Source organism: Pseudoflavonifractor sp. 524-17 (assembly GCF_009935845.1).
Lineage (GTDB): Bacteria > Bacillota > Clostridia > Oscillospirales > Oscillospiraceae > Pseudoflavonifractor_A.
Map to the genome: position 1 here is coordinate 115,344 of NZ_QWEK01000006.1, position 113,785 is coordinate 229,128.

The window sequence follows — 113,785 nt, forward strand, 5'->3', positions numbered from 1 at the left end:
CGCTTTACGCCCACATGAGCAGCCGGGCGGTGTCCGAGGGACAGATGGTGAGCCAGGGGCAGGTCATCGGCTACGTGGGCACCACCGGATCCTCCACCGGCAACCACCTCCACCTGGAGGTGCGGGTGAACTACAGCCGGGTGGACCCGGAGCGGTGCTTCCCCGGCCTGTACAATTCCTTCGTCCGGGCCTATTAGCCCAACAGGCGGCATAGCATAGACGCAGAGGGGAGATCGCTTCCCTCTGCGTCTTTCCATATTATCCAAAAGGAGCGCGGCATATGAGACAAAGAGAAAAAGAGCGGCGGCGGTTTGGGCCGGCGGCGCTGGCGGTCACTGCGGCAACCACTTTTTTAATCACTCTGGCGGCGGTGGTTTTGGCGGCGTGGCTGTTCATCGGACCGGACGGCCTTACCCTTCTGAGCGGCTTTGGGGTGATCCGCACCCAGTTCGTGGGGGAGTACGACCAGGAAGAGGGGATCGACATGGCGCTGTCCGGCCTGGTGGCGGGGACCGGGGACCGGTGGTCCTACTACCTGAACCGGGAGCGCTATGCGTCTGAGCGGGAGCGCCGGGAGAACATCTATGTGGGCATCGGCGTTACTGTGGACTACAGCCGGGAGGAGGGGGTGACCATCCAGAGCGTCACTCCCGGCGGCCCAGCGGAGGCGGCGGGCCTGAAGGCAGGAGAGGTCATCACCGCGGTGGACGGCGTCTCCATCGCCGGAGACGCCCGGCAGGAGGCGGTGGAGCGCATCCAGGGCAAGGAGGGCACGCAGGTGGTCCTCTCCCTCCTGGCGCCGGACGGGAGCCGGCGGGAGGTGACGGTGTGCCGGGGGCGGATTGAGACCGACCCGGTGGCCTATGAGCTGCTGGACGGCGGCGTAGGGTACATCCAGGTGAAAAACTTCTTCCGCCGCAGCGCGGAGCAGGTGGAAGCGGCGGCCCAGGCCCTCCGGGACCAGGGGGCGACGGCTCTGATCTTCGACATGCGCAACAACAGCGGCGGTTATCTGGATGAGCTGATCCCCATGCTGGACGCCCTGCTGCCGGAGGGGCCCATCTTCCGCACCCGGAGCAACCGGGGGAAGGAGGAGGTCTACCAGTCCGACGACAGGTGTGTGGATCTGCCTATGGCGGTACTGGTGAATGAGAGCACCTACAGCGCGGCAGAGATCTTTGCCGCCGAGCTCCGGGAGCGGGGGGCGGCGGTGATTGTGGGGGTGCCTACCAGCGGAAAAGGGTATTCTCAGCAGATCTTTCCCCTGCCCAACGGCGGCGCGCTGGGCATCTCCACTGCGGAGTACTTCACCGGGGAGGGAACCTCCCTTGTGGGTACCGGCCTGACCCTGGATCAGGAGATCGCACTGTCCGAGGAGGACGATGCGCAGCAGAAGGCCGGCACGCTGCCCAAGGAAAAGGACTGGCAGCTCCAGGCGGCTCTGGCTTTGCTGAATCCAGACGCCAAGGTGTGAGCGTGAGGACCAGTATTTTTCTGACAGGAGGCCCAATCAGGCATAGGATCGCCCAGAGCGGCATATCCTTGGGGCGAGGTGAGGGCAGATGATCGGATGGTTGCTGCCGGAGGAGCGCAGAGGGTGGCGAATCCGGCTGGAAGAGGACCGGACAGAGGGCATTCGGTTGCTGCGGGCCTCCATTCCCCTCCGCCCAGGGGGGGATAAGGCCATTCAAGCCAGACAGATTGCCAGAGCAGCCCTCCGGCTGCGGGGGCGGGGCTGCCGCCGGGCGGTGGCCCCGCCAGGCTTCGGCCAGTGGGACGCAGTACAGGCGGGGGGACTTGCCCAGGTAGATTTGGGGCCGATGTGTCAGTCTCTGGCGGCACCGTTGGCTCTGCGCTGCCTGGCGCTGCGGGGCATTCCGGCGGATCAGGCAGTGGTGGCGCTGCGGGGGCGGCGGGTGAACCGCTGGCTGTTTGAAACCGCCGGCGCCCTGTGCCCCCTGGTGCGCAATCTGGTACTGGCGGCGGACGACGGCGGGGAGGATTTGACCCGCTGGCTGGAGGGGGAGTACGGCCTGCCCGGCCTGCGGGATCCGGCCCAAGCCCACCTGTGCCTCCACTTCTCTGTGCCGGTTCAGCCGCCGGGGAAGGAGGATCTGGTGCTGTGTGGGCCGGCGCCTGTGCTGGGGCCGGTGGCGCTGCGGTGCAGGCGGGCAGAGCATCCCGGGATAGACCCGTTGGCCCTCCTTGGCCTCCTCTGGGAGGAGGGAAAGGTGAAGAGAGAGGAAATAGAAATAATTTCCAACTCCTCGCGGGAATCACTTGACAGAAAAGGACAAACTACCTATAATAGAGAACTGTGAAAAAGCAGACTCAATTTAGGAAGAGCCGGAATAGGTCTCAGACAGGCGGTTTTATCCACGGTTTGGGCCGGAAACGGCTCGTTTCTCATATTTCCAGCGAAAAGAAAGGTGTGCACAGAGAAAATGGCAAAGGAATACAAGCTGAGCCCGGAGCGTTTTGAGGAGCTGAAGGAGGAGCTCAATTACCTGAAGACAGTGCGGGAGAAGGAAGTGGCGGAACAGATCAAGGAAGCCCGCTCTTTCGGCGACCTGAGCGAGAACAGCGAATACGACGAGGCCAAAAACGAGCAGGGCAAGCTCTACTCCCGGATTGCCCAGGTGGAGGAGATTCTGGGCAACTGCGTGATTATTGAGGATGAGCACAACGAGGACCACACCGTCGTCCGTCTGGGCAGCCGCATCCGGGCCCTGGACAAGGAGTTTGACGAGGAAGTGGAGTACGAGATCGTGGGCTCTCAGGAAGCCGACCCCATGAACGGCCGAATCTCGGAGGACTCTCCCTTTGGCAAGGCGCTGCTGGGCAAGAGCATCGGGGACGATGTGGAGGTCGAGGCCCCGGCAGGCACCGTGCGCTACCGGATTCTGGATATCCAGAAGGCATAAAAAAGTGAGGATGTGTACCAATGAGTGAAGAAAAGAACCTCCCCCAGCAGGAGCCCTCTGTGTCCGAGCTGCTGCAAATCCGCCGCGACAAGCTGAGAGAGCTTCAGGACGCGGGACAGGATCCCTTCCATACCACCCGCTTCCTCGTGGATGCCCACAGCCAGGAGATCAAAGACGGCTTCGACACCTTGGAGGGCCAGTGCAAGTCCGTCGCCGGCCGGCTGATGTCCAAGCGGGGGATGGGCAAGGCCATGTTCTGCGATTTGCAGGACGGCCAGGGCCGCATCCAGATCTATGTGCGCATTGACGAGCTGGGGGAGGAGGCGTTCGCCCAGTTCAAAAAGGTAGACATCGGCGATATTGTAGGGGTAGAGGGCGAGGTGTTCCGCACCAAGCGGGGGGAGATCTCCGTGAAAGCCCATTCGGTGATGCTGCTGTCCAAGTCCCTGCGCCCCCTGCCGGAGAAGTTCCACGGCCTAACCGATCGGGAGACCCGCTACCGCCAGCGGTATGTGGATCTGATCATGAACCCGGAGGTGCGGCGGACTTTTGTGGTGCGCTCCAAGTTCATTAAGCATGTGCGTGATTTCCTGGACGGGCGGGACTTTATGGAGGTGGAGACCCCGGTGCTCAATACCATTTCCGGCGGCGCCACCGCCCGGCCCTTCATCACCCACCACAACACTCTGGACATCGACATGTACATGCGCATCGCCACCGAGCTGCCCCTGAAGCGGCTGGTGGTGGGGGGTATGGAGCGGGTATACGAGATCGGCCGCATCTTCCGCAATGAGGGTATGGATCCCAAACATAACCCGGAGTTTACCACGGTAGAGCTCTACCAGGCCTATGCCAACTTCAACGATATGATGGACCTGTTTGAGGAGCTGCTCTCCTCCGCCGCTGAGAAGATTCTGGGGACCTACCAGGTGGAGTGGCAGGGGGAGCGCATCGACCTCACCCCCGGCTGGCCCCGGCTGGCCATGTACGAGGCGGTGAAGCAGTACACCGGCCTGGACTTCATGGCGGTGTCCGGCGATGCTGAGGCGGTGGCACTGGCGGCGTCTATCGGCGTCAAGCTGCCGGAAGGCAAAGAGCCCACCTGGGGCAACGCGCTGTATGAGTGCTTTGACCAGCGGGTGGAGGAGAAGCTGATCCAGCCCACCTTTATTACGATGCACCCGGTGGATGTGTCTCCTTTGGCCAAGCGGTCCCCCAAGGACCCCCGGCTGACCGAGCGGTTTGAGCTGTTCATCTGCCACAGCGAGATGGGCAACGCCTTCTCCGAGCTCAACGACCCTATTGACCAGCGCGCCCGCTTCCAGAAGGAAGTGGAGGCCCGTGCCAAGGGGGACGACGAGGCCGGTATGATGGACGAGGACTATATTACCGCCTTGGAGTACGGCCTGCCTCCCACGGGCGGCCTGGGGATCGGCATTGACCGCTGTGTTATGATGCTGACCAACAGCGACTCCATCCGGGATGTAATTTTGTTCCCCACCATGAAGCCGCTGGATTAGGCCTTGTTTGAAAAATGGCAATATGCTCAGCGGCGAGATATTTTTTCGCCAGGCTTGGGACGGTTTTCAAAATTTCAAGAAATTTTGAAAACCGGTTTGCCTAGACGCGAAAGGGAACCCTGACGGTTCCCTTTCGCACTATCCTTTTCTCCGGACCCATTGGTTCACTGGTTTTTGACAGCAGCGGGCTGCGCCCGCTGTGTGTCTGCTTGACTGCATAAGGGGGGCGCGCGGTGAGAGAAAAGATGGGACTGGGCGGGGTGCGGCGCCTGCGCCTGCTGGGGCGGCGGGGAATCAACCCCACCCGGGTGGTGGCGGCGTCCTTCGGCTGCATCATTTTGCTGGGGGCCCTGTTGCTGACGCTGCCTGTCGCCTCCCGGAGCGGTGTGAGCGCCGGCTTTTTCACCGGTCTGTTTACCGCCACGTCGGCCACCTGCGTCACCGGGTTGATTGTGGCGGACACCTGCCTGCAATGGAGCCCCTTTGGCCAGGCGGTGATTTTAATCATGATCCAGCTGGGCGGCTTGGGCTTTATGACAGTGATCACACTGCTCTCTCTGGCGCTGCACCGGCGCATTGGCCTGTCAGAACGGCTGGTGATGGCCTCCACCTTTAACCTGAAGGATATGGATGGGGTGGTGCGTATGGTGCGCCACGCGCTGGCAGGCACCTTTCTGCTGGAGGGGATGGGCGCGGTGGTGCTGTCTGTCCGGATGATCCCCCGATTTGGCGTGACAGGCGGCCTGTGGCGCGGGATGTTTCACAGCGTGTCCGCCTTCTGCAATGCGGGATTTGACCTGATGGGGGACGCCTGCGGCGCTTTTTCCAGCGTGACCGGGGTAAACGGGGATCCGGTGATCCTCCTTACCACCGCCGTCCTGGTGGTAGTGGGCGGTCTGGGCTTCTTCGTGTGGGAGGACATCCTGCGCAGCCGCAGCTGGCGGAAGCTGTCTCTGTACAGCCGTCTGGTGCTGGGGATGACGGCGGCGCTGCTGCTGGGGGGCGCGGTTTTCTTCTTCTGCGCGGAGTACCGCAATCCGGACACGCTGGGGGCCATGCCTGGGTGGAAGAAGGGGCTAAACGCCCTGTTTCAGTCGGCAACCCTGCGCACGGCGGGCTTTGACGCCCTGAACCAGGGGAATCTGGGGGAGGGGAGCAAGGCGGTGGCCATTGTGCTGATGCTGGTGGGGGGGAGCTCCGGCTCCACTGCGGGGGGCATCAAGACTGCCACTCTGGCGGTGCTGCTGCTGGCCTTCCGGGCGGGCCTGCGGGGCCGGGAGCAGGTAACCCTGCGGGGCTGGGCCATCTCCTACCGGCAGGTGCTCAGCGCCATGACCCTCACGCTGGTGGTGCTGGCGCTGTTCTTCCTGGGGGCGCTGAGTCTGTCGGGGCTGGAGCGCCTGCCCCTGATTGACTGCGCGTTTGAGACGGCCTCCGCCCTGGGGACGGTGGGACTGACCGCCGGCATTACGCCGGGGCTGAGCCGTCCCTCTCAAAGCCTGCTGATTGGGTTTATGTACCTGGGCCGGGTGGGCATACTGTCCTTCTCTCTGGCGTTTCTGACGGGAAAGCGGCAGACGGCCCGGATCCGGTACCCCGATATGGACATAATGATCGGGTAAAAAGGAGTAGCGTATGAAGACATTTGTAGTGATTGGACTGGGCCGGTTCGGCACGGCGGTGGCCACTGAGCTGTGCGAGCTGGGCCACGAGGTGCTGGCCATCGACACCGACGTGGAAAAGGTCCAGCGCATGGCCAGCCAGGTGACCCATGCCGCCGCCGGGGACGCCAAGGACGCTGCGGTGCTCCACGCCCTGGGGGTGGGCAACTATGAATGCGCGGTGGTAGCCACCGGGGGCGACGTGGGCAGCAGCGCCCTTATTACCCTGAATTTAAAGGAGATTGGGGTGGCGCGGGTGATTTGCAAGGCCCAGAGCCACATCCACCGAAAGGTGCTGGAGAAGATCGGGGCGGACCGGGTGCTCTTTCCGGAGCACGAGCTGGGCATCAAGCTGGCCCAGGGGCTGTCCCACTCCAATGTACTCAACTTCATCGAGCTGTCGGAGGACTTTGGCATCATGGAGCTGGCGGCGCCCCGGGATTGGCTGGGACGCACCATCCGGGATCTGGACATCCGGGCCAAATACCGGGTGAACGTCATCGCTGTGCGGGACAAAGACGGAGAGCTGAACATCGCCCCCGGGGGCGACTATATCGTGGTTCAGGGGGATGAGCTGGTGTGCCTGGGTTCCAACGAGCATCTGAACCAGCTCCACGGGGGGTAGCCATGGAGCGGATTACAAGCCGGCACAACCCTCTGTGCCAGCACATCAGGAAGCTGGGGAGGGATCGGAAATACCGCCGCAGCCAGGGCCAGTTCCTGGCCGAGGGAGACAAGCTGGCAGCGGAGGCCATGCGCTGGGGGGCCTGTGTGGATGTTGTGGTCCTCACGGAAGGGACTCCGCCCCCGAAAGAGCTGCCGGCGGGGGTCCGCCTGGCGGAGGTGCCACCGGCGCTGATGGAGGCCCTGTCCACCGTGGACAGCCCTCAGCATATGCTGGCGGTGTGCGCTGTCCCGCCAACCGCCCTGCCGGAGGGCGTCCTGGGGGGCGTTCTGGTGTTGGACGGAGTGCAGGACCCAGGGAATGTAGGCACCATCTGGCGTACCGCCGACGCCTTTGGGGCGGCGGGACTCTTTCTGGTCAACGGATGCGCTGACCCCTTTTCTCCCAAGACCGTGCGCTCCACCATGGGGGCCTGCTTCCGCCTGCCAGTGTGGGAGGGGGAGCTGGACCAGGCGGCCGCTTTGCTTCGGGCGGGGGGCGTCTCCCTGTACGCTGCGGCGCTGGGGGAGGAGACCTGGGATATCCGGGACCTGGACCTGACCGCCGCCGCCGTGATCATCGGCAGCGAAGGCAGGGGGGTGTCTTCCCAGGGGCTGGCGCTGAGCGAGAAAACAGTAAAAATTCCCATGACGGACCGGTGCGAGTCGCTCAACGCCGCCGCCGCCGCCGCGGTGGTGCTGTGGGAAATGGCCCGAGGGCGTCTTTCCCCGGGAAATGGATAAGAACCTGATATGTACACCATCTGAGCGGTCCTTTTCCCGGCATACCGCGTCGCTTTCCCCCGCAATCCGGCAGGATTGCCGCGGAAAATCTCCTTGGCTGACGGAAAAAATCTCCGTCTATCCGGCGTCTCCCGGTTGTGAATACAGGTTCTAAAAACGAGGAGGAGCGGGCATGTCTACCGTGAAATACTGGCTGTGGCTGACCACCCGGCCGTCCATGCGGCCTGGGGAGGCCGCCGCGCTGGCGGACCACTTCGGCGGGCCGGAGCGGGTCTACTTCGCCGACCCGGCGGAGTACGAGCTGGCGGGACTGCCCGCCCCGCTGCGGCAGGAGCTGGCCAGCAAGAGCATGGACTATCCGGAGCAGGTGCTCCGGGACTGTGACCGCCTGGGCGTCCGGGTGCTCACCATTCAGGACGCGCAGTACCCGGAACGCCTGCGGCAGATCGACGCGCCCCCCGCGGTGCTCTACGTGAAAGGCTGGCCCATCCTCTTTGACGAGGAGGTCGCCATCGGCGTGGTGGGCTCCCGCAAGCCCTCGGGATACGGCCTGAGAATGGCGGAGCGTCTGGGCGGGGATCTGGCCCGGCGGGGCGCTGTTGTAGTGTCCGGCGTGGCCCAGGGAATTGACTCCGCCGCCCTGTGGGGCGCGCTGCGGTCGGGGGGCCGGGTGTGCTCCGTGCTGGGCGGCGGTATTGACATGGTCTATCCCGCCGGCAGCGCCAAATTATATGAGTGCATTCCGGACAGCGGACTGCTGGTAAGCGAGTATCCGCCGGGGACCACCAACGATGGGCGGCACTTCCCGGTGCGCAACCGGATCATCAGCGGCCTGAGCCTGGGAGTAGCGGCGGTGGAGGCCACTGAGCGCAGCGGCACCCTCATCACCGCCCGAAAGGCCCTGGACCAGAACCGGGATGTGTTCGCCTTTCCCGGCCCCGCGGATGTCCCCGCCAACCGGGGCACGAACCTGCTGATTCAGCGGGGAGAGGCCAAGCTGATCTTGTCCGCTCAGGACGTGCTGGAGGAGTATGAGGACTTGTATCCCGGGCGTTTGAGGGGGAGCAGGAGCGGATCGGGAGAACGGGTGTCCCGCCCCGAACGGGGAAAGCGCCCTGTCCCTCCGCCGGAGGAAGCCGGTGAAAAGGGGCCAGAGGCGCCGCCGGAGCGGCCCCACAAGACTCTGGAGGCCGCCGGCGTGGCCTTTACCGACGACGAGCGGGATATTCTCCTGGTCCTGGGGGAGCAGACCCTGCGGCCCGACGACCTGGTGGAGCGTACCGGGATCCCGGCCCGGCGGGTGCTGTCGGCGCTGACCATGCTCCAGGTTCAGGGCTTTGTGCGGGAGAAGCCAGGCAGCGGCTTTGAGGCCGCCATTGTGATTACATTGGGCTGACGGAACCTTGCCGGATTTCAGGGCGGCCCCAATCTTTGGAGGTAGTGCTGTGGCGAAAACCAATCTTGTTATTGTGGAGTCGCCTGCCAAGGCGAAGACCATTGGAAAATATCTGGGCCCCGGCTATCAGGTGAAGGCGTCCATGGGGCACGTCCGGGATCTGCCCAAGAGCAAGCTGGGTGTGGACGTGGCGCACGGCTTTACGTTGGACTATCAGCCCATCAAGGGAAAGGAAGAGGTCATCGACGACCTGCAAAAGGCGGCGAAGAAGAGCGGAAAGGTCTTCCTGGCCACCGACCCGGACCGGGAGGGGGAGGCTATCTCCTGGCATCTGAAAGAGCTGCTGGAGATCCCGGACGATAAGACCTACCGGGTGACGTTTAATGAGATTACCAAAAAGGTGGTCAACGACGCCATTGCCGCCCCCCGGGCCATAGACAAAAATCTGGTGAACGCCCAGCAGGCCCGCCGGGTGCTGGACCGCATCGTGGGCTATCAGATCTCCCCGCTGCTGTGGAAGAAGATCCGCCGGGGGCTGAGCGCCGGGCGGGTGCAGTCGGTGGCCACCCGCCTGGTGGCGGAGCGGGAGGCGGAGATTAAGGCCTTCACCCCCCAGGAATACTGGTCCATCCAGGTGGATTTAGCCCGGATTGCCCCCAACATGGGCCGTTTCCAGGCGGCGTTTTACGGCCGGGAGAAGAAGCTGGAGCTCCACAGCGAGGAAGAGGTGGACCAGGTGCTCTCCGCGGTCCAGGCCGCGCCCTTTGCAGTGGCGGGGGTGAAGCGGCAGGACAAGCAGCGCAACCCCGCGCCCCCCTTTACCACATCGACGCTCCAGCAGGAGGCCAGCCGCAAGCTGAACATGACCCCGCGGCGCACGATGTCCATCGCCCAACAGCTCTATGAGGGGGTGGACGTCGAGGGAGAGGGTACCATCGGCCTTATCACCTATATGCGTACCGACTCTCTGCGTCTGTCCGACGAGGCCACGGCGGCGGCCCGGCAGTTTATCCAGAGCCGGTACGGCCAGAGCTACTACCCCGGCAAGCCCCGGATATACAAGACCAAGTCCGGCGCCCAGGACGCCCATGAGGCCATCCGTCCCTCCGACGTGAACCTGACCCCGGAGCAGCTGAAAAAGGATCTGACCAGCGAGCAGTTCCGGCTGTACAAGCTGATTTGGAGCCGGTTTTTGGCCTGCCAGATGGCCAGCGCGGTATATGACAGCGTGAGCATTGATGTGGAGAGCGCCGGATACCACTTCCGGGCCAACCACTCGGCGCTGAAGTTCGCCGGTTATACCGCTGTCTACGTGGAGGGCAAGGACGAGGAGGATGAGGAGGTAAAGCAGTCCCCTCTGCCGGATCTGAAGGAGGGGGAGGCGGTACGGCTGGAGAGCAGCCGTAAGGATCAGCACTTCACCCAGCCTCCCGCCCGTTATTCCGAGGCCACCCTTATTAAGGCCCTGGAAGAGAAGGGGATTGGCCGGCCCTCTACCTACGCCCCTACCATTTCCACCATTCTGGATCGGGAATATGTGGTCAAGGAGGGAAAGAACCTGCGCACCACCCCTCTGGGGGAGGTGGTCAATAACCTGATGAAGGACAAATTTCCCGACATTGTGGATACCGCTTTCACCGCCCGAATGGAGGAGCGCCTGGACGAGGTGGAGGAGGGCAAGGAGAACTGGACGGACATTTTGGCCCACTTCTACGGCGGCTTTGAGAAGGAGCTCCAGGGCGCGGAGCAGGACTTGGAGCGCATTAAAGTCCCCGACGAGGTTTCCGACGTGATCTGCCCTCTGTGCGGGCGCAATCTGGTGTTCAAATCGGGCCGGTTCGGTCGTTTCCTGGCCTGTCCCGGCTGGCCGGACTGCCCCCACACCCAGCCCATCGTCATCGAAATGCCGGGAAAGTGCCCCCAGTGCGGGGGAAGGATTTTGAAAAAGACCTCCAAGCGGGGATACGCCTACTACGGCTGCGAAAACAACAGCAATAAAGACGAGAGCAAGAAATGCGGCTTTATGACCTGGGACGTACCGGTGAAGGAGACCTGCCCGGAGTGCGGGCAGACGCTGTTTAAAAAGTCGGGCCGGGGGTTTAAAAAGCCCTTCTGCGTCAACCCGGCGTGCGCCAATTTCCTGCCGGAGGACCAGCGGGGCTATAAAAAGAAGACGGCGGAGAACGCCAACCCGGAGGAGGGCGTGCCCCCCGCTCAGGAAAAGCCGGCGGCCAAGAAGACCGCCGCGAAGAAACCAGCGGCCAAAAAAACCACCACCAAAAAAGCCGCTCCCAAAAAGAAATCCGCCGGTGAGAAGACGGAACCGTAACGGCTACAGATTGGAGCGTGCCAGTCCCAGACGGAGCCCCCAGAGAAAGGAGACTTCGCACTGGCACAGTGGGTGTTGGTGTATGGGGAAGCTGTGCCGGCACTATAATATCTCCGCCACCTGCTGGGGCTGACAGATGAGAAGCGGAAGCTGGCGGACGGGGCGGAACAGGCAGAAAAGAGGTAGAGATGCAACCGGTTGTGATCATTGGCGCGGGCCTGGCGGGGTGCGAGGCGGCGTGGCAGCTGGCCCAGCGGGGGATCCCGGTGGATTTATGGGAGATGAAGCCCTCCAAAATGACCCCCGCCCATCATACCCAGTGGTATGGGGAGCTGGTGTGCTCCAACTCCCTGCGGTCGGACCAGCTGGAGAACGCGGTGGGCCTGCTGAAGGAGGAGCTGCGGCGGATGGGGTCTCTCATCCTCCAGTGCGCGGACGGACACCGGGTGGAGGCTGGCGGCGCACTGGCGGTGGACCGGCATGCCTTCGCCCAGGCGGTCACCGCCCAGATCAAAGGCCACCCTCTCATCACGGTGACAGAGAAGGAGGCGGAGGGCCTGCCTGAGACAGGGGAGGTAATCGTGGCCTCCGGCCCGCTGACCTCCCCGGCCCTCAGCGGGGAGATTGCCAAGCTGTTCCCCAACAGCCGGTCCCTGAACTTTTACGACGCGGCGGCCCCTTTAGTCACGTTTGAGAGCGTGGACATGGAATCGGCCTGGTTTGCCTCCCGGTACGACAAGGGCACTCCGGACTATATCAACTGCCCCCTGAGCGAAGAGGAGTACGACGCCTTCTGGACCCAGCTGTGCGGGGCGGAGGAAGCGGAGGTCCACGGTTTTGAGGACAAGCAGGTCTTTGAGGGTTGTATGCCAGTGGAGGTGATGGCCCGGCGTGGGCGGCAGACCCTGTGCTTTGGGCCGCTGAAGCCAAAGGGCCTCCGGGATCCGAAGACGGGAAAAGAGCCCTTCGCCGTGATCCAGCTGCGCCGGGACAACGCCGAGGGCTCCATCTATAATCTGGTAGGCTTCCAGACCCACCTGAAATGGCCGGAGCAGAAGCGGGTGTTCTCCATGATCCCCGCCCTGAAAAACGCCCAATTTGTCCGCTACGGCGTCATGCACCGCAATACCTATCTGGACTCCCCCCGGCTGCTGGACCGGTACTACCGGGTGAAGGGGGAGGAGCGAATCTGCTTTGCCGGGCAGATCACCGGGGTGGAGGGCTATGTAGAGTCCGCCGCCTCCGGCTTCCTGTGCGCCGTGGAGCTGGCCCGCCGCCTCCAGGGCAGGCCGCCGGTGGATTTCCCCCAGGAGACCGCCGTGGGCGCCCTGGCCCTATATGTGAGCAATGAGACGGTGACGGACTTCCAGCCCATGAACGTCAATTTTGGCATCATCCCGCCCCTAGGGTACCGGGTCAAGGGCAAACGGAACAAAAACGCCGAATTGTCCAAACGGGCCCTGGACATTGTGGCTGGTTTGGATTTATAATAAAAGTTATACCATTCCGTCTATAGACGGGGAAGGGAGAGTCCCAGGCGAAGCCCCCAGACAAGGGCGGCCTGGACCAGCAGCTGGGTGTACTCTTCCACGCTGTCGGACAGCTTATTGCGGTCTTCCTGCCCCATGGCGGCCTCAACGGCGTTGAGATTGAGCGCCAAAACCCGGCAGTACGCCTGATAGTGCGGGGACGCGTCCAGCTCCGGCTGATACAGGCGCTCCGCAAGGCGGAACAGTTCATCGGCGAGGTATTCCATAAGATCACCCACTAAAAGCATGAGAATTGTTTTCGTCAGTTTACACCCTTTTAGTGTGTTTGTCGAGGGGGATATATGACCTACTCAAGCAAATTATTTGGTGCAAGGCTGAGAGAGCAGCGGAAAAAGGCCAAGGAAACTCAAAAGAAATTGGCGGATTTTCTGTCGGTCAAACCCAATCAGATATGCGAGATGGAAAACGGCAGGAAGGGATCTACGTTTGAGCGGCTTTTCCTGCTGTGCAGACACTACAACGTCTCCGCAGACTATCTGCTGGGGCTGACGGACGATCCGCGGCCCCGGGCGGAGGCGGAGGGGGAAGAGAGAGGGGTTCTATGAAGATTATCGTAGACGCCATGGGCGGCGACAACGCGCCGGCCTCCAATGTGCGGGGGGCGCTGGCGGCGGTCAAGGAGCTGGGGGTGGAGGTCATCCTGGTGGGCCGGGGGGCGGACATTCTGGGCGTTCTGGAGGAAGATGGCATGAAGGCCCCCCCCCAGGGGGTGGAGATTGTCCACGCCTCAGAGGTGGTGGAGATCTGCGACAACCCGGCCACAGCCTTTCGGGAGAAGAAGGATTCCTCTCTCACCGTGGGGCTGACGTTGCTCAAGGAGGGCCGTGGGGACGCCTTTGTCTCCGCCGGGAGCACCGGCGCCCTGCTGGCGGCGGCCACGCTGGTGGTCAAGCGGATCAAGGGCATCCGCCGGGCGGCCATGGCGCCGGTGGTGCCTACGGCAAACGGGGGCGCGGTGCTGATCGACTGCGGCGCCACCGCCGAGTGTACCCCGGAGTACTTGTTGCAGTTTGCCTTTATGGGGGCCTACTACGCCGGGCACGTCCTGGGCCGGCCGGAGCCCCGGGTGGGCCTGCTGAACATCGGGGCGGAGCCCTCCAAGGGCACGGAGCTCCAGCAGAAGACCTATCAGCTGCTGAAGGAGGCCGGGGAACAGGGACGCATCCACTTCATCGGCAATGTGGAGGGAAAAGAGGCGGTGTACGGCGCGGCGGATGTGATTGTGGCTGACGGGTACTCCGGGAATATTTTCCTGAAAACCATGGAGGGCACCGGGGGCTTTCTGGCCAAGCAGCTCAAGGAGATGTTCAAAAAGAACGCCCTGACTCAGCTGGCGGCGGTGATGGTCTCCGGGGGCATCAAGTCCTTCAAAAAGCTGCTGGACGCCGGAGAGGTGGGGGGCACCGCCTTTATCGGCATCTCTAAGCCGGTGATCAAGGCCCACGGATCCTCTGACGCCTACGCCATTAAAAACGCGGTCCGCCAGGCCGCCCGCTTCGCCACCTCCGGCATAATTGAGGACATTACAGAAAATGTCGCCTATATGCGCCTGCCGGCGGGGGAGAAAAAAGAGGGGTAAAAAAGGTACTTTTACAAAATTTACGTTCAGAGCGGAAAAGTTTCAAAATCCCTATTGACATAGGACCCTATCTTGCCTATTATTTTTAATGCAATTCATCGTTAACATCGTCCTAAGCCGAGACGATACGATAAGGAGTAGATGGGAATGATTTTTGAAAAGATTGCGGCGCTCCTGGCGGAGCAGCTGGGCGTAGAGGCGGACAGCATTACCATGGACACCTCGTTTGAGGAATTGGGCGCTGACTCTGTCGATGTGGTGGATCTGACCATGGCGGTGGAAGAGACCTTCCATCTGGAGGACCTGGCGGATGAGAACCTGTCTGGCATAACGACGGTAGGCGACTTTGTCCGCTTCTTGCAGAGCAAGCTGGACTAGGCGGCAGCCACGTGGGAAGCCCCGCTCTTTGCGGGGCTTCCCCTTTGATCTGAGATCTGATTTCGGTGGGAGAATAAGGAGGGGGCTGTATGACACGGCTGGAGGAGACGCTGGGCTATACCTTTACCAATCAGTCCTTGCTGGAAAAGGCGCTGACTCACAGCTCCTATGCCAACGAGAACCGGGGGCAGGGGATTGAGAGCAATGAGCGGCTGGAATTTCTGGGGGATTCGGTTCTGGGTATGGTGACCGCCGATTTTCTCTACCGCACCCATCCCAAAATGCCGGAGGGAGAGCTGACCCGGATGCGGGCCACCCTGGTGTGTGAGGAGAGCCTGGTGGAAGTGGCGAAGGCATGGAGTCTGGGGGAATACCTGAAATTGGGAAAGGGCGAATACGCCGCAGGGGGCAGCAAACGGCCCTCCATCCAGGCGGACGCGGTGGAGGCGGTGCTGGCGGCGGTGTATCTGGACGGTGGAATTGGATCCGCCCGCCGCATTATCCAGACCTATATCCTGGACCAGGAGGCTGAGCGGGGCCGGAGCCGGGACTATAAAACCACCCTTCAGGAGTTGGTGCAGCGGAAAAGCGGTCAGGTGCTGAGCTACCGCCTGACCGGATCCAGCGGCCCGGACCACGCCAAGATCTTTATGGTAGAGGTGTCCCTGAACGGCAAGACTATTGGTCAGGGAGCGGGCCACAGTAAAAAAGAGGCGGAGCAGAATGCCGCCAAGGCCGCGATTGCAGCGGTGGGCGAGCTGGAAGAGGCCCGGGAGTAACCGAAAAGGAATCGCCATTTACGAGCGTTATCCCCCCAGTTATGAATACAAGTGCTAGAAAAGAAAAGGAGCAGTGTGAACCGGCTGGTTCATGCTGCTTTCTTGCTGTTAAGAGCCGGAGCGTCTTTCCTTTTTAAAGCGGGCAAAGGCGGTCAGCTATGTGATTGGCTGTATTCTGCCTGTGCGGTCCGCCGCTTTTTTGTCCGGCCAGCAATTATCCCCCTGCTGTATGCATATGCTGTACCATCTCAAATCAGGGGGTGTTTCATTGAAAACCCAGGAATCCGTATTGATACGCTACGATTCCAAAGGAGAAAGCGCCGCACAGATCATTCTGCGCTCATTCGACATTTTTCTTGAAAAAGAGCTCAAGAATATGGAGAAATACCGATTACCTATGATTACAAATTGTATAATAGATACCATGAATGGCGGCTTGTCTCAGGAGGCGTGACATGTATTTGGAGATAAGCAGCCCCATGGATTACCATGCGGCACTATACATCCGACTATCAAAAGAGGATGAGAGGGAAGGCCCCTCCGAGAGCGTTAATAACCAGCGGTCCCTGCTTAACGGCTTTGTCCAGCAGCACCATCTCAGCGTCCATGATACTTATATTGATGACGGCTGGAGCGGAACGAACTTCGACCGCCCGAATTTTCAGCGCATGCTCGCCGACATTGAGGCCGGCAAGGTCAACATGGTCATCACAAAAGACCTGAGCCGCCTGGGCCGCGACTACATCCTCACCGGCCACTATATGGAGCGGTACTTCCCGGAACACCGGGTCCGCTACATCTCCCTGCTGGACGGCATCGACACCGGGGTGGACTCCACCGCCAATGACATTACGCCCTTCCGGGCAATTATGAATGACATGTACGCCAAGGACATCTCCAAAAAAATCTCCAGCGTCAAACACGACAAGCAGCGCAAGGGCCTGTTTATCGGCGGCAAACCGGTCTACGGCTACAAGATGCACCCCGCAGAGAAGAACAGAATTGTGATTGACGAGGACGCGGCCCCTACGGTGCGAAGAATTTTCGCAATGGCACTGGAGGGCATGAGCTGCCGTCAGATTGCTGTGCAGCTTAACGCGGAAGGCGTACCCACTCCCGCCGCCTATGCTGGACTGCCGGTGGCCAGACCCGGCCCCTACACCGGCCTTTGGAGCGGCGAGCGTATCTCTGATATGCTGCAAAATGAGACGTATACCGGCAGCATGGTTCAGGGCCGCACTCGGAAGATTAGCTACAAGTCCAAGAAGTGTATCAAGCAGGACCGGCGGGACTGGGTGGTAGTAGAGGGCACTCACGAGCCGTTGATTGACCGGGAGACCTTCGATAGAGTGGGGGTGTTGGTCAGCAGCCGCAGGCACACCCGCAGCCGGACCTATGACTTCCTGCTCAAAGGGTTCATTTTCTGCCACGAGTGCGGCTATCCGCTGGCGGTGCTTAACCGGAAAAATGCGGCCGGGGAGGACCAGCTGTATTTCGTCTGCCGGACCTACCAGCGGTTTACGAAGGCGGGTGCCTGTACCAGTCACACCATCAAAGAGGAGACAGTCACCCGGGCGGTGGTGGAAAAGGTGCGGGAGATCTGTGGGGGCTGTCTGCAAGCGGACCGGCTTTTGCCTCAGGCGAGCAGGGCAGTGGCCAAAGCCATTGCCGGGGCGGACAGCGAAAAAGAGCTCAACGCCCTCAAGGGCAAGATTGACAGCCTGACCGCTCACTTGGACAGGATGTACATGGATAAGCTCGGCGGTATCCTGGACGAGGCCGATTTCCAGCGCATCTACAGCAAGGTCAAGTCCGACCGTGCCGCTCTGGAACAGCGTCTCAGCCAGCTGGACCGCCCAGACGGCTCCCCGGCGGAGCAGGCCGGTCTGGCAAAAAAGCTGACGGAGCGGTTCCTGGAAACCGCCTGTGCCAACCGGGCGCTGTTGGTCAGCCTCATCGAGCGGGTAGAGCTGACCGCGGACAAACTGATTATTGTCAAGTTTCGCTTCCGGCAGCTGGAAGCGGATTTTTAGGGGCAGCCGCTTACAATATCAGGGGCGCTATGTATCCCGCATAGAGAAAAAAGCGCTGAAGAAGCTGGAGCTGGCAATGGGCCAGCGGGTATAGCAATTTGTGGGCGGGGGCTTGAAATAAGACGCTGTGTTCCATGGCTGTGAACACCGTGTCTAAGAAGCTGTACCAATAGGCGAAGTGCGTGTATGGGCAAGAAAATTTTTTGGCTGGCAAGGAAGAAACGCGCAGGAATCCTGGCGGATTTCAAGCGTTTTTGATGCAGTCCAGCCGGAACATGTTCTGTCCAGACGCGTGTTGCCGCCTATTGGTACAGCTTCTAAGCCTCCGTCCGCAGCTTTACCGCTCAAAAGTTCGCTTCTCCGGTTTCCAGATGGAGAAAAGGCAGCGCCCTTCCTTTGAGTAGAACATACGTTTCTATTTTGAGAAAGTAGGGTGATTTCGACAAAAGCAGAGGATTTCCTCTGGAAAAGTGAACAAAAAAACTGTTGCAATTTTGTTAGAAAACGGATATACTAAAACCGTAGTGGAGCAAAATGGAGCAAAGTAGAGCGAAGTGGAGGGAGCGGACAGCAAATGACCGGCACCTATGAGCATACCATTGATGCCAAGGGCCGGATGTTTCTGCCCTCCAAACTTCGGGAAGAGCTTGGCCAGGTGTTCCATGTGGCTGTAGGGGCCAACCGGGACAGCGCCGGGGTATGCAGGTATCTGGTCATGTATCCCCAGGCCGCCTGGGAGAAGCTGCAGGCCCGCGTGGCGGAGCTGCCCAGCAGCCAGGCGGCGGCTATGGACGTGATCTTCGGCAACGCCGCCCGGTGCGAGCCGGACAGCCAGTACCGCATTATGCTCCCCCAGGACCTGCGGGACTACGCGGGCCTGACAAAAGATGTGGTCGTGGTGGGAAACAACGACAAGGCCAAGATCTGGGACGCCCAGACCTGGAATGAGAAAAAGAAGCGGGAGCTTACCCCGGAGCAGGTGGCGGACACCATGCTGCTGCTGGGGCTGTAGCCTGTTTTTCGTATCGTGAGAGGAGCGGCCGAAATGGCGGACTTTACCCACTGTCCCGTGCTGCTGGAGGAGTGTATCCAAGCACTGAATATCCGAGCGGAGGGCATCTATCTGGACGGGACGCTGGGCCGGGCCGGCCACTCACGGGAGATTGCCTCCCGGCTGACCACCGGGCGGCTTGTCTGTGTGGATCGGGACGAGGCCGCTTTGGCGGCCGCGGAGGAGCGCCTGGCCCCCTGGCAGGACCGGGTGACGCTGGTCCACAGCAATTTTTGCGAGCTGGAGACAATTTTGCGTGAGCTGGACCTGCCGGCAGTGGACGGAATGCTCTTTGACCTGGGGGTATCCTCCCCCCAGCTGGACGACCCGTCCCGAGGCTTCTCCTATCTGGCGGACGCCCCGCTGGATATGCGAATGGACCGTGGAGACGCCCTCACCGCCCGCACAGTAGTCAATGAGTGGCCGCAGGAGGAGCTGCGGCGGATTTTCTCTCTGTATGGGGAGGAGCGGTACGCCGGTCTCATCGCTGCGGCTATTGCGCGCCGCCGGGCGGACAAGCCGGTGGAGACCACCCTGGAGCTGGCAGAGCTGATCCGCTCCGCCATGCCGGCCAAGGCGCGAAAAGAAAAGCAGCACCCCGCCAAGCGATGCTTTCAGGCCATCCGTATCGCGGTAAACGACGAGCTGTCCGCTGTGGATAAGATGATCCATGGGGCGGTCCCGCGCCTGCGTCCTGGCGGGCGGCTGGCAGTGATCTCCTTTCACTCTCTGGAGGATCGCATCGTGAAAAACGGAATGGCGGAATTTTCCAGGGGCTGTACCTGTCCGCCGGATTTTCCGGTGTGCGTCTGCGGCAAAAAGCCAAAGCTGCGTCTGGTCAGCCGAAAGCCCATTATGGCCTGCGGAGAAGAGCTGGCGCATAATCCCCGGGCCCGGAGCGCGAAGCTTCGGGTGGCGGAAAAGCTGTAATCCCGGCAGGAAACGCCGTAATACGGCCTGTCTCTAACGGAACAGCGTCCCTCTACACAAGAGAAGGAGTTGGTTTCCATGGCATCTTCGACCATGGCAAAGCAGAGAACAAAATATGCCTACCGCCGGGTGCCGGGAAATGCGTCTTACGACGGCTCCGCCGCCCGCCAGCTGGAGCGGGAAGAGGGCCTGACTGGCCGGCCGCTGGTACGGCCACGGGAAAAGGCGCTCTCCCGGCCCAGAATCAGGGTACGGGAGGCGGGAAAGGTTTCCGTCTTTGCCATTGTAGGCTTTGCGGCGGTGGCGGTGTGTGCCATGCTGCTGCTGCTGGGCTATGTCCAGCTGGCCCAGCTCTCCAACGATGTGGTAAGCCTGCAAAGTGAGGTCAATACCCTCCGGGGAGAGGAGGCCAAGCTGCGGGTGCAGTATGAGCTGGCCTATGACCTGAGCAGTATTGAGCAGGCTATGACTTCCAGCGGGACGATGATCCACCCCCGGGACAGCCAGATCTGCTATGTGGACCTGTCTGAGCCGGACGGTGTGGAGCTGCTGAATGAGACCAGGCCGGTCAAGGGCGTGGAGGGAATTTTGGACAGCCTGCGGTCTATCGGAGGGCAGGTCGTGGAATATTTCCGCTGATCCGTCCATATAGTCTGGATGGATAGTCCGCCGGGGCGCTCCCCCCGCCGGACCAGACAAGGGACCCCCCAAAAAAGAGAACATGAATGGGCTGCCGGCTGGCAGACTTCAGAAGAGGGCGTAAGAAAAATGAGATTTTTCTTACGCCCTCCTACAGTATGGCAAGGAGAACGGTATGAAAAATGACAAAAGGAGACAAAAGCCGGACCGCAAGGCAAACCGGACCATTTTGATGCGGACTTTGTTTTTGATGGCAGTATGCGGCGTGGCGGCTTTTATCCCCTTGTTTGCCAGGCTGTATGACCTTCAGATTCTCCAGCACGATGACCTCCAGGCCCGGGCCCTGAGCCAGCAGACCTATGACCAGCCAGTAACGGCCAACCGGGGCTATATCTACGACAACGAGGGGGAGCCCCTGGCCATGAGCGCCGAGGCATACTATATTCAGCTCTCCCCCCGGCAGATCAAGGAGTGCCAGGAGGCGTATCAGAAAAAGGTGGAGGACGCTGTCAAGTCCGGGGACGAGAGCAAAAAGCCGGCCTACCCGGAGCCCACGGACCAGTCCATCGCGGAGCACTTGGCGGAGATCCTGGACCTGGACCCGGAGGCGATTTTGAAGCGGCTGTCCAAGACCAACAGCATGTATGAGGTCATCAAGACCCAGGTAGAGGAGGAAGAGGCCGACCAGGTGCGCACCTATATCTCCCAGAACGGCCTGACCAGTGGGATCTACATCATGCCCAGCACCAAGCGGTATTACCCGTACGCCAGCCTGGCGGCCCAGGTGATCGGCTGGGTGAACTACAGCGAAAACCACGGCGCCTACGGCGTGGAGGCCATCTACGACGACGAGCTGGGGGGCAAAGTGGGCCGGGTGGTCACAGCCCGGGACGGCCGGGGCAACCAGATGCTCTACCGGTATGAGGATTATGTGGACGGGGTGGACGGCAACAATCTCCACCTTACCATCAACGCCACCATCCAGCACTACTGCGAGCGGATTCTGGAGGAGGGGGTGGAGAAGTACGAGGTCCAGGACGGCGGCTTTGTCATCGCCATGGAGCCCAAGACCGGGGCCATACTGGCCTGGGCCAACTCGCCCACCTACGACCTGAATAAACCGCGGACCATCATCGACAGCGGCCTGAACCAGCGGCTGGAAGAGATTATGAACGATCCCGCTCTGACGGAGCAGGAGAAGAGCGACGCCAGCGTGGCCCTGCTCATGGAGCAGTGGATGAACAAGGCAATTACCAGCACCTATGAGCCGGGGTCCACCTTTAAATCTGTGGTGCTGGCCGCCGCCTTGGAAGAGGGCGTGGTCAACGAGAACACCACCTTCACTTGCGGCGGGTCGGTGATGGTTAAGGGGTACGATGAACCCATCAAGTGCTCCAACCGGTCCGGCCACGGCACCCAGACTTTGGCCCAGGCGGTGGCCAACTCCTGCAACCCGGCCTTTATTGACATTGGCCAGCGGCTGGGGGCGGAGAAATTCTACGACTATCTGGAGGCATTCGGCTTCACCGAGCGCACCGGCATTGACATGCAGGGGGAACCCAGGCCCAGCGATATTCTTTTGTGGCCCCGGGACCGGTTTACCAACGTAGACCTGGCGGTGGCCTCCTTTGGACAGCGCTTCCAGGTGACGCCCATCCAGATGCTCACCGCCGCCGCCGCGGTGATCAACGGCGGCTATCTGATGAAGCCCTACGTGGTGGAAAACATCACCGACAGCAGCGGGACCATCCTCCAGCATACAGAGCCCACCGTGGTGCGGCAGGTTATCAGCGAGGAGACCAGCCAACGCTGCCGGGCCATTCTGGAGGGCGTGGTCAAGCCGCCGGGCACCGGCAAGCAGGCTTATCAGGCGGGCTACCGCATCGGCGGAAAGACCGGCTCCTCCCAGACCATCAAGGGCAAGGACCACACCATTGTATCCTTCCTGGGCTTCGCCCCGGCGGATGACCCTCAGATTGTGGTGCTGCTGGCCTATGACAGCCCTAAGCCCACCGAGCCTGGAGGGAACCTCACCTCCGGACAGTGGTATATCAGCGGCGGCAGTATGGCGGCCCCCCAGGCCGGCAAGCTGCTGGCGGATATTTTGGATTATATGGGGGTGGCCAAACAGTATACGGAGGAAGAGAAGGCTACGATGGACCTGCCGGTACCCAATGTGCTGGGCTTGAGCCTGGCCGACGCCACCGCCAGCCTGAAAGAGGCAGGACTGGATGTGCGCACGGTGGGCGACGGCGAGGTGGTCACCGGCCAAATTCCCGGCCAGGGTATGGCCATCCCTGGGGGAAGCAAGGTAATCGTCTACCTGGGGGAGGAGAAGCCCACGGATAAAGTTGTGGTACCAGATGTGGTAAGCACAGGCATGAACCGGACCCAGGCCCAGGAGGCCATGGCCAACGCGGGCCTGTACCTGAAGGTGTCTGGCCTGGCCACCGGGGACGACGTAAAGGCGGAGAGCCAGACCATTACCGCCGGCACCGAGGTGGAGCGGGGCACTGTAGTGGAGGTCCACTTTATCGAGAGCACCGCCACCGGCGGTGCCGAAACCGGCCTGTAGCATTTGCACAAAACCCAAAGGGGTGAGAGTATGAAGTTACGCCAGCTTTTGGCAGGCATCGCCCCTTTGTGGGCGGGGCCTGAGCTTGAAATGGAAATTTCAGGAATATCCTACGACACCAGAACGCTTCGGCCAGGAGAGATCTTTGTGGCGCTGACCGGCTATAAGACCGACGGACACCGTTTTCTCCATGAGGCGGTGGCCCGGGGGGCGGCGCTGGTTGTGTGTGAACACCCGCCGGACGAGGCCGGCCCCTGGCTTGCGGTGCCGGATAGCCGGGCGGCTCTGGCGGTGCTGTCGGCGAACTGGTTTGGCCGGCCGGCGGAGATGCTCACTGTCATCGGCGTCACAGGGACAAACGGAAAGACGACCTCCACTTACCTGATAAAAGAGATGCTGGAGCAGACGCTGCATACAAAGGTGGGACTTATCGGGACCAATCAGAACCTGATCGGCAGGGAGATCCGGCCGGCCCACCGGACCACGCCGGAGAGCTGGGAGGTACAAAAGCTGCTCCGGGAGATGGCGGACGGGGGCTGCACCCACGTGGTGATGGAGGTCTCCTCCCATGCCCTGGTCCTCCACCGGGTGGATGAGATCCCCTTCGCGGCGGGGCTATTTACCAATTTAACCCAGGATCATCTGGATTTTCATGGCACCATGGAGCGTTACCGCCAAGCCAAGGGACGGCTTTTTGAACAGTGCCAGCGGGCGGTGCTCAACCTGGACGATGAGGCAGGGCGATATTATGCTCAAACGGTCCCCTGTCCGGCGGTGACCTATTCAGAGAATAAGGACACCGCGGACTTAACAGCCAAAAATATTCGCCTGTTTCCCGAAAAAGTGGTGTTTGAGGCGGTGGCGAGGGGGACAATCAGCCGGGTGGAGCTGCCTATTCCCGGGGGCTTTACCATCTACAACGCGCTGGGCGCCCTGGCCTGCGGTATGAGCCTGGGTCTGTCTCTGGCGGAAATCGCCGCCGCCCTGAAGGGTGTCAAGGGTGTCAAGGGCCGCATTGAGGTGGTGCCGGTGCCGGCGGAGTTTACCGTAATCATCGACTATGCCCACACCCCGGACGCGCTGGAGAATATTCTGACCACAGTGCGGGATGTGACGGCAGGACAGGTGATCTGCCTGTTCGGCTGCGGCGGGGACCGGGACCGGTCCAAGCGTCCGGTGATGGGTTCCATTGCAGCCGCCTTGTCCGATGTAGCGGTAGTTACCTCCGACAACCCCCGAACAGAGGAGCCGGGAGAGATCATCCGGGACATTCTGGCCGGCATGAAAGAGGGCGGCGCCCAACCGCGGGTGGAGCCAGACCGGCGGAAGGCTATCCGGCTGGCCCTCTCCCTGGCCCGGCCGGGCGATACGGTGGTATTGGCGGGAAAAGGGCATGAGACCTATCAGGAGATCAACGGGGTCCAGTACCATCTGGACGAGCGGGAAGAGGTGGCGTCCTGCTTTGCCGTCGGAAGTGGGACGGGAAAAAAAGCGGCATCCCAGTAGAAATATCCCTGCGTGTATGATAAAATACATCTTTGTGACTTCAGCTGGCGGAACAAAGAGGTACGGAGGTTCAAAAGATGAGGATTGTTTTAAGCGTGTTATTGGCGTTTGTGGTGTCTGCGGCAGCGGGAAAGGTGCTGATTCCTGTCCTGCGGGCGCTGAAGGCGGGACAGTCGATTAAGGAGATCGGCCCTACCTGGCACCAATCCAAGCAGGGTACCCCCACTATGGGGGGGCTGATGTTCATTCTGGCCATTGGGGTGGTGCTGGCCGCCATCGGGTGGACGGATATGGCGGCGGGAAACTGGGGGGGGCTGTTCACTGTTCTGTTTGCCCTGGTGTTCGGCGTCATCGGCTTTCTGGACGACTATATGAAGGTAAAGAAAAAGGAGAACACCGGCCTGACTGCGGGACCTAAATTTCTGCTCCAGCTGGCGGCGGCTATTGTGTTTACCATTCTGCTGCGCAATGAGGGGTATCTTACGCCCCACTTGTATATCCCCTTTCTCAACGTGACCTTTGAGCTGCCCTGGGTGGTGTACATGATTTTTGCCTCCTTTGTCATGGTTGGCACAGTGAATGCCGTCAATATCACCGACGGAATCGACGGCCTGTCTGGGAGCGTCACCATTCCAGTGGCCCTCTTCTTCGCGGTGGTGGCCTTCCTGTGGGGCCGGCAGGAGATCGGCATTGTGGCCGGGGGCCTGGCGGGGGGCCTGGCGGGCTATCTGATCTATAACTTCTATCCCGCCAAGGTTTTTATGGGAGATACCGGATCCCTCTTCATGGGCGGGGCGGTGTGCGGTCTGGCCTTTGCCCTGGATATCCCCCTGGTACTGGTGCTGGTGGGAGTGATCTACATCGCGGAAACCCTGTCGGATATTATTCAGGTGACCTATTTCAAGGCCACCCATGGCAAGCGCATCTTCCGCATGGCGCCCCTCCACCACCACTTTGAGATGGGGGGCTGGAGCGAGGTCAAGCTGGTAGCGGTGTTTACCAGTGTGACGGTGATCGGCTGTCTGCTGGCGTTTTTGGGCGTGATGGACCGCTATCCCATGTGACGGGCGGCGGTCTGGGCGCGGAGAATAAGGAGGCGACGTCTTGGCGCAAAAACTCAAACGGGACCTGACGGTACAGGAGCAGCTGGCCCGGGGGCCGCTGGATATGCCCTTTCTGATGCTGGTGACGCTGCTGACCATCATCGGGGTCATCATGGTCTTTTCCGCCTCCTATCCCGTGGCCCTGACGGAGGATAAAAATCCCACGTTCTATTTTATCCGCCAGCTGTTTTTCGGCGGGGCGGGCCTGGTTTTCATGTGGGTTATCTCCAAGATCAACTACCAGCGCTTCCGTTGGATGTCTATGGGGGTACTGGCGGTATCCATTGTGCTGCTGGTACTGGTACTCATCCCCGGCATCGGTGTGGAGGTCAAGAAAGCCCGGCGATGGATCCGGGCCATTGGCCCGCTGCCCCAGTTCCAGCCCTCGGAGGTAGCCAAGGTGGGGGTAATTATGTACTTCGCCTCCCGGCTGTCCAAGCGGAATACGGAGACGCCCCGGACCATCAGCCCCCGGTCCTATCTCAGCGGACCTTACAATTACTTACAGCGTATTGGCTTTCTCGAGCTCATCCCCTACGGTGCGATTTTGGGCGTCATCGTACTGCTGATGATGAAGGAACCCCATATGTCCGGCACCATTCTGATTCTGCTGGGGGGTGCGGCGGTGCTCTTCGCCGCTGGGATTAAGCTCTACTGGTTCGCCGCCGGCGGCGCGCTGATGGGCGCTTTGCTGCTGCTGATGATGAGCGGCTATCAGTCCACCCGGGTGCAGGTGTGGCGGGATCCCTGGGCCTACTACAAGACCGGCGAGGGCTTTCAGATTGTCCAGTCCCTCTACGCCATCGGTTCCGGCGGACTGCTGGGGGTGGGCCTGGGCAAGAGCCGGCAGAAATTTTCCTTCCTGCCGGAGCCGGAAAACGACTTTATCTTCCCCATTGTCTGCGAGGAGCTGGGCCTGGTGGGGGCGGGGATCATTCTCTTCCTCTTCGCCCTGCTGATCATCCGGGGGTTCTGGATTGCCATTCACGCCCGGGACCGGTTCGGCGCCCTGCTGGTGGTGGGCATCATCACTTTGCTGGCGGGCCAGGTGTTTCTGAACATCGCCGTAGTGACCAACCTGATTCCCACCACCGGTATCTCTCTGCCCTTCTTCAGTTATGGGGGCACCGCTTTGATGATTCAGCTGGCCGAGATGGGAATGGTATTGAGCGTCTCCCGGCAGATACCGGCGGCCAAGCAGGGGTAGCGGCTGAGAGAAAAATAAGAAGCTGTGTCCGTTGGTAAAGGATATGGCTTCCAAGAGGATGTGGTAAAAGATGAATGTACTGTTTGCCTGCGGGGGCACGGCGGGACACATTAATCCCGCGGTGGCCCTGGCCCGGATGTTCCAGCTGCGGGATCCGGACTGTAGAGTGCTCTTCGTGGGGGCGGACGGGGGCATGGAGACCCGCTTGGTGCCCAAGGAGGGCTATGAGATCCGCACGGTGACCATCACCAATTTCCGCCGCTCCATGACGCCGGCGGCCATCGGCCACAACATGAAGACGGTGTTCAACATGGGCCGGTCCAAGAAGCAGGCCAACCGGATTTTAAAGGAATTTCAGCCCGACTTAGTGGTGGGAACAGGGGGATATGCCTCCTATCCCATTGTCAGCGCGGCGGCGGCCAAGGGGATTCCCACGGCGGTCCACGAGTCCAACGCGGTGCCAGGGCTGACCACCAAGGCCCTGTCCAAGGTAGTGGACCGGGTGATGGTGGGCTTTGAGGAGAGCCGGGCGCACTACGAGACGCCGGAAAAGGTGGTGGTCACCGGCACGCCGGTGCGGGGAGATTTCTTTCAGTACACCCGCCGGGAGGCCCGGGAGAAACTGGGCATTGACGACAGCCGGCCGGTGGTAGTGTCAGTGTGGGGCAGCCTGGGCGCGGCGGTAATGAACAAGCAGACTGCGGACTTTATCGCCCTGGAGTGCAAGGCGGGGGAACCCTTCCACCATATTCACAGTGCCGGACGGGATTATCAAAGAATCCGCGCCGCTCTGGAGGAACGGGGAATAGATCTGGAAAAACACCCGTCTATCGACGTGCGGGAGTACATTTACGATATGCCGGTGGTGATGGCGGCGGCGGATTTGGTGCTGTGCCGGGCGGGGGCGTCCACGATCGCGGAGCTCACCGCCATCGCCAAGCCGGCGGTACTGGTGCCCTCCCCCAATGTGGCGGCGGATCACCAGACCAAAAACGCCCGGGTCATCGCCGAGGCCGGGGGGGCGGTGCTGCTGCCGGAGAAGGAGTCCTCCGGCCAGCGGCTGTATGAGATTGCCTCCGACCTGCTGGCACACAAGGAGAAGCGGGATGCCATGGGAACAGCCCTGCGGCACATGGCCGTGTCTGACGCAGGAGAGCAGATCTACCGTACTTTGCTGGCGCTGACAAAGAAATAGGGGCGCTCACCCATTTTTTCTCTCCGCATAGGATAGTTTGAGTAAAATCAAACCGACTTTGCGGAGGATGAAGTATGAAGTCTGCTATACTGATCAAGGGGGGGCGCCCGCTGGCGGGGACGGTAAAAGTCCACGGGGCGAAGAACAGCGCACTGCCCATTTTGGCGGCGGCCCTGCTGGCCCCGGGAAAGAGCGTAATCCGCAACTGTCCGCCGCTGTCCGATGTGAACGCCTCTCTGGATATTCTGCGTCATTTGGGCTGTACTGTGGAGCAGGACGGAGACGTAATTGCCGTGGATGCCTCGACCCTGTCCCGCTGGGACATTCCCGACGGCCTGATGCGGGAGATGCGCTCCTCCGTCATCTTTCTGGGGGCGGTTCTGGGCCGGACGGGGCAGGCGGAGCTGTCCTTTCCCGGCGGGTGCGAGCTGGGCCCCCGGCCCATTGACCTGCACCTGGCGGCCATCCGTGCCCTGGGAGGCGTGGTGCGGGAGGATGGGGGCCGGCTGCGGTGTGCCGGCGGTCTGACCGGCCGGGAAATTATCTTCACCCGGCCCAGCGTAGGCGCTACGGAGAACGCCATGTTGGCCGCGGTGGCGGCCAGCGGTACGACCATTTTGTGCAATGCCGCCCGGGAGCCGGAGATCGTGGATCTCCAGAACTTTCTGCGCACATTAGGGGCCAGCGTCCGGGGGGCGGGGACCTCCATGGTGGTGATCGAGGGGGGAAAGCCCCTCCACGGCGGGGAATACACCGTCATGGGAGACCGCATCGTAGCCGCCACCTATCTGGCGGCGGCGGCCGCCGCCGGGGGAGAGATCGCCGTCTCCGGGGTGACGCCCGGCCATCTGGCCACGGTGTGCGCCGTGCTCGCCGAGGCGGGATGTGTCCTGCGCCAGGAGGGGGACGTGATCCACCTGGCCAGCCAAGGGCCGCTGGGTGGGGCAAAGCCAGTTCATACCGCGCCCTATCCCGGCTTTCCCACCGACGCGCAGCCCCCGCTCATGGCCGCGCTGGCCCGGGGGACAGGAATCACCCTCTTTGTGGAGCATATCTTTGACAGCCGCTACCGGCACGTGGATGAGCTGTCCCGCATGGGGGCGGACATCCGGGTGGAGAGCCGGGTGGCGGTGGTGTGCGGCGTGCCCAGGCTCCACGGGGCGGCGGTGGAGGCCGCCGACCTGCGGGGCGGCGCGGCCCTGGTGGTGGCCGCCCTTGCCGCGGAGGGGGAGAGCCGGATTACCGGCCTGAAGCACCTGGACCGGGGCTACTGGAATCTGGAGGAGAGCCTGCGGGGGCTGGGGGCGGAGGTGGTCCGCCGCCGGCTGGACAGTTAAGAAAATTCTTAGAATTAATTTATGGTTTACCGGCAAAGATTCTGGTATCCTGCTGATTGAGATACATACGGAGGCGAAGAGCAGATGGCGGCGAGAAAGAGACGGCGACGGCGGCGCAACAGGGGGCGCTTTGGCGTACTCTATAAGCTGCTGTCCACGCTGCTCATTCTTGCCGCCATTGTGACCGGGTGCATTGTATTCTTCCGGGTGGATGAGATCATCGTGGAGGGGGAGAGCCGCTATACCGCGGCGGAGATCATCGGCTGTCTGGGGGTGGAGCGGGGAGAAAACCTGTTCCAGCTGGACAAATTCAGTATGGCCCGCCAAGTGCGCACCCAGCTGCCCTATATCGACGAGATCAGCATCAGCCGCAAACTGCCGGATACTTTGGTGGTGCGGGTGAAGGAGAGCACCGCCATCGCTGTCTTTGAGCACGGCGGATCCTGGTGGCTGCTGGACGCCCGGGGCAAGATCCTGGAGCGGGGGGATTCCCTCCTGATCCAGGACCGGCCGGTGCTGCTGGGCATCAACGCCTTGGCCCCCGCGGTGGGCAGTCCTCTGGCGGTGGAGGAGAGCCAGCAGCAGAAGCTGGCCTGCCTCACCAGTCTGCTGGGGGCGCTGTATGACCGGGGAGTGAGCTGGCGGGTGAGCGAGTTTATCGACGTGAGCGAGAGCCGGGTCCGGTTTGGCTACAACGGTACGCTGACGGTGGAGATGCCCCTGTACAGCGACTTTTCCAGCCAGGCCTGGCGGCTGAAGCGGGCCATGGAGGAGCTGGAGGCCAAAAACGGGAGTATAAGCGGCACCCTGCGCCTGCCGGCGGAGGGAAACCAGGCGTGGCTGCTTACCGAGCGGTGGATGCCCGGCAGCGACCTGCCGGAGGCGCCCGGCCAAGACCAGCCGGAGCCAACGACCCAGCCGGATCCCGCCGGCGCGTCCCAGACGGAGCCGCCGGCCGGGGAATAGGCAGAGGAATTTCTGCGAAATGTTCTTTTTGGCCCCGTTCTCTTTGGGAAAGGGGCAGGGAGGAAGTACATGGCACAACTGAAACGGAAACGGGGCGAGCTGGCGGTGGTATTTTCCTTTGGCCTGCTGGGTTTTCTGCTGGCGCTCCAGCTGAAGAGTGTGAAGCTGAACACAGCGGTGGAGACCACCGGCGCCGCCCGTCTGGAGACCCTGCAGGAGTTGTACAACAACATGGCGGCGGAGCGGGACGAGCTGAAGCTCCGCCTGGACGAGGCCCAGGGCGAGCTGGAGGAGTACCGGTCCGCCGCAGCCTCCGGACAGGGGAGCGAGGCGCTGAAGACGGAAGTGGACCGTCTTTCTGTCATCGCGGGACTCACCGATGTGGAGGGTCCCGGGGTTATGGTGGTGCTCAACGACTCCAAGGCGGAAAATACCACCGGGGACGAGATGGACTACCTCATCCACGACAGCGACCTGCTCACAGTCATCAATGAGCTGCGGGCCGCTGGGGCCCAGGCCATCTCCTTCAACGGGGAGCGGATTCTGGCCACCAGCGAGGTGCGCTGTGCCGGTCCGGTGGTCATGGTCAACGGCAAGCGGTTCGCCGCCCCCTTTGTTATCTACGCCATCGGTGACCCCACCACGCTGTACAACGCCCTGACGATGCGAAACGGCGTGGTAGACGTGTTAGGGCAGTGGAAAATTCAGGTGAATGTGACCATGAGTGACTGTCTCCTGATTGAGAAGTACACCGGAATCATTCAGACCGGCCACCTCCGCCCCGCCGCAGCGGTGGGGGAGGAGGAGAGGGGGGGCGAGGGATAGTGCTCTATCTGGAGTTTGTGGGACTGGCCATCGGGCTGCTGGCAGGCTGGCTGTTCCCCTGGACCATCCCGCCCCAGTGGTCCCTCTATGTGGCCGCAGGGCTGCTGGGAGCGCTGGATTCCGGCTTGGGCGGGTGCAATGCCCGGCTGAAAGGCCAGTTTAAACTGAGCATTTTTCTCTCGGGCGCCGTGGGAAACACGTTGATTGCCGTATTTTTGACCTGGCTGGGGGAAAAAATTGGAATCCCGCTGTATTTGGCGGCGGTAGTGGTCTTCGGCACCCGAATGTTCCAAAACTTCGCAGAAATCCGAAGGGAGCTATTGACTAACCGGCAGAAAAGCAATAAAATATAAAGAGGTATATTTTGTGTGACCTGGGTCTTGTTTAAAAATTGCCGGTACGCTCCCCAAAGAGCGGGGCTTTTTTCACCTCTCTCCATTGAGACAAGGCCTGACCCGCGCCGCTTCCGGCGAACGAAACACCGGGCCGCGCGGGCCGCTTGAACAGAAGCGCTAGAGAGATAGATGTTGAATTGTTTACATAGGAGGAGCAGTTATGGCGATTGGACTGGATACCGGGCCTGACAACGTGGTTACCATAAAGGTGATCGGTGTGGGCGGCGGCGGAAATAACGTGGTCAACCGTATGATCGAGTCGGGAATGAGCGGTGTGGACTTTATTGCCGCCAACACAGACAAGCCATTTCTGGATGCGTCTCGGGCGACGTATAAGGTCCAGTTGGGCGAGAAGCTTACCGGCGGCCGGGGCGCGGGCGCTGACCCGGAGAAGGGGCGCAAGGCGGCGGAGGAGAGCCGGGCGCAGATTGCAAAAACTCTGGAAAATACCGACATGGTGTTTATTACCGCCGGAATGGGCGGGGGTACCGGCACCGGGGCGGCCCCAATTGTGGCGGATATCGCCAAGGAGATGGGGATCCTGACCGTGGGCGTGGTGACCAAGCCCTTTAATTTCGAAGGACGCCGCCGGATGAACCAGGCGGAGAAGGGGATCGAGGATCTGCGGGACAAGGTGGACAGCCTTGTGGTAATCCCCAACGAGCGGCTGAAGTATGTCAGTGACCAGAAGATCACCCTGTACAACGCGTTTGAGATTGCCGACGATGTGCTGCACCAGGCGGTGCAGTCCATCTCCGACCTGATTAAGAAGACCGGCCTAATCAACCTGGACTTCGCCGACGTGTCCGCGGTGATGAAGGACGCAGGTATGGCCCACATGGGCGTGGGCCGGGCCGCCGGTAAAAACAAGGCGGAGGAGGCGGCCCGCCTGGCCATCTCCAGCCCCCTGCTGGAGACCTCCATTGACGGCGCCAAGGGCGTGCTGATCAACTTCACCGGCTGTATGGACATGAGCCTGGACGAGGTGGACGCCGCCGCCGGCCTGGTGCGGGAGGCGGTCCACCCCGACGCAAACATCATTTTCGGCACCAGCTTTGACGAGAGTATGGAGGATGAGATCCGCATTACGGTGATCGCCACCGGATTTGAGGAGGAGTATGCCGGGGCGCTGTCCAGCAAGCCCTTCTCCGCCCCTGCGGAGCGCAAGCCGGAGCCCGCGCCGGTCACCCCCATTACTCCCATTACGGAGAGCGGCGGCTTTGGCAGCACTGCCGTACCGCCTGCCCCCGCTCCCACCCCTGCCTTCGGCGGTGAGAGCACCGGCATGACCGACGACGGCTGGGACGACATCTTCAAGATCTTCAATCAGAAGCACTGAGAGAAAAACCGTGCCGCAGAGCCCTGCTCTGCGGCACGGTTTTTTCCGAGTGTCAAAAAACGCAAAAATTGAAGGCTTCGGAGGGAAGGATAGTGTGAAAGGGAACCGTCAGGGTTCCCTTTTGCGTCCAAGCAAACCAGTTTTCAGAACTTTTCGAAGTTCTGAAAACTGCGCTCAGCCTGGCGAAAATACTTTTTCGGCAGGCTGAAAAAACGCAAAATTCGCCCCGCTGCGTGGTCAGGCGGCGTCCTCCTCCGGCATGGGTCGGATGACCCGGACATAAATGGAGCGCAGGAAGACGGCGCACAGGAGAGTAGCCACACACTCGGCGATGGGGAAAGCCCACCAGATGAGCTCCAGCCGGCCAGTGAGGGAGAGGAAAAACGCCGTGGGGAGGAGAACCAGCAGCTGACGGATCATGGAGATGCCCATGCTGAGGAAGCCATGGCCCAAAGACTGCATGGTAGAGGTGACAATGATATTAAAGCCTACAAAGAGGAAGGCAAAGCTGATGGACTTCAGGGCAGGGATACCAATGGCCAGCATATTTTCCGATGCCTTGAACAGCAGCAGAATCTGGGAGCTGAAAAACTGGATGAGGAGGAAGCCGGCCAGCATAATGGCACTGGCAAAGAGAATGCCCAGGCGGATGGTGTCGGTCATGCGCTTTTTCTTCTTCGCGCCGTAGTTATAGGCGATAATGGGGACTAACCCGTTATTCAGACCGAAGACCGGCATAAAGACAAAGCTCTGGAATTTGAAGTAGATGCCCAGCACTGCGTTGGCCGTGGAGGTGAAGGCCCCCAGAATCTGGTTGAGAGCGAAGGTCATGGCCGAGCCGATGGAGTTCATTACAATAGAGGGCAGGCCCACGCTGTAGATACGGGAGATGATGTACCAGTTAGGCCGGAAGCCCCGGAACTGGAGCTGGATGTCGCTGTTATACCGCCAGTTGAACAGGCCGGCCAGGGCGGCGGCGGCAAACTGTCCGATGACCGTGGCTACAGCGGCGCCGTCAATACCCATAGCTGGGAAGGGCCCCCAGCCGAAGATGAGAATGGGGTCCAGGATAAGATTGGTGATGGCCCCCAGACTCTGGGTGATCATAGTATAGAAGGTGCGGCCGGTGGACTGGAGCAGCCGCTCCAACATAATCTCCAAAAAGAGGCCGGCGCAGAAGAGAGAGCAGATGCGCAGATAAGAGGCGCCATAGCCGATAATGGCCTCACTGGTGGTCTGGAGGCGGAAAAACAGCTCAGAGAAGAGGCCTCCCAGCAGCATGAAGAGGAGCAGGCTGACCACAGTGAGAAAGAGGCCGTTGGTGGCGGCAGCGTTGGCCTGGGCAGTGTTTTTTTCCCCCAGGCTACGGGAGAGCAGGGCGTTGACGCCTACGCTGGTGCCCACCGCGATGGCGATAAGCAGGTTTTGGAAGGGAAAGGCCAGCGAGACGGCGGTAAGGGCGTCCTCGCTGATCCAAGAGACGAAGATGCTGTCCACCACATTGTACAGGGCCTGGATCAGCATGGAGAGCATCATGGGCAAAGACATGGTAAGGATCAGCCTCCCCACCGGCATGACGCCCATTCTGTTTTCAGGGACACGCTCTGACATTTGAATAACCTCCTGAAAAGTGGAGCCGCAGCACCCCGGCTGCGGCAGTTTTGTATTTCCTTCGATTCAGCAGGTCTATTATACTGTAGAGTTGGCGGAAAGGTCAATTACCTGGAGACAAGTTTGTGAAAAGGTGATGAATGTAGGACAAAAGAAGGACTCACTGTGAGGGAAGGAATTAAAAATTGAACAAAAAAGAGCCAGTTACTCCGGCCAGGGCGGCCGTGCCGCCAAGGAAAAACCAGTTTGGGCGGCGTCTTGGGAGAGGACGACGCCTCCCAGACTGCGGGAGCAGTGGACTGCTGTGACAACGCCGTCCCCGTCCTGCCCCAGAGCCAGCCCCACATGGGAGAGATCGGGAAAAAAGACCAGATCTCCAGGCTGAAGCTCCTCCCACGAAATGGGGGTGCAGGCGGCATACTGGTTCCGCGCGCCGTCCCCCACGAGGCTGGCCCCGGCGGGGCCGCCCAGGGCATTGACTGCCAGCCAGGTGATGAAGCCGGAGCAGTCCAGGCCGAAGGGCATCCGGCGTCCGGTGTCGTCGGAGCCAAGGGCGGTAACGGTCTGGTATTGGCCCCACCGAAGATCCCAGCCTAGGGCGGTGGACTTGCCACCCCAGAAATAGCCCACCTGCCCCACCAGACGGCAGGCGTTTTCGCAGGCCGCCTGCCGCGCTGGGGAGAGCCCCTGGGGGAGGGCGTCCACCAGAGCGGCGGCTTGGGGGGAGAAGGTGGGGAGCGGCCGCTCCGGCGTGCCAGGGTGGGGCCGGGCCAAAAGGAGAGGGCACAGCAAAAGCACAAGGACCCAAAAGAGCATCACCGGGGTCAGTGCGCTGGCTGCCCTGTGGGAAGCGTATTTCCGATTCATGGGACAAGACCTCCCTGAGAGATGGTCACCGACCGGCGGCTCCGGCAATAAAATGAGATTGTGGAGGGTGGAATTCCGCCCGCCGCAGACTTCAAAAGAGCAGAAGAAACTTTTTTGAAGCGCTTTGACTATCACTATGTCTGGAGGCACTGAGATATGAGTGAACGAAATTTAGATAAACTGCGCCTGGGGGAGTCTGCCCGGGTGGCGGAGGTGACGGCTGACCCGGCCATGCGCCGCCGCCTGCTGGATCTGGGGCTGGTGCCTGGCACCTGGGTGACCTGCGTGTCAAAGAGTCCGGCGGGGGACCCCACCGCCTACCGGATCCGGGGGGCGGTCATCGCCCTGCGGGGGGTGGACGCCGCAGAAGTAAGGCTCTGGGACAGGGAGGGCCGCCCTGCGCCGCTGTGCCGGACGGCACTGGCCTGAAAATGGGACTGACAAAGACGGCCACCGGTCTGGGCGCGGCGGGCCGGGAGGGGACCATTTGGCGAGAGAATCCAGAGGACCGGGTGATCGCCCTGGCGGGAAATCCTAACGTAGGGAAATCCACCCTGTTTAACTGCCTGACCAAGCTGCATCAGCACACAGGCAACTGGCCAGGGAAAACGGTGGCCACCGCCCAGGGACGCTGCGAACATAATGGAACAGGCTATGTGCTGGTGGATCTGCCAGGTACCTACTCTTTGATGGCCCACTCGGCGGAGGAAGAGGTGGCCCGGGATTTTCTGTGCTTCGGCGGCGCTGATGCCGCTGTGGTGGTGTGCGACGCCACCTGTCTGGAACGCAACCTGAATTTGGTGCTCCAGACCATAGAGATTCAGCCCCGCACGGTGGTGTGCGTGAATCTGCTGGACGAGGCGGCGCGGAAGGGAATTGAGATTGATTTGGAGGGGCTCTCCCAGCGGCTGGGCGTCCCGGTAGTGGGAACCTCCGCCGGCCGGGGGGAGGGAATACAGGCGCTGATGGACGCGGTAGAAGGGGTGCTCTCCCGTCCGCCCCAGACCAAGCCGCCCCGCTATCTCCCGCCCATGGAGCGGGCGCTGGAGCCGCTGACTGTGCTGGTTACGGGGCGGAGCGGCCCGCTTCCGCCCCGGTGGGCGGCGCTGCGGCTGCTGGAGGGAGAGGCGCGGACATTAAACTGGCTGGCCGGGGCGCTGGGGGAGGATCTGCGGGGGGATCCCCAGATTGCCGCCTGTCTGGAAGCGGCCCGGGGGGAGCTGGAGGGCGCCGGCCTGGACGCCGCCCTTCTAGGGGAGCGGCTTGTATCCTGCCTGGTTTGGACGGCGGAGGATCTGGCCCACAGAGCGGTGCGCCGGGATGAGGCCAAGGCAGACCGGTGGGACCGGCGGCTGGACCGGCTGTTTACCAGCCGCTTGACGGGGATTCCGGTAATGCTGCTGCTGCTGGCGGGGGTATTTTGGCTGACCATCACTGGGGCCAACTATCCCTCTCAGCTGCTGGCGGACGGTCTGTTCCAGGTCCAGGACTGGCTGACAGCGCTGTTTCAGCGGCTGAACGCACCGGACTGGCTCCACGGAGCACTGGTGCTGGGGATGTACCGCACCCTGGCCTGGGTGGTGAGCGTCATGCTGCCTCCCATGGCCATTTTCTTCCCCCTCTTTACCCTGTTGGAGGACTTTGGCTATCTGCCCCGGGTGGCGTTCGTGCTGGACCACGCCTTTCAAAAGGCCAGAGCCTGCGGCAAACAGGCCTTGACCATGTGGCTGGGGGAAAAACCGTATGCCGGTTGCCTTTTGTCCGCAGGGCGGGTATAATCAGACTGCTTCACAATAAGAGAAGACAGGAGGAGAGAACGTGGAAGATGTGACCAAGGCCCGCTGGTGGGACAAGCACTACGCCTTTTTCTGCAACCAGGCCTGTGAGTACTTCCCCTGCCATGAGACTGAGACTCCGGAGACCTTTAACTGCCTGTTCTGCTACTGTCCTCTTTACCCCCTGGGGGCGGACTGCGGGGGCGCGTGTACCTTCTCCGGCAGCGGCGTAAAGGATTGCAGCAAGTGTACCTTTCCCCACAAAAAGGAGAACTACGGCGCGATTATCGCCCAGTTTCCCCGGATCGCGGCGCTGTACCAAGGAAAGCACAAAGAGGGCGGCGGAACATGAAAACCGGCCTTTGTCCCTACAAGGGTGACAAAGGCCGGTTTTTATAATATGGAAGAAAAGCGCGGGAGAAAAAGGGGGGGACGGCGCTTATGAATACAGCTTCTTAGACCAGCCCCTGATCCATCATGGCCTCGGAGACCTTCAGAAAAGCGGCCACATTGGCGCCGGTGACGTAGTCGTTTTCGTTCTTGCCGTACTCGGCGGCAGCGGCGGACATATTGGCGTAAATATTGGCCATAATCTCTCTCAGACGGTTGTCTACCTTCTCAAAGCTCCAAGCCAGGCCCACGCTGTTCTGGCTCATCTCCAGGGCGGAGACGGCTACGCCGCCGGCGTTGGCGGCCTTGCTGGGCACGAAGAGGATGCCGGCCTCCTCAAAGGCGGACATGGCCTCCAGAGTGGAGGGCATGTTGGCTCCCTCGCACACCATCCAGCAGCCGTTGTTCAGCAGGCTCTGGGCGGCGTCCAGATCGATCTCGTTCTGGGTGGCGCAGGGCAGGGCGATGTCGCAGGGGAGGGTCCAGATACCCCGGAAGCCCTCATGGTACTCGGCCTTGGGCCGGGCGGCCACGTATTCCCGGATGCGGGCCCGGCGGTGCTCCTTCAGCTCCTGAATAACGGCCACGTCCACGCCGTCCTTGTCGTAAATATAGCCGTCGGAGTCGCACATGGCGATGATCACGGCGCCCATCTCCTGGGCCTTCTGGGCGGCGTAGATAGCCACGTTGCCGGAGCCGGAGACAATGATCCGCTGGCCCTGGAGGCTCTTGCCCTTGTGGGTGAGGATCTCGTTGGTAAGATAGACCACGCCGTAACCGGTAGCCTCGGTGCGGGTGAGGGAGCCGCCGTAGGCCAGGCCCTTGCCCGTGAGCACGCCGCAATACTGGGCGGTGAGGCGCTTGAACTGGCCGTAGAGATAGCCGATCTCCCGGCTGCCCACGCCAATGTCGCCGGCAGGCACATCCACCCCTGGACCGATGTGGCGGTAGAGCTCGTTCATAAAGCTCTGGCAGAAGCGCATAACCTCCTCATCGCTCTTGCCCTTGGGATCAAAGTCGCTGCCTCCCTTGCCGCCGCCGATGGGGAGGCCGGTGAGGGAGTTTTTAAAGATCTGCTCAAAGGCCAGAAATTTCAATACCCCTTGGTTGACTGTGGGGTGGAAGCGCAGGCCGCCCTTGTAGGGACCGATGGAGCTGCTGAACTGGACCCGGTAGCCCCGGTTGACGTGGTACTCACCCTTTTCGTCCCGCCAGGGCACCCGGAAGGAGATGATGCGTTCCGGCTCCACCAGACGCTCCAGCAGCTTGGCCTTCTGGTATTCCGGGTGGCGGTCCATCACGGGGCGCAGGGAGCCGAGTACCTCGGTGACGGTCTGAATAAACTCCGGCTCATAGAAGTAGCGGGCCTTGACTTCGTCCAGCACATGATTGACATAATCCATAATCAGAACCTCCATTACGATTTGAGATGAGGCCGGCCTCCGCAGACAGGCGTGCGGCTGCGCGCATACAATTTTCCCGGAGGAGAGCAAACTGCAAGTTAATTAAAACTAAACTGCAAGTATGCTGGGAGGTGAAATCCTGACAGGGCAAGGAGAGTTTGCTGAATTTGCCCTGTAATCCGGAAAAATGACAGGGCTATTATAACGCTTTCCCCCTGGGGGCTGTCAAGAGCAAATTCGAAAAATCGAAAAATTGCATGACGAAATCTGATATCTTGCAAAAATGGGGGAAATTAGAGGGAAAATTCAGGGGCTAAACCAAAGATAAAAGGAGAACTGAACCACTTATCTGCCGCATAGAGTAGGGTAGGAGGTGGTTTCGTGGAATTTAGACAGGAAAATAGAGGAAATCAGGATCTGTATTTGGTGAAAACGGAAGGGGCAGGGGAGCGGAGCAAAGAGGAGGTGCTGAGCGGGCTGCTTTGGAGCGGTGTACAGGAAGAATGGGGGGAGGAGGTGTGAGGGCCGGGGCCTGCCGGGCGGGGCTTTATCTGCGCCTTTCCAAAGACGACGAGGGGAACGGTGAGAGCGTCAGCATCACCAACCAGCGGATCCTGCTGACTGAGTATGTGCAGAAGCAGGGCTGGGAGATTGTGGACAGCTATATTGACGACGGCTGGAGCGGAACCAGCTTCGAACGCCCGGCCTTCCAGCGGATGCTGGCGGACATTGAGCGGGGGCGCCTGGACGTGGTGCTGACGAAAGATCTCTCCCGGCTGGGCCGGGACTACATTCAGACCGGGCAGTATACCGAGGTCTATTTTCCCTCCAAGCGGGTGCGGTACATCGCTGTCAACGACGGGTTTGACACCGCCCGGCCTGACACGGACATGGCCCCCTTCCGCCATGTGGTCAACGAGATGTACGCCCGGGACACCAGCCGGAAGATCCGCAGCTCTCTGGCGGGAAAGATGCGGCAGGGGAGCTACATTGGCAGCTTCGCCCCCTACGGCTATCAAAAGGATCCGGAGAACAAAAACCGCCTGGTCCCGGATGAAGCGGCGGCGGCGGTGGTAAGGGAAATTTTTAACCGGGCGGCGGGGGGCGAGAGACCAGGTGAGATTGCCGCGGCGCTGACCGGGCGGGGGGTTGCGCCGCCTCTGCTGTACCGCTGTATCTGCCATCCGGAGCTGGACGCCGCCCGGCTGGGGGCCCGGCGGGACTGGGCGGCGGCTACCGTGTCAAAGATCTTGAAAAACAGAGTCTATCTGGGCCATACCCTCCAGGGAAAGACGGAAAAGGTGTCCTTCAAATCTAAACTTACGGTATATCGCCCCCCGGAGGAGTGGGTGGTGGTGGAGCACACCCATGAGCCCCTGGTGAGCGAGGAGGGTTTTCGTCTGGTCCAGTTCCGCCGGCGGAGGACCGGGGCAGGGGCCTTTTCCAACCTGTTTTCTGGAATCGCCCGGTGCGCCCGGTGCGGGAGCGCCATGTCAGCCGTGGGGAGCCGGAAAAAGGATGCGCCGGTGAGCCTGGCCTGCGGAGCCTACAAGCTCCGCGGAAAAGAGGCGTGCTCCAACCATTTTATTGCCTACAACGTGCTCTATGAGATTGTGCTGGAGGTGGTGCGGGAGCAGCTTGCTCTTACGCCGGGGGAACGGGAGGAGCTGTACCGGCTGGTATGGGAAAAAGCTGTTCAGACACCGGAGCGGGGAAGGGGAAAGCGGGAGGCCCTGGAGCGGGAAGCGGCGGGGCTGGAGCGTATGGTAGAGCAGCTCTATGAGGACCGACTCAGCGGGCGGCTGTCCCAAGGGAGCTTTTACCTGTTGTTGGAGAAATATGAAGGGCGGCGGGAGAAACTTCGGGCCGCCCTGGCCGGCGCGGAGCCGTGGGAGGCTCGGCGGCAGGATGGGCTGAGGGGCGCCCTGTCCCGGCGGCTGGAGGAGTGGAGCCATCTGTCCCGTTTGGACAGCAAGGTATTATTTGCCCTGATTGACCATATCGAGGTGGGGCAGGGGCGGTATGAGAAGGGGGAGCAGGGCCGGAGAAAGCGCCAGGAGGTAAAAATTGTCTTCCGCTTTGACACAAAGGAGGAGACCAGGACGGTTTTTCTGTGAAGCGGCATACCCCCCAAACCCCAGCCATGTGCATGGGCTTTGGATGCAACGCAGCTGGGGTGGTGGGATGCCGGATCATCGATTCCCCCCGGGAGCGGCTGATCGCCATTCTGACCAACAATTTTGTCCCGTGCAACGGACGCTTTCCCACGCTGATTGCCATTATCACCATGTTCTTTGTGGGCACGGAGGGGGGACTGCGGGGGACGGTGCTGCCAGCCTTGATTCTTACTGGCGTGATCTTGATGGGGGTGTTCCTCACCTTCTGGATGTCCCGCCTGCTGTCTGCCACGGTGCTGAAGGGGGTACCCTCCTCCTTTACCCTGGAGATGCCCCCTTACCGCAGGCCCCGGGTGGGGCAGGTGATCGTCCGCTCGGTGCTGGACCGTACCCTGTTTGTCCTGGGCCGGGCGGCGGCGGTGGCGGCGCCGGCGGGTCTGGTGATCTGGCTGTGCGCGAATGTGACCGTGGCGGGGGCCAGCGTACTGAGCTGGTGTACCCGGTTTCTGGATCCCTTTGCCGGCCTGCTGGGGCTGGACGGCGTGATTCTGATGGCCTTTCTCCTGGGTTTTCCCGCTAACGAGATCGTGCTGCCCATTATTTTGATGGCCTATCTGTCCGGCGGGAGCCTGATGGAGACGGGAGATCTGCCGGCCCTGCGGGCGCTGCTGGTGAACAACGGGTGGACCTGGCTGACGGCAGTGTGTACCATGCTGTTTTCCTGCATTCACTGGCCCTGCTCCACCACCTGCATGACCATATGGAAGGAGAGCGGGGGGTGGAAATGGACCATTGCGGCCGCAGTGCTGCCAACTGCGGTGGGAATGGCGGTGTGCTTTGTGGTGGCCTCCGCCGCCCGCCTGCTGGGCTTGGTGTGAAAAGAGGTTTTACTTGCTGGCCCGCCTGTGGTACAATCAGGATATCGCGAGTATCAGAACAGCAGAGAGCCCAGGCGGGCTGAAATGTGTTTTCCCCCGGCATACGCGCCGCCGGGGAAGGCGGATTGAACTTTGTTCGCGCCTGGGGGCGCGGACGCCGTGAGGCATTTTTGACAGGCAGAGCCGGATGCCGCCTTCGGTGGCATCCGGCCCGCTGGCTGACCATATAACACAGGAGAAGAGGGCTTTCCATGAAGAAAACCGGTCTGATTACCTTTCACTTTGCCCACCACTATGGGGCGCAGCTCCAGGCATACGCCACCATGCGGGCCATTCAGGACCTAGGAGCCTCCTGCGAGATCATTGACTTCCGCCTGCCCCACACCACCCGCACCAACGAGCTGTTTAAAAAGTCCGGCTCGGCGCGGGGGCTGGCGGCGGATGCCCACACGGCCCTTCACTACCGGGCGTTCAAGACCCGGTATAACCGGTTCAGCGCCTTTGTGGCGGAGGAAATGACCCTGAGCCCCCAGCGATACACCTCTTTTGAGGCGCTGAAGGAGGCGCCGCCGGACTACGACGTCTATGTGGCGGGGAGCGACCAGATCTGGAATCCCTTTATCTACGCCGACCGGCAGTTTGAGCCCGCCTTTCTGCTGGACTTTGTCAAAGAGGGCCGGAAGATCGCCTATGCCCCCAGTCTGGGCACGCCGGAGCTGCCGCCCCCCTATGACGCTCAGCTCAGGGAGTACCTTGCCTCATTTGACGCACTCTCCGTCCGGGAAAAACGGGGACAGGCCCTTATCGCCCAGGCGGCGGGGCGGGAGGCCAAGGTGGTGCTGGACCCCACGCTGCTGCTCACCGGCCGGCAGTGGGGGGAGCTGGCGGCAGACCCCGGCCGGAGGGAGCCCTATCTTCTGTGCTACTTTGTCTCGGAGCCGGGGGAGATGGCGTCCTACGCCCTGGCCCTGTCGGAGCGCACCGGGTGGCCCATTGTCCAGCTTGCCGGGGCCCGGCGGAAGATTCCCGGGGCGAAGGCCCCGATCTTTGACGCAGGGCCCAAGGAGTTTTTGGGGCTTTTTCAGCACGCCGCCGCGGTGTGTACCAACTCTTTCCACGGTGCGGTCTTCTCCCTCCAGTTCCAGCGGCCTTTTTTTACCTCCATGTCGCCCAAGGAGCGCCTGACTCCCACGAGTTCCCGGATCTATAACCTGCTGTTCCGGCTGGGTGCGGCGGACCGGATTGTGGGCCGGCCCGAGACGGCGGAGCTGGAGGCGCCCATGGACTATCAGGCCATTGAGGCGCGGCTGGTGGAGGCCAGAGCGGATTCTTTGGCCTATCTGAAGGCGGCGATTGAGGGGGAGCCCCTCCCTGCTGCCCCGGCGCAGACGGCGGAGGAGACGCCCAAGGGGCCGAAGCTGTGTGGCGCGGCGGACTGCACCGGCTGCACCGCCTGCGCGTCGGTGTGTCCTGTGGGGGCGATTACCATGGCCCCTGACCACGAGGGCTTCCTGCGGCCGGTGGTGTCGGAGCAGTGTATTTTGTGCCGCAGGTGCGAGGGGGTGTGTCCCGGGCTGCGCCCCAATGGGGAGCCCCTGGCGCCGGCGCCGGTGCTGGGCGTGAAAAACCGGGACAGAGGCGTGCTGGGGCAGAGCACCTCCGGCGGGGCCTTCTCTCTGCTGGCAGAGTATGTGATCGCCCAGGGCGGGGTAGTCTTCGGCGCCGCCTTTGACGAGACCATGACCGTCCGCCACCGGCGGGCGGAGACAGCAGAGGGTCTGGCCCCCCTGCGCCAGACCAAATATGTGCAAAGCGACCTCTCCGGCGTCTTCCGCCAGGTGAAGGCCGCCCTGGCAGAGGAACGGCAGGCACTCTTCACCGGCACCCCCTGTCAGGTGGAGGGCCTGAGCCGCTTCCTGGGCGGGGAGGCGGTGGGGCTGATCACCTGCGACCTGGTGTGCCACGGGGTGCCCTCACCGGCGGTGCTGGCGGCGTGGCGGGCCCGTCGGGAGGGGGAGGCAGGCAGCGCCACCGCGTCGCTGCTCTTCCGGGACAAGCGGGTGGAGTGGCGCAGGGCCCACCTGACCCAGACCTTCCAAAACGGCGTCACCCAGACCGCGCCCCTGATGGAGACCACCTTTGGACGGGGCTTTGGCAGCGGACTGTTTCTGCGGCCCTGCTGCTACCAGTGCCCCTGCGCCGGGAAGCGGAAATACGCCGACTTCACCCTGGGGGATTTCTGGGGCTTTCCGGAGAAGGAGATGCCTGGCGGGGTAAAGGACGGCGTGTCCATGGTGCTGCTGAACACACCGCGGGCCAGGGCGCTGTGGCCGCTTGCGGCCGGCGGGGCCCAGTGGATGGAGCGCAGCTGGGGCGAGGCGACGGCGGGGAATCCCCGGCTGCTGCTCCCCACGGGGCGCAACGCCAGGCGGGATGCCTTCTTCGCCGCCTTGCGCACCTGGCCCTTTGAAAAGGTGGAGGCGGAGTTTATGGGAATCCCCCGCCTGCCCTACCGGGTGGCGGCGAAGGTGCTGACCCCCAAAATGAAGGGGGCGATTCGGAAACTCCTGCGGTGACAGAAGAAAGATTTACAAATTGTTCTGGATTTTTCCGTCTGTCCCTGTTAGGATAGGGTATACTTTAAGCTGGAATGACACCGCCGGAGTGGGAGAGAGCTCCGGCCTTACTTAGAACCTGTATTCATAACCGTTGGACACTGTCTGGCCGGGACTTTTGCCTTGCGGGACAGCAAAATCCCACGACAATCCAGCGCCCCCGGTTGTGAATATAGGTTCTTAGAGAAAAGACCATCTTGAGATTTGGGGGTAATCACTTGCGTTCGATTGAAACTTGGCTGGATCGATTCTGCTATAAGCACCCGAGGCTGGGCATTCCGAATCTGATGACCATTGTGGTGGCAGGAAACGTGCTGGTCTATCTGCTGGATCAGTTCAGCAACGGGGTGTCCCTGTCCCTGCTGCTGGCCTTTATTCCGGGCCAGATTCTGCGGGGGGAGCTGTGGCGGCTGGTGACCTTCGCCTTTGTTCCCGCCAGCGGCGGGGTGTTCCTGCTGCTGGAGCTGTATTTCTACTGGTTCATCGGCACGGCGCTGGAGCGGGAGTGGGGGAGTACCAAGTTCACCGTCTTTTACGCCGCCGGTATGCTTTTGAACATTGTGGTGGGTCTGGCGCTCCACTTCCTGGGGGGCGGGGGCATCATGTCCATGCAGTACGTCAACCTGTCCCTGTTCTTTGCTTTCGCCACCCTGTACCCCGACTTGCAGGTGCTCTTGTTCTTTATCATCCCCATCAAGGTGAAGTGGCTGGCGTGGATTGACGCGGCCATCTTCGCCTGGAGCGTGCTGAGCAGTCTCATGGCGCTGAATATGGCGGGGGCGCTGCTGCCGGTGGTGGCGATTCTGAACTATTTCCTCTTCTTCTGGTCGGACATCACCGCCCGGGTGCGGCAGGGCCGCAGCCAGGTGAAGCACCAGCACTCCCGGCAGACGGTCAACTTCCGCCGGGCCACCCGGGAGGCCCAGCAGAAAAAGGGCTATATCCACAAGTGCGCCGTGTGCGGCAAGACGGACACAGACTACCCAGATATGGAGTTCCGCTACTGTTCCAAGTGCAACGGCTACTACTGCTACTGCAAGGAGCATATCAATGACCATGTCCACATCCAGTAATGCGCCGGAGCGGCTGGAGACGGCGGATCTGGTGCTGATCCGGTCCAGGCCGGAGCTGGCCCGGCGGCTGTGCGATTATCATATCCGCAACCAGGACTTTCTGTCCCAGTACGCGCCGGGCCGTCCGCCGGAGTTTTACACGCCGGAATTCCAGCGGAATCTGCTGGAGCGGGAAGAAGAGGAGTACCGCCAGGACATGAGCTGCCGGTATTACATCGCCCCCAAGGAGGCGCCGGAGACGCTGATCGGCCTTGCGGCAGTCAACCAGATCATACGGGGCGGGTTTCAGTCTGCCTTTGTGGGGTACAACCTGGACCGGGAATTTCTCCGGCGGGGCTATATGACCCAGGCCCTCACGGCGCTGGTGGAGACGGCTTTCGGCCCCCTGTGGCTCCACCGGCTGGAGGCCAACATCATGCCCCGCAACACCGCCTCCCTGCGCACAGCGGCCAGGTGCGGCTTTGTGCCGGAAGGGATTTCACCCAAGTACATGCAGATTAACGGCGTGTGGGAGGATCACATCCATATGGTCCGCCGGAATACCGCCTTGGAAGACTGAGAAGCGGTACCAACCGCCGCAAAGATTTGTGTTGAGGCATTGGTACGGCTTCTGAATACAGACAAGGGAGGGCGCACACCAGGAATCCCGGTGTGCGCCCTCCTTGTCTGTAAGCGCCTGCGCAGAAATGCACACACAAATTTTAAGGGCGGGGCGCGATTTTATGAACGGCCCGCATTGTAAAGTGCGGGGGTCTATGGTATACTATCTCAGCATGGGAAATTGTACACAATTGAGGTGCTTTGAGAATGGAACAGGAAAAGAAAGTCATGCTCTCCGGCATTCAGCCCAGCGGGGGACTGCATTTGGGCAACTATCTGGGGGCCATCCGGAACTGGTCCGCCCGGGCGGAGGCATTTGACTGTTACTACTTTATGGCGGATATGCACACCATCACTGTGCGGCAGAATCCGGCGGACCTGCGCCGCAATACCCTGGAGCAGCTGGCTCAGTACATCGCCTGCGGCCTGGATCCGGAAAAAAATACCCTTTTTATCCAGTCCCACGTGCCGGAGCAGGCGTGTCTGGGCTGGGTGCTCAACTGCTACACCATGTTCGGCGAGCTGTCCCGGATGACCCAGTTCAAGGACAAGTCGGCCAAGAACGCGGAGAACATCAACGGCGGCCTGTTTACCTACCCCGCCCTGATGGCCGCAGACATTCTGGCCTATCAGCCGGACTATGTGCCGGTGGGGGAGGACCAGAAGCAGCATGTGGAACTCACCCGCAACGTGGCCCAGCGGTTCAACAATCTGTACGGTGAGACCTTTAAAATCCCTGAACCATACATTCCCAAGACCGGGGCCCGGGTGATGGGCCTGTCCGCGCCGGAGAACAAGATGAGCAAGTCCGCGCCGGAGGGCTGCGTCTTTCTGCTGGAGAAGCCGGAGGACATCATGCGCAAGTTCAAGCGGGCGGTGACCGACTGCGATACACAGCGCTGCGTCCGCTACGACCCGGCCAATAAGCCGGGGGTGTCCAACCTGATGAGCATCTATGCCGCCGTTACCGGCAAAGATTACGAGGCCATTGAGCGGGAGTTTGACGGCAAGGGCTACGGCGTGTTCAAGCCCGCCGTGGGCGAGGCGGTGGTGGACCTCCTCCGGCCCATCCGGGAGGAAGCGCAGCGCCTGCTGGCGGACAAGGCCTATTTGGAGGCGGTCTACCGCGCCGGCGGGGAGAAGGCCAGCCGCACCGCCTGGAAAACCCTGCGGAAAGTCTATAAAAAAGTGGGCTTTGTGGCCCGCTGAGGCTGCGAAGACAGAAGCGAGGAGCCTTTCAATGCCTACAACTATGTCGATAGAGACCATCGGCCTGACGGCCGGCGCCCTGGCCACCGCATTTCTGGTGGCCCTGATTTCCACGCCGATTGTAAAAACGCTGGCCCAGAAGTGGGGCGCGGTGGACGTGCCCAAGGACGCTCGGAGAATGCACAACCACCCCATTCCGCGTATGGGGGGGCTGGCCATTTTTCTGGGCTTCCTGCTCAGCGTGATTCTGTTTCTGCCCTTCCTGCCCAACGGGATCAGCCGTCAGGTGCAGGGGATGCTGCTGGGGGCGGTTGTGATTGTGGTGCTGGGCATTCTGGACGATATTTTCGCCCTGCCGGCCCTGCCCAAGCTGCTGGTGCAGATTGTGGCCGCCGGTCTGGCCGCCTATACGGGAAATGTGATCAAGGTGCTGTCCAACCCCAATATTTTTTCCAGCGATCCCTACTGGGAGCTGGGGTGGCTGTCCATCCCCGCCACAATGCTGTGGATTGTGGCCATCACCAACGCGGTGAATTTGATTGACGGGCTGGACGGCCTGGCCTGCGGTGTGTCCACCATCAGCTCTATGACCATGCTGGTCATCGCCCTTGTGGTGGCCGAGCCAAATGTGGCAGTGCTCATGGCCTGCCTGGCGGGGGCGTGCATCGGCTTTTTGCCCTATAACCTGAACCCGGCCAAGATCTTTATGGGGGACACCGGGTCTACCTTTTTGGGGTACATTCTGGGTGTGGTGTCCATCCAGGGCCTGTTCAAATATTCAGCTATCATCTCCTTTGTGGTGCCCTTCCTCATGCTGGGGCTGCCCATCTTCGACACCTGCTTCGCCTTTATCCGCCGGATCGCCCACGGACAGAGCCCTATGCACGCCGACCGGAGCCATGTCCACCATCGGCTCATTGATATGGGCCTGAGCCAGAAGCAGGCGGTGGCGGTGCTCTATGTGATTTCCGCCATTCTGGGCCTGTGCGCCGTGGTGCTCACTACTATCGGCGAGCTGAAAGCCATGCTGCTGCTCTTTGCCCTGTGCGTGACCGGCGGGGTATCCGCCCGGCTGTTCCTCCCTGGAGGGGAGCGGCGGGATCGAGAGGACCATCCCCAGGCTCAAAACCAAAATCCGGCTGGGGAGGAGCAGAATTCAGACAGACAGGAGAAGGAGGAACAGCTGTGAGCGTCCGTGTGATGACCCTATTCGGCACCCGGCCGGAGGCGGTGAAGATGGCCCCGCTGGTAAAAGAGCTTCAAAGCCGCCCGGCGCTGGAGGCCATCTGCTGCGTCACCGCCCAGCACCGGCAGATGCTGGACGCGGTACTGAACATCTTCCAAATCAAGCCGGATTTTGACCTGGATATTATGGAGCCCCGGCAGACGCTGTCCTCCATCACGACCAAATGCCTGCTGGGTATGGAGCGGGTCTTTGAGGAGACCAAGCCCGACCTGGTGCTGGTCCACGGAGACACTTCTACCACCTTCGCCGGGGCGCTGGCGGCTTTTTACCACCAGATTAAGGTGGGCCATGTGGAGGCGGGACTGCGTACCTGGGACAAGTACTCCCCCTGGCCGGAGGAGATGAACCGGCGCATGGTGGGGGATATCGCCGATCTGCATTTTGCCCCCACCGTCTCCAACTGGGCCAACCTGGCCCGAGAGGACATCCGCCAGGGGGTCTTCGTCACCGGCAACACGGTGATCGACGCCCTGAAGACCACGGTGCGGCCGGACTTCCGCTTTGCCACCGGCCTGCTCAACGAGCTGGACTACCAGAAGAAAAAGGTGATTCTGGTCACCTGCCACCGGCGGGAGAACTACGGAGCGCCCATGGCCCAGATTATGACCGCCCTGCGCCGCCTGACAGAGGACTTTGCCGACACGGAGCTGGTCTACCCGGTCCACCTCTCCCCCGTGGTGCGGGAGGCGGCGGAGCGGTATCTGTCCGGCCACCCCCGCATCCACCTGATCGGCCCGCTGGATGTGGAGGAGATGCACAACCTGATGGCCCGAGCTTATCTTATTATGACGGACTCGGGGGGCATTCAGGAGGAGGCCCCCGCCCTGGGCCGGCCGGTGCTTGTCCTGCGCAGAGAGACTGAGCGGCCCGAGGCTGTGGAGGCCGGCACCGTCAAGCTGGCCGGCGTGGAGGAGGGGGAGATCTACCGCCTGGGAGCCCAGCTGCTGGAAGACCCGGCGGCCTATGCGGCCATGGCCCATGCGGCCAACCCCTACGGGGACGGACAGGCGTGCCGCCGCATTGCCGACGCCATTGAGTGGCATTTCGGCCTGCGGGCGGCTCCGCCAAAGCCCTTTGGTCCGCCGGAGGAGTAATACAGGCGGGACGCCCTCAGCCCTGGCGCCTGTTTTTAAACGGACGCTGGCGGGATCCCCGCCCTTTTCCTGGAAGGAGCGGGCATATGGAACGAAGAAACCGAAATATTCTGGTGCTTCTCATCGCGCTGGTTATTGTGGCAGCGGCCTTTTCCAGCTTTGGTATGGAGTATTTCGCGGGAAATACGCCGGAAATCACCCTGCCGGAGATAACCCGCCCGGCGGGCCCGGAGGGCGAGGAACCGGGTCGGACAGACGGCGTCATCCGGGTAGAGGTAACGCCGGACACCGTGCAGGGGGTTGTTGAGACACTGGAGCGCCCAGCCAGCTACTATCAGGAGATCACCGTCACCTACGGGGCGGCGGGGGGAAGCCTTACCGCCAAACAGTGGGTGGACGGCGGGTGGAGCAGGACGGAGGCCGCTCTCCCCGGCGGAATGATCCGCCACACCATCGTGGGAGAGGGGATGGTCCACTACTGGTACGGGAACAGCCGTACCTGGGCCAGCGCCCCGGGGGACCAGCGCTCCCACGATCTGGAGGGGCCCCATATCCCCACCTATGAGGACATTTTGGACGTGGAAAAGGATCATATCACCAGGGCAGGCTATGAGGAGAAGGACGACATGGCCTGCGTATTCGCGGAGATCATCGACTCTGAGCTGGGCAGCGTGTCCCGGTATTGGGTCAGCGTGGATAACGGCCTTCTGGTGGCGGCGGAGCGGGCCCGGGGGGAGGAGCTGCTGCTCACCATGAGCGCCGCCGGGATCGAGCGGCCGGTGGCCGCGGGAACGGTCTTCGCCCTGCCGGACGGGACCCAGCTCCACGCGGTGTCAGTCCAGCCCCAGCAGTAGCAGCAGCCCCAACGTGATGACCAGCTCCATATCGTCCCCCTCAAGGAAGAGAAAGAGAAGGATGAGCAGCAGGAGAATATCCCCCCGGTCCAGCTTGAGCCGGCGGAGCAGGCCGGACAGCCCCTTTTCAAGGGCAGATACATCCGCCGGCGGGGGAGAGGGCGCTGGGCCTGGCGGCGGAGCCGGGCGGAAGCGGGGGCCTGGGTCCGGAGGCCGGAATGGGGGAGCGTCCTCCTCCAGGACGCGGGTACGGGCCCCCGCGTCGGTGATGTAGCGGTTATACATGGCCGTCGCCGCCCTCCTTTTTGAAAAGCGCAAAGGCCACCCGAATAACCCGGGAGAGCTTTGCAATTTTCACCGCTTTGTCCACATTGGCGTACCGCTCTTCCTTGACAAAGGGTTTTAGCGCGTTGAGCAGGGCGGTCTTCTGGCTGTCGGCGGCGTTGTACTCTGACAAGAGCCGCAGGGCCTTCTGCACCAGGGCCGGGTCCAGCTCTCCCAGCACGGACAAAGGATTATCTCCGCCGCCGGAGAGGGTGCCCAGCAGGCCCAGCAGGCTGTTCCAGTCGGTGCCGCCGGGGCTGGAGGGCGCCTCCTCCGGGGGCTGCACAGGCTCGTAGCCGCCGTCCGCCGGAGGCGGGGCCTGTTGTGGGACGGGCGCCTCTCCGGTGAGGGCCTGGGCGATGGAGACAATCTGCCCCATGGCCTCCGGGTCACTGAAAATCGCGTTGAGTTTTTCTTCTAATTCAGCCATGCCGCCCTCCTTTCCGGTGGATATCCGGTGCGTGAATTTAGCGTTTGGGACCTGTGGACAGGGTTTTGCGGCTGTGAATACAGGTGTTTACTTAGGAGCCTGCTTCTGGAGGCGGTTTACTACCGCGGCCCCCTCCTCGCTGCGCATGACCTGGTCCATCATGCCCTTGAGGGCGGAGGGGTCTCCGTTGGCGGCGGAGGCGGCGGCTTTTTGCAGGCCGTCCCCGCCGGCCTGTTCCAGCATGGACATCAGCTTCTGGGTGTCCGGAGAGCGGAGCAGGGCTTCCAGAGCGGCCCGGTTTTTCAGCAGGCCGGCGGCCTTGGGATCGTTCATCAGCTGATCCAGATTGTTGGGCGGAAGTTTCGGCATGGCAATTCCCTCCATAAAAGCAGGATATGAGACAAGATCCTGGAATATACGGCCTGTAGGCCGCTTCATTTTCAGTATATGCAGGAATGCGGAGAAGGTGCCCCGGCGGCGGGATTATACTGCCCGGGGCAGAGAGGGTGGAGAGATATGAAGCTATTGGTCTTTTCCGACTCCCATGGGGACGTGCGCCATATGGCACGGGCGGTGGAGCAGAACCGGCCGGACATGGTGCTCCATCTGGGGGATATAAACGGGGATTTGCAGGCGCTGCGCCGGAAGTTCCCCGAGCTGCCCATGGAGTGGGTATATGGCAACTGCGACGGTCGGCGCACTGATCTGCCGGAGGAGCGGGTACTGGAGGTGGCGGGGCAGAAAATTCTGATGATGCACGGCCACTCCCGCCGGGTGAAGATGGGGATTGGAGCGGCAGTGTGGGCCGCCAGAGAGGCTGGGGCGGACATCCTCCTCTTTGGCCATACCCATGAGCCTGTGTGCGAGTACGAGGCGGGTCTTTGGATTCTGAATCCGGGCACCATCCGGGGTGGCTGGAGCGGGGCTACCTACGGCGTACTCTCCTTGGAGGGGGAGGAGATCGGGTGCTGTCTGATGAAGGAGGAGTAAATTATGCTGCTGACGGTTGATATAGGAAATACAAACATGGTATTCGGCATCTTTGAAGGGGAGAGATTGGCAGGCAGCTTCCGGCTGCGGACAGAGGCCAATCAGACCTCGGATGAGATCGGCCTGTTGGTGTGGGGGTATTTTGAGCGCTTCGGCCTGGATGCTAGCGCGGTGGAGAACGTGGTTATCGCCTCAGTAGTGCCGCAGGTAATGTACTCGGTGAACAGCGCCATGGTGAAATACCTAGGCCGCCGGCCCCTGGTAGTGGACGACACGCTGGATCCCGGCCTGCCCTATGGGGTGGAGAGCGACGAGCGCCTGGGTCCGGACCGTGCCGTGGCCTGTGTGGGGGCGCTGGCCCGGTTTAGGGCGCCTCTCATTGTGCTGGACTTCGGCACCGCCACCACCCTGGATGCGGTGGATCGGCAGGGGCGGTATATCGGCGGGTGCATCACCGCCGGGGTGCGCGTTTCCATTGACGCCCTCTTCCAGCGGACCGCCATGCTGCCCCATGTGGAGCTGGCCAAGCCGGAAAAGGTGCTGGGCACCACCGCGGTAGGCCAGATCCAGGCCGGCGCGGTTATCGGCTATATGGGGGCCATGGAGCACCTCATCCGCCAGGCAAAAGAGGAGATGGGGGAGCCGGACGCCAAGGTGGTGGCTACCGGCGGTCTGGCCCGGATGGTGGCCGAGAGCAGTACCCTCATCGACGTGGTGGACAGCCACTTGGTTCTGGATGGCCTGCGTATTGTCTACAACCGCCAGAGATAAAAAATCCCGGCCGGGAGACGGAAACTGCCGTCTCCCGGCCGATTTTTCTAACCAGACCGGCGGAATCTATACCAATTTATAGTCGCCCGGCGCAATCCATCCCCGTCTGCGCATGAACTCAGAGGTCAGGAAGGAGATGACGGCGGGGAGCACCAGACAGATGAGGATAAGGCCCAGCCACTCCACAGCGCCGGGCGTAACGGCGGACATCCCCTGGGCCAGGGCGGCCTCCCCGGGGGTGAGCCAGCCGGTGACCACGCCGATGGGGCCCACCAGACCGCAGGTACCCATGCCGGCGGAGATAGGGGCGCTGTTCATGGTCATGCGGAAGACGCAGGTGGCAAGGGGGCCGGTGACTGCGGAGGCGAGAACAGGGGGGAGCCACAAAATGGGCTTTTTCAGCAGGTTGGGCACCAGCAGCATGGAGGTGCCCAAGCCGATGGAAGCCAGGCCGCCGGTCTTATTCTCCCGGTAAGAGCACACGGCGAAGCCCACCATATGGGCACAGCAGCCGGCTACCGCCGCGCCGCCGGCCAGCCCCACCAGGCCGAGAGCGGCGCAGATGGCAGCGGAGCTGATGGGCAGGGTGAGGATAATCCCCATAATAACGGATACCAAAACGCCCATGAGGAAGGGCTGCTGGTTGGTGGCCCACATAATAACGGTACCCAGAAGGGAGGCCAGCCGGCCGATAGAGGGGGCCAGGAAAGTGGCCAGCAGGACGCCGGTGAGGATGGTCACTGTGGGGGTAACCAACAGGTCCACCGGAGTGCGCTTGGAGACCAGCTTGCCGCAGAAGATAGCCGGCAGGCAGATGATGTAGACCGCCAGGGGTCCGCCGCCGCCCCCCAGGGCAGCGGCGGCATAACCTACTGTGGCCAGGGAGTAGAGGACATAGGGGGGGCACCCCATAGAAAAGCCGATGGCCATGGCCATCGCTGTGCCCTGTACTGCGGCGGTGTATGTGGCTGTCTCCAGCAGAAAGGCGCCTGCAGGGCCGGGGAGAAAGGTGCCCAGGGTTTTGATGATAGTGCCGATGAGCAGAGAGGCGAACAGGCCATGGGCCATACCGCCCAATCCCTGAATGACGATGCGGTGAAACGAGAACTCAATGTTCTGCTGCTGGAAATAAGAGTTGCCGCCTGTAGAGGCTGTTTGCTTTTCCATAGGACAATCCCCCTGATTGCGAGATGCGGTATTCCAAACTGCTCTCACGATTTTGAGTAATCATAGCACACCAGGACCCGTTTGGAAATGGTCAATATGCCCAAAGGATTTGCCCCCAAAGAGGGAGCGTCCGTGAGAAAATTCCAGGCTGCCGGACCGTCTGCCGGAGGGAATGGGAGAGCGGGAAAAATTGTGAAAAAATAAACCAAACTTCTTGTCAAGGAAAATGAAATGTAGTATTATTAGTTGAACTGTATAGACAAAAAATAAAAAGCAGAGGTGTGATAATGTTGAGTAAAAAACAGGCACTGACAGAATTTCACCGCGGGTCCATACTGGCGGCCGCTGAGCGGCTGTTTGCGGAGAAGGGGACGGAGAAGACGACCATGGACGATATCGCCCGGGAGTCGGAGTACAGCAAGGCCACACTGTATGTCTACTTTCAAAGCAAGGAGGAGATTGTCAACGCCATTTTGCTAAGCAGCATGGTACTGCTGCAAAAGAAGCTGGAGGAGGCTATCCGCAGCAATCCCAATTGGTTTCAGGCATACAACGGCGTGTGTGAGGCCATTATCCACTTTTACGGAGAAAACCCCGCCGCCTATGACACGGTAGCCCGGCAGACCGTCATGGAGGCGGAAGGGGGACAGGCAGACCAGAGCCTGAAGGAGATCCGGCAGGTGGGAGAGGCCACCAACGATCTGCTGGCGGATTTCCTCAAGCGGGGCGCGGCTGAGGGAGCGGTGCGTATTGAGCTGCCTCCGAAGGAGACGGTGCTGCTCTTCTGGGCCGGTCTGTTCGGCATGGTAAAAATGGCGGAGGGCCGGGAGAAATATCTCCAGGACACCCTGAACATTGAGAGGGAGGAATTTCTGCGCCATGGTGTGCGGATGCTGCTGGACTCCATTACCAAAGGCCGTATCATAGAGTAAAGATTGAGTGCAAAAAACATCCCTCCTGTCCGCTGGCAGGGGGGATGTAAAATTTTTTAACGCAGTCAGAGGCGGTTCTAAGGCGCGGGGGGAACGTCCCGGCTGAGGCGGCGGAGGACGGCCTCAGTTGTGAGGGGGGCGCCCCTGCGCTGAGAGAGGGAGGAGGCCGCGCGCCGGGCGCAGTCCAGGGCGCAGCGCAGGGGCAGGCCGTGGACGGGGACAGAGATGCTCCCGCTCTGCTCGCTGACGGGAAAGAGGAGTTTTGCCTGGACGCCGCTGAAGGCGGCCGGCAGGGGGAGATGGCGGATTTCGCCGGCGGTCTCTTCCAGATGGCGGAGGGCGTCCGAAAAGCGGAGGACACCCCGCTCCCACTCCTGTTGGAGGAGAGAGCAGGCTATGGTGTGAAGGAGGCGGTCCTCCAGCCGGGCGTACACCAGATTTTCCCCCTCCGCCTGCTCCGCCAGACGGACGTGGCCGGCGTACGGGGCGGCGAGGACGGCCAGCTGTTCCTCCGCCGCCGCAGCCTCCTCGTCAGAAATCACGCCGCCCGTTTCCAAGCAGAGGCCGTCCAGCTGAGAGAGCGCGGTGATCAGCCGCGTACCGCCCCGGACGGAAACCAAATAGCCCACGGTTTCTACTCCGCCGCTGTGGATGCAGATCCGGCGGACCGGGCCGTTTGGGGGCAGTTTTTCCGCTATAAGCGCCAGGAGCCGGTCCACGCCAGGGTTACCCCAGGTCAAAAAGGAGACGCGCTCGGTGATGGCATCCCGCTGGATGGTGCCCTCCAGGGCGGGACATTCCGGCGTCTCCGGCAGCCGCCACACCGGACCAGAACAGAAAGCCCCCAGACTCTGGAGATAAGGGGACTGGGTGAGCGCCGCCCAGAGGTCCTCCAGACAGGCGCTGGGGCGGTCCTGCGCGGCTTGGACCCGGTCTGTCTGGTACAGATTGTACTGGCTCTCCGGAGAGAGCTCCATGGCAGCCGCAGCGTCCCGCTGGCGCTGGAGGCGCTGAAGGGAGCGCCGGGCCAGAGTCTCCTCGTCCAAGGTGCCGTTCTGGAGCGCGCGGAACTCCCCGGCCTCCACTGGCAGTATGGAGATCTGCTGCTGGCCTACCACCAGATTGGCGGACTGAAGCCGGGCGAAAAGACGGCCGTAGACCGCCTCCTCCACACTGCCCAGATAGCACAGGTTGAGAACTTCGATACAGTCGTGCTTCTGCCCGATGCGGTCAATGCGGCCGATGCGCTGTTCCACCTTCACGGGATTCCAGCCCAGATCGAAGTTGATGAGCAGATCGGCAGTCTGCAAATTGAGTCCCTCGGCGGCGGCGTCAGTACACAGGAGCAGATCCACCTCTCCCTGGAGAAACAGGCGCTTGAGGGCCAGGTGGGAGACGGGCTGGTCCTTTTTCAGGGCGGGATCGTACCACTGGGCCTGGCTGCCGGCGTAGATGCCCGCCCGGAGATTGGGATCCCGGAGGAGCAGGTGGCGGCGGATGGAGATTGCCGTGTCCAGAAACCGGGTAAAAAGCACCGTCTGGCGCAGACGTCCGCCAGACCGGCGGCGATCCAGCTCCTCCAGCAGGGTCTGAATTTTGGAGGGGGTCTCCTGCATGGCTTGCAGCTGGGTGAGCATTTGGGTAAGCCGGCGGCGCTCCCACTCCAGGCCGGGCCTGCTCCGGTCCCTGAGCAGCAGCTCTACCGTTTGGGCGTCCAGATCGCTCTCGGCATAGTCGTCCTCTCTCAACAGATGCAATAGGGTGTTTGGCGCCCAATCCTCCTCCTGCGGCCTGGCGGCGTGGAGGGCGGCGTCCACCCGGCGCAGCCGCCGGGCCAAGGTCATCTGGACGGCATACAGGCTGGAGGCGAAGCGCAGCTGGAGAAAATTGAGGAGAAAGGCGATCCGCTGTCTGACCTGGGCGCCGTCCTGGGCGGCGCGGCGTTCCAACTGCTGGCAATAATCATTGAGCCGGGCGTAAAAACCGGCCTCCGCCGGGGTGAAGGAGACGGTGCGGAGGGGGCGCACACAGCGGCGGGCCAGCCTGCCCTTCAGCTCCCCCTTTTGACGGTAGAGCTCCAGAAGGGAGCGGGTGTGGCGCATCATCACCCGGGAGAGAGGGGAGGCGGCAAAAAGGGGCTGGGTCAGATAGGGGATGTCCCCCTGTTTGGGGGGCCGGTGGGGGAGCATCTCCAGGGCGGCGCGGTTTTTCCCGGTGACAAAGGTCCGGTTGAGCTCCTCCCACAAAAAGGGATCCAGGGCCTCCAGCTGGTGAAAGCTTTTGCCCAGCAGGGCCCACTGGTCCGGGGTGAGCTTCTCCCGGCGGACCAGCCGGTCCATCAACGAGAAATAGGCCGCGGTCAGGGTGGGATCGGCCTGGTAGGGCCCAGTGCGCCGGGTGAGGCAGAGGAGATCATAGACCTCAATGGGGTCGATCTGCATAGGGGTGGCGGTGGCCAGCCACATACTTTTGGCCTTGGGCCGGAGTGCGTCCCGGAAAACGGTGTACAGCCGTCCGTAGTCTGGAGCGGCAGAGGCGCCGTCCTGGGGATTGTGCCGGCGGGCGTAGTGGGCCTCGTCTGCCAGAACCACGTCGTAGTCTTCGGCGGCCTGGAGGGCCTGGATTCGTTCTTCCCGGCAGAGCAGAGCGGAGGAGACCAGATTCAGCGCCGGGCCCAGCAGGTTCTGATCGGAGGTCTCCCGCGGCTGGGGAAGGAGAAACTGGTGCTGGATCGCCCCGCCGGATTTGGGGGTGCTTTTGGCAAAGGGGAGCATGGCCTTCTGGGCCAGCTCCCGGTGCCACTGGCCGGTGAGGCCGGCAGGGGCGGCGATGAGCACGCGTTTCACCCGGCCGGACAGAACCAGACAGCGCAGGGCCAGGGCTGCCTCTACAGTCTTGCCCAGCCCCACCTCGTCGCACAGCAGATAGGAGCAGGGCCAGCGCTCCACCAGGCGGCGGATGACCGCCTCCTGGTGGGGCCAGGGGGCGACGGGGGCGGAGTACATCCCCAGCAGCCCGCCGCCGGGGAGCTTGGGCGCGTCCTGGAGGAGGGCGAAAGCCAGCAGTTCCTTTACGGTGGGCCGGATTTCCCGGCGGAAGGAGGTGCCGTCCACCTCCACCGGGCGGCGGCGCAGGGTTTTCAGGCTGACCAGCCGGCTGCGCACGGCCTGGGGAAGGGGAAGGATCGCCATATGAGGGAGCTCGTTGTCCCACAGCCGGCAGAAGTGCCGGTGGGCCAGCTCCACCCGCTGCCAGTCCCGGCCTCCCTCCCAGTCCCAGTGGAGGTCGATGTTTTCCGCGTTCAGGGTCAGGGCGGTTCGGGACTCGTTGAGGGAGCCGCTGCCGTAGAGGCGGTTGCCTTGGGCGTCCCCCATGAGAAACCACTTCTCGTGGACATAGCCCCCCTCTGGGTCGTCCAGCGTGAGAGGGCGGCCGGTTGCGGCGCTGCGCCGGAAGGCCACCCGGATCTCCAGCCGGCCGGCAGCTACCATCTGACACAGGAGGGAGACGCCGTTCTGTACGGCGTCCGGCCAGGCGTGGGGACGGTCCAGCGCCTCCATAAGCCGCTGGGCCAGGCGCTGACGGTCCCCGCGGAGCACGGCGGCCACGTCCCGGGGGTGGAGATCCGCGCCCACAATGAGGCGCATGGTCCCGCCGTGGCTGAAAAACGCGGTATACCCCTGGGAGGCGGCCGCCAGGGAAGAGGAGCGGAAGTAGCCCGCCACCCGGTCATAAGTAATTGCCCGGGACAGGGCGGGGAGATAAAAATCCCGAAGCACATCGGTGGGTTCCCCCTGAGCGTTGAGATCAGAGGAGCTGTAGCGCAGCTGCCAGGGGCAGCGGGTGAAGTCAGCCTCCATCCTGTCCTCGCTTTCGCTCTCTCAGGCCAAAGCAGATCTGCTGGGCCTCGGCGGACAGCTCCTTGTTGCCGCAGCACTTTTCCCAGACGGTGAGCAGGTCGGACAGCGTTTCCTCCTGGCCTCCGGCGTGGCGCTGCAAATAGGCCCGCGCTACCGGCATGTCGCCGTCCCGGAACGCCATGATTACCCCCTGCATAATATCCCAACCGCTCTGTGGGTGCTCCAGACGGCGGGGATTGCGCTCCTCCGGCAGGGCCAGACGCAGGCGGCTGCCCCGTTTAATCAGGGGCGCGTAATAGCCCTCGACATCGTCGTCCAGCCGGCGGCGGCCGGTGCGCTCGTCGTTGATGCCGATAATACGCCCCTCGTCCCGGTAGCCGCCGGGCTTGTGCTCCAGGCGGATATTGAGGGATTTGGACAGGCTCAGGGCGTCGTCATAAGGGAACCAGCGCGTGCCGTAGATGCCGAGCAGGGTGAGGGCGGCGCCGGCCTCGGGGGCCAGATCGTTGACAGTGAGCCGCCCCTGGGTGAGGCGGGTGATCTGGTGCTGATAGACCACAGTGCTGGCCTCCAGCATGGCCCGGGTGGGGGAGACGGGAGTATCCCCGTCCAGAACGGGCCAGTGCTCGGACAGGACCTTCAGGGCGCTGCCGTAGCTGGCCACCATCTCGTCCACAGGGTTGAGACGCAGGGGCTCGAAGTCGTGCAGGCTCCGGCGCACCGCCTGGCGCAGCTGGGGCAGTACGCCCGCGCCGCCGAAGCCGTTCCACAGGGCGGGGGCGCCGTCTCTTGGCTCCCGCTTGCGGCAGGCCAGGAAAATGGAGCTGGCGGCTGCCGCCATGTCCTTCTGGTGGAGGGATCCGCCGGACTCGGAGTCCACCGGGAAGGAGGAGGAAATTACCCAGCCGTTTTCTATCAGCGCCTGGGTGAGGGTCTCCCACGCGGCCTGGGTTTTGTGGGTGAACATGACGGTGAGAATGCCGTCGTCCCGCAACACCCGGCGGCACTCGGCAAAGATCTCGCTCATGCGCTGCTCATAGGCCTGGCTGGCCTCCTGTGCGCCCCCATCCCGGGCGGGATTGGCCACGGCCTCGTCGGCTTTGTTGGTGAGCCGCCGGCCGAAGAGCTGGGGGTACAGGGCGCGGAAAGTGCGCTTTTGCCAAACGTAGAAGTAGTCAGACAGCTCCGCATACTGGACGTTATTGTAATAAGGGGGATCCATGCAGATCACATCCACGCTTTGATCCGGCAGGCTCAGATTAGCGGCGGAGCCGTTGAGCACGGTGACGGCTTTGGACGCGTTGGGTCCCAGCAGGCGGCAGATGCCCTCATAGGCGTCCAGCACCTGATCCCGGCCCCAGGCCAGGGCGCTGTTGGGGCCGGTATAGATCAGCTCGCCAAAGGTCCACTTGAGAGAGAAGTCGTGCCGGCCAAAAGAGCCCACCATGGCGCCCCGGGAGTAGTGCCAGCGGGTCTGCCGGCTGTTGTAGTCGATGCACTTGTCAACCATGTACTGGAGGTAGGTGAGGATGGCGGCGCCCTTCTCTTGACCATGGGCCTCCAGAATGGCGGGGGTCATGCGGCGCAGGGTCTCCATGGCGGTGAGGTGGCCCAGAAGCTGCCGGGGGGTAAAGAAGTCATGCCAGCGGCGGGCGCCGGCGTGGAGGGGCTCCGCCGTCTTGTGTCCGGCGGGGATGGTCTCTGTGGGGATGAGGTCCATGTCCAGCCACCGGTCCCAGTTGGCGTCTAGAGCGGCCTGGGCCCGGTTTACCGCCTCGTAGTCGGCGGCGGTGGGGGCGCGGAAGAAGGTGACCTTCTCCGTGCGCACCTCCCCCTTGCGGGGGCCGGAGGTATAGGTCATCACAGCGCCGTTTTTGTCCCGCTTGGGCTGCTCCCGCACGGCGGCGACGCAGTAGAGCAGATCGCTCCACGCGCCGTACTGGGACTGCCCGCAGGCCTGGCGCTTGATCTCATCGCCGGAGATGGCCTGCCCGCAGTGCAGGCAGGTGCCCACACCGCCCTTGACGGTGCCCCGTTCCGGGTCCTCCCCCTGGGGGCCTTTTCCGCCGCGCAGGCGGACGGGGACAAAGCGGACCTGCCTGCGGCCGGGGAGACCGGTAATCTCCGGCTGTACCATCCAGCCGTCCGCCCGCTTTTGCAGGGCGAAGGAGTTGAGCAGGGGGGCCCGCTCCCCGCAGCTGGGGCAGGTGACGGTGCGGCAGTAGAGCAGGCCCCGCTGGTCGTACTCCGGCCGGTCAAACTGGTCAAAAAGGGTCTGTGAGCCGCCGCACTGGACCAGCAGGCGGTCCCGATCCGGCCCGGAGGGGGGCTCGAAGTGGTAGTAGGGGGCCATAATCTCGGCTACAGCGTCCGCCAGAAGTGTCCCGTAGCGCTCCAGAAGGGGATAGAGGTCCCTGCCGTACCGAGCGGGGTACTGGATGGTGGCCATTTCAATGACGCTGGCCACCGGGTTGAGGTCGTTGGAGATGACCTTGCAGCCCAGGCGGGCGGCCTCAAAGGGGATGGAGCCTCCGCCGGCGGTGGGGTCCAGCACGGTGATGTGGGGGAAGGCGGCGGGGACGGGGCTCTCATAGGCGCGGCCGTAGGCGTAAAGATCCTCCGGGTCGATCTGAATGGCCCGGCCCAGCAGCTGAGTGACCTTCCCGCTCTGGGCAAAGGCGATGCGCTCATTGATGTGGGCGGGGTCGGCGGCGACGGATACCACGGGGATAGGGGCCTGCGGCTCCAGCGCGGCGGCAGGGAGGGGAGAATTTTCCTCATACCACCGCCGGAGGACAGGATCCTGTTCCAGCTCCGGGTCCCCGTCGGCCAGGCGGCGGAGACAGACACGGACCTTCTCCCGCCGGGCGGCTTCGTTTTGCAGCGCCTTTTGCAGGGCGGGGGAGGGGGGAAGTGCTTCTGTGCCGCCCTCCCGCTGGATGAGGGCCAGATTTTTTCCGGTGAGGGTCCAGCGGACGCCGCCCAGGACGGCCTGCTTTTTCACCAGACCCAAATCCTGCAAAAAGAGCTCTGGGTCGGTGTCCCCGGGGAGAATGCTGCCCAGCACCGCCGCCCGGCTGGGAGTGAGAGGCCGGCGGGCCCACCAGACGTGGAGAAAATAGAGGGGCGGCAGGGCAGAACTGGCCCCCCGCTCCCGCTTGGTCTCCGCCCCCACCTGCTGGCAGGGGAAGGATCCCTCAATCAGTGTTGTCTTGTATCCCATGGCGCACCTCATTTCCTCAGCCGTTCCAGCAGCCGGCGCACTTCCGCTGCGTCCTTCTGCTGCCCGGCCAGCATCAGCCGCAGGCCGGATTTCGCCCACTCAATGCCCCGCCGGCCGTATAGGCTTTCCATGCTGACCTTGCTGAGCCAGTACATGGTTTCCTCACGGCTGAAGCGCTCAATCCGCCAGGCCATAAGCTCAATGCGCTCCGCGCTGCGCACCTGGGGGTGGAGCTTGAAGAGCAGGGCCAGCTTCGCGCCGGTGATCTCGTCCAGTGGGATTTGCCCCCGGTAGACAATGCGGCCGTCCAGCAGCTCTTGGAGATTCAGGGGCCGTCCGGCGTCATCGGCGGCGTGGCTCATCATAAGGCAGATGGCCCGCCGGCAGGCGCGCAGGGCGCCGTTGTAGATCCGCCCGTATTCATACAGTTTTGTGGTGTTGCGGGGGGTGGGGCGGCGCTCGCAGATCTCCAGCACCGGCCCGGTAAATTCCTTCCGGTCGGAGACACGCAGAATCCAGCTGGCCTTTTTCAGCATGGGGCCCATGGCCTCCACCACATAGCGCTGCCGGCTGTTCAGCTCGTCCATTGGACAGCCTCCTTATCTGTTTAATTCTCTGATCAACCCGCAGCCGTCGTCCGGGTTGGTAATGATGAGGTCGGCGTCGGTATCCGGAGTGGCGGCGGCGGCATCGCTGACGGCCTGAAACAGGTCGTCAAGGAGCTTGATATCCCCGGGGGCGGCGTTGCTCAGGGCAATGCGCAGGGTTCCTCCGCCGGGAAGGCGGAGATCCGAGATATCCAGGCTGTCGATGGTGCTGGTGGCGCCGCCCCGGATATATAAACTGGCCAGCCGGCGCAGCAGGGGGACCAGCCTGCGGGCACCGTCGCCCCCGCTGAGCCGGAACGTCCGGCTCTGGGGATCCAGCCAGCCCCGCTGGCTCTGCTCCGACAGGGTAATGAGCACATCGCCGGGCTGGGGATCGTAGGAGAAGGCGGCAAATCCGTTGAGGATAGCGTCAGGCCGCTCCGTCTGATCGGGGGTGCCCTGGTACAGGGCGTAGCCGGGGGTCTGGATGAGCTCCCGGATATTGTCCTTGATCTGCTGCTCCGGGACGCCAGCCAGCTGGAACTGGACGGTGTCAATCAGGCTGCCCACCGCGGCCGTGCCGGAGGTGTGCATGACATCGGATAGGACGGTTTTGATCCGCTCATTTGGAATCTGTCCGCTCTCCCCCCACCCCCGCCGCCGGGCGCCGGCGGCGGTCATAAGGGAGTACCCGCCGGACAGGAGGCTGCTGCCGAGGGGAAGCGGGTTTTGCTGGCTGTAAAACACGCTGGGCAAGGTGTCGGCGGGGTCGCCGGACATCTGATAGGCCACCCAGACGCCGCTGTCCACCCCCTCCCGGAGGAGTGCTTCCAAAGTATCTTTGCCGGGGAGCATGGGCCAGCTGCGGTAGCAGAAGAAGGAGGACAGGAGCTGGGCGGCGGGGATCTTGTCACCGGCCTTAAAAAAGTAGTTGTCCCGCAGCTGGCCCAGCATCGCGGCGCCCAGCCGTCCGCCGGAGGGCACAAGGTCGCCGCTGTCTCCCATAATCTGCAATACCTGATTGAACAGAGCCACATCGCCGTCGGCCACAGCCCGGAGCTCCTTGTGGCTCAGGCCCCCGGCGGCAGGGTAGTAGAGGTCGGTGTACAGCTCATATACGCTGGTGGTCAGGCCCATGTGCCGGTCCGCGTCCCGGCTGACAAAGTCGGGGTCGTTCAGCTTGGCGGGGGCAATCCCGTAGGCTTGGGGATTCTCTTTCAGGGTGTCAATGGCCAACACCTGGCGGGCGATGGTCTCAACCCGCTCCCGGATCTCCGTGGTGCGGGCGCTGTCCGCCCCCAATTCCAGCTGCTGGTTGGGGCGGGGATCCCTGACCTTGACTGTTTTGGGCGCCAGGAGAATGACCAGATTCTGGTGCTCCCGGGGGCGGCCGCCCCCCCGCTGGAGGATGAGTTCCATGGGGTCGATCTCCTGGGCGTCGGGGGCGATGACGGCGAGGGTGGGCCGCTCCTGGTGGTCAGGGATGTCCTCGGGATAGCGCACGCCGGCCTCCACCCGGAAGGCGGAGACATTGCGCAGCAGCCCCTGGGCTACGGTACACAGCTTCTGCTTCACCCGGCGCTCGTCAATGGTCTGGCGGATCATGGCCAGGACGCTGTTGATGGTGGGATCCAGATGGGCGTAGTAGGTTCCGTCCTCATAGCGCAGGTAGAAAGCGCTCTCGGCGATCTCGTCCAGAGCGGTGCGCACCTGGGAGGGAGTGAGCGCGGGGGTGGCGGTCTGGAAGACGGCGTCCTGCTGAGAGACGCCGAATATCTTGGAGGAGCGCCCCTCCGCCCGGCCCACAAGACTGTTCAAAAAGACCACCTTCCAGGTCTTTTCGTACAGGGGCAGGCCGTCGGGATGGGGGTTGCGCTGGTCGGCGCGCTGGGCGTTGCTCAGGCCGCTGCGCAGGCTGTGGGAGTCGGCGCTGCCCACATCGGCGTTTAACACCTGGCGCAGGTCGGCGCTGGCGGTGCGGCCCAGCAGCTCGTTGACGATGGCGTTGTTGTGCAGATCGATGTCGCTGACGTGGATGAGGGGGACAGGTACGCGCCGGTTCCAGATGCTGCGCACCGTCATGGCCAGCACCCGCAGCACCCCCCGGGTGCCCTGGAAATATTCCGCCTGGGCCAGCTTATTGTTGAGAAAGTCGATTAAAGTGGGGTGGAAGGGGTAATTGGCGGCCATACGGCTGTGGAAACGGGGGTTGGCGGCCTCCTCCGGCAGGGCGGCGGAGTTGCGCCGGTACAGGGCGGCGTATTCCTCCGCAGCGGACTGAGCCGCCTTGGGATCAACGGAGTCAAACAGGCGCTTGGCCAGTACGGAGGCGATCTCGCTGGCCTGGACGGGGGTGACGGCGGTGGCGTCGCGCATCACCACGCTGGTCACGCCCCGGACGGCCTGCTCCGCCAGGGCGGCGGCGTCGTCCTGGTGGATGTCCCCAGCGCCGATCTGGTTGAGCAGCTGGGTGAGATGCTCTGTATGGCGGGAGAAGGCGTCCGCCGCTCCGGCCAGAGTGACAATGAGAACGACACCGGTGTGCTGCTTGGCGTAGCCGTTGAGGGACATAAGAAAGGCGGCCAGCTGGTCCGCCCCCTGATCGGGGACGGCCACCTCCAGCCGGGCGGCGTATTGGGCCAGCTCGTCCAGCATGATAAGGACCTTTCTGCCCCCCAGAACGGTGTCCAAAAAGTGCTTTCCGGGGGCGGCAAAGGACTCCGCCTGGGCCTTTACCTGGCGATAGAGGGCCTCTCCGCCGATCTGATAGGCCAGCTCTCCCCACAAGGTATAGGGGATCAGCCGGTCTCCCTGGGTGCGGCTGACGGGAATCTCATCCCCGGCGATGCCGGCTACAACGATACTTCCGGGGGCAGGCAGGTACTGTGCTGGAAGAATGTCCTGCGTCACGCCGGCCAGCTCCGTGCCCCGGCTGGCGATGTGGACGCAGGCGATGAGACAGTGGGTTTTGCCGCCGCCGAAGGCGGTCTCCAGACGGTAGATGGAGGGGGCGGCGGCGTCGCCGGCCAGCCGCCGGAACACGCTGGATACCGTCTGCTGCAGGCCCTGGGTAGGGTAGGTAGCGACGCGGAAGAATTCCTCCGCGTCGGTATAAATAGAGTCAATATTGCCGGGGACGCCCCGATAATGCTGGATCACAGGGCCCAGGGCCGCAGTAAAGACCTCTGGGTTAAAGGTGCCTTGCAAAATACTTCCACGAGGCGCACAGCTGTCCAAAACAGATTCCATTTTCCGTTCTCCTCTCTGTCTCTGTATCACCCCGGCACAGCCCTGAAACCCACGCCTGCCCATGGGACGGCCAACGTCTGATACACTGCTTCTAAAAAGGGCAGATCAAACTATAGTATAACAAAAAGGCGGCGGCGGTTCAACGATTTTCTGCCCTGGGGACACGTCCGTCTCATAAATCCCTGAATTTCTTATTGTTGGCGCCTCTTGATAGGACAAGGACAGAGCACACAGACGCCCTGGCTTTGAGAAGGACTGAAAAAACGTATGTTCGACAAAGCGTTGACATCCGGTTTTGGATATACTACAATAAGAGCGTACAGAGAATTCGACGGAGAGGAGCGGGCCGCCTATGGAGCCAACCAAGACCTGCTGTTTTACCGGACACCGGCCGGAGAAGCTGCCCTGGCGGCGGGATGAGGAGGACCCCCGCTGCCTGTCCCTGAAGGCCCGGATCGTCCGCGCCCTGGAGGATGCCTATGAGGCGGGCTACCGGCATTTTGTCTGCGGCATGGCCCGGGGCGCGGACTTTTACTTCTGCGAGGCGGCGCTGGCGCTCCGCGCCCGGTTGGGCGGGGTCACGGTGGAGGCGGCTATCCCCTGTGAGGAGCAGGCCGCCCGCTGGCCGGAGGAGGACCGGGAGCGGTATTTCAAGCTGGTGGGCCAGTGCGACTTTGAGACCATGGTCCAGCGCAGCTATGACCGGGGCTGTATGCTCCGCCGCAACCGCTATATGGTGGACCGGTCCTCACGGCTCATCGCCGTGTACGACGGGATGATGCTGGGGGGAACCATGTATACCCTGACCTATGCCATGAAGCAGCGGCTGGAGGTGGTGATTTTGGACCCCACAGAGGAGGGCAGGAGCAGAAAGCCCTTCTCCGCCGGCTAGCCGGGCCTTGTTTGAGAAATGGCACAATACCCGGCGGCGAGAGATTTTTTCGCCGGACAAAGTCTGGGGTTAGGCCTTGTTTGAAAAATGTCGAAACGCCCAAACGGCGGCTCTTTTTCCGCCATACTTTGCCGATTTTCCTTGAAATACATCCAGTATTCCTGCGTCAAATCGGCTTTGTCGTCCCTCTTACCTTTTGTGTTGCCGGCTCATAACTCCGGCAATTTTACGGATTGCCGATTGAAGTTCTAAATGAGCCATGATATAGTTTCATTAAGATTTTCAGCGGAGGGAGGTAGGAAAATGCTTGAAAAAACATATATAACACTATTAGGTACGATTCATTATTGGATTCATATGATTGATACTGATATTGCAACATTGGTGTTTTTGCCAGGGTTGACAGCAGACCATCGATTATTTGAAAAACAAATAGAATATTTCCAAGGTAAATACAACGTTTTTGTTTGGGACGCGCCTGCTCACGCAGCTTCGTGGCCATTTCAGTTTGACTTTGATCTTTTTGATAAGGTAAAGTGGTTAAATGGAATTTTTAAACAGGAAAACATAACAAGACCTGTTATTGTAGGGCAATCCATGGGCGGTTATGTCGGGCAGACCTACGCCGAATTATATCCTGAGAATCTAAAAGGATTTGTTTCTATTGATTCGGCTCCATTGCAGAGAAAGTATGTAACCGGAATGGAACTTTGGTTATTAAAGCGAATGGAACCTGTTTACTTTTATTATCCCTGGAAATCCCTGTTAAAGTCTGGGACAAACGGAGTTGCGGTGTCAGAATACGGAAGAAAGCTAATGTATGAAATCATGATGGTATATGATGGAGACAAAAAGAGATATTCCCAGATAGCGGGTCATGGGTTCAAAATTCTTGCAAATGCCATGGAGGCGAATTTGCCGTATGAAATCAAATGTCCTGCATTGCTGATCTGTGGGGAACAGGATCACGCCGGTTCATGTATTCGGTATAATAAGGCATGGCACAAAAATACAGGTATTCCACTGGAATGGATTAAGGGCGCCGGACACAATTCAAACACCGATAAGCCGGAAATCGTTAATCGGCTAATTGAAAGAGTAGTCAAGCAAATACAATAACAGACGGTCAAATTTATATCTGTTGTATAGAGAATCGTTTATTTTGGCACTTCGACGAAGGCTTTTGAAAATCAATCATTAGCAACACAAAAGGTAAAAGGGATGCTTTGTCTGACGAAAAAATATCTCGCCGCTGAGCATATTGCCATTTTTCAAACAAGGCCTAGATGATAAGCGCCCCCGGGCGGGAGATGCGCGGCCGTTTTGCCGGCCTGCGCTCCGTCCGGGGGCGCTTTTTTGCAGGGACTCAGGAATCGGAGCCGGGGGTGATGTGGATGTCCACGCCGTTGACCTGGACGGCCTCGTCAGCGCGGATAAGGATGTACTTGGCGCCGTCGATGATCCGGGTGGTTACCAGCTCCCCCCGCTCAGAGTTGACATGGATGACCACATCGGGGGTGCGCAGCTCCGTCTGCTTGGTGTCTACCAGATTTTTGGGGCTCAGGCTGGCGTCCTGGCCGAATTCCGCGTCGTACCGGGCCTCAAAGCCATCGGCGCGGTCGCCGGAGACGCCGCAGGCGTCCAGCACCTGCCGGACGGTGTCCTTGGAGATGACCAGGGGAGCCTCTTCCTTCAGCTCCTTGTGGACCTGAATCAGCCCGCACAGCTGATCCTGGACGGACTGGACCACCTGGAGGCTGCACTCCTCCCCCAGACTGTCCGCCAGAATGGACTGAAAGGTCTCCTTCTGCTCCGCCGGAGGCATGGGGGCGGGAACATGAAAGACCGCGTCCACAAATTCCCGGTGGCTCTGGGCGGTGTCCCGGGAGTAGAAGAGGGCGCCGTAGAGATCGGCGGCGCGGCTGTTGAAAGCGGGGAAGAGGAAGCCCAGCTCCGGCGGGGAGACCATCCAATCCACCTTCAGGTGGCCGAACTGGTTCTCGTGGGCCCGAAAGCTGAGGGCGGGCCGGGTCAGCTTCACAGGGCAGACGGAGCAGAGGAGATAGGTATAGACCTGATCCCCGGCGTCATCCCCGTCCAGGGCGCTGGCGGAGCGGCGGGGGACGTCGTAGACGTCCCGGACCAGGAGGATGAGGTAGTTCCCCTCCAGATCCAGGGTGCGGACGGCCGTCTGGAAAAAGGCCTGCACCGCTTCCTCGTCCTGAAGGGCGGAGTCGCGCAGGGCGGAGAGGAGCCGGTGCTCCGGGCTGTCCGCCACCTGCTGGGTGGAGAATTCAATGTCGGTGAGGTTTTTCCCCAGCCCGCCGGACAGGGTCCGCCGCAGGGTGGCCAGGATCATCTCCCCCTCCTCCTGGCTCATCATGCCCAAGGACTGGTCAAACTGGGAGACAATCTCCTGCTTTTCGTTGACACAGCATCCCCGGATGTGGGTGATGCCGCTCTTGTCCGGCTTGAAGCGCCGGCGCAGTTCGGAAATTTCCTTTTCGTTCATAGCGTCCTCTCTATTCTGCCGGTTTGAGGCGATAGATATTAGGCCTTGTTTGAAAAATGTCAAAACGCCCAAACAGCGGTTCTTTTTCCGCTGTACTGCGTTAAAAATGCTTGCAATACACAAAGTATTCCTGCGCATTTTTGCCTTGTTCAGCGAAAAAATTCCTCGCTGGTGGTGATTTCGCCATTTATCAAACAAGGCCTAGGTATGGTACCACTATACCACAGACCGGGGCGGAACGGAAGACGAAAGAAGGGTCAGGGGGTTTCATAAATGCCGTGGGGGGTATCCACATCGTTGATGCGCACGGCGGGGCGCAGCTGGGGCAGATATTCATCGGTGACAGCGGGGACATAGGCGATATTCAGGCCCATAAAGGAAGAGGGATCCTCCGCGGTGTCCCAGAGGACAGCGCTCTGGTCCCAGTAGGTCTGGGTGTAGAAAATTTCATAATAGGGCTGGATATAGTCCGCCTCGGTGTCCTCGGTGGAGTAGTCCAGCTGGGTCCAGAGAATCACCGCCTGCTCCGGGCGCCGGGTGGGCACGCCGAAGTAGTTCCCGGCCCGGAAGAGCTCAACGGCCTCCTGCCGGGTGCGGATGGGGTAGCTTTCCTGGGAGGGCTCGCGGGGGAGGGGGAGGGAGAGAATGGCCTGGTCCTGGCTCACGCGGATCCGGGAGAAGGAGAACCGGAGGAGGCGGTCGGAGAGGGAATCCCCCTCATAGGCGGGGAAATACCAGCTCGCGGTATGAGGCTCCCCGGCGAAGGTATAGTTTGTGGTGACAGAGGGCAGGAAGGCGGCATCAGGCATCAGGGCAGACAGGGGCGCCTGGGTGAAGGCGGGGTCGGAGCACTGGCTGTAGTCCAGAGAGATCCGACAGCGATCGGCGTGGACGGTCAGCCGGATGCCGTTGTCCAGCAGGTAGCCGGCAGTGGTGAGCAGGCCGGTGTCAATGGGGACGCGCTGGCGTACGGTGGTATGGAGCAGGTCAGCGTACTGCTGGGCGGCGGCGTCGCACTGGCCGAGGGAGAGGGGGAACTCCCGCCGGGGGAAGACCGGCAGCGTGTCAATCCCGTCTGTGGCGTCCCGGGTGGGGTTGTTGTCATAAAACTCCTCCGGATCCTTGACCGTAAGCCAGCCGTGGGAGTCGTCCCCCGGGGATACGGGGGCGGGCGTGGGACTGGGAGAGGCCGGAGGTGGGGCGGAGACCACCGGCGGACGGGCCACCCCGGCATCCAGTTGGAGCAGTCCCCACGCCCCGGCGCCAACAGCGGCAAGGCAGAGGACGGCCAGCACTAGCCGCAGGGTCAGGGGGGCGGGATGGGATCCGTCCAAGGCGGCGTCCACCCGGCGGCGGACCGCTTTAGGGCGGATCTGGGGCCATTCTTCCTCCAGGCCCAGTTCGTCCCAGAGACGGTGAGTGGGGTCACGCATGGGAAAAGCCTCCTTTCTGAAGGGCCTTTTTCAGCCTGGCCCGGCCCCGGGCCAGCTTGGTTTTGGCGGTGGAGAGGTTGAGTCCCAGGCTCCGGGCGGCCTCATGAAGCGGTTGGCCCTCATAGTAGTAGCGCAGAAACAGGGATCGGTCTGGCTCCGGCAGGGCGTCTATGGCCTGGGCAAGGGCGGCGCTTCGCTCCCGGCGCTCCACAGCCTGCTGAGGAAGCACATTCGGGTCGGCGGCGTCCTGGAGCAAGGGCAGAGCAGGGCCGGCGCGGCGGAGCTTGTCCACTGCCCTGTTCCGGGCAGCGGCGGCCAGCCAGGGCCGGAGAGAGCGATCCTCCTCCAGTGTGCCGGCGTGGGTCCAGAGGGAGAGGAAGACGTCGGCCACCACTTCCTCCAGATCCTCCCGGGGGAGGGTGGAGCCCATGACCCGGCCGGCAACGGCGGCTACATAGCCGGTGTACTGCCGGATAGCGGCGTTGAGGGCGCTCCGCCGCCCAGCCTTGAGCTGGGAGATTAGTTTGGTGTCGTCAATCACAGCAGCTACCTCCTTTCTGCCCCTATATACGCAGAAAACAGGGGAAAGGTTTCAAAAATATCCAGCCTGCCGAAAATAATATTTCGACAGGCTGGAGGAGGGGTATCCGGTTCAACTTTTGTTATAAAAATCGCACCAGGGGCGCAGGGTGCAGGCGGCGCAGTCCGGCTTGCGGGCGGTACATACCGCCCGGCCGTGGAGCACCAGCCGGTGGCAGAAGTCGTTGGACTCCTCCGGGGGGAGGACGGCCCGGAGCTGCTGCTCCACCTTCGCCGGGTCCTTGGAGCCGTCGGTGAGCCCCAGCTTGCCGGAGATCCGGATGCAGTGGGTGTCCGCCACCACCACGCCGGGGGTATGGAAGATGTCCCCCAGCACCAGGTTGGCCGTCTTGCGGCCCACGCCGGGGAGTTTTAACAGCTCCTCCATCTTATCAGGCACCTTTCCGCCGTAGCGCTCCAGCATCATCTGGGAGGCGGCCACAATGTCCCGGGCCTTGGCCCGGAAAAAGCCGGTGGAGTGAATAATCTCCTCCACCTCGGATACGTCGGCGCCGGCGAGGGCCTCCAAAGTGGGAAAGCGGGAGAAGAGGGTGGGAGTCACCTGGTTCACCCGCTCGTCGGTACACTGGGCGGCCAGCCGGGTGGAGAACAGCAGCTCATAGTCCTTGCGGTAGTCCAAAGAGCAGATGGCGTCTGGATATAACTCCTTCAGCGCGGCCACAATGGCCAGAATACGGGCGTTTTCTTTCATCTAAATTCACCTCAAATAAAAAGGGGGAGAAAAAGAACCCCCTGAAACAAGCTATCTTATTGTACCATAGAAATTCAAAAAATCGATAGATATTTTTCCATGGTATGGTTGTAATTTCGGACAAACTCCGTTATAATCAAGTCATCAGAACACCTGCTGTACCGGCGGGTTCTATTTTTGGGAGGAATGATGACCATGGTCAAGGATATGTTGGATTTTATCATCGCCAGCGATCCCGAGGTGGGAGAAGCCATTAAAAACGAGTTCCAGCGCCAGCGCCGCAACATCGAGCTGATCGCTTCGGAGAACTTTGTCAGCGAGGCGGTTCTGGCCACCGCCGGCTCCGTACTGACCAATAAGTACGCCGAAGGCTACCCCAGCAAGCGCTACTACGGCGGCTGCCAGTGCGTGGACGTGGTGGAGAACATGGCCCGGGAGCGGGCGTGCAAGCTCTTTGGCGCGGAGCACGCCAACGTCCAGCCTCACAGCGGCGCCAATGCAAACTACGCGGTGTATCAGGCCCTGTGCAGTGTGGGCGACACCGTTCTGGGCATGGATTTGGCCAACGGCGGCCACCTGACCCACGGCAGCCCAGTGAATTTCTCCGGCAAGAATTACAAAATGGTGTCCTACGGCCTCAACGACCAGGGCTTTATTGACTATGACAACGTACGGGATATGGCCAAGAAGCACCAGCCCAAGATGATCATCGCCGGAGCCTCCGCCTATCCCCGGTTCATCGACTACAAGGCTTTTGCCGAGATTGCCCATGAGGTGGGCGCTTACCTGTTCGCCGATATGGCCCATGTGGCGGGCCTGGTGGCGGCGGGCCTGCATCCCAGCCCGGTGCCCTATGCCGACGTGGTCACCACCACCACCCATAAGACCCTCCGGGGGCCCCGGGGCGGTATGATCCTGTGCAAGGAGGAGCTGGCCAAGAAGATCGACTCCGGCATCTTCCCCGGCAGCCAGGGCGGTCCTCTGGAGCACATTATCGCCGCCAAGGCGGTGGCCCTGGGCGAGGCCATGAAGCCTGAGTTCAAGGCCTATCAGGAGCAGGTGCTGAAGAACGCCAAGGCCCTGTCCGAGTCTCTGATGAAGGAGGGCTTTGACCTGGTGTCCGGCGGTACCGACAACCATATGATGCTGGTGGATCTGCGCAAGGCCGGCGTCACCGGTAAGGAGATGGAGCACCGCCTGGACGAGGTGAACATCACCCTGAACAAGAATGCCATTCCCAACGACCCCGAGAAGCCCTTCGTCACCAGCGGCGTGCGCATCGGGACCCCCGCCGCCACCACCCGCGGCCTGAAGGAAGAGGATATGACCATCATTGGCCAGTTGATCTGGCAGGTTGCCACCGACTTTGAGGCCAAGGCCGATTCCATCCGCGCCGCCGTGGCCGCTATTGTGGACAAGTACCCTCTGTACCCTGGGAACTAAGGGATCGGGAAGAGAAAACTGAATCCATAAAAAGGGAGAGGTCATGGGGACCTCTCCCTTTTTATCTGTACGGGGGCGGTAAAATGTGGTATGATGATAGTACTGCACGAGGATGGAGGGAGATTATGGGGACGGAATTACAGCGCATCCCCGGCGTGGGAAAAAATATGGCCCAGCGCCTGAAGGCACTGGGCATCCACACTCTGGCGGATTTGCGGGGACAGGACCCGGAAGCGCTCTACCAGCGGGACTGCCTGTGCTGCGGCGAGGGAGTGGACCGCTGCGTCCTCTACGTCTACCGGCTGGCGGTGGCCTTCGCGGAGGACCGCATTACCGATCCGGAGCAGCTGAAGTGGTGGAACTGGAGCGATGAGCGCCTCTCAAAAGGGCGGGAACAGGAGGCGTAGCAGATGGGTGGATTTGGCCCCAATTTCATGTTTGACGTGATTCCAGGGATATTTAGCTTATTTTTTGTGATCGTCCTGGCCGCATTTGTGGTCGTGTTCGTAAAAGGAATCGCCCAGTGGAGCCGCAGCAATCAAGCGCCCCGGCTGACGGTGGAGGCCAAGGTGAGCTCAAAGCGGGCAGACGTATCCCACCCGGGAAATGGGGCGGTTCCTCACTCCAGCACTACCTATTATGTCACCTTCCAGGTGGAGAGCGGCGACCGGATGGAGCTGCATGTCTCCGGCGGGGAATATGGAATGCTGGCAGAGAGGGACTGGGGGCGGCTGACCTTCCAGGGCGTCCGCTATCTGGGGTTTGAACGGAGCGTAGGGCAGACAGAGTGGGGGAGAGACAGATGAGCTATCGTCCTTTGGCAGATGAGATCCGGCCTGATACGTTGGAGGAAGTGGTGGGCCAGGGGCATATTTTGGGAAAAGATGGCCTGCTGCGGCGGATCATTGACAGCGGAAATATTCCGAATTTGATCTTCTACGGCCCGTCGGGGACGGGGAAAACCACAGTGGCTAACATCATCGCCAAGCGCACCAACCGGCCCCTGCACCGGCTCAACGCCACCACCGCCTCTATCTCGGACATCAAGGATATCATTGCCGACATCGGCACCATGCTGGCCCCGGAGGGGGTGCTGCTCTACCTGGACGAGATTCAGTATTTTAATAAAAAGCAGCAGCAGAGTCTGCTGGAGTTTATGGAGAACGGAAAGATCACGCTCATTGCTTCTACCACGGAGAACCCCTATTTTTATGTATATAACGCGGTGCTCTCCCGGGCGTCGGTCTTTGAGTTCAAGCCGCTGGAGGCCGCCGATGTGCTCCCCGCGGTCCGCCGTGGGCTGAGGCGGATGGAGCACCGGCTGGGGGAGTCTCTCACCTGGGAGGAGGGCGTGGCGGAGCACATCGCCCAGGCCTGCGGCGGGGATGTGCGCAAGGCCATGAACGCCATAGAGGTGCTGGCCCACGCCGCCCGGCGGACAGGAGAGGGGCGGCATATCCTTCTGGAAGACGCCCGGATGGCGGCCCAGCGCTCGGCCATGCGGTACGACCGGGAGGGGGACGACCATTACGACATTCTCTCCGCGCTGCAAAAGTCCATCCGGGGCTCTGACCCGGACGCCGCCTGCCACTATCTGGCCCGGCTGCTGGCGGCGGGGGATATGACCTCCGCCTGCCGCCGGCTGATGGTTACCGCCTGTGAGGACATCGGGCTGGCATATCCCCAGATTATCCCAATCGTCAAGGCCTGCGTGGACGCGGCCAATATGCTGGGCCTGCCGGAAGCCCGTATTCCTTTGGGGGACGCGGCGGTGCTCATGGCCACTGCCCCCAAATCCAATACCGGCCATGTGGCTTTGGATCTGGCCTTGGCGGACGTGAAAGCGGGGAGGACCGGAGACTATCCCCGGCACCTCCAGAACAAACACGCCGACTCTGCGGGGATGGAACGGGGGCAGGGCTATCTCTATCCCCACAATTTCCCCAACCGCTGGGTAGAGCAGCAGTATCTGCCGGACGCGTTGGTGGGGACGCGGTACTATGAATATGGCGAAAACAAGGCGGAGCAGGCCGCCCGCCGTTACTGGGAGGAGATCAAGGGGAAAAAATAGGGGCTGCGTCTGGGCAAACCCTGTCTGTGCCGCCCTGAAGGCGGCGGACCAGATCGTGCCCATCAAGATAGCGGCGTACTGCCGGGGGAACCAGATGGGTCCAGGGTTCCCCCTGGGCGATGAGCCGGCGGATCTCTGTGCCGCTGGTGAGGCGCTGGCTGTCGGTGCGTACCCACATGACTTCGGTGCGCAGGCCCAGATCCTCCAGCACCTTTTTCTTGTGCTCCCCCCACTGGTCGTAGATGGTCATAAAATAAATTGCCTCTGGAGGGGCGAAGTGGGAAATGCGCTCTGGGTGCTCGATGGGAAAGGGAACAATATCGAAGCGCTCCCGGGGGAGGCCGGCCTCCATAAGGCTGTCCCGCAGCATGACCATCCGCTCATAAAAGGTGAAGGGGTTGGCGTCCGCCTCCAGCCGCTTGAGTCCCTGGAGGGCGGCGGGGGCCTCCTCCCAGGGGGAGAAGTTGGTCAGCCCCACGATCAAATGCTCACACCGCTCCGCCGCGGCCAGAAGATACTCCATATGTCCCAGGTGGAGTCCCTGAAAGCGTCCGGTGATGACGCCAAGCTGTTCTTTCACAGTATGTCTCGTCCTCTCTGTTTGTGACCTGTTTTGGCTGTGATGCTGGAATGTTTGAAACAGACTCTAGAGTCTGTTTCAAAACCGTCAACACGCCCAAAGGGCGGGCCTTTTTCCGCCTGAGCGGCGCGGTTTTTCCTTGAAATCCGTCAGGATTCCTGCGTCAAAACCACTTGCCAGACGAAAAAATTCCTCGCCGCCGGGCATATTGCCGGGTTTGAAACAGACTCTAAATACTGTAGTAGAAAAAAGGGGGAAAGTAAAGGTTTCGCTCACTTTATAGAAAAACAGAATAAAAGGAGCGCGGGAGAAAACACCTTTATTTGACGCAGAGGCAAAAAACAGATACAATAAAGAAAACACGTTGGGAAACCGGAGGGCGAAGCTTATGTGGAATCGGATTTTCAATCCGGAAAATATCATCTTTCAGGTTACGGACCGGCTGTTTAACATTGTACTGCTCAGCGTGCTGTGGCTTTTTTTGTGCATTCCCGTTGTGACAGCGGGCCCAGCCACGGCGGCCCTTTATTACGCGCTGGTGAAGTGCATCCGCCGGCGGGAGCCCATGCCTTTTAAAAACTACTTCCAGAGCTTTCGCGCCAATTTTAAGGACGGCCTTTTGACGGGACTGATCTGCCTTGTGGCGGGGCAGATACTGGCGATGGGGTTCTTTTTATTGCTGCCCTCCGCCCTGGCGGGGACGAAGCGGGGAATGCTGGTGTTTGGCGTTTACTGCGTTTTTCTGCTGCTGGTTATGGGGATTATGGCCTATCTGTTCCCGCTGCTCTCCCGGTACGCCATGGGGACAGGGCGGCTTTTTGGGACAGCGGTCCGGCTGGGGTTGAAGCATCTCCCGTCCACGCTGCTGCTGGCGGTACTGATGGTGCTGGGCGTGGTGCTGTGCATTGAGTTCTGGCTTCTGCTGCCGGTTATGCCCAGCCTGGTGGGCCTGCTGGCCTCCGGGCCTCTGGAGCGCATTTTTAAGCGCTATACTGCGGCAGAGGCGGAGGGCGAGCGGGAAGAGGAGGCGGAGGACGGGGAACGGGAAAAGCCCTGGTATCTGCGCTGAAAAATACTCCGGGGAGCATTTTGAGCTCCCCGGAGTATTTTTATCAGGATTTTGATTTTGGCTTGAAGATCAGGGCGGTAAGGTAGCCGAAGAAGATGGCGGCGGTGATCCCGGCGGCAGCGGCGGTGACGCCCCCGGTGAGGGCGCCCATAACGCCCTGCTCCTGTACTGCCTGATACACGCCCTTGGCCAGCAGGTAGCCAAAGCCAGTGAGGGGAAGGGTAGCGCCCACGCCGCCGAACTCCACCACGTATTTGTAGAGTCCCAGTCCCCCCAGGGCCACCCCGGCCACCACGTAGGTGACGAGAATTTTGGCAGGGGTGAGGGCGGTTTTGTCAATTAGAATCTGCCCGATGAGGCATAAGAGCCCGCCGCAGAGAAAGGCGCGGGCGTATTCCCAAAACAGTTCCATAAAATCCCTCCTTTTAAGGCTGTGCCGAGAGGGCCACGGCGTGACAGATAGAGGGAATACTCTCCCCCTGCATGGTGGAGGTGGGGGAGAGCAGCGCGCCGGTGCCGCAGAACAGCAGGTTTTTCCACTTTCCCTTGGCCATGCCGTCCAGCAGAAAGCCGGTGAGCACAACGGCGGAACAGCCGCAGCCCGAGCCGCCGCAGTGGACGTCCTGTCCCTCCAGGTCATAGATCATGGTGCCGCAGTCATCCAGGTTTTTCAGGTTCACGCCGTCCTGGTGGAAGAAGTCCAGCACAATCTCCTTGCCCAGAGCGCCCAGGTCGCCGGTGACAATGAGATCGTAGAAGGAGGGCTTGCGGTTGGTGTCCTGCAGGTGGGTGCGGATGGTGTCATAGGCGGCGGGGGCCATAGCGGCGCCCATATTAGCCGGGTCCTTGATGCCCTTGTCCACGATTTTGCCGGCGGTGACATGGGTAACATAGGGCCCTGGCCCCTGGCTGGAGAGGATGACCGCCCCGGCCCCAGTGACCGTCCACTGGGCGGTGGGGGTGCGCTGTCCGCCGTACTCCAGGGGAGTGCGGTACTGCCGCTCCGCGGAGCAGAAGTGGGAGGAGGTCATCGCCGCCGCCCACTGGCCGAATCCCCCGTCCAGCAGCATGGCCGCCAGAGAGAGGGACTCGGCCATGGTGGAGCAGGCCCCGTACAGCCCCAGGAAGGGCACGTCCTGTCCCCGGACCGCAAAGCCGGATCCGATACACTGGTTGAGAAGGTCGCCGGCCAGAATGTAGTCCAGCCGGGCGGCGGCCAGACCCGCTTTCTCCAGGGCAGCGGACAGGGCCTGCCGCTGCATGGCGCTCTCCGCCTTCTCCCAGCTCTGCTCGCCGAAGGCGTCGTCCGCGCCGATGGTGTCAAAGGTGGCGGCCAGGGGCCCCTCACCCTCCTTTTTGCCCACCACGTTTCCCCGACCGGCGATGGAGGGGGGATGCTCCAGAGCCACTGTCTGTTTTCCGCGCTTTTTGTCTGTCATTGCCATTCGCCTCCGCGTTGGTTTTCTCCCGCCTAGTTTAAACAGGACAGGCAAAACTATACACGCATTTTTTGCGATTCAGCGCAGGGCGGCGGCAACCCGGTGGAGGGTATCCGCGTGGGTCTGATCCAGCAGATGGGTGTAGATCCGCCCGGTGGTGGAGGGGGTGGAGTGTCCCAGGGCCCGGCCGATGTCGAAGAGAGGGGCGCCCTGGGCGGAGGCTACGGTGGCAAAGGTGTGCCGCAGGCCGTGGAGCGTGAGCGAGGGCAGATTGTGCTTGCGGATAAAGCGGGTAAAGGCCAGCGAGATGGCGTTGGGAGAGTAGGGATTGCCCTTTCGATCCACTGCCACCAGGCCGCACTCGTTCCACTTGGGGCCCAGGGCCAGGCGGTTTTGCCGCTGCTTGGCCCGCTCACGCTTGAGCATCCGGTAGAGCTCGTCGGTCATATAGAGAGCCCGGGCGGACGAGCGGGTCTTGGTCTCCTTTTCCACAATCATGGCCCCGGCGGCGGTGCGGGCCTGGCAGATGTGGATTTTCCGCAGGGTAAAGTCCACGCTGTCCCAGCGCAGGCCGCAGATCTCCTCCCGCCGCAGGCCCAGGCAGCCGGCCAGCTTGACGATGACCTCCAGCCAGGTGCCCTCTACCAGGGCGTAGAGGTCCTTCAGCTCGTCGGGGGTATAGTAGCAGATCTCCGGCGGAATCACCCGAGGGGGTTCCACCCGCTCCGTAGGACAGCGGGGGATGACATCCTGCCGCACCGCCATATGCAGGGAGGCGGAGAGGAGGTCGTGGTGCCGGCGCACCGTGTTGGGGGAGAGGTGCTTGTCCCGGATGAGCATGGTGTAGTAGCTTTGGAGATCCAGGGGCGTGAGCTTTTGCAGGGGAACATCCCCCAGGGCGGGGTCCAGGTGGTTTTCGATGATCTTCCAGTAACCATACAGGGTGGTCTTGGCCCGGTTGGGGGCGATAACCTCGTTCATCCAGTACCGCAGCCAGTCGTAGAGAGTGAGGGACTTGGGGACGATGTGGCGGTTGGCGTCCCGCTCCACGTGATAGTCCCGCAGGCCCCGCCGGGCGGCGGACAAGGTGGGGAAGGTCTTGTACTTGCGGCTCCGCTTCCCCGTCTCGTCCTGACCGTAGTCCATGTAGACGTAGTAGCAGCCCCGCCGGTCGTCGTAGGAAATGTTGGTGTCAATCTTTTTTCGTGCCATAAAGAAACCCTCGCTTTCGACAAAATTCGGAGTTAAATGTATCATAGCTATACAAATTTTGCACGAGAGATTCCATTTATTGACAAAAAAGTATCCGGCGTCAGAAACGCCGGATACCCTGTAGTAACTGGTATTCGCCTATTTTCTTGCAGGGGAATGGCGGGCGGTCAGGCTTCCCAGACAGGGTACTTTTTTGATGTTAACCCGCATCCTTTGGGGAGGGGCAGCTCAGCCTGGGCTGAGCCGTCGGAATCCCACTCCTGTTTCAGCTGGTGCAGGAAGGCTTTCGAGGCCCTGGAAAAAATCTGATATTTTTTCCAGACAATACATAAGCCTGCCTCCAGTCTGGGGGATAGGGGCCGGAAGCAAAGCGCGCTGTCTCCGGTTGTGTTGATGAGCTTATCCAGGGTAATGGCGTAGCCGAAGCCGTCTTTCACAAAGCGGGAGGCGTTATAGATCAGATTATAGGTGAGAACCACATTGAGCCGCTGAATGCCGTTTCCCAGCCAGGCGAAGATATCCCGGCTGACGTAGGTCTGTTGGGAGACGATAAGGGGCTTGTCCCACAGATCCTCGGGATGGATGGTCTCATGCCGGGCCAGGGGACTGTCTCTGCGCATGAGTACCCCCCAGGTATCGCTGACGGGGAGGCGCATATAGTCATATTTGCTCACATCCACCGGCCCCACCAGGAGTCCAAAGTCAATGAGCCCCTTGTCCAGCTTTTCCATTATAATCTCCGCGTCGCCGCTGTACATGTGATAGTGAATCAGGGGATATTTTTTTTGCAGCTTTCCAGCGGCCTGGGCGAAGAAGGAGATGGCGTCGGTCTCTCCGCTGCCAATGTAGACATCGCCGTTGATGGTCTCGCCGGAGCTGGACAGCTCCGCCTTGGTCTTCTCCATCAGCTCCACAAGCTCCTGGGCCCGCTTGCGCAGCAGTACCCCATCCTCTGTAAGGGTGACCTTTTTGCTCCCGCGGATGAGCAGCGTTTTTCCCAATTCCTCCTCCAGCTCCTTCAGCTGCCGGGAGAGGGGTGGCAGGGTCATCCGGAGGGCTTCTGCGGCTTTGGTGATGCTCTCCTCTCTGGCCACCGCGAGAAAGTATTGTAAGACACGAATATCCAAGGCAGAGTCCCCTTATGGTTTTTGAGCCATTATACCAGAGAGATACATACCTTTCAAGTATGCAGTCTGATTCTATATATGTATTTGATATTTTGCCTGACTGATCTTATAATCCAGATAAAAGGAGGCGGGGCGATGACGGAGCGAGCGGAACGGGCCGTAATGACCAATCTGGCAGACGCCGGCTGCGGCGGGGAGCTGATTGAGCGGTTTCTCCAGCTTTTAAAGAACGGACAGAAAGAGGCGGGACTGGCGCTGCTGGCGGAACACCGCCGGGTTTTGCTGGACTGTTGCCACGCGGAGGAGAAGAAAATCGAGTGTCTGGACTATCTCATCTATCAACTGAAACAGCAGGCCGATTAGGCCGTGTTTGAAAATGGCAAGGTACCCAACCGGCGGAATTTTTCCGGCAGAATCTGAACGAAACAGGAGGAGACAGATATGATAAAGCAGGCCGCAGGCAGAGACCAGCTGGGGGAGTTTGCCCCCAAATTCGCCCAGCTGAACGATGATGTGCTCTTCGGTGAGGTATGGAACCGGACGGGATTGTCCCTGAAGCTGCGCTCCATTTTGACAGTCACCGCGCTGGTGAGCAAGGGAATGGTGGACAGCTCTTTCCAGTATCACATGCAGACCGCAAGACAGAACGGCGTTACCCAGGAGGAGATGGCGGAAATCCTGACGCATCTAGCCTTCTACGCCGGCTGGCCCAACGCCTGGGCAGCGTTCCGGGCGGCAAAAGAGGTATATGCCGGGGATGGAGAGCGGGAGGCGCACGGCGGTTTCTTTGGCCGGGGGGAGGAAAATACAGCCTTTGCACGGTACTTTACCGGAAGCAGCTGCCTCAAACCCCTGACAGATCCCAAAGAGACGGTATTCATCGTCAATGTTACCTTTGAGCCGGGGTGCCGCAACCACTGGCATATCCACCGGGCCAGAACCGGCGGCGGACAAATTCTCCTGTGCGTAGACGGGGAGGGCTGGTATCAGGAGGAGGGAGCGCCTGCCCGGAGTCTGAAGCCGGGAGACGTGGTGGCCATCCCCGCCGGGGTAAAGCACTGGCATGGGGCGAAGGCGGACTGCTGGTTTAGCCATTTGGCGGTGGAGTGCCCGGGGGAGGATACGTCCAACGAGTGGCTGGAGCCGGTGACGGATGAGGCGTACCGCCGTCTTGCGTCTGACAAGGATTGTGCTGGAGGGATGTATGCCGGATGAAGAACGGCGGCTGTCCCGGCTGTCTGGGGCAGTGTGGGCAGGAAAGGGACGCTCCGCTTAAAAAACTTCCGAATAGAAAAACCGCCGCGGAATACTTCATTCCGCGGCGGTTTTTCTATTCGGAGATACGTAAAAGGGGTCAGCGGATCTTGCGGGCCTCCACATAGTAGCGCTTATCCTGGGCGTGGCCCATAGAGAAGGTCTTGCGGGGGAGGACGCCGTCGGCCATGACGGTCTTGAACAGCTGATCCTTGCCCATGGCAGGCAGCTTGAAGCCGATGTTGCCGGGCTTGCTGCCCAGCTCGTCGGTAATGCTGTCGCCGTGGATGTAGTCCACCTCGCCGCCGTTGGCCTTGAGATAATCGTCAATAAAGGCCTGGAGCGTACCCACCGCCAGCTGAACCTTGGGATCGGGGACGGTGAGGAAGCCGGTATGGCCGGCATAGGTGTAGGCGATGGTGTGACCGTCGCCCTGGCCCTCGTGGGCGGAGGGATAGAAAGCCTTGAAAGCGTCCAGCACCTTTTCCGGATCCACACCGAAGAGGACCCGGTGGATGGGTTCGAACTGGAGGGCGCTGTCGTGGTTGTTCACCACCTCCACTAGGGCGTACCGGGCGGGGAGGGTGGCCCACTCGCTCTCGGGGGTGACCTTCTTCAGATCCTCATAGCACTGCTTGGCAGTGGCCAGGGAGTGGTTGCCGTCACCCACAGCGAAGAGGAGGGGAGCCACGCCGCTCATGCCGTACTTCTTCTGCATGGCGGCATTGGAGCAAAGCCCCTCCAGGGCATCGGCCACCTGCTCCATCTGGGCGTCGGAGAGCTTCCAGCCGGCGATGTGGCCGCCATTCTGCTGGAGGTCGAAGTTATAAACGCCCTCCATGGCGCCGTTGGCGGCGGTGAGGGGCTCAATGACAGTGCCGTCTGGGTCGTCAATAAGGAGCATCACATGGGGCAGCTCGATGGGGGCGTCCTTGCGCACCCGCACCCGGGGCGGGATGCGGGAGAGCACCGTGCCCTCAGTGGCGCGGATGAGAGCGCCGCTGCCGGGGGTGAAGTCATACTGCTCCAGATCCACCATGCCCACCAGACCGTGGCGCACCTTGCCGTCGGACTGGGTGCGCTCCAGGTAGACCAGAGACTGGGAGAGGGTCTGGAAGACGCCGCTGTCCAGATACTGTTTCATGGAGGCGTTAATATCGCCGATGTACTTGTCCACGTCTGGGTCGTTGAGCTTGGCCTCCGGCAGGATGAGGCGCAGGGTGGAGGGAGCGCTGCCCACGGTGTCCTCCACGGCCTGCCAATACTCCGGCTGGGAGGTGAACTGGTCGCAGGCCACCACAGCCCATTTGACCATATCCGCGTCCTTGGGGAGGAGAATGTCAGCGGGGTAAAAACCCAGCTTGTTGAATTTGGGATTCATAGGATGGCCTCCTCCTTAGAAGTTCTCGACGATGTCCACCAGCTCGACGCCGATGCGCTTCTGGGCCTCCTTGGTGCCGGCGCCCACGTGGGGCATACAGGCCACGGCGGGGTGGGCGGCCAGCTCCCAGTTGGGATCCTTCTCGCTGAGCCACACGTCCAGGCCGGCGGCCTTTACCTTGCCGGAGTTCAGGGCGTCCAGCAGGGCGGGCTCGTCCACGTTGGAGCCCCGGGAGACGTTGATAATGACCACGCCGTCCTTCATCTTGGCCAGGGACTCAGCGTCCACCAGGGGCTTGTCGCCGCTGGGGGCGCACAGGACGATAATGTCGGACTGGCCCAGCAGCTCGTCCATGGAGACAAAGTGCATGGTGTCGCACTCGCAGCCCTCGGGCTTGTTGCGGTGGACGGTGGACAGCACGTTCATGCCCAGGGCCTGGCCCTTGTCGCCCACCATGCGGCCGATGCGGCCGTAGCCGATGACGCCCATGGTCTTGCCGGCCAGCTCAAAGCCCTTGGAGTAGGCTTTCTTCTCCCACTTCTGCTCCCGCATGGTGTGGCCGGCAATGGAGATGTTCCGGGCGCAGGCGAACAGCAGGGCGATGGCCAGCTCGGCCACAGCGTTGGAGGAGGCGCGGGGGGTGTTTTTTACGGCGATGCCGGCGGCCTCGGCGTACTTTACGGCGATGTTGTCCACGCCCACGCCGGCACGGATGATGAGCTTGAGCCGGCTGCCCTTGGCGGCGTCGATCTGGGGCTCTTTGATCTTGGTGGCGGAGCGGATGATGACCGCGTCGAAGTCACGCAGGGCGGCGCCCAGCTGGTCGGGCTCATAGAACTGCTCCACAACCTCGAAGCCGTCATTGCGCAGCTTCTCTACGGCGCTGGCGTCCATACCGTCGGTGACCAAAACTTTCATAGCCATTTTGCAATTCCCCTTTTTATCATAATAGACCCCCAGGGGCGCGGGGCCGGCAGACCGGCCCTCATGCCCCTGGCGGGCGCGGGAACACCGGGATGATGGATTAGGCGTGCTCCGCCTCGTACTTCTTCAGGAAGTCCACCAGGGCCTCCACGCCCTCCTTGGGCATGGCGTTGTAGATGGAGGCGCGCAGGCCGCCCACGCTCTTGTGGCCCTTCAGGTTGTCGAAGCCGGCGGCCTTGGAGGCGGCCACCACATCGGCGTCCTGCTCCTTGCTGGGGGTGACAAAGGGCACGTTCATCAAAGAGCGGTCCTCCTTCACCACGGCACCGGTGAAGAGCTTGCTGCTGTCCAGGAAGTCGTAGAGGATCTTGGCCTTCTCCTCGTTGCGCTTGTTCATGGCCTCCAGCCCGCCGCCGGCCAGCAGGTACTTGAAGACCTTGCCGCAGCAGTAGATGGCCCAGCAGTTGGGGGTATTGTACAGGGAGTCGTTGTCAGCGTGGGTCTTGTAGCTCATGTAGGTGGGGACGAACTTGGGCAGATCGTCGCGGATCAGATCCTCGCGGATGATGACCACGGCCATGCCGGCGGGGCCCACGTTCTTCTGCACACCGGCCCAGATCAGGCCGTACTTGCTCACGTCGCAGGGACGGGAGAGGAACATGGAGGACTGGTCGGAGACCAGAACCTTGCCCTTGGTGTTGGGCAGGTTGTAATAGGTGGTGCCGTTGATGGTCTCGTTCTCACAGATATAGACATAGTCGGCGTCGTCTGGGATATCCAGGTTGGAGCAGTCAGGAATGTAGGAGAAGTTCTTGTCGGCGGAGGAGGCGACGATCTTGACCTCGCCGTACTTTTTGGCCTCGGCGATGGCCTTCTTGGACCAGGCGCCGGTCTCCACGTAGCAGGCCACGCCGTTCTTCAGCAGGTTCATGGCCACCATGGCGAACTGCACGGTACCGCCGCCCTGGACGAAGAGAACCTTGTAGTTGTCGGGAATGCCCATGAGCTTGCGGAGATCGGCCTCAGCCTCATCCCGGATCTGCTGGAACACCTTGGAGCGGTGGCTCATCTCCATGACACACATGCCGCTGTCGCGGTAGTTCAGCATTTCGGCGGCGATTTCCTCCAGAACCGGCTCGGGCATCATGGCAGGACCTGCGGAGAAGTTGTAAGTACGACCGTATTTCATTCGTAAAAGCTCCTTTCGTTTGTACGAGTGCTGCTTGGTCCGTGCTGAAGCCAGACGCTGCGCGGTTCTTACAGACGCGGACGAAAGCGTTAAATTCATTGTAACACATCTAAACTCTTATGAAAAGTGAAAAATGAAAAAATATCCCACGGAATTTTGAGCGATAATCGTTTTTTTACACAAGGAATTCTGAGGAAAGCCGCTGCCCTCCGACCGCGTAGCCGCCCCCTGTTTTGAAGGGCGGAGGAAATAGGGCGCGGCAGGGAGAGGCATACCCTGCCGGCATAAAAAATTTGAGAAAATTCGGACAAAAACCCTTGACAGACACTGAATATTATAGTACAATGTAGCCAGAAAGAAAGGAGAGGAGTCCAATGTACTAGCATCGGATGAGATCCCCGACCTTTCGCATTGGAGCAGAATCCGCAGCAGCCGGCGCAGCCCAATGCAGCAGCGCAAGAGACCCGAGGAGAGAAGATTCCAACAGGCATGTTCCAGAACCCGCTCACAAGTGTGAGAACGAGCGCCAATAGCCCCTGATGCGAAATATTGTGGAAGGACGACTTAGCGCAACAGAGTGTTTCTAGGCAACGGCAGGTGTAAGGGATTGTCTTCCCAGAGGTTTGATGCGCAAAACTACAGAAAGCATGAGGTTGAGACATGACAGAAATCCAGAACCAGAAGTAGGCCCCCCAGCCGCGTTGGACGGCTGGGGGGTTGTGTTTTGTCTGTCTCAGTTTTATAATATTAGAACACTGCCAGGGGCGGCAATCCGGCATTTCTCTGTTTTGCTCCCGATCAATCCAAGAGCACAGCGCTGGTATAGGTGATGGTGCGGGGGCCGTAGTAATATTCCAGCCCAGCCCGCTGGCATACCTGGGCGACCAGCAGGCCAAAGGCCTCCATAGAGACAATGGCCTCTTGGGGAAAGCGGCAGGGGGCGTCTGGGTAGGTACATGGGGTACAATGGGTGCAGGAGCCGGCCCCCAGGGGAAGGCAGCGGGGGAGGGCGGAGCGGATCTCTTTGGCCAGACTGGCAAAGCGGGCCTTGTGGCGGGCCTCGGTGTCCAGCATGGCCTCCACGTCAAAGTCGTCCTCCAGGTGGCCGGTGGTCTGCACCAGAATGCCCCGGCGGTATTGGCTCAGGCGGGCGGCGCAGTCCTCCAGGGTGCCGCACCCGGGGGGACACGTCCAGCACCGGTTATAGGCGCGGCACCGGTCGGCGGCGCACATCTCCCGCACCTCTGGGAGGCACTCCAGGGCGGCGGCTTCCACCGGGGCGGCGTGGTCAAAGCCCAGTTCCAGGGCCCGCCGGCACCAGTCTGTCATGGTGCGTCCTCCCCATTCCCGCCGCCGCGCTCCCAGAGGGAACGGATACAGAGCGCTGCCCCGGCCGCGAGGACCGCGCCGCTCGGCAGCTGGGGCGGCAGCAGGCCTCCGGAGACAGTCTGCCACTGGTTCGCGGTAAAGATGGCCTCTCTAAGCATCTGGGCCGACAGGCCGATGGTGCCGCAGATGAGCAGCCCGGTGCCGATGATTGCTTTTTTCATTACAGTACCCCCAACCATGAGACTAAAAAAACTGGATTCATAGACGGTGCTCAACGCCTGTGAATGCAGCTTCTAAGCCTATTATAACAGATGCCGTGCCCCGCCGCAAGTTCGCAAAATGGGGTGGTTTGGCAGACAGAGGAAAGAGGGAAATTATGATACTGTACCGGCCTGTTGGGGAACAGGAGAGGGCGTTAATTGCCTGGAGCGGATATACTGCTTTCCCGCCGCGGCTGCCGAACAGCCCATCTTCTATCCGGTGCTGAACCGGCGGTATGCGGCGGAGATTGCCTGCCGGTGGAATACCAAAGACAAAAACTCCGGCTATCGGGGCTTTATCGCCCGCTTTGAGGTGGAGGACAGCTTTTTGTCCGCCTATGAGGTACATACGGTGGGCCGGTCCTATCATCAGGAGTACTGGATTCCGGCGGAGGATTTGGCGCAGTTCAACCGGCATATTGTGGGAAGGATTGAAGTGACGGAGGCCGCGGAAGAGACAGAGTGAGAAATAAAGAGGAGACACTATGAAGAAATTTGCAGCGATCCTGATTGCCGCCGGGCTGACTTTGGGGCTGGGGGCCTGCGGCGGACCGGAGCCGTCTGCGGCGCCGGAGACCACCCCCGCACCTGCCCCGTCGCCTACGCCAGCGCCGGAACTGCCGGACCCGGCGCTGTCCAGCCAGACATTTAGCAAGACCTTTACTGCGGAAGACGGCACCACGGTGCTGATTGTAAATTATACGCTGCCAGATTTTACGGATGGGGAGCATGTTCCTGCTCTGAAAGAAATATCCAGCTGGTACGCCCAGGAGGGACAGGCGCTGCTGGAAGAGGCGGAGGGCGCTTTTCAGGCTGCTCTGGGGGACTATGAGGTGAGCCAGGCCGCCGGACTGGAATTTGGGGCGGTCTTTGAGGAGATGACCTTTGAGGTGAGCCTGGAAACCCCGCAGGTGATCAGCTTTTCCCGCACCTTCTATGCCAACCGGGTGGGAGCGGCCCATCCCAACGTCTTCCGGCTGGGGGAGCAGTTTGACCTGACCACCGGGGAGCGGCTGACCTTTACCCAGTGTGTCACCGACCCATCCGCTGCGGCCGGTGAAGCCAGAGCGGCAGTGCTTCAGTCGGAGGCTATGCAGGCCCTCTTTGCCGGCGGAGTGGACCGGCATACAGCGGAGGGCCTGTTCCAGCCGGAAAACTTTGTGCTGACGCCGGAAGGGTTCCGGTTCTGGTTCCAGTCCGGGGAGCTGGGGCCCGGCGCCCCCGTTGAGATCGACATCCCCTATTCCGCTTTAGAGGAGTACCTTGTGCCATGGATCGCAGATTAGAACATTCCATACAGAGATTGGTGATTGAGGGCTATGCCAGTGACGGCGCCGGAGTGGCCCGGCTGGATGGAGCGGCTGTCTTTGTCCAGGGGGCGCTAAAAGGGGAGACCTGCCAGGTCTATTTGGACAAGGTGGGGCGCAGCGCCATCTGGGGCCACATGGTGGAGGTGGAGACGCCCTCCCCCGCCCGGCGGACGCCGGACTGTCCCTACTACGGCCGCTGCGGAGGCTGTCAGTTCCGGCACATGACCTATGCCGAGGAGCTGGAGGCAAAGCGTCAGCGGGTGGAGGACGCCATCCGGCGCATCGGCGGTTTGGAGCTGTCTGTGCCTGAGATCGTCGGGGCGGAGTGCCAGACGCGCTACCGCAATAAGGGACAATTCCCAGTGTCGTCGGGCCCGAAGATTGGTTTTTATCAAAAGGGAACCCACTGTGTTACCGACGTGGCGGACTGCCTGCTCCAGCGGGAGGGAGCGGTGAAGCTGCGGGCCGCCGCCAAGGTGTGGATGGAGCGGTGGGACATCCCCGCCTATGAGGAGCGCACAGGACAGGGCCTGATCCGCCATGTCTATGTACGTACCAACCGGAGGGGGGAGTCCCTCTTCTGCCTGCTGGTCAACGGGAAGAAGGTCCCACGTGAGGGGGAGCTGGTGGAGGCGCTCCGCTCCGCCGGGACGGACCTGGCCGGCATTGTGCTGGGTGTCAACGAAAAGAGGAATAACGTGATTCTGGGGGAATCCTACCGGACCCTGTGGGGCAGGGACTTTCTGGATGATACCCTGTGCGGCCTGACCTTCCGGCTGTCCGTCCCCTCCTTTTACCAGATCAACCCGGATCAGACGGAGAAGCTCTATCGCAGGGCGGCAGAATTCGCCGGTCTCACCGGGGCAGAGACGTTGCTGGACCTGTACTGCGGTACTGGCACCATCGGCCTGACCATGGCGGGGGCTGCCAGACAGGTGGTGGGCGCCGAGGTCATTCCCCAGGCGGTAGAGGACGCGCGGCAGAACGCACTGCGCAACGGGATCGAAAACGCCCGGTTCCTCTGCGCCGATGCGGGGGAGGCCGCCCGCGCCCTTGAGGCGGAGGGACTGCGGCCTGATGTCATCTGTGTGGATCCGCCCCGCAAGGGACTCAGCGGGGATGTGGTGGACACCGTGGCCGGGATGCTCCCTGGCCGGGTGGTCTATGTCTCCTGCGACCCCGCCACATTGGCCAGAGATCTGGCCCGCTTTGCCCAAAAAGGCTATAAGGCCCAAAAAGCCGTCGCAATCGATCTGTTTCCGAGGACTGTTCATGTGGAGACAGTAACATTACTTTGCCGCTGAAAACGGCCATGCCATCAGGGCCCGGCGGAACAATTCCCGCCGGGCCCCCTTTCTTGGATTCCTCAGGTATGTCTGGCCTGATAGCCCTCGCCCCAGGCCTGCATGGCATCCAAAATGGGCTTGAGGCTGTATCCCAGCTCTGTCAGGGTGTACTCCACCCGGGGCGGCACTTCGGGGCAGACAGTGGCGGGTGAGCAGGCCGCTATCCTCCATCTGACGGAGCTGCGCAGTGAGGACTTTTTGGCTCACGGCGCCGCTCTGAAGGAGTTTGATGCAGTGGTGGATGCCTTTGGCGCCTGGAGGCCGAAGACAATCCCGCAGATCCCTCAGGCAGTAAAGCATCTGATATACTGTCCAATACGGAAATCCGCCTGATGGTTGTGGGTGGTGCGGAGAGTCTGTATGTCAACCCGGAGCACACGCTCGCGGTGGCGGACGGTCCGGATTTTCCCCATGCGTTCAAGCCGCTTGCGGCGGCTCACGGTGAGGCGCTGCGCCATCTCCGGATGCGGGATGACGTGAAGTGGACCTCTCAGCCCCGCCACAGATTTCCAGGCCGAGGGAACGCGCGCCAGGGAATACTGCCTGGGCGGTGAAGAGCTGATCCTGAACAGCAGGAGCGAGAGCGTCATCAGGTATGCCGGCTATGCGGTGGCCTTAGCAGATGAACTGACTGGAGGGAACCACATTGGAGCGAGAATCTCCGTGGTGAGCAAGTAAAAACAGGAATCTGAAAGGCTGCTCCGATCCGGGGCAGTCTTTGGGGCGTTGCGGTACAGTGAGATGGGAGCAGGCAGAAGGGGGGAACTTGTGTGTTTTCCAAGAAAATGAGGCAGATGATGGGAACGCCGGACCAGGGGGAACGAGAGCAGCTGGACCGTCTGCAGCGGGCCCTGGGGGAGGCGGAGGCTATTTTGATTGGAGGGGGCGCGGGCCTGTCCGCCTCGGCGGGTCTGACTTACTCCGGAGCCCGGTTTGAGCGTTATTTTGAAGATTTTAAAGAAAAATATGGAATATCCGGCATGTACGCCGGGGGATTCTATCCCTTTGAATCGCCGGAGGAGTACTGGGCGTGGTGGAGCCGGCACATTATGGTGAACCGGTACAAGCGGGCTCCGCGGCCGGTCTACGATGATCTGCGCAGGCTGGTGGAGGGGCGGGACTATTTCGTTCTTACCACCAATGTAGACCACCAGTTTCAGTTGGCGGGGTTTGACAAGGGGCGGCTGTTCTACACCCAGGGAGATTACGGCCTGTGGCAGTGCGCCCGGCCCTGCCATCAGAAAACTTACAACAATGAGAAGACGGTACGGGCCATGGCGGCCCGGCAGCGGGATATGAAAATCCCGTCGGAGCTTATCCCTGAGTGCCCTGTCTGCGGCGGGCCTATGACTATGAACCTGCGGTCCGACGATACCTTTGTACAGGACGAGGGCTGGTATCAGGCCCAGGCCCGGTATCAGGACTTTCTCCAGCGGCACAGGGGAACGCGGGTGGTGTTTTTAGAGCTGGGAGTGGGCGGCAACACCCCGGCGATTATCAAGTATCCTTTCTGGAAGTATACCTTAGAAAATATCAACAGTATCTATGTGTGTATCAATCAAGGCCAGGCATTTACTCATCCGGAAATTGCGTCCCGGTCGATATGTATTGATGGCGATATTAGACAGGTGATAGAGAAGATAGGAGCGGCAGAAAAAGTACCTGGCAGCCGGTAAAAAAATGATAAGATTTTTCGGCGGGGCGTCTAAGCTGGACACCCCGCCGGTTGTTGTTTCCAGGAGACTGTAGAACTGACCGGTACCGTTGGTGTATGATATAGTCGCCGCAGGAAGGAGGTACGACAGCTATATCAAATACATACGGTTATATCCGGGTCAGCACCAGGGAGCAGAACGAGGGCCGGCAGCGCATTGCCCTGAAAGCGGTGGAGGTCCCCGAGGAGAATCTCTTTATGGACAAGCAGTCCGGCAAGGACTTTGAGCGGCCTCAGTATAAGCGGCTGCTGCGGAAGCTGAAAAAGGACGATGTACTCTATGTGAAAAGCATCGACCGTCTGGGGCGCAATTATGGGGAGATTTTGGAACAGTGGCGGATTCTGACGAAGGAGAAGGGGGTGGATATTGTGGTGCTGGATATGCCCTTGCTGGACACCCGGCGGGGGAAGGATCTGATGGGGGCGTTCCTCAGTGACATTGTTTTGCAGGTGCTGTCCTTTGTGGCGGAGAATGAGCGGGTAAATATCCGGCAGCGGCAGGCAGAGGGGATCGCGGCGGCGAAGGCCCGGGGAGTAAAATTCGGCAGGCCGCCGGCGCCGCTGCCGGACAACTTCTACCAGGTCCATAAAGCGTGGCGGGGTAAAAAAATGACGCTTCAGCAGGCCGCAAACGCCTGCGCGATGCCGGTTGGAACATTTTACGCAAAAGCGGTCCGATTTGAACATTCTAACTGAATAACTAATATAAAAGCTGCTCGATAAAGCAGAATACTTAAGAAGCAGTCCGCCTGTCGAAACAGGCGTTTCGACAGGCGGAGCGACCCTATTTTCTTAAAAATGCGTCAGGATTTCTGAAAAAACTGCTTGTCAGGGAAAAATCTCTTGCACTTGGTCATTCCGCCGGGGTTCAGACAGGTTCTAAGGTACAGCGGCGGATGGAGCGCCTTCTGGAAAGACGGATAATCGAAATTGGAATACGCGGAATAATTGCGTATAGTTTATAGATGATATCTACATTAAAAACAGATTATTTTTGCAGTATAATAGAGAAAACAGCCAAAGGAGGATGAGCGATTATGAATCACATTTCATCAAGCCCTATCGCGCTGGAGTGGTTTTCTCTTCAGGGGCTGCGCATGGGCGTAAAAGCGGAACATAGGGAGGCATTCCGAAAAGCTGTTTCGGAGCAGAGAGAACTTGGGACGGGCCAGATGAATGAACGGCTGGAGCAGCTGAAACAGAGCGGCGGCACTCAGAAGCTGACCGAAGAGCAGAAAAACGCCCTTTCGGAGAAATACGATCCCCAAAACATGACGCTGGAGGAATACCGGAGCCTGCTGGATGACCTGTGCGAGTACGGGATTCTGGAGGAGGGCGATAAGGTCTTTGTGGGCGGCGAAAATCTGGTGCCGCTGGCGCTCTCCGGGCCTATGGTCCAAGTCTCGTCATATTCCGGCCCGGTTCACCCTGGCTTGGGACGGCAGGGCGGAAACGTAATAGAGTGGGCAAACTATGAGGCGTCGTTTAGGACCATGAATGTGGATACACAGAAGTATGAAAAGACGCTGCGGGCTGTGCTGTTCGGCAGAATTGGCAGCGTATTGGAGCAGCTTTAGGTCAGGGACAGACCTGTATCAGAGGACGCCCGCGCCGAACGAAGAAAAGAGAGAAACGGATGAGAGTGAGCAATTAGTATGCGCCTGCGCTGCTGTCTCATATCGTGCTTGTTTTAGGGGGGCAATATGAATCGAAAGATAGCAATCCTGATTGACGCGGGGCTTGGCCTGCTGCTCTCCGCCTGTGGAGGGGAGCCAGCCAGTCAGCTGAAGCAGGATCTCACGTTCCTCTGTTCCGAGGCGTGTTGGGGGCGGCTGCCTGGGTCGGCGGGGAACGATGCCGCCCAGGACTACGTCGCGGGGGACTTTGAGGAGGCGGGGCTGGACCCCCTCCAGGGGTTTGACTCCCTGCTGGTTCCCTATGACCAGACGGCCTTTGACATGGACAGGCAGGAGCAGACCCTGACCGCTGTTTTTCCCGACGGCAGCAGCAAAACCTTCTATGCCGGCGCGGACTTCTATCCCTATCTGGGCCTGGACGGCGGCTTTTCAGGGGAAGTGACCGCTGACCCGGCGGATCCGGATTTGGAAGATAAGATCTTTCTCTCCCCGGACGGGAGTATGCCGGACAGCAGGGCAGATGTACTCCAATCTGTCACCGCCGCCGCCAGAATCCGGCGGGGGAACCGGCCGGTATTGCACTGTCCTCCCGCCGTATTCGAGCAGCTAACCGGGTGCAGCGCGCTGACTCTAAAGGGCGCGCCGGTTACGCAGGAGAAGACGCTGTACAATGTGGCGGGGGTTCTGCCGGGAAGGAGCGGCAAGGACGCCCTCCTTGTCACCGCCCATTTTGACCATGTGGGCGGCTATGGGGACGTGTACTACCCTGGGGCCTTTGACAACGCCTCCGGCACGGCCCTGATGCTGGAGGTCATGCGTCAGATGGCGCAGAGCGGAAATCAGGCGGACTACGATTATTATATTCGTCGCCTTCAACGGCGAAGACATGGGCCAACTGGGCAGCGCTGGTATTGTTGATTTGCTGCCCTATGAGACAATCAATGTGGTTAATCTGGATAGTATCGGTCTGACCCCAGATGGCCGTCTCGGTGTAACCGGACAGAACCAGACGCTTCAAGACAGCTTGATTTCCGGCTTAAACGGCACAATTTCCTGCGCTCCGCTCCCGGAAGCCTTGGACAGCGACCACGTCAGCTTTGAACGGCATGGGATTCCCGCTGTGACCATTTCCAGCTATCTGGACACTCAGACGGCCTATGCCAGTATTCACCGCCCATCTGATATGCCGGACAAAGTGGACACCGATTTTCTCTCCCAGGTTGCGCCGCTGCTGGTGCAGTATATACAGAATACTGCCCTGGTTCCTCACTATGAGCCGGAGGAGGCGGGGGAATACCAGGAGAGCGAAGCGAAGCGCAGGGCAAAGCAGGCGGAGGCCCAGGTGGAGGCGGTAAATCCGCCCGATGATATGCTGCTGCCCATTGAGGTTGACGGGCGGATCTACATGGTGCGGGATACCAGCTTCCTAGTGAACCCGGATCGGGCGGAGGAGCTGATACCGAGGCTGACGTTCCCGGAGCGGCTGGGGGAGGCATTTTTGCTGGACCGGGAGGCCCCTCTGTACAGCAGCGGCTTTTATTCGGAATTTGATCAGGACTCCGACGGCAGGCACGTATCTGTCCGGGACCTGTTGGACGAGGACTACGAGTTAGGCGTGTTGCAGGAGATCACCGACCCCCTGGACGGGACTGTGTACTGGTCCGTTTCCTATTCTGACGGCACCCACAAGCTGTCACTTAGCGGGTATGAGCGCCAGCACTATCCGGCCGCGGAGCTTCTGCGCGCTGTGGCCTATCTGGGGGACGGCCTGCCTTACTGCTATATCCTGTCCAACGACAGAAATAACGATAACGCCATTGACGGAGGCGCGCTGACCCAGTATATGTTGGATGCCATCCCAGCGCTGAGAGAAATTCCACAGCTGCAATAGAGACTGAGAGCAGTTTTCGGAACTTCGAGGTTCTGAAAACTGCTCTTTTCTGGACGAAACTGGCCTAAGCTCCCTCACTTGCTCCTGTGGGCCAATTTACCTTGAGAGAAACACGGAATGTGTTGAACTCAAGATGTAATGTTTTGCATTGTGCCCTGTAAAGGCGTGCAGATGGACCAGGCGTGCCTGGGGCAGGCAGTTTCAGCGTTTCTCGCCGGAGTGGAAGAGGACGCGGCGTCTAGCCCTGCGTATATGGCCGGAGCAGCCGGAGCACCTCCGGCGTAAGCAGGAGGAGCGCGGCCAGGTTAGGCAGGGCCATCAAGCCGTTAAAGATATCCGCCAGCTGCCAGACGGCGGAGAGATCCGCCACGCTGCCTGCCACAATCATGAGCAGGAAGAGAAACCGGTAGAGCAAAATGCCCCGCCTGCCTCCGGTGAGACAGGCCAGGCCCCGTTCGCCGTAGTAGCTCCATCCCAGCAGGGAGGTAAAGGCGAAGAGGAGGAGGCACACCGAGACAAAGGCGCCGCCGAAGGGACCCAGTACGGTGGAAAAGGCGGCGGCGGACAGCGGCGCGCCCAGCATGGCGTCGGGAATGCTGCCGCTGTGAATGGCGGCCAGGGCGGCCTCGGGCTGGTAGACCCCGGAGGTGAGAATCACCAGAGCGGTGACAGAGCAGACGGCAATGGTGGCGATGAAGACCTCAAAAATGCCCCACATCCCCTCTTCGGCGGGGTCGGTGACATCGGAAGCGGCGTGAGCCATGGCGGAGGAGCCCATCCCGGCCTCGTTGGTGAACACCCCCCGGGCCACGCCGTAGCGCATGGCGGCGGCCACGCTGTAGCCTAGTCCGCCGCCCACCGCCGCCTTGGGAACGAAAGCGGCGCGGATAATCTCACACAGGGCACCGGGGATGGCGGCGGCGTGACGCCACAGCACTACCGTCCCGCCGCCCAAAAAGAGGAGGGCCATGCAGGGGACCAAAGCCTCGCTGACCCTGCCGATGCGTCCGATGCCCCCCAGAATGACCCCGCCGCAGCACAGGGCAACAATGATTCCAATGAGGAGGGGATCCCAGCCGAAGGCGGCGTGGAGGGCAGTGGCGATGGAGTTGGCCTGGACCAGATTCCCGCCCCCCAGCGAGGCGGCGGTACAGCATAGGGAGAAGAGAACTGCCAGGGAGCGCAGCCCCAGTCCCCGCTCCAGATAGCACATGGGGCCCCCTTGCCAGCCGCCGCCGGGGGCCCGCTCCCGGTAGCGTACCGCCAGGAGTTTTTCCGCACAGCCGGTCATCATGCCCAGCAGGGCGGAGACCCACATCCAGAAGACCGCGCCTGGTCCGCCGTAAAAAATAGCGGTGGCAACACCGGCGATGCTTCCGGTACCGATGGTGGAGGCCAAGGCGGTGGAGAGTGTCTGAAGCTGGGTCAGTCCGCCGCCGCCAGAGCGCTTCCCCTTGGAGAAGAGGGCGCCGAAGGTGGCCCGCAGCCACACATGGGCTCCGAAGATCTGAAAGAAACCAGTGCGGATTGAGTACCAGAGCCCCGTGAGCAGGAAGAGCCCCAATAGCCAGGGGTTCCAGATGGCATCCCCCAGCCAAGTCAGAAAAGTCATGTCCATCCCTCCTGTGTACAGGCATATGCGCCGGGAGGGAGATTCATGCGGAGGAGGGCAGCGGCCAAGGAGAAAAGGGTAGTGTGAAAGAGAACCGTCAGGGTTCCCTTCCGCGTCCAGGCAAACCAGTTTTCAGACCTTCAAAAAGGTCTGAAAACTGCGCTCAGCCTGTCAAACATATATTTTCGACAGGCTGACGGCCCCCGGAACAGAAGGTTCTGGGGGCCGATGGTTTATTGGGTATGCAGTTGGACGTTGCCGTCGCTGGCGGTGGCCTCGATCTGGGAGAGGGGAGTCTGATAGCTCTCGATAAGCTTGACGGCGATGGCGTCCTCCAGATCCTTTTGGATCTGACGGCGGAGGTTGCGGGCGCCGTAGGTCATGGAGTAGGATTTCTCCACCAGGTAGTCCAGCAGGGCCTCGTCCCAGGAGAAAGCGATGTCCTTCTCCTTCAGCGTATCCCGCAGCTCGCCCAACATAATGCCGGCGATGGACTTGAAGTTCTCCTCCGTGAGCTTGTTGAAGTAGACGATCTCGTCCACCCGGTTGATGAACTCGGGCCGGAGGAAGGACTCCAGCGCCTTCATGGCCCGCTCCCGGCCCTGCTCCCCAGCGGTGCGGCCAAAGCCCACGCTGCCGGCGGAGGATTTGGTATCGCTGCCGGCGTTGGAGGTCATGACAATCACGGTGTTCTCAAAGTTCACGTTGCGGCCCTGGGCGTCGGTAATGTGGCCGTCGTCCAGGATCTGAAGCAGAATATTGAGCACATCGGGATGGGCCTTCTCGATCTCGTCGAAGAGGACCACGCAGTAGGGCTTGCGCCGCACCTTTTCGGTGAGCTGGCCCGCCTCGTCATAGCCCACATAGCCCGGGGGAGAGCCGATGATCCGGGAGACGGAGAATTTCTCCATAAATTCCGACATATCCAGCCGGATGAGAGATTCGGGGGAGTGGAACAGGTCCTGAGCCAGCTGCTTGACCAGCTCGGTCTTGCCCACGCCGGTGGAACCTACAAAGATAAAGGAGACCGGCTTGCGCTTGGAGGCAATGCCCACCCGGCCCCGGCGCACGGCGGCGGAGACAGCGGCCACTGCGTTGTCCTGACCGATGAGGTGCTCTTTCAAGCGGCCCTCCAGCTGGGCCAGGCGTTCGTACTCCGCCTCCTGGATCTGGCTGGCGGGGATTTTGGTCCACAGCTCAATCACCCGGGCCAGGTGCTCCGCGGTGAGGGGCGGGGCGCTCTGGGCCTCCAGCTTGGCCAATTCCTCCTGGAGCTGGAGCTCCCGGCTCTTGATGGCGGCCAGCTTTTCGTACTGATTCCCCTCCTGCTGGGCGGAGAGGGAGACGTGCTCCTTGTTCAGGGCAGAGAGATCCCGCTGGACCCGGGCCTGCTCCCGCTCGTTGTCCCGCAGGCCCGCCTCCTGATCGCCGGCGGCGGAGAGGGCGGCGAACTCCTCCTTGAGGCGGCCCAGCTGACGGCGCAGGTCGGCCTGCCGCTGCTCGTTGGCCTTGAGGGCGTTCTGGCGGCGGTATTCCTGGTCGTTGGTGTCGGACACCAGATGATCCCGCTCCTGGGCGATATCCTCCAGCTCTTTGCGCAGCTGGGCCTCCCGGGCCAGGTTCTGGTTGTGGAGGTTGACGTCGGAACAGGCCTCGTCGATAAGATCGATGGCCTTGTCGGGGAGGAAGCGGTCGGTGATATACCGTTCACTCATGGTGACGGCCAGACGGCACATCTCAGGGGAGACCGAGACAAAGTGATACTTCTCATAATAGGAGGCGATGCCCTCGATGATCTTTACCGCGTCCTCAATGGAGGGCTCCTCCACGATGACGGGCTGGAAGCGGCGCTCCAGAGCGGTGTCCTTCTCAATGTGCTTGCGGTACTCAGTGAGGGTGGTAGCGCCGATGACCTGGATCTCCCCCCGGGAGAGCGCGGGCTTTAAAATATTGGCGGCGTTCATGGAGCCCTCGGCGTCTCCGGCGCCCACAATATTGTGGACCTCGTCGATGACTAAAATAATATTGCCCAGCCGCTTGATCTCCTCAATCAGGCCCTTCATGCGGCTTTCAAACTGGCCGCGGAATTGGGTGCCGGCCACCAGGGCGGTCAGGTCCAGCAGATAGACCTCCTTGTCCTGGAGCTTATAGGGCACGTCGCCGGCATGGATGCGCTGGGCCAGCCCCTCGGCAATGGCGGTCTTGCCCACGCCGGGCTCGCCGATGAGGCAGGGGTTGTTCTTCTGACGGCGGTTGAGGATCTGGATGGTGCGCAGGATCTCCTGCTCCCGGCCGATGATCCGATCCAGCTTGCCCTCAGCGGCCCGCTGGCTCAGGGAAATGCAGTAGTTCTCCAAAAATTTGCGCTTGCCCGGCCGCTCGTTTTTGGCGCTTTTCTCCTCCCGGCTGGGGCGGGCAGAGGGCTCCCCGGAGGGGGCGGCAGGCTCGCCGCCCTGGGCGGAGCCAAAGAGCTTGTTTAGGAAGGGGAAGGTGGCGGTTTTCCCCTCCTCCTCGTCCTCCTCCTGGGCGCTGTCGGAGGGAATGAGCCCCTCCAGCCCCTCGGGGGTGCCCATGGCGGTCATCATCTCATTGGTCAGCCCCTCCAGATCCTCATCTGTGATGCCCATTTTCTGCATCATGTCCTGAAGCGGCTGGATGCCAATTTCCTTGGCGCACTTGAGGCAGAGCCCCTCCGTTTTGGAAACGCCGTCCTCCAGCTTTTGGATAAAGACCACGGCGACATTTTTATGACATCTGGAACAGAGTGTCGGCTGCATTGTTGTCAACTCCTTTTTGGGTGGATCCCGGCAAAACAGCCTGGGTGCGGGAACGGAAAGGCGATCCACCGTGAGAGGGGAGAAACCCTCCCGGTTACAAGATTCTAAAGTGAAATTATGAACTGCGTATGAATGTGCGGAAGGAAAGCGGTCACTGGCCGGGACCTTTTCCCATGAAAGCCAGGTATTGCAGCAGATATCCGATGAATGCCGCCACCGTCAGCAGCAAAGCGAAGGAGATCAGCGCGGTGGCCCAGTGCCGGGGGATGTTGGGGAAGAGGACCAGCGCCGCACAGACCACAAAGAATACGCCGGTGGACGCCTTGCCCAGCCAGTTGGCGGAGATGATATCCGCTGCCCTGCGGTACAGGGTAAGGGCGCCGATGCCCATGGCCGCTTCCTTCAGAAAGAAGACTGCCACGGCCCACATGGGGATAATCTGGGCTGCGGCGATGCAGATGATGACGGTAAAGGTCATCAGCTTATCGGCCAGGGGGTCCAGAACGCGGCCCAGGCGGGTGATCTGATGAAAGTGCCGGGCGATCCAGCCGTCGGCGATGTCGGTGAGGAACGCAAGGGTATAGATGGCAACCGCCCAGTAGTGGGCGTTGGGGTGGGGGTGAAAGAAGACGATGGCGAAAACTGGAACCAGAACGAGCCGGAAGAGGGAGAGGAGATTGGGAATATTCATAAATACCTCCTAAACGGAAGGGGCCAACTAGATCACTGCGCCGCCCAGCAGGGACAGGGGCGTATTGGTCATAAAAAACTGGAGCAGATAGGTCTGCTGCACCACCTCAGCGGGGATAAGCGCCCCCATGGACAGCAGCCAGCCCGCCAGGAAGAGAAGGAGCCCCCCTTTGACCAGGCCAATGAGGGCGCCCCCCAGCTGATTGAGGGTGTGCAGCCCCGGCAGGCGGGCCACCAGATTGAGAGAGCGGCTGATCACCGCCCACACCGCCAGCAGCACCGCAAAGGCGGCGGCAAAGATCAGGCGGAAGGCCAGGGCTTGGGCAATGGCGGCCGCGGCCTGGGCGGCGGCGCTGGCGGCGGCCTGAGTGAGGCCGCTGTCCACCGCCCGGTCTACCGTGTCGATCAGTTCCTCATAAAAGCCCATGTCCCGCAGCAGATCCAGCACATCCTGGAGAGGCAGGTCGTCCAAAGCCCCCTCCAGAGAGCCGCCGGCCTGTTCCATCTGGCGGTCCAGCTGCTGTTCAATGGCGGCGGTGAGTCTGGGTTCTAGGGCCCGGCCTACCGCCGGGGCCAGGGCCTTAGCGGTGAGACTGGCGCCGCCGAAGGCCACCAGAACGGCCAGAAGGCCGCACAGGGAGCGGACCAGCCCCTTTTTCGCCCCCAGATATACAAAGAGGGCAAGGAGGGCGAGCACAACAACGTCAAGCAGAAGATAAGACATAGAAACCTCCGAAGATTATTCCGGGATATAGAGATGGGCAGTGTTGGCATTCATCAGCATGGTACTGCCGTCAGAGCGCTGGATCACCCGCCGGGCCCCCTGGGTGATTTCCAGAGAGCGGTAGGGGGTCAGATCGGAACGGAAGATGTCCAGCCGCCCGGCGGAGAGAAGGGCGATGTATTTCCCCGCCGCGGACAGGGAGAAGACCTGTTCCCCCAAGGAGTAGGAGGCGGTCTGCCCGTCCTCGTCCACGACCACCAGATCGGCGGTGCTGCCTGCCCGGTACTTGCCCAGCAGCAGGGCGGCGTATCCGTCCCCATCCAGGGAAAAACCCTTGAGGTAGCGGCCGGAGTAGGAGTAATTGGTCTGGACAGTGCCGTCTGCGTCCAGAATGGACAGAGAATTTTCTCCCAGTACCCAAACGCCGCCGCTGGTCCAGCGCAGACCCAAACTGACGTCGCTGCCCAGAGAGCACACCGCGTCTGGCTCAATGTCCTCCTCTGTACGGGAGAGCCGGTAGAACTCGGCCTGGGTGTCAAACTGACTGCCCTGGGTGCCGATGGTGAGCAGAACCATGGATCTCCCGTCGGGGGAGAGGGCGGCGTCCAGAATAAAACGGCTGGACAGCTTGACCCGCAGGGTGGCGGCAAAGCTGTTGTCGTAGACGGTGGCGGTGCCTTTAAAGCCGCTTTGCTGGGCGACCACCACCATTTCGCCCGCATCGTTGAGACGGGCGGAGAGGAAGGACTCCCCCTCCCGCAGTGAGAGGGAGAACTGCTGCGCCCCGCCGGAGAAGACATAGAGGCTGGTGCCCCCCGCGTCGTAGACCAGGGCGGTCTTGGTATTGCTGTCGATGACAGGATGGTCCATGGACACGGGCTGATCCAGAAGGAGGGTGCCGTCCCCGCTGTAGAGCTGGATGGACTGGGGGGAGGACACCAGAAGACCGTTATTCAAGGTGGCAAAGCTGTTGGTGCTGCCGCCGCTGTAGGGAAAGGACTCCGCCAGGCCGCTCTCATTGCGCTCCAAAGTGCGGTACTGAAACCAGCGGCGCAGACTGTCCATATTGAACCGATCCCGGTTGACCACCAGAAACATTGCCCCCAGAACCAGGGCCAGGGTCAGCAAAAAGGCCAGCAGCCGGAACAGAAGAGGGGGCTTCCTCTTCTGCGGCTTGCTTTTGGGCTCCAGAAGTTCCATATTACCCGCTCACTTCCTGTATCAGGGCGGGACGCACCTCACCCAGGGTATCTTCATCGTACCACAGGCGGGTCATGTACAGCCCGCCGGGGGGAACGGTAGGACCGGCAGCGGTGCGGCAGCGCTCCTCCAGCAGGCGGGGGATATCCTGGGGGGCCAGCTTGCCCTCGGAGGCGTAGACGCAGGTGCCCACCATAGCCCGCACCATATTGTAGAGAAAGCCGTTGGCGCAGACCTTGCAGGTAATCAGATCCCCGGTGCGGCGGATGCGGAAGTAGTGGACGGTGCGGACGGTGGAGCGCACCAGCGTACCCACGGACTGCACTGCGGCGAAGTCGTGGGTGCCGGTGAACTGGTCCGCCGCCCGCTGCATCACAGTCTCGTCCAAAGGCTTGGGATAAAACCAGGCCCGGTCTACAAAAAAGGCGTTGCGGATACGGGAGTTATAGATCTGATAGGTGTACTCCTTTTTCAGACAGGAGCCGATGGCGTTGAAGTCCTCCGGTACGTCGTAGGCCTTTACCACCACAATGTCCTCTGGCAGGCGGGTGTTCACCGCCAGAGGAATCCGATTGCAGGGGATAGCGGAGGTGGTGCGGAAATTGGCGATATAGACACGGGCATGGACGCCGGCGTCAGTACGGCCCGCCCCGGTACACTTTACCGGATGGCAGACCACCGTGGCCAGAGCCTTCTCCAGCGTCTCCGCCACGGAGACCACTGTCTTCTGCACCTGCCAGCCGTGGTAGGCGGTGCCCACATACATCAATTGTAACGCAATATTTCTCATAATCGCTTAACTCACCATTAAGAGTGTTTTAAGATTGCGGAAAACGCCCCTACAGCCCAAACCGGCGCAGCGCAACAATGAGGGCCACCAGGGCGGCGCCCAAAAAGAGGGCAAGGCAGTCGAAAAACTGAAATTTCAGCACCCGCAGGCGGGTGCGGCCCTCGCCGCCGTGGTAGCAGCGGCATTCCATGGCCACCGCCAGCTCGTCGGCCCGGCGGAAGGCGGAGATAAAGAGGGGGACCAGCAGGGGAATGAGCGCCTTGGCCCGCTGAATGAGATTGCCGCTGTCAAAATCCGCCCCCCGGGCGGTCTGGGCGGACATGATCTTGTCGGTCTCCTCAATCAGGGTGGGGATAAAGCGCAGGGCGATGGACATGATCATGGCCAGTTCGTGGACCGGCACCCTGATTTTTTTCAAAGGGCCGAGCAGCCGCTCCAGCCCGTCGGTGAGGAGGATAGGGGAGGTGGTATAGGTGAGCAAAAAGGTACAGGTGATCAGCAGCAGAATACGGAACACCATAAAAATAGCGGTCTGAACCCCCTCAGCGGTGATGTGGAGGAAGCCCCAGCGCCAGATCTCCCGGCCGGGGGTATAGAAGAGGTTGAGCAGCGCGGTGATGAGAATGATTACCACCACCGGCTTCATCCCCCGGACAATGGCCTTCAGCCCCACCTTGGAGACAGCCGCCATAACAGCCAGCACCACAATAAGGACGGCGTAGGACACCACCCACCTGGCCAGAAACAGCGCGGTGATATACAGAATCGTAAGCAGCAGCTTGGTGCGGGGATCCATACGGTGGAGGATGGTGCGGCCGGGAAAGTATTGCCCCAGAGTAATGTCTCTCAGCGCCATATTAAACCGCCCCCTTTTTAGCCAGGGCGTTCAGAACCGCCTCTTTTGCCTGAGAAACCGTGTAGACAGAGGGGTCGATGTCCACCCCCATGGCACGCAGGCGGTGGAAGACCCGGGTCATCTGAGGTACGCCCAGGCCCATGTCCTCCAGCGATCCGCCGTGCTGGAACACCTCCCTGGGCGTACCCTGGAAGGGGATATGGCCGTCGTGGACCACTACCAGCCGGTCCACCGTGCGGGCCACCTCCTCCATGGAGTGAGAGACCAGAATAATGGTGGCGTTGTGGGCCTGTTGGTAGTCCCGGATGTTGCCTAAAATCTGCTCCACGCCCACCGGGTCCAGACCGGCGGTGGGCTCGTCTAAAATGAGCACCTTGGGTTCCATGGCAATGACGCCGGCGATAGCCACCCGGCGCTTCTGTCCGCCGGAGAGGGCGAAGGGGGACTGCTGGAGCATGTCGTCCCCCAGGCCCACAAAGCGGGCCGCCTGGCGGACCCGGCGGTCGATCTCGTCCCCGTCCAGCCCCATGTTCTTGGGGCCGAAGGCGATGTCCCGGTAGACGGTCTCCTCAAAAAGCTGGTACTCCGGGTACTGGAATACCAGCCCCACCTGAAAGCGGGTCTGGCGGGTAGTCTCCTTGTTGGCCCAAATATCCTTTCCTTCAAAGAGGACCTTGCCGCCGGTGGGCTTGAGCAGGCCGTTGAGATGTTGGATTAAGGTGGACTTTCCCGACCCGGTGCGGCCGATGAGACCCAGATACTCCCCGCGGTAGGCGGTAAAGTCCACTTCTACCAGAGCGCCCCGCTCAAAGGGAGTGCCGGCGGAGTAGATGTGGGACAGCTTCTGTGTCTGAATAATGGGTTCCAAATGGCTTCATTCCTTTGCGAAAGTGGTGCATCTCCCCCAGAAAGCCGGGAAAAAGCGGCGGGGGATGACGCCCAGAGGGGATCAGCGGGAGCCGTCCCGCTTGTCCAGCTGATATTCCAGCTGGACAATGCGCTCCTCCAGCCGGGCGATCCGACCGTGGAGCCAGATCGGCGTACTTACCAAAAGGGACAGGGGGATCAGCGCATGGAAGAAGGAGAGCGTCTTCTCCCCGTTGAGGTAGGGAGTGAAGAGGTGAAAGGTAAAAGAGTCCAAGGCGTACCCCAGGGTGAACAGAGCGGCGCAGGCCAGGAAGATAGCGGTGAATTGTTTCATACGGTCTCCTTTCTGACTTCCTGCGGCGGTCAGGCCAGCAGGCGGTACAGGGCCTGGGCGCAGTCCGCATCGCTGAGGGCGTCCAGGGGCACGTCCAGACCGGCCTGCCGCAGCTCCCAGAGGAGAGCGGTGGTCTCCGGCACGGTGAGCCCCACGGAGCGCAGCTGCTCCACCTGCTGAAAGACCTCTTTTGGGGGGCCGTCAGCGATAACCTTGCCCTTGGACATGACCACCAGCCGGCCGGCCTGGGCGGCCTCGTCCATGTGATGGGTGATGAGAACCACAGTAACACCGGAGGTTCGGTTGAGGTCCTGAATGGCGGAGAGCACCTCCCGCCGGCCCACCGGGTCCAGCATGGCGGTGGGCTCATCCAAAACGATACACCGGGGCGCCATGGCGATGACCCCGGCGATGGCGACGCGCTGCTTCTGCCCGCCGGAGAGGAGGTGGGGGGCGTGTTCCCGGAACTGGTACATGCCCACGGCCTTCAGGGCGTCATCCACCCGGCGGCGCAGCTGTTCCTGGGGGACGCCCAGATTTTCCGGGGCAAAGGCCACATCCTCCTCCACCACATTGGCTACGATCTGGTTGTCCGGATTTTGGAAAACCATACCCACGGTACGCCGGATGTCCAGCAGGCGGACGGCGTCCGCACTGTCCATGCCGTTCACGTAGACGGCGCCGCCGCTGGGCAGGAGGATGGCGTTCATGTGTTTGGCCAAGGTGGATTTGCCGGATCCGTTGTGGCCCAAAATGGCAACAAAAGAGCCCGCCTCAATGTCCAGATCCACTCCGTTGAGTACGCAGCGGCTTTCCTCCTGGCCTTCCTGGCCGGCGGAGTAGGTAAACTGAAGATTTTTTGTCTGAATAATTGCCTGATCCATCGTGGTACCTCCCATCAGTCAGCCAGCCAGCGCCCGGTGGCGCCGCAGGGGAGGGCCAGCCCGGTTTCGCTCACCCGCAGGCCCAGCTCCTGGCTGTCAGTGTGTCCGCCGTACCGTTTGGAGATCAGAGCCTCCAGGATGTAGGTCAGCACCGAGGGGGCCAGGCCGGTAGTGTAGGAGTTGATAAGAAAAAAGAGGGGATGGTCGGAGAGTACCTGGGACACCAGCGCCACAAAGGGCCACAGGTTCTCCTCCAGCTTCCATATCTCACCGGAGGGGCCCCGGCCGTAGGAGGGGGGGTCCATAATGACGGCGTCGTACTGCCGGCCCCGGCGGATCTCCCGCTCCACAAACTTGCCGCAGTCGTCGATGATCCAGCGGATGGGGGCGTCCTCCAGGCCGGAGGATTTTGCGTTCTCCCTGGCCCAGCCGACCATGCCCTTGGCGGCGTCCACATGGCAGACGCTGGCACCGGCGGCGGCGCAGGCCACCGTGGCGCCGCCGGTGTAGGCGAACAGGTTCAGCACCTGGACAGGCCGGCCGGCCCGGCGGATCTGCTCCCCAGCGAAGTCCCAGTTGGCGGCCTGCTCAGGGAACAGGCCGGTGTGCTTGAAGTTCATGGGCTTGATATTAAAGGTTAAGGAACGGTAATTTACCGTCCACCGGGGGGGGAGATCCTTTTTCTCCCACTGGCCGCCGCCGGTGGAGGAGCGGGCGTAGCGGGCGTCGTGCCGTTTCCAGCCGGGGTGGGAGCGGGGAGTGTCCCAGATGGCCTGAGGGTCGGGCCGCACCAGCAGATGTCCCCCCCAGCGCTCCAGCTTCTCCCCCCGGCCGCAGTCAATAAGCTCATAGTCCTTCCAGGCGTCTGAAATCCACATAATAAAGGGTTCCTCTCCCTCAGCAGTCAATATGATCGCATCATTATATCACCTGTTTTATCCAGCGTCAAATAGAATAGTGGGGGAAGAACGCCGTTAAGATTGTATTACGCCTGAATTTGTGGTATAGTCAGATGCGAAACAAGTTCCGGAACCTGTGTGGAAGCAGGCGGGTGCTGTGTAGAGACAGAGTACGGCAGGCAACAGGCGACAAGTGCAGTAAGGAGTGTGTTTGGTATATGGAGGCAGCGGATATTCAATTCCGCACCGCCGCGCTGGGCGGCTTTCACAAGCAGGATGTACAGGACTACATCAGCAAGTCCAATCAGGAGCACGCCGCCCGGCTGGAGCAGCTGGAGCGGGAGGCGGCCCAGCTGCGGGAGGAGCGGGACAAGCTGAAGGAGCGGTTGGAGCAGCGGGACAGCCGCCTGGTGGAGCTGTCCGCCCAGGTGCAGCAGCTTACAGGCCAGCTGGCGGAGCAGAGCTCCGCCCTGGAGACCAGCCGGGAGGAGACCGCGGCCCAAAAGCGGGAGTGCGCCGCCCAGGCGGGGGAGTTAAAGCGGCTGAAGGAGCGTCTGGAGAAGGCGGAGCAGATTGTCCAGACCTATGAGGCCATCAAAGATCGTACGGCGGGCATTGAGCTGGAGGCCCACTGCCGGGCCCAGGACATTGAGGATACCGCCCAGGCTCAGGCGGCGGAGATGCGGGCGGTGCTGGGCCGGTGGCTGGACAAGGTTCAGGCCAGCTATGATCAGCTGTGTACCGGCATGGAGACCACTGCCAGCCATATCGCCCAGGAGCTGGTGCAGACCTGCAAGAATCTCAACGGCTTCTCGGCGGAGCTTGGGGAGCGGGGCACAGCACTGAAGCAGCTGAGAAAGATCTACGAGGAGGCGGAGGGGCCCAAGATGCCGGAGCCCCTCTCCCTGGAGGAGGAGTAGGGCCATGGAATACCAGATCCACACATGCCAGCTGCGGGAGATGCTGCCCCGGCTGCGGGCCGGAGACCGGGTGTTGCTCAGCGGCACCATCTATACTGCACGGGATGCGGCGCACAAGCGATTTTTTGAACAGCTGGATCAGGGAGAGGATCTGCCATTTCCCATTAAAGACGCAATTATCTACTATGCCGGTCCCACGCCGGGGCAGCAGGGTATGGCGGTGGGGGCCTGCGGTCCCACCACGGCCAGCCGGATGGACGCGTTTGCCCCCCGGCTGCTGGACCTGGGCCTGGGGGCGATGATCGGGAAGGGGGAGCGGGCTGAGAACGTGGTGGACGCCATTGTGCGCAACGGGGCCTGCTACTTTGCCGCCGTGGGCGGAGCCGGGGCTTTAATCGCCCGGTGTATTGAATCTGCGGAGGTAATTGCTTTTGAGGATTTGGGCTGCGAGTCGGTAAAGCGGATGACGGTCAAAGCCTTTCCCCTCACTGTGGCGGTGGACAGCCAGGGAGGCAATCTGTATCAGAGCGGCCGCGCCCAATACGGGGCAATATAATCATTATAGAGGAAGAGACTGCCTGGATCGCCTGGCACGGTAGGGGAAGTGGGGTGAAAGGCCCCGCGGGTCGGTCACTGTGAAGCCGCTGAGAAGGCGGATAAGTCAGGTTGCCCGGGGCAGTTTGAAGTTTCTGCCGGAACCGGAGACTGACTTGTGGAGCGGAACCTTATGGTTCAAGTTTGCCAAATCTCTGTCTGCCGGTCCGGCGGACAGAGATTTTTAGGAGGAGTGGACCATGACAGAGGCGGTGCTCTGCGTCAGCTTCGGCACCAGCGTCCCCCAGGCCAGAGAGAGCATCCAGACGGTGGAGGAGACCTTGAAAGCCGCCGCAGGGGAGCGGATCTTCACCAGGGCCCTTACCAGCCGGACCATCCGGCGGATCCTGGCGGGGCGTGGGGAGGAGATTCCCGGCGTGGACGGGGCGCTGGCCGCCCTGGCCGCCCAAGGGGTGGAGCGGGTTGTGGTGCAGCCCACCCACCTGCTTGCCGGCCATGAGTATGATAAAATCCGGCGGGAGATGGATCCGTGGGCGGGGCGGTTTTCCTCTTTGGAGCTGGGCCGGCCCCTGCTGGCGGATACGGGGGATGTGAGAGCTCTGGCCGCCGCCCTGTGCGCGGCCTGTCCCCCGGAGGAGGGGGAGGCTCTGGTGCTGTTCGGCCACGGCACGGATCATCCGGCCAATCTGGTCTACCCCGCCCTGCAGACCGCCTTCCGCCTGCTGGGCCGAGAGGATGTGTGGATTGGCACGGTGGAGGGCTGGCCCGGTCTGGAGGAACTGTCCGCCCAGCTGGCAAGGCAGAGCCGCCGGCGGCTGCACCTGCTGCCCGTGATGCTGGTGGCCGGCGACCACGCCATGAACGACATGGCGGGGGAGGGGGACAGCTGGAAGACCCGGCTGGAGGCGGAGGGATATCAGGTGCGCTGCACCCTCCGGGGCCTGGGAGCGCTGCCCCAGGTGCAGGCCCTCTACCGGGCCCGTCTGGCGGCGCTTTTACCTTTGGAACAATAAAGGAGACGGACAGTATGGTGCATTTTGTGGGCGCGGGGCCGGGGGCGCCGGATCTCATTACCCTGCGGGGGTGGGAGCATATACGGGAGGCCGACGTGATTATCTACGCCGGGAGCCTGGTGAACCCGGCGTTGCTGAAGGGCGCGAAGGAGGGCTGCGCCGTCTACAACAGCGCGGAGATGACGCTGGAAGAGGTGCTGGCTGTAATGGAGCAGGCGGAAGGAGCGGGAAAGACTACGGTCCGCCTCCATACCGGCGACCCCTGCCTGTACGGGGCCATCCGGGAGCAGATGGACGCCCTGGCGGCACGTGGGATCCTATACGACGGCACGCCTGGGGTGTCCAGCTTCTGCGCCGCCGCCGCCGCCCTGGGGGCGGAGTACACCTTGCCTGGAGTGAGCCAGAGTGTCATCATCACCCGTATGGTGGGCCGCACACCGGTGCCGGAGAGGGAGTCGGTGGCGGCGATGGCCGCCCACGGAACCTCCATGGTGCTGTTTCTCTCCTCCGGACTGCTGGAGGAGGTGCAGGGGGAGCTGCTGAAGGGGGCGTATACCCAGGACACGCCGGCGGCGCTGGTGTACAAGGCAAGCTGGCCGGAGGAGAAGACAGTATACTGCACGGTGGGCACTCTGGCGGAGACCGGCCGGGCCCACGGCATTCAAAAGACCGCCCTGGTGCTGGTGGGCGGTTTTCTGGGGGCGGAGTATCAGCGCAGTAAGCTGTATGATCCCCAATTTACCACCGGATACCGGGAGGGCCGGCAGTGAGCCGGCGGATCGCCTATCTGTCCTTTACGGATCGGGGCGCGGCGTTGGCGGAACAACTCCGCGCTGTCCTGGGGGGGAGGGCTAGCCGGGCTGGGGAGACGGGCTACGGCTCTCTGGCCCAGTGGACCCAGGCGGCTTTTCAGGGGGACTGGGACGCCCTGGTTTTTGTGGGGGCTGCAGGTATCGCGGTGCGGGCGGTGGCCCCCTGTCTGAAGAGCAAGGCGGAGGACCCGGCAGTGGTGGCGGTGGATGAGACGGGGCGGTTTGCCGTGCCGCTGGTCTCCGGCCACCTGGGCGGCGCCAATGACCTGGCCCATGCCATTGGCCGGGTGTGCGGCGCGGTGCCGGTGATCACCACCGCCACAGATCGGAACGGGGTCTTTCCGGTGGACCAGTGGGCCCGGCGGCAGGGCTGCGCCATTCCGGAGGTATGGAAAATTAAGAAAGTCTCCGCCCGGCTGCTGGCCGGGGAGGAGATTCAAATCCGCTCGGCATGGCCCGTGGAGGGTATGCCGCCGGAGGGGGTTTCCCTCACCGCGGGACCAGGGGAGGATGTGACGGTAGATCTGTGCCGGGGAGAGGGGAACGCCCTCCCAGTGGTGCCCCGGGCCGCAGTGCTTGGGGTAGGCTGCCGCCGGGGGATATCAGAGCAGGCCCTGGAGACGGCCTTCGCGGCCCTGTGCAAAGACACCGGCCTGTGGCCCCAGGCGGTGTGCGGCACGGCTACCATCGACCTGAAAGCGGAGGAAACGGGGCTCATTCACTGGTGCGCCAAACACGGCTGGCCCCTGACGTTTTATACTCCGGCCCAGCTGCGGGAGGCGGAGGGGCGCTTCACTGCTTCCGCCTTTGTAGCGCGGACCACCGGAGTGGACAATGTCTGCGAGCGGGGCGCCGTTCTGGCGGCGGGCGGACCGCTTTGGGCACGAAAACATGGGGGCGGAGGGGTCACTATGGCAGTGGCACGGAAACCTCTCCGCCTGGATTGGAGCTGGTTAGATGGGTAGCGTATTTGTGGTTGGGATCGGACCGGGGGACCGGCAGGGCTTCACCGCCCAGGCCATGGCCGCCCTGGAGCGGGCGGAGGTGCTGTGCGGCTATACAGGGTATGTGGAGCTGGCGGCCCCGCTGTACCCGGAAAAAGAGGTGTACGCCACCCCCATGAAGCAGGAGATCGCCCGGTGCCGCTGGGCGCTGGAGACTGCCCAGGGGGGACGCACGGTGGCCATGCTGTGCAGCGGAGATGCCGGTATCTACGGTATGGCCTCCCCCCTGCTGGAGGTGGCTCCCCAGTTCCCCGGGGTTGAAATTGAGGTGGTGCCTGGGGTGACGGCGGCCCTGTCCGGCGGGGCGGTGTTGGGGGCCCCTCTGGGGCACGACTTCTGTGTCATCTCCCTGTCCGACCTGCTGACGCCCTGGGAGCAGATTGCGCGGCGGCTTACCTGCGCCGCACAGGGAGATTTTTCCATCTGCCTGTATAATCCCGCCTCTCAAAAGCGAAAGGACCATCTGCGGCGGGCCTGTGATATCCTGCTGGCGTACCGGGAAAAGGACACCGTCTGCGGCTGGGTGCGCAGCATCGGCCGGGCGGGGCAGACCCGTCGGCTGCTGACGCTGGAGGAGCTGCGGGAGAGCGCGGTGGACATGTTTACCACGGTCTTTGTGGGCGCGTCCACCACCCGGAAGATAGGACAGTGGATGGTGACGCCCAGGGGGTACCGGCGGGGATGAAGATCGTCGTATTCAGCGGAACCACGGAGGGGCGGGCCCTCTCCCGCCGCCTGGTGGATGGGGGAGCCGAAGTGACCGTGTGCGTGGCCACAGAATATGGCCGGGAGGAGCAGGGGGAGCGGGAAAATATCACCGTGCTCACCGGACGGAAGACCTGGCGGGAGATGGCCCAAGTGCTGGCGGGAGCGAAGCTGTGCGTGGACGCCACCCATCCCTATGCGGTCCGGGCTACGGAGGAGATCCGGCGGGCCTGCGCCGCGGCGGGGGTGCCCCTGCGCCGTCTGCTGCGGCGGGAGGGCGGCGGAGCAGGCACACCGGTGGACAGCCCGGCGCAGGCCGCGGCCTATCTGGCGGAGCGGGAGGGCGGCATTCTCCTCACCACTGGCAGTAAGGAGCTGAGCGCCTTTGCCGCTTTGGGGCCGGAGCGGCTCTTCCCCCGAGTGCTGCCCAGCCATGAGAGCCTGTCCGCCTGCGAGGCGGCGGGAATTCCCCACCGGAACATCATTGCCATGCAGGGCCCCTTTTCCCAGGAAATGAACGAAGCCCTGATCCGCCAGTTTCGGATTTCCTTTGTGGTAAGCAAGGACGGCGGCCGGGTGGGGGGCTTTTGGGAGAAAGCGGCGGCGGCGGAGCGCACTGGCGCGGAGCTGGTGGTCATCCGCCGCCCTCGGGACTTTGGGGAGGACTTTGAGACAGTGGCGGCTTTTTGCGAGGAGATGATGGGATGCCGGTGACATTGGTGGGCCTGGGCTGCGGAACAGAGGAGACCCTCACTGTGGAAGGCAGTCGGGCCCTGCGCCGGGCGGAGCTGATTTTGGGCGCCCCCCGGCTGCTGGACGCCCTGCCTGAGGGGTGTGCCCTCAACCGCCAAGCCGCCATCCGGCCGGAGGAGATTGCCGCTGCGGTGGGGGAGGATCCGGCCCTGCGCAGCTGTGTGGTGTACAGCGGGGACACCGGATTTTACTCCGGGGCGCGGGTGCTGCTGCCCCTGCTGAAGGCGGCGGGGGTGGAGGCGAAGGTGCTGCCGGGGCTGTCCAGCATACAGGTACTGGCGGCCCGGCTGGGGCGGCCCTGGCAGGACTGGAAGCTGTGCTCCGCCCACGGGATCCAGTGCGATCCGGTGTCCGCCGTGATGGAGGGAAGGCCGGTCTTCTTTCTCACCGGCGGGGCGGTTGGACCGGCGCAGCTGTGCTGCCGGCTGGTCCAGGCGGATCTGGGGACCCTCGCCGTGACGGTGGGGGAACGGCTGACCTACGAAGACGAGCGAATCACCCAGGGCCGGGCGGAGGAGTTGGCGGAGAGGCGTTTTCACCCTCTCTCCGTTCTGTTGGCGGAGGCCGTGGAGCGCCAAATTCCGCCCCGGACGCCGGGCTTTGCGGACGAGTGCTTTCTCCGGGAAGAGATTCCCATGACCAAGCAGGAGGTGCGGGCCGCGGCCCTGGCAAAGCTGGCCGTGTCTCCGGGAGATATTGTATGGGACGTGGGCGCGGGGACAGGCAGCGTGTCGGTGGAGCTGGCCCTGTCGGCGCGTAAGGGGCAGGTCTTCGCCGTGGAGCGGGATAAGGACGCCTGCGCCCTCATCCGGCGCAACCGGGCGAAATTCGGGGCGTGGAACCTGGCAGTGGTCCCTGGCCAGGCGCCGGAGGCGCTGGATGCCCTGCCTCCGCCGGACGCGGTCTTTATCGGCGGAACCGGGGGACAGATGGACAAGATCGTGGGGGCAGTCCAGGAGAAAAATCCAAAGGCCCGGATGTGTATCTCCGCCATCGCCCTGGAGACGGTGGGGGCGGCCATTTCCGCCCTGGCCGGCCGGGGATTCGGGGCGGAGGTGGTCCAAATCGGCGTCGGCCGCGCCAAAGACGGGGGACGGCTCCACATGCTCACCGCCAATAACCCGGTTTTCCTCATCACCAAGGGAAAGACGGCGGAGGCGGGGCTATGATGGAGGTGTTGATCGCCGCTCCCGCCTC

109 protein-coding genes and 2 pseudogenes (2 of these 111 only partly in view) are annotated in these 113,785 nt (G+C 61.6%); 72 read left to right on the forward strand and 39 right to left on the reverse strand.

Translation table 11 applies throughout. From position 1 onward, the window contains the following. The 11 genes from D1159_RS01740 to trmFO all read left to right on the forward strand — a co-directional run. Positions 1-197 carry the final stretch of a M23 family metallopeptidase gene (locus D1159_RS01740; protein ID WP_161843970.1) on the forward strand. 1,066 nt of this gene lie to the left of the window's left edge, so only the last 197 of its 1,263 coding nucleotides appear in the window; its start codon lies beyond the left edge, outside the window; it ends in the stop codon at positions 195-197. A gap of 83 nt (positions 198-280) precedes the next feature. Continuing rightward, the gene (locus tag D1159_RS01745) at positions 281-1,474 is read left to right on the forward strand and encodes a S41 family peptidase (RefSeq protein ID WP_161843971.1); all 1,194 of its coding nucleotides are present in this window, start codon (positions 281-283) and stop codon (positions 1,472-1,474) included. 88 nt (positions 1,475-1,562) lie between these two features. After that, complete coding sequence (locus D1159_RS01750) at positions 1,563-2,321, forward strand: hypothetical protein (RefSeq protein ID WP_161843972.1); 759 nt, start codon at positions 1,563-1,565, stop codon at positions 2,319-2,321. A gap of 123 nt (positions 2,322-2,444) precedes the next feature. Then, on the forward strand, positions 2,445-2,924 hold the full coding sequence (greA, locus tag D1159_RS01755; RefSeq protein ID WP_161843973.1) for a transcription elongation factor GreA: 480 nt from the start codon (positions 2,445-2,447) through the stop codon (positions 2,922-2,924). Positions 2,925-2,944: 20 nt separating this feature from the next. Next, positions 2,945-4,444: a lysine--tRNA ligase gene (gene lysS, locus D1159_RS01760; RefSeq protein WP_161843974.1), complete on the forward strand. Its 1,500-nt coding sequence runs from the start codon at positions 2,945-2,947 to the stop codon at positions 4,442-4,444. A gap of 233 nt (positions 4,445-4,677) precedes the next feature. After that, complete coding sequence (locus D1159_RS01765; RefSeq protein ID WP_347563619.1) at positions 4,678-6,066, forward strand: potassium transporter TrkG; 1,389 nt, start codon at positions 4,678-4,680, stop codon at positions 6,064-6,066. Between the two features lie 13 nt (positions 6,067-6,079). Beyond that, positions 6,080-6,730: a TrkA family potassium uptake protein gene (locus D1159_RS01770; RefSeq protein WP_161843975.1), complete on the forward strand. Its 651-nt coding sequence runs from the start codon at positions 6,080-6,082 to the stop codon at positions 6,728-6,730. 2 nt (positions 6,731-6,732) lie between these two features. Further along, positions 6,733-7,512 (forward strand): RNA methyltransferase, encoded by a 780-nt coding sequence (locus tag D1159_RS01775; protein ID WP_161843976.1) that lies wholly within the window; start codon positions 6,733-6,735, stop codon positions 7,510-7,512. Between the two features lie 172 nt (positions 7,513-7,684). Beyond that, a complete protein-coding gene (gene dprA / locus D1159_RS01780) occupies positions 7,685-8,908 on the forward strand; it encodes a DNA-processing protein DprA (protein ID WP_161843977.1) in 1,224 nt (407 codons plus the stop codon). A 49-nt stretch (positions 8,909-8,957) separates the two neighbouring features. Further along, positions 8,958-11,237 (forward strand): type I DNA topoisomerase, encoded by a 2,280-nt coding sequence (gene topA, locus D1159_RS01785; RefSeq protein WP_161843978.1) that lies wholly within the window; start codon positions 8,958-8,960, stop codon positions 11,235-11,237. A 188-nt stretch (positions 11,238-11,425) separates the two neighbouring features. Beyond that, the gene (trmFO, locus tag D1159_RS01790; RefSeq protein ID WP_161843979.1) at positions 11,426-12,727 is read left to right on the forward strand and encodes a methylenetetrahydrofolate--tRNA-(uracil(54)-C(5))-methyltransferase (FADH(2)-oxidizing) TrmFO; all 1,302 of its coding nucleotides are present in this window, start codon (positions 11,426-11,428) and stop codon (positions 12,725-12,727) included. A 20-nt stretch (positions 12,728-12,747) separates the two neighbouring features. Here trmFO and D1159_RS01795 read toward each other — a convergent pair whose 3' ends face one another. Then, positions 12,748-12,993, reverse strand: a complete 246-nt coding sequence (locus D1159_RS01795; protein WP_161843980.1) for a hypothetical protein — start codon at positions 12,991-12,993, stop codon at positions 12,748-12,750. A gap of 75 nt (positions 12,994-13,068) precedes the next feature. On the opposite strand from D1159_RS01795, the gene D1159_RS01800 reads away from it, so the two are divergent. The 19 genes from D1159_RS01800 to ftsZ all read left to right on the forward strand — a co-directional run bounded on the left by D1159_RS01800 (position 13,069) and on the right by ftsZ (position 32,624). Further along, positions 13,069-13,332: a helix-turn-helix transcriptional regulator gene (locus D1159_RS01800; protein ID WP_161843981.1), complete on the forward strand. Its 264-nt coding sequence runs from the start codon at positions 13,069-13,071 to the stop codon at positions 13,330-13,332. Continuing rightward, a complete protein-coding gene (gene plsX / locus D1159_RS01805; RefSeq protein ID WP_161843982.1) occupies positions 13,329-14,366 on the forward strand; it encodes a phosphate acyltransferase PlsX in 1,038 nt (345 codons plus the stop codon). Before D1159_RS01800 ends, plsX begins: the two co-directional genes overlap by 4 nt. 147 nt (positions 14,367-14,513) lie before the next feature. Next, positions 14,514-14,744, forward strand: a complete 231-nt coding sequence (locus D1159_RS01810) for an acyl carrier protein (protein ID WP_161843983.1) — start codon at positions 14,514-14,516, stop codon at positions 14,742-14,744. An 89-nt stretch (positions 14,745-14,833) separates the two neighbouring features. Next, the gene (rnc, locus tag D1159_RS01815; RefSeq protein ID WP_161843984.1) at positions 14,834-15,523 is read left to right on the forward strand and encodes a ribonuclease III; all 690 of its coding nucleotides are present in this window, start codon (positions 14,834-14,836) and stop codon (positions 15,521-15,523) included. 160 nt (positions 15,524-15,683) lie between these two features. After that, complete coding sequence (locus D1159_RS01820) at positions 15,684-15,977, forward strand: hypothetical protein (protein ID WP_161843985.1); 294 nt, start codon at positions 15,684-15,686, stop codon at positions 15,975-15,977. A 1-nt stretch (position 15,978) separates the two neighbouring features. Beyond that, positions 15,979-17,556, forward strand: coding sequence for a recombinase family protein (locus tag D1159_RS01825; protein ID WP_161843986.1), 1,578 nt, complete (start codon positions 15,979-15,981; stop codon positions 17,554-17,556). A 574-nt stretch (positions 17,557-18,130) separates the two neighbouring features. Beyond that, positions 18,131-18,568 carry a division/cell wall cluster transcriptional repressor MraZ gene (gene mraZ, locus D1159_RS01830; RefSeq protein WP_161843987.1) on the forward strand — a complete coding sequence of 146 codons (438 nt, stop codon included), beginning with the start codon at positions 18,131-18,133 and terminating at the stop codon, positions 18,566-18,568. 33 nt (positions 18,569-18,601) lie between these two features. Then, positions 18,602-19,537, forward strand: a complete 936-nt coding sequence (rsmH, locus tag D1159_RS01835; RefSeq protein WP_161843988.1) for a 16S rRNA (cytosine(1402)-N(4))-methyltransferase RsmH — start codon at positions 18,602-18,604, stop codon at positions 19,535-19,537. 78 nt (positions 19,538-19,615) lie between these two features. Next, complete coding sequence (locus D1159_RS01840) at positions 19,616-20,176, forward strand: hypothetical protein (RefSeq protein WP_161843989.1); 561 nt, start codon at positions 19,616-19,618, stop codon at positions 20,174-20,176. 175 nt (positions 20,177-20,351) lie between these two features. Beyond that, entirely contained in the window at positions 20,352-22,751 is a 2,400-nt protein-coding gene (locus D1159_RS01845; RefSeq protein ID WP_161843990.1) for a penicillin-binding transpeptidase domain-containing protein, read from the forward strand. Positions 22,752-22,781: 30 nt separating this feature from the next. After that, a complete protein-coding gene (locus D1159_RS01850; protein ID WP_161843991.1) occupies positions 22,782-24,257 on the forward strand; it encodes a UDP-N-acetylmuramoyl-L-alanyl-D-glutamate--2,6-diaminopimelate ligase in 1,476 nt (491 codons plus the stop codon). A gap of 77 nt (positions 24,258-24,334) precedes the next feature. Further along, positions 24,335-25,321, forward strand: coding sequence for a phospho-N-acetylmuramoyl-pentapeptide-transferase (gene mraY, locus D1159_RS01855; RefSeq protein ID WP_161843992.1), 987 nt, complete (start codon positions 24,335-24,337; stop codon positions 25,319-25,321). 40 nt (positions 25,322-25,361) lie between these two features. After that, a complete protein-coding gene (gene ftsW, locus D1159_RS01860; RefSeq protein WP_243152048.1) occupies positions 25,362-26,567 on the forward strand; it encodes a putative lipid II flippase FtsW in 1,206 nt (401 codons plus the stop codon). 70 nt (positions 26,568-26,637) lie between these two features. After that, positions 26,638-27,762 carry an undecaprenyldiphospho-muramoylpentapeptide beta-N-acetylglucosaminyltransferase gene (gene murG / locus D1159_RS01865; RefSeq protein ID WP_161843993.1) on the forward strand — a complete coding sequence of 375 codons (1,125 nt, stop codon included), beginning with the start codon at positions 26,638-26,640 and terminating at the stop codon, positions 27,760-27,762. A 74-nt stretch (positions 27,763-27,836) separates the two neighbouring features. Further along, the gene (gene murA / locus D1159_RS01870; RefSeq protein WP_161843994.1) at positions 27,837-29,099 is read left to right on the forward strand and encodes a UDP-N-acetylglucosamine 1-carboxyvinyltransferase; all 1,263 of its coding nucleotides are present in this window, start codon (positions 27,837-27,839) and stop codon (positions 29,097-29,099) included. Positions 29,100-29,183: 84 nt separating this feature from the next. Then, the gene (locus D1159_RS01875) at positions 29,184-30,065 is read left to right on the forward strand and encodes an FtsQ-type POTRA domain-containing protein (protein ID WP_161843995.1); all 882 of its coding nucleotides are present in this window, start codon (positions 29,184-29,186) and stop codon (positions 30,063-30,065) included. A gap of 69 nt (positions 30,066-30,134) precedes the next feature. Next, a complete protein-coding gene (locus D1159_RS19960) occupies positions 30,135-30,890 on the forward strand; it encodes a DUF881 domain-containing protein (protein WP_161843996.1) in 756 nt (251 codons plus the stop codon). Then, positions 30,890-31,243 carry a small basic family protein gene (locus D1159_RS01885; protein WP_161843997.1) on the forward strand — a complete coding sequence of 118 codons (354 nt, stop codon included), beginning with the start codon at positions 30,890-30,892 and terminating at the stop codon, positions 31,241-31,243. The genes D1159_RS19960 and D1159_RS01885 overlap by 1 nt, the downstream gene beginning before the upstream one ends. A 202-nt stretch (positions 31,244-31,445) precedes the next feature. Next, complete coding sequence (gene ftsZ, locus D1159_RS01890) at positions 31,446-32,624, forward strand: cell division protein FtsZ (RefSeq protein WP_161843998.1); 1,179 nt, start codon at positions 31,446-31,448, stop codon at positions 32,622-32,624. A gap of 237 nt (positions 32,625-32,861) precedes the next feature. Here the strand turns inward: ftsZ and D1159_RS01895 are convergent, their stop codons facing one another. Then, entirely contained in the window at positions 32,862-34,235 is a 1,374-nt protein-coding gene (locus tag D1159_RS01895) for an MATE family efflux transporter (RefSeq protein ID WP_161843999.1), read from the reverse strand. A gap of 204 nt (positions 34,236-34,439) precedes the next feature. Next, positions 34,440-35,102 (reverse strand): NlpC/P60 family protein, encoded by a 663-nt coding sequence (locus tag D1159_RS01900; RefSeq protein ID WP_161844000.1) that lies wholly within the window; start codon positions 35,100-35,102, stop codon positions 34,440-34,442. A gap of 156 nt (positions 35,103-35,258) precedes the next feature. On the opposite strand from D1159_RS01900, the gene D1159_RS01905 reads away from it, so the two are divergent. The 3 genes from D1159_RS01905 to D1159_RS01915 are packed head-to-tail and all read left to right on the forward strand — an operon-like array spanning position 35,259 to position 37,229. After that, positions 35,259-35,531 carry a FeoA family protein gene (locus D1159_RS01905; protein WP_161844001.1) on the forward strand — a complete coding sequence of 91 codons (273 nt, stop codon included), beginning with the start codon at positions 35,259-35,261 and terminating at the stop codon, positions 35,529-35,531. Positions 35,532-35,533: 2 nt separating this feature from the next. Further along, entirely contained in the window at positions 35,534-36,880 is a 1,347-nt protein-coding gene (locus D1159_RS01910; protein WP_161844002.1) for a ferrous iron transporter B, read from the forward strand. Between the two features lie 40 nt (positions 36,881-36,920). Further along, entirely contained in the window at positions 36,921-37,229 is a 309-nt protein-coding gene (locus D1159_RS01915) for a cysteine-rich small domain-containing protein (protein ID WP_347563620.1), read from the forward strand. Positions 37,230-37,332: 103 nt separating this feature from the next. Here D1159_RS01915 and gdhA read toward each other — a convergent pair whose 3' ends face one another. Further along, positions 37,333-38,670, reverse strand: a complete 1,338-nt coding sequence (gdhA, locus tag D1159_RS01920) for an NADP-specific glutamate dehydrogenase (RefSeq protein WP_161844003.1) — start codon at positions 38,668-38,670, stop codon at positions 37,333-37,335. 381 nt (positions 38,671-39,051) lie between these two features. Here gdhA and D1159_RS01925 point away from each other — a divergent pair, with 381 nt between their 5' ends. From D1159_RS01925 to D1159_RS01970, 10 genes and pseudogenes are all read left to right on the forward strand, one after another. Then, positions 39,052-39,192: a hypothetical protein gene (locus D1159_RS01925; RefSeq protein ID WP_161844004.1), complete on the forward strand. Its 141-nt coding sequence runs from the start codon at positions 39,052-39,054 to the stop codon at positions 39,190-39,192. Further along, positions 39,189-40,787 (forward strand): recombinase family protein, encoded by a 1,599-nt coding sequence (locus tag D1159_RS01930; protein ID WP_347563621.1) that lies wholly within the window; start codon positions 39,189-39,191, stop codon positions 40,785-40,787. The genes D1159_RS01925 and D1159_RS01930 overlap by 4 nt, the downstream gene beginning before the upstream one ends. 26 nt (positions 40,788-40,813) lie before the next feature. Then, positions 40,814-41,665: pseudogene (locus D1159_RS01935) on the forward strand (ferrous iron transporter B); the annotation flags it as partial. A 251-nt stretch (positions 41,666-41,916) separates the two neighbouring features. Next, on the forward strand, positions 41,917-44,241 hold the full coding sequence (locus D1159_RS01940; protein ID WP_161844006.1) for a polysaccharide pyruvyl transferase family protein: 2,325 nt from the start codon (positions 41,917-41,919) through the stop codon (positions 44,239-44,241). A gap of 257 nt (positions 44,242-44,498) precedes the next feature. Then, a complete protein-coding gene (locus D1159_RS01945) occupies positions 44,499-45,353 on the forward strand; it encodes a rhomboid family intramembrane serine protease (RefSeq protein ID WP_243152049.1) in 855 nt (284 codons plus the stop codon). Further along, a complete protein-coding gene (locus D1159_RS01950) occupies positions 45,331-45,912 on the forward strand; it encodes a GNAT family protein (protein ID WP_243152050.1) in 582 nt (193 codons plus the stop codon). Before D1159_RS01945 ends, D1159_RS01950 begins: the two co-directional genes overlap by 23 nt. A gap of 248 nt (positions 45,913-46,160) precedes the next feature. Further along, positions 46,161-47,162 (forward strand): tryptophan--tRNA ligase, encoded by a 1,002-nt coding sequence (trpS, locus tag D1159_RS01955; protein ID WP_161844007.1) that lies wholly within the window; start codon positions 46,161-46,163, stop codon positions 47,160-47,162. Between the two features lie 31 nt (positions 47,163-47,193). Next, positions 47,194-48,351 (forward strand): MraY family glycosyltransferase, encoded by a 1,158-nt coding sequence (locus D1159_RS01960; protein ID WP_161844008.1) that lies wholly within the window; start codon positions 47,194-47,196, stop codon positions 48,349-48,351. 11 nt (positions 48,352-48,362) lie between these two features. After that, positions 48,363-49,502: a UDP-N-acetylglucosamine 2-epimerase (non-hydrolyzing) gene (gene wecB / locus D1159_RS01965; protein ID WP_161844095.1), complete on the forward strand. Its 1,140-nt coding sequence runs from the start codon at positions 48,363-48,365 to the stop codon at positions 49,500-49,502. A gap of 86 nt (positions 49,503-49,588) precedes the next feature. Continuing rightward, positions 49,589-50,356, forward strand: coding sequence for a hypothetical protein (locus D1159_RS01970; RefSeq protein ID WP_161844009.1), 768 nt, complete (start codon positions 49,589-49,591; stop codon positions 50,354-50,356). Here D1159_RS01970 and D1159_RS01975 read toward each other — a convergent pair. The 3 genes from D1159_RS01975 to D1159_RS01985 all read right to left on the reverse strand — a co-directional run bounded on the left by D1159_RS01975 (position 50,336) and on the right by D1159_RS01985 (position 51,479). Beyond that, positions 50,336-50,641, reverse strand: a complete 306-nt coding sequence (locus D1159_RS01975; RefSeq protein ID WP_161844010.1) for a hypothetical protein — start codon at positions 50,639-50,641, stop codon at positions 50,336-50,338. The two genes, D1159_RS01970 and D1159_RS01975, sit on opposite strands and share 21 nt — an antisense overlap. Continuing rightward, on the reverse strand, positions 50,634-51,110 hold the full coding sequence (locus D1159_RS01980; RefSeq protein WP_161844011.1) for a hypothetical protein: 477 nt from the start codon (positions 51,108-51,110) through the stop codon (positions 50,634-50,636). The genes D1159_RS01975 and D1159_RS01980 overlap by 8 nt, the downstream gene beginning before the upstream one ends. An 87-nt stretch (positions 51,111-51,197) precedes the next feature. Next, complete coding sequence (locus D1159_RS01985; protein WP_161844012.1) at positions 51,198-51,479, reverse strand: hypothetical protein; 282 nt, start codon at positions 51,477-51,479, stop codon at positions 51,198-51,200. A 147-nt stretch (positions 51,480-51,626) separates the two neighbouring features. On the opposite strand from D1159_RS01985, the gene D1159_RS01990 reads away from it, so the two are divergent. Continuing rightward, complete coding sequence (locus D1159_RS01990; protein WP_161844013.1) at positions 51,627-52,100, forward strand: metallophosphoesterase; 474 nt, start codon at positions 51,627-51,629, stop codon at positions 52,098-52,100. Between the two features lie 3 nt (positions 52,101-52,103). Next, entirely contained in the window at positions 52,104-52,871 is a 768-nt protein-coding gene (locus tag D1159_RS01995; protein WP_161844014.1) for a type III pantothenate kinase, read from the forward strand. A 66-nt stretch (positions 52,872-52,937) separates the two neighbouring features. Here the strand turns inward: D1159_RS01995 and D1159_RS02000 are convergent, their stop codons facing one another. Further along, positions 52,938-54,038 carry a PTS sugar transporter subunit IIC gene (locus D1159_RS02000; RefSeq protein WP_161844015.1) on the reverse strand — a complete coding sequence of 367 codons (1,101 nt, stop codon included), beginning with the start codon at positions 54,036-54,038 and terminating at the stop codon, positions 52,938-52,940. 287 nt (positions 54,039-54,325) lie between these two features. Here D1159_RS02000 and D1159_RS02005 point away from each other — a divergent pair, with 287 nt between their 5' ends. Continuing rightward, entirely contained in the window at positions 54,326-54,970 is a 645-nt protein-coding gene (locus D1159_RS02005) for a TetR/AcrR family transcriptional regulator (RefSeq protein WP_243152051.1), read from the forward strand. Positions 54,971-55,047: 77 nt separating this feature from the next. On the opposite strand, the gene D1159_RS02010 is transcribed toward D1159_RS02005, so the two are convergent. From D1159_RS02010 to D1159_RS02025, 4 genes are read right to left on the reverse strand one after another with little or no spacing between them, the layout of a single operon-like run. Beyond that, positions 55,048-58,830: a helicase-related protein gene (locus tag D1159_RS02010; protein ID WP_161844016.1), complete on the reverse strand. Its 3,783-nt coding sequence runs from the start codon at positions 58,828-58,830 to the stop codon at positions 55,048-55,050. Continuing rightward, a complete protein-coding gene (locus D1159_RS02015) occupies positions 58,820-62,053 on the reverse strand; it encodes a DUF1156 domain-containing protein (RefSeq protein WP_161844017.1) in 3,234 nt (1,077 codons plus the stop codon). The genes D1159_RS02010 and D1159_RS02015 overlap by 11 nt, the downstream gene beginning before the upstream one ends. Before the next feature lie 8 nt (positions 62,054-62,061). After that, on the reverse strand, positions 62,062-62,640 hold the full coding sequence (locus tag D1159_RS02020) for a hypothetical protein (protein WP_161844018.1): 579 nt from the start codon (positions 62,638-62,640) through the stop codon (positions 62,062-62,064). Between the two features lie 12 nt (positions 62,641-62,652). Continuing rightward, positions 62,653-65,889: a DUF499 domain-containing protein gene (locus D1159_RS02025; RefSeq protein ID WP_161844019.1), complete on the reverse strand. Its 3,237-nt coding sequence runs from the start codon at positions 65,887-65,889 to the stop codon at positions 62,653-62,655. 352 nt (positions 65,890-66,241) lie between these two features. Between D1159_RS02025 and D1159_RS02030 the strand changes: the two genes are divergently transcribed. Together D1159_RS02030 and D1159_RS02035 are read left to right on the forward strand one after the other, a co-directional pair. Continuing rightward, a complete protein-coding gene (locus D1159_RS02030; protein ID WP_161844020.1) occupies positions 66,242-66,781 on the forward strand; it encodes an SLOG family protein in 540 nt (179 codons plus the stop codon). Positions 66,782-67,084: 303 nt separating this feature from the next. Next, positions 67,085-67,900 carry an alpha/beta hydrolase gene (locus D1159_RS02035; protein WP_161844021.1) on the forward strand — a complete coding sequence of 272 codons (816 nt, stop codon included), beginning with the start codon at positions 67,085-67,087 and terminating at the stop codon, positions 67,898-67,900. A gap of 247 nt (positions 67,901-68,147) precedes the next feature. On the opposite strand, the gene D1159_RS02040 is transcribed toward D1159_RS02035, so the two are convergent. From D1159_RS02040 to nth, 4 genes are all read right to left on the reverse strand, one after another. Continuing rightward, a complete protein-coding gene (locus tag D1159_RS02040) occupies positions 68,148-69,293 on the reverse strand; it encodes a DUF4317 domain-containing protein (RefSeq protein WP_161844022.1) in 1,146 nt (381 codons plus the stop codon). A 257-nt stretch (positions 69,294-69,550) separates the two neighbouring features. Continuing rightward, positions 69,551-70,726 carry a hypothetical protein gene (locus D1159_RS02045; RefSeq protein ID WP_161844023.1) on the reverse strand — a complete coding sequence of 392 codons (1,176 nt, stop codon included), beginning with the start codon at positions 70,724-70,726 and terminating at the stop codon, positions 69,551-69,553. Next, on the reverse strand, positions 70,719-71,267 hold the full coding sequence (locus tag D1159_RS02050; RefSeq protein WP_347563622.1) for an RNA polymerase sigma factor: 549 nt from the start codon (positions 71,265-71,267) through the stop codon (positions 70,719-70,721). Before D1159_RS02050 ends, D1159_RS02045 begins: the two co-directional genes overlap by 8 nt. A 111-nt stretch (positions 71,268-71,378) precedes the next feature. Then, positions 71,379-72,017, reverse strand: coding sequence for an endonuclease III (gene nth, locus D1159_RS02055; RefSeq protein WP_161844024.1), 639 nt, complete (start codon positions 72,015-72,017; stop codon positions 71,379-71,381). Between the two features lie 195 nt (positions 72,018-72,212). On the opposite strand from nth, the gene glyA reads away from it, so the two are divergent. The 4 genes from glyA to D1159_RS02075 all read left to right on the forward strand — a co-directional run bounded on the left by glyA (position 72,213) and on the right by D1159_RS02075 (position 75,531). Continuing rightward, positions 72,213-73,460, forward strand: coding sequence for a serine hydroxymethyltransferase (gene glyA, locus D1159_RS02060; RefSeq protein WP_161844025.1), 1,248 nt, complete (start codon positions 72,213-72,215; stop codon positions 73,458-73,460). 125 nt (positions 73,461-73,585) lie between these two features. Continuing rightward, positions 73,586-73,867: a helix-hairpin-helix domain-containing protein gene (locus tag D1159_RS02065; protein WP_161844026.1), complete on the forward strand. Its 282-nt coding sequence runs from the start codon at positions 73,586-73,588 to the stop codon at positions 73,865-73,867. Positions 73,868-73,870: 3 nt separating this feature from the next. Beyond that, a complete protein-coding gene (locus tag D1159_RS02070) occupies positions 73,871-74,266 on the forward strand; it encodes a DUF2500 domain-containing protein (protein ID WP_161844027.1) in 396 nt (131 codons plus the stop codon). Continuing rightward, positions 74,263-75,531, forward strand: coding sequence for a replication-associated recombination protein A (locus tag D1159_RS02075; RefSeq protein WP_161844028.1), 1,269 nt, complete (start codon positions 74,263-74,265; stop codon positions 75,529-75,531). The genes D1159_RS02070 and D1159_RS02075 overlap by 4 nt, the downstream gene beginning before the upstream one ends. Here D1159_RS02075 and D1159_RS02080 read toward each other — a convergent pair. Together D1159_RS02080 and D1159_RS19100 are read right to left on the reverse strand one after the other, a co-directional pair. Then, entirely contained in the window at positions 75,515-76,111 is a 597-nt protein-coding gene (locus D1159_RS02080) for an adenylyltransferase/cytidyltransferase family protein (RefSeq protein WP_202620890.1), read from the reverse strand. The two genes, D1159_RS02075 and D1159_RS02080, sit on opposite strands and share 17 nt — an antisense overlap. An 87-nt stretch (positions 76,112-76,198) precedes the next feature. After that, complete coding sequence (locus D1159_RS19100; RefSeq protein WP_202620901.1) at positions 76,199-76,462, reverse strand: hypothetical protein; 264 nt, start codon at positions 76,460-76,462, stop codon at positions 76,199-76,201. 37 nt (positions 76,463-76,499) lie between these two features. On the opposite strand from D1159_RS19100, the gene D1159_RS02085 reads away from it, so the two are divergent. Next, a complete protein-coding gene (locus tag D1159_RS02085; RefSeq protein ID WP_161844029.1) occupies positions 76,500-77,180 on the forward strand; it encodes a YesL family protein in 681 nt (226 codons plus the stop codon). 43 nt (positions 77,181-77,223) lie between these two features. Here D1159_RS02085 and spoVAE read toward each other — a convergent pair whose 3' ends face one another. From spoVAE to D1159_RS02105, 4 genes are all read right to left on the reverse strand, one after another. Beyond that, complete coding sequence (gene spoVAE, locus D1159_RS02090; protein WP_161844030.1) at positions 77,224-77,592, reverse strand: stage V sporulation protein AE; 369 nt, start codon at positions 77,590-77,592, stop codon at positions 77,224-77,226. Between the two features lie 13 nt (positions 77,593-77,605). After that, a complete protein-coding gene (gene spoVAD, locus D1159_RS02095; protein WP_161844031.1) occupies positions 77,606-78,619 on the reverse strand; it encodes a stage V sporulation protein AD in 1,014 nt (337 codons plus the stop codon). Between the two features lie 78 nt (positions 78,620-78,697). Further along, positions 78,698-79,831 (reverse strand): site-specific integrase, encoded by a 1,134-nt coding sequence (locus D1159_RS02100; RefSeq protein ID WP_161844032.1) that lies wholly within the window; start codon positions 79,829-79,831, stop codon positions 78,698-78,700. A 167-nt stretch (positions 79,832-79,998) separates the two neighbouring features. Further along, complete coding sequence (locus tag D1159_RS02105; RefSeq protein ID WP_161844033.1) at positions 79,999-80,958, reverse strand: LysR family transcriptional regulator; 960 nt, start codon at positions 80,956-80,958, stop codon at positions 79,999-80,001. A gap of 135 nt (positions 80,959-81,093) precedes the next feature. On the opposite strand from D1159_RS02105, the gene D1159_RS02110 reads away from it, so the two are divergent. Together D1159_RS02110 and D1159_RS02115 are read left to right on the forward strand one after the other, a co-directional pair. Further along, a complete protein-coding gene (locus tag D1159_RS02110; protein ID WP_161844034.1) occupies positions 81,094-81,321 on the forward strand; it encodes a hypothetical protein in 228 nt (75 codons plus the stop codon). 78 nt (positions 81,322-81,399) lie between these two features. Next, complete coding sequence (locus tag D1159_RS02115) at positions 81,400-82,173, forward strand: carboxymuconolactone decarboxylase family protein (protein ID WP_161844035.1); 774 nt, start codon at positions 81,400-81,402, stop codon at positions 82,171-82,173. A 139-nt stretch (positions 82,174-82,312) separates the two neighbouring features. Here D1159_RS02115 and D1159_RS02120 read toward each other — a convergent pair whose 3' ends face one another. From D1159_RS02120 to D1159_RS02140, 5 genes are all read right to left on the reverse strand, one after another. Then, positions 82,313-83,593 carry a DUF1015 domain-containing protein gene (locus tag D1159_RS02120; protein WP_161844036.1) on the reverse strand — a complete coding sequence of 427 codons (1,281 nt, stop codon included), beginning with the start codon at positions 83,591-83,593 and terminating at the stop codon, positions 82,313-82,315. 15 nt (positions 83,594-83,608) lie between these two features. Then, positions 83,609-84,517, reverse strand: a complete 909-nt coding sequence (locus D1159_RS02125; protein WP_161844037.1) for an NAD(P)-dependent oxidoreductase — start codon at positions 84,515-84,517, stop codon at positions 83,609-83,611. A gap of 100 nt (positions 84,518-84,617) precedes the next feature. Beyond that, positions 84,618-85,706 (reverse strand): 3-phosphoserine/phosphohydroxythreonine transaminase, encoded by a 1,089-nt coding sequence (gene serC / locus D1159_RS02130; protein ID WP_161844038.1) that lies wholly within the window; start codon positions 85,704-85,706, stop codon positions 84,618-84,620. A gap of 798 nt (positions 85,707-86,504) precedes the next feature. After that, positions 86,505-87,035: a DUF2284 domain-containing protein gene (locus D1159_RS02135; protein ID WP_161844039.1), complete on the reverse strand. Its 531-nt coding sequence runs from the start codon at positions 87,033-87,035 to the stop codon at positions 86,505-86,507. Then, positions 87,032-87,256, reverse strand: a complete 225-nt coding sequence (locus D1159_RS02140; protein WP_161844040.1) for a hypothetical protein — start codon at positions 87,254-87,256, stop codon at positions 87,032-87,034. Before D1159_RS02140 ends, D1159_RS02135 begins: the two co-directional genes overlap by 4 nt. Positions 87,257-87,374: 118 nt before the next feature. Here D1159_RS02140 and D1159_RS02145 point away from each other — a divergent pair, with 118 nt between their 5' ends. From D1159_RS02145 to rlmD, 3 genes are read left to right on the forward strand one after another with little or no spacing between them, the layout of a single operon-like run. Further along, positions 87,375-87,761, forward strand: coding sequence for a hypothetical protein (locus D1159_RS02145; protein WP_243152052.1), 387 nt, complete (start codon positions 87,375-87,377; stop codon positions 87,759-87,761). Positions 87,762-87,780: 19 nt separating this feature from the next. Continuing rightward, complete coding sequence (locus tag D1159_RS02150; protein WP_161844041.1) at positions 87,781-88,581, forward strand: DUF3298 and DUF4163 domain-containing protein; 801 nt, start codon at positions 87,781-87,783, stop codon at positions 88,579-88,581. Further along, the gene (gene rlmD / locus D1159_RS02155) at positions 88,566-89,909 is read left to right on the forward strand and encodes a 23S rRNA (uracil(1939)-C(5))-methyltransferase RlmD (RefSeq protein WP_161844042.1); all 1,344 of its coding nucleotides are present in this window, start codon (positions 88,566-88,568) and stop codon (positions 89,907-89,909) included. Before D1159_RS02150 ends, rlmD begins: the two co-directional genes overlap by 16 nt. A 62-nt stretch (positions 89,910-89,971) precedes the next feature. Here rlmD and D1159_RS02160 read toward each other — a convergent pair. Further along, positions 89,972-90,251, reverse strand: a pseudogene (locus tag D1159_RS02160) (winged helix-turn-helix transcriptional regulator). A 470-nt stretch (positions 90,252-90,721) separates the two neighbouring features. Between D1159_RS02160 and D1159_RS02165 the strand changes: the two are divergent. The 5 genes from D1159_RS02165 to D1159_RS02185 all read left to right on the forward strand — a co-directional run bounded on the left by D1159_RS02165 (position 90,722) and on the right by D1159_RS02185 (position 95,193). Next, positions 90,722-91,627 (forward strand): Sir2 silent information regulator family NAD-dependent deacetylase, encoded by a 906-nt coding sequence (locus D1159_RS02165; RefSeq protein ID WP_347563623.1) that lies wholly within the window; start codon positions 90,722-90,724, stop codon positions 91,625-91,627. 131 nt (positions 91,628-91,758) lie between these two features. Continuing rightward, positions 91,759-92,361, forward strand: coding sequence for a recombinase family protein (locus tag D1159_RS02170; RefSeq protein WP_161844100.1), 603 nt, complete (start codon positions 91,759-91,761; stop codon positions 92,359-92,361). A 341-nt stretch (positions 92,362-92,702) separates the two neighbouring features. After that, a complete protein-coding gene (locus D1159_RS02175) occupies positions 92,703-93,242 on the forward strand; it encodes a hypothetical protein (RefSeq protein ID WP_161844043.1) in 540 nt (179 codons plus the stop codon). Positions 93,243-93,368: 126 nt separating this feature from the next. Beyond that, a complete protein-coding gene (locus D1159_RS19965; RefSeq protein ID WP_161844044.1) occupies positions 93,369-94,220 on the forward strand; it encodes a M28 family peptidase in 852 nt (283 codons plus the stop codon). Then, complete coding sequence (locus D1159_RS02185) at positions 94,189-95,193, forward strand: M28 family peptidase (protein ID WP_161844045.1); 1,005 nt, start codon at positions 94,189-94,191, stop codon at positions 95,191-95,193. Before D1159_RS19965 ends, D1159_RS02185 begins: the two co-directional genes overlap by 32 nt. A gap of 238 nt (positions 95,194-95,431) precedes the next feature. Here D1159_RS02185 and D1159_RS02190 read toward each other — a convergent pair whose 3' ends face one another. The 11 genes from D1159_RS02190 to D1159_RS02240 form a co-directional block, all read right to left on the reverse strand. After that, positions 95,432-96,805, reverse strand: coding sequence for an alanine/glycine:cation symporter family protein (locus tag D1159_RS02190; RefSeq protein WP_161844046.1), 1,374 nt, complete (start codon positions 96,803-96,805; stop codon positions 95,432-95,434). A gap of 233 nt (positions 96,806-97,038) precedes the next feature. Next, complete coding sequence (locus D1159_RS02195; RefSeq protein ID WP_161844047.1) at positions 97,039-99,582, reverse strand: ATP-dependent Clp protease ATP-binding subunit; 2,544 nt, start codon at positions 99,580-99,582, stop codon at positions 97,039-97,041. A 151-nt stretch (positions 99,583-99,733) separates the two neighbouring features. Further along, a complete protein-coding gene (locus D1159_RS02200; protein ID WP_161844048.1) occupies positions 99,734-100,273 on the reverse strand; it encodes a CDP-alcohol phosphatidyltransferase family protein in 540 nt (179 codons plus the stop codon). Between the two features lie 27 nt (positions 100,274-100,300). Further along, positions 100,301-100,996, reverse strand: a complete 696-nt coding sequence (locus tag D1159_RS02205) for a CvpA family protein (RefSeq protein WP_161844049.1) — start codon at positions 100,994-100,996, stop codon at positions 100,301-100,303. Positions 100,997-101,011: 15 nt separating this feature from the next. Next, on the reverse strand, positions 101,012-102,196 hold the full coding sequence (locus D1159_RS02210) for a DUF5711 family protein (RefSeq protein WP_161844050.1): 1,185 nt from the start codon (positions 102,194-102,196) through the stop codon (positions 101,012-101,014). Between the two features lies 1 nt (position 102,197). After that, positions 102,198-102,986, reverse strand: a complete 789-nt coding sequence (gene truA / locus D1159_RS02215) for a tRNA pseudouridine(38-40) synthase TruA (RefSeq protein WP_161844051.1) — start codon at positions 102,984-102,986, stop codon at positions 102,198-102,200. A gap of 49 nt (positions 102,987-103,035) precedes the next feature. Beyond that, positions 103,036-103,842, reverse strand: a complete 807-nt coding sequence (locus D1159_RS02220) for an energy-coupling factor transporter transmembrane component T (protein ID WP_161844052.1) — start codon at positions 103,840-103,842, stop codon at positions 103,036-103,038. 1 nt (position 103,843) lies between these two features. Beyond that, a complete protein-coding gene (locus tag D1159_RS02225; protein WP_161844053.1) occupies positions 103,844-104,710 on the reverse strand; it encodes an energy-coupling factor transporter ATPase in 867 nt (288 codons plus the stop codon). An 81-nt stretch (positions 104,711-104,791) separates the two neighbouring features. After that, entirely contained in the window at positions 104,792-105,043 is a 252-nt protein-coding gene (locus D1159_RS02230; RefSeq protein ID WP_161844054.1) for a hypothetical protein, read from the reverse strand. 29 nt (positions 105,044-105,072) lie between these two features. Next, the gene (locus D1159_RS02235) at positions 105,073-105,927 is read right to left on the reverse strand and encodes an energy-coupling factor transporter ATPase (RefSeq protein ID WP_161844055.1); all 855 of its coding nucleotides are present in this window, start codon (positions 105,925-105,927) and stop codon (positions 105,073-105,075) included. Positions 105,928-105,941: 14 nt separating this feature from the next. Then, complete coding sequence (locus tag D1159_RS02240) at positions 105,942-106,805, reverse strand: class I SAM-dependent methyltransferase (protein ID WP_161844056.1); 864 nt, start codon at positions 106,803-106,805, stop codon at positions 105,942-105,944. 239 nt (positions 106,806-107,044) lie between these two features. Between D1159_RS02240 and D1159_RS02245 the strand changes: the two genes are divergently transcribed. The 9 genes from D1159_RS02245 to D1159_RS02285 form a co-directional block, all read left to right on the forward strand. Beyond that, positions 107,045-107,746 (forward strand): hypothetical protein, encoded by a 702-nt coding sequence (locus D1159_RS02245; RefSeq protein WP_161844057.1) that lies wholly within the window; start codon positions 107,045-107,047, stop codon positions 107,744-107,746. Positions 107,747-107,750: 4 nt separating this feature from the next. Further along, complete coding sequence (locus D1159_RS02250) at positions 107,751-108,302, forward strand: Fe-S-containing hydro-lyase (RefSeq protein ID WP_161844058.1); 552 nt, start codon at positions 107,751-107,753, stop codon at positions 108,300-108,302. Between the two features lie 238 nt (positions 108,303-108,540). Continuing rightward, positions 108,541-109,314, forward strand: coding sequence for a sirohydrochlorin cobaltochelatase (locus D1159_RS02255; protein WP_161844059.1), 774 nt, complete (start codon positions 108,541-108,543; stop codon positions 109,312-109,314). Between the two features lie 14 nt (positions 109,315-109,328). After that, the gene (cobM, locus tag D1159_RS02260; protein ID WP_161844060.1) at positions 109,329-110,084 is read left to right on the forward strand and encodes a precorrin-4 C(11)-methyltransferase; all 756 of its coding nucleotides are present in this window, start codon (positions 109,329-109,331) and stop codon (positions 110,082-110,084) included. Next, positions 110,081-111,091 carry a cobalamin biosynthesis protein gene (locus D1159_RS02265; RefSeq protein WP_161844061.1) on the forward strand — a complete coding sequence of 337 codons (1,011 nt, stop codon included), beginning with the start codon at positions 110,081-110,083 and terminating at the stop codon, positions 111,089-111,091. The genes cobM and D1159_RS02265 overlap by 4 nt, the downstream gene beginning before the upstream one ends. After that, positions 111,084-111,815, forward strand: coding sequence for a precorrin-3B C(17)-methyltransferase (gene cobJ, locus D1159_RS02270; RefSeq protein ID WP_161844062.1), 732 nt, complete (start codon positions 111,084-111,086; stop codon positions 111,813-111,815). The genes D1159_RS02265 and cobJ overlap by 8 nt, the downstream gene beginning before the upstream one ends. Further along, entirely contained in the window at positions 111,779-112,549 is a 771-nt protein-coding gene (cobK, locus tag D1159_RS02275) for a precorrin-6A reductase (protein WP_347563624.1), read from the forward strand. The genes cobJ and cobK overlap by 37 nt, the downstream gene beginning before the upstream one ends. Further along, positions 112,540-113,757, forward strand: a complete 1,218-nt coding sequence (gene cbiE / locus D1159_RS02280; protein ID WP_161844063.1) for a precorrin-6y C5,15-methyltransferase (decarboxylating) subunit CbiE — start codon at positions 112,540-112,542, stop codon at positions 113,755-113,757. The genes cobK and cbiE overlap by 10 nt, the downstream gene beginning before the upstream one ends. Further along, positions 113,754-113,785, forward strand: partial view of a cobyrinate a,c-diamide synthase gene (locus tag D1159_RS02285; RefSeq protein WP_161844064.1) — the 5' end (the start) only. It continues 1,339 nt past the right edge of the window; only the first 32 of its 1,371 coding nucleotides appear in the window; it begins with the start codon at positions 113,754-113,756; its stop codon lies beyond the right edge, outside the window. Before cbiE ends, D1159_RS02285 begins: the two co-directional genes overlap by 4 nt.

Coding starts and splice junctions, on each gene's coding strand:
- D1159_RS01745 (WP_161843971.1), top strand. CDS start 281: ATGAGACAAAGAGAAAAAGAGCGGCGGCGGTTTGGGCCGGCGGCGCTG.
- D1159_RS01750 (WP_161843972.1), top strand. CDS start 1,563: ATGATCGGATGGTTGCTGCCGGAGGAGCGCAGAGGGTGGCGAATCCGG.
- greA (WP_161843973.1), top strand. CDS start 2,445: ATGGCAAAGGAATACAAGCTGAGCCCGGAGCGTTTTGAGGAGCTGAAG.
- lysS (WP_161843974.1), top strand. CDS start 2,945: ATGAGTGAAGAAAAGAACCTCCCCCAGCAGGAGCCCTCTGTGTCCGAG.
- D1159_RS01770 (WP_161843975.1), top strand. CDS start 6,080: ATGAAGACATTTGTAGTGATTGGACTGGGCCGGTTCGGCACGGCGGTG.
- D1159_RS01775 (WP_161843976.1), top strand. CDS start 6,733: ATGGAGCGGATTACAAGCCGGCACAACCCTCTGTGCCAGCACATCAGG.
- dprA (WP_161843977.1), top strand. CDS start 7,685: ATGTCTACCGTGAAATACTGGCTGTGGCTGACCACCCGGCCGTCCATG.
- trmFO (WP_161843979.1), top strand. CDS start 11,426: ATGCAACCGGTTGTGATCATTGGCGCGGGCCTGGCGGGGTGCGAGGCG.
- D1159_RS01795 (WP_161843980.1), bottom strand. CDS start 12,993: ATGGAATACCTCGCCGATGAACTGTTCCGCCTTGCGGAGCGCCTGTAT.
- D1159_RS01800 (WP_161843981.1), top strand. CDS start 13,069: ATGACCTACTCAAGCAAATTATTTGGTGCAAGGCTGAGAGAGCAGCGG.
- plsX (WP_161843982.1), top strand. CDS start 13,329: ATGAAGATTATCGTAGACGCCATGGGCGGCGACAACGCGCCGGCCTCC.
- D1159_RS01810 (WP_161843983.1), top strand. CDS start 14,514: ATGATTTTTGAAAAGATTGCGGCGCTCCTGGCGGAGCAGCTGGGCGTA.
- rnc (WP_161843984.1), top strand. CDS start 14,834: ATGACACGGCTGGAGGAGACGCTGGGCTATACCTTTACCAATCAGTCC.
- D1159_RS01825 (WP_161843986.1), top strand. CDS start 15,979: ATGTATTTGGAGATAAGCAGCCCCATGGATTACCATGCGGCACTATAC.
- mraZ (WP_161843987.1), top strand. CDS start 18,131: ATGACCGGCACCTATGAGCATACCATTGATGCCAAGGGCCGGATGTTT.
- rsmH (WP_161843988.1), top strand. CDS start 18,602: ATGGCGGACTTTACCCACTGTCCCGTGCTGCTGGAGGAGTGTATCCAA.
- D1159_RS01840 (WP_161843989.1), top strand. CDS start 19,616: ATGGCATCTTCGACCATGGCAAAGCAGAGAACAAAATATGCCTACCGC.
- D1159_RS01845 (WP_161843990.1), top strand. CDS start 20,352: ATGAAAAATGACAAAAGGAGACAAAAGCCGGACCGCAAGGCAAACCGG.
- D1159_RS01850 (WP_161843991.1), top strand. CDS start 22,782: ATGAAGTTACGCCAGCTTTTGGCAGGCATCGCCCCTTTGTGGGCGGGG.
- mraY (WP_161843992.1), top strand. CDS start 24,335: ATGAGGATTGTTTTAAGCGTGTTATTGGCGTTTGTGGTGTCTGCGGCA.
- murG (WP_161843993.1), top strand. CDS start 26,638: ATGAATGTACTGTTTGCCTGCGGGGGCACGGCGGGACACATTAATCCC.
- murA (WP_161843994.1), top strand. CDS start 27,837: ATGAAGTCTGCTATACTGATCAAGGGGGGGCGCCCGCTGGCGGGGACG.
- D1159_RS01875 (WP_161843995.1), top strand. CDS start 29,184: ATGGCGGCGAGAAAGAGACGGCGACGGCGGCGCAACAGGGGGCGCTTT.
- D1159_RS19960 (WP_161843996.1), top strand. CDS start 30,135: ATGGCACAACTGAAACGGAAACGGGGCGAGCTGGCGGTGGTATTTTCC.
- ftsZ (WP_161843998.1), top strand. CDS start 31,446: ATGGCGATTGGACTGGATACCGGGCCTGACAACGTGGTTACCATAAAG.
- D1159_RS01895 (WP_161843999.1), bottom strand. CDS start 34,235: ATGTCAGAGCGTGTCCCTGAAAACAGAATGGGCGTCATGCCGGTGGGG.
- D1159_RS01900 (WP_161844000.1), bottom strand. CDS start 35,102: ATGAATCGGAAATACGCTTCCCACAGGGCAGCCAGCGCACTGACCCCG.
- D1159_RS01905 (WP_161844001.1), top strand. CDS start 35,259: ATGAGTGAACGAAATTTAGATAAACTGCGCCTGGGGGAGTCTGCCCGG.
- D1159_RS01910 (WP_161844002.1), top strand. CDS start 35,534: ATGGGACTGACAAAGACGGCCACCGGTCTGGGCGCGGCGGGCCGGGAG.
- gdhA (WP_161844003.1), bottom strand. CDS start 38,670: ATGGATTATGTCAATCATGTGCTGGACGAAGTCAAGGCCCGCTACTTC.
- D1159_RS01940 (WP_161844006.1), top strand. CDS start 41,917: ATGAAGAAAACCGGTCTGATTACCTTTCACTTTGCCCACCACTATGGG.
- D1159_RS01950 (WP_243152050.1), top strand. CDS start 45,331: ATGACCATGTCCACATCCAGTAATGCGCCGGAGCGGCTGGAGACGGCG.
- trpS (WP_161844007.1), top strand. CDS start 46,161: ATGGAACAGGAAAAGAAAGTCATGCTCTCCGGCATTCAGCCCAGCGGG.
- D1159_RS01960 (WP_161844008.1), top strand. CDS start 47,194: ATGCCTACAACTATGTCGATAGAGACCATCGGCCTGACGGCCGGCGCC.
- wecB (WP_161844095.1), top strand. CDS start 48,363: ATGACCCTATTCGGCACCCGGCCGGAGGCGGTGAAGATGGCCCCGCTG.
- D1159_RS01970 (WP_161844009.1), top strand. CDS start 49,589: ATGGAACGAAGAAACCGAAATATTCTGGTGCTTCTCATCGCGCTGGTT.
- D1159_RS01975 (WP_161844010.1), bottom strand. CDS start 50,641: ATGTATAACCGCTACATCACCGACGCGGGGGCCCGTACCCGCGTCCTG.
- D1159_RS01980 (WP_161844011.1), bottom strand. CDS start 51,110: ATGGCTGAATTAGAAGAAAAACTCAACGCGATTTTCAGTGACCCGGAG.
- D1159_RS01985 (WP_161844012.1), bottom strand. CDS start 51,479: ATGCCGAAACTTCCGCCCAACAATCTGGATCAGCTGATGAACGATCCC.
- D1159_RS01990 (WP_161844013.1), top strand. CDS start 51,627: ATGAAGCTATTGGTCTTTTCCGACTCCCATGGGGACGTGCGCCATATG.
- D1159_RS01995 (WP_161844014.1), top strand. CDS start 52,104: ATGCTGCTGACGGTTGATATAGGAAATACAAACATGGTATTCGGCATC.
- D1159_RS02000 (WP_161844015.1), bottom strand. CDS start 54,038: ATGGAAAAGCAAACAGCCTCTACAGGCGGCAACTCTTATTTCCAGCAG.
- D1159_RS02005 (WP_243152051.1), top strand. CDS start 54,326: ATGTTGAGTAAAAAACAGGCACTGACAGAATTTCACCGCGGGTCCATA.
- D1159_RS02010 (WP_161844016.1), bottom strand. CDS start 58,830: ATGGAGGCTGACTTCACCCGCTGCCCCTGGCAGCTGCGCTACAGCTCC.
- D1159_RS02015 (WP_161844017.1), bottom strand. CDS start 62,053: ATGGGATACAAGACAACACTGATTGAGGGATCCTTCCCCTGCCAGCAG.
- D1159_RS02020 (WP_161844018.1), bottom strand. CDS start 62,640: ATGGACGAGCTGAACAGCCGGCAGCGCTATGTGGTGGAGGCCATGGGC.
- D1159_RS02025 (WP_161844019.1), bottom strand. CDS start 65,889: ATGGAATCTGTTTTGGACAGCTGTGCGCCTCGTGGAAGTATTTTGCAA.
- D1159_RS02030 (WP_161844020.1), top strand. CDS start 66,242: ATGGAGCCAACCAAGACCTGCTGTTTTACCGGACACCGGCCGGAGAAG.
- D1159_RS02035 (WP_161844021.1), top strand. CDS start 67,085: ATGCTTGAAAAAACATATATAACACTATTAGGTACGATTCATTATTGG.
- D1159_RS02040 (WP_161844022.1), bottom strand. CDS start 69,293: ATGAACGAAAAGGAAATTTCCGAACTGCGCCGGCGCTTCAAGCCGGAC.
- D1159_RS02045 (WP_161844023.1), bottom strand. CDS start 70,726: ATGCGTGACCCCACTCACCGTCTCTGGGACGAACTGGGCCTGGAGGAA.
- nth (WP_161844024.1), bottom strand. CDS start 72,017: ATGAAAGAAAACGCCCGTATTCTGGCCATTGTGGCCGCGCTGAAGGAG.
- glyA (WP_161844025.1), top strand. CDS start 72,213: ATGGTCAAGGATATGTTGGATTTTATCATCGCCAGCGATCCCGAGGTG.
- D1159_RS02065 (WP_161844026.1), top strand. CDS start 73,586: ATGGGGACGGAATTACAGCGCATCCCCGGCGTGGGAAAAAATATGGCC.
- D1159_RS02070 (WP_161844027.1), top strand. CDS start 73,871: ATGGGTGGATTTGGCCCCAATTTCATGTTTGACGTGATTCCAGGGATA.
- D1159_RS02075 (WP_161844028.1), top strand. CDS start 74,263: ATGAGCTATCGTCCTTTGGCAGATGAGATCCGGCCTGATACGTTGGAG.
- D1159_RS02085 (WP_161844029.1), top strand. CDS start 76,500: ATGTGGAATCGGATTTTCAATCCGGAAAATATCATCTTTCAGGTTACG.
- spoVAE (WP_161844030.1), bottom strand. CDS start 77,592: ATGGAACTGTTTTGGGAATACGCCCGCGCCTTTCTCTGCGGCGGGCTC.
- spoVAD (WP_161844031.1), bottom strand. CDS start 78,619: ATGACAGACAAAAAGCGCGGAAAACAGACAGTGGCTCTGGAGCATCCC.
- D1159_RS02100 (WP_161844032.1), bottom strand. CDS start 79,831: ATGGCACGAAAAAAGATTGACACCAACATTTCCTACGACGACCGGCGG.
- D1159_RS02110 (WP_161844034.1), top strand. CDS start 81,094: ATGACGGAGCGAGCGGAACGGGCCGTAATGACCAATCTGGCAGACGCC.
- D1159_RS02115 (WP_161844035.1), top strand. CDS start 81,400: ATGATAAAGCAGGCCGCAGGCAGAGACCAGCTGGGGGAGTTTGCCCCC.
- D1159_RS02120 (WP_161844036.1), bottom strand. CDS start 83,593: ATGAATCCCAAATTCAACAAGCTGGGTTTTTACCCCGCTGACATTCTC.
- D1159_RS02125 (WP_161844037.1), bottom strand. CDS start 84,517: ATGGCTATGAAAGTTTTGGTCACCGACGGTATGGACGCCAGCGCCGTA.
- serC (WP_161844038.1), bottom strand. CDS start 85,706: ATGAAATACGGTCGTACTTACAACTTCTCCGCAGGTCCTGCCATGATG.
- D1159_RS02135 (WP_161844039.1), bottom strand. CDS start 87,035: ATGACAGACTGGTGCCGGCGGGCCCTGGAACTGGGCTTTGACCACGCC.
- D1159_RS02140 (WP_161844040.1), bottom strand. CDS start 87,256: ATGAAAAAAGCAATCATCGGCACCGGGCTGCTCATCTGCGGCACCATC.
- D1159_RS02145 (WP_243152052.1), top strand. CDS start 87,375: ATGGGGTGGTTTGGCAGACAGAGGAAAGAGGGAAATTATGATACTGTA.
- D1159_RS02150 (WP_161844041.1), top strand. CDS start 87,781: ATGAAGAAATTTGCAGCGATCCTGATTGCCGCCGGGCTGACTTTGGGG.
- rlmD (WP_161844042.1), top strand. CDS start 88,566: ATGGATCGCAGATTAGAACATTCCATACAGAGATTGGTGATTGAGGGC.
- D1159_RS02175 (WP_161844043.1), top strand. CDS start 92,703: ATGAATCACATTTCATCAAGCCCTATCGCGCTGGAGTGGTTTTCTCTT.
- D1159_RS19965 (WP_161844044.1), top strand. CDS start 93,369: ATGAATCGAAAGATAGCAATCCTGATTGACGCGGGGCTTGGCCTGCTG.
- D1159_RS02185 (WP_161844045.1), top strand. CDS start 94,189: ATGGGCCAACTGGGCAGCGCTGGTATTGTTGATTTGCTGCCCTATGAG.
- D1159_RS02190 (WP_161844046.1), bottom strand. CDS start 96,805: ATGACTTTTCTGACTTGGCTGGGGGATGCCATCTGGAACCCCTGGCTA.
- D1159_RS02195 (WP_161844047.1), bottom strand. CDS start 99,582: ATGCAGCCGACACTCTGTTCCAGATGTCATAAAAATGTCGCCGTGGTC.
- D1159_RS02200 (WP_161844048.1), bottom strand. CDS start 100,273: ATGAATATTCCCAATCTCCTCTCCCTCTTCCGGCTCGTTCTGGTTCCA.
- D1159_RS02205 (WP_161844049.1), bottom strand. CDS start 100,996: ATGTCTTATCTTCTGCTTGACGTTGTTGTGCTCGCCCTCCTTGCCCTC.
- D1159_RS02210 (WP_161844050.1), bottom strand. CDS start 102,196: ATGGAACTTCTGGAGCCCAAAAGCAAGCCGCAGAAGAGGAAGCCCCCT.
- truA (WP_161844051.1), bottom strand. CDS start 102,986: ATGAGAAATATTGCGTTACAATTGATGTATGTGGGCACCGCCTACCAC.
- D1159_RS02220 (WP_161844052.1), bottom strand. CDS start 103,842: ATGGCGCTGAGAGACATTACTCTGGGGCAATACTTTCCCGGCCGCACC.
- D1159_RS02230 (WP_161844054.1), bottom strand. CDS start 105,043: ATGAAACAATTCACCGCTATCTTCCTGGCCTGCGCCGCTCTGTTCACC.
- D1159_RS02235 (WP_161844055.1), bottom strand. CDS start 105,927: ATGGATCAGGCAATTATTCAGACAAAAAATCTTCAGTTTACCTACTCC.
- D1159_RS02240 (WP_161844056.1), bottom strand. CDS start 106,805: ATGTGGATTTCAGACGCCTGGAAGGACTATGAGCTTATTGACTGCGGC.
- D1159_RS02245 (WP_161844057.1), top strand. CDS start 107,045: ATGGAGGCAGCGGATATTCAATTCCGCACCGCCGCGCTGGGCGGCTTT.
- D1159_RS02250 (WP_161844058.1), top strand. CDS start 107,751: ATGGAATACCAGATCCACACATGCCAGCTGCGGGAGATGCTGCCCCGG.
- D1159_RS02255 (WP_161844059.1), top strand. CDS start 108,541: ATGACAGAGGCGGTGCTCTGCGTCAGCTTCGGCACCAGCGTCCCCCAG.
- cobM (WP_161844060.1), top strand. CDS start 109,329: ATGGTGCATTTTGTGGGCGCGGGGCCGGGGGCGCCGGATCTCATTACC.
- cobJ (WP_161844062.1), top strand. CDS start 111,084: ATGGGTAGCGTATTTGTGGTTGGGATCGGACCGGGGGACCGGCAGGGC.
- cbiE (WP_161844063.1), top strand. CDS start 112,540: ATGCCGGTGACATTGGTGGGCCTGGGCTGCGGAACAGAGGAGACCCTC.